General features: G+C 44.1%; 116 protein-coding genes, 1 tRNA gene, 1 other RNA gene, 2 pseudogenes and 2 riboswitches. Of the genes and pseudogenes, 60 read left to right on the plus strand and 60 right to left on the minus strand.

Features of this window, described 5'->3' with window-relative positions:
• The first annotated feature begins 50 nt into the window (after nucleotides 1-50).
• Both ASG85_RS13070 and ASG85_RS13075 read left to right on the plus strand, forming a co-directional pair.
• Nucleotides 51-392: a transposase gene (locus tag ASG85_RS13070; protein ID WP_057303222.1), complete on the plus strand. Its 342-nt coding sequence runs from the start codon at nucleotides 51-53 to the stop codon at nucleotides 390-392.
• Entirely contained in the window at nucleotides 365-1,294 is a 930-nt protein-coding gene (locus tag ASG85_RS13075; protein ID WP_063860280.1) for an IS3 family transposase, read from the plus strand. The genes ASG85_RS13070 and ASG85_RS13075 overlap by 28 nt, the downstream gene beginning before the upstream one ends.
• A 468-nt stretch (nucleotides 1,295-1,762) precedes the next feature.
• On the opposite strand, the gene ASG85_RS13080 is transcribed toward ASG85_RS13075, so the two are convergent.
• Complete coding sequence (locus tag ASG85_RS13080) at nucleotides 1,763-3,031, minus strand: MFS transporter (RefSeq protein ID WP_057307052.1); 1,269 nt, start codon at nucleotides 3,029-3,031, stop codon at nucleotides 1,763-1,765.
• A gap of 167 nt (nucleotides 3,032-3,198) precedes the next feature.
• Here ASG85_RS13080 and ASG85_RS13085 point away from each other — a divergent pair, with 167 nt between their 5' ends.
• The gene (locus tag ASG85_RS13085) at nucleotides 3,199-3,786 is read left to right on the plus strand and encodes a TetR/AcrR family transcriptional regulator (protein ID WP_057307051.1); all 588 of its coding nucleotides are present in this window, start codon (nucleotides 3,199-3,201) and stop codon (nucleotides 3,784-3,786) included.
• Between the two features lie 57 nt (nucleotides 3,787-3,843).
• Here the strand turns inward: ASG85_RS13085 and ASG85_RS13090 are convergent, their stop codons facing one another.
• From ASG85_RS13090 to ASG85_RS13100, 3 genes are all read right to left on the minus strand, one after another.
• Nucleotides 3,844-5,520 (minus strand): extracellular solute-binding protein, encoded by a 1,677-nt coding sequence (locus ASG85_RS13090; RefSeq protein ID WP_057307050.1) that lies wholly within the window; start codon nucleotides 5,518-5,520, stop codon nucleotides 3,844-3,846.
• Between the two features lie 108 nt (nucleotides 5,521-5,628).
• A complete protein-coding gene (locus tag ASG85_RS13095) occupies nucleotides 5,629-7,236 on the minus strand; it encodes a response regulator transcription factor (protein ID WP_057307049.1) in 1,608 nt (535 codons plus the stop codon).
• Nucleotide 7,237: 1 nt separating this feature from the next.
• Nucleotides 7,238-9,052, minus strand: a complete 1,815-nt coding sequence (locus ASG85_RS13100; RefSeq protein WP_057307048.1) for a sensor histidine kinase — start codon at nucleotides 9,050-9,052, stop codon at nucleotides 7,238-7,240.
• Between the two features lie 145 nt (nucleotides 9,053-9,197).
• On the opposite strand from ASG85_RS13100, the gene ASG85_RS13105 reads away from it, so the two are divergent.
• Both ASG85_RS13105 and ASG85_RS13110 read left to right on the plus strand, forming a co-directional pair.
• Nucleotides 9,198-10,148, plus strand: a complete 951-nt coding sequence (locus ASG85_RS13105; RefSeq protein WP_057307047.1) for an ABC transporter permease — start codon at nucleotides 9,198-9,200, stop codon at nucleotides 10,146-10,148.
• 52 nt (nucleotides 10,149-10,200) lie between these two features.
• Nucleotides 10,201-11,073: a carbohydrate ABC transporter permease gene (locus ASG85_RS13110; RefSeq protein WP_057307046.1), complete on the plus strand. Its 873-nt coding sequence runs from the start codon at nucleotides 10,201-10,203 to the stop codon at nucleotides 11,071-11,073.
• Between the two features lie 96 nt (nucleotides 11,074-11,169).
• Here ASG85_RS13110 and ASG85_RS13115 read toward each other — a convergent pair whose 3' ends face one another.
• The 4 genes from ASG85_RS13115 to ASG85_RS13130 form a co-directional block, all read right to left on the minus strand.
• Nucleotides 11,170-11,409: a VOC family protein gene (locus tag ASG85_RS13115; RefSeq protein WP_327205315.1), complete on the minus strand. Its 240-nt coding sequence runs from the start codon at nucleotides 11,407-11,409 to the stop codon at nucleotides 11,170-11,172.
• Nucleotides 11,410-11,958: 549 nt separating this feature from the next.
• On the minus strand, nucleotides 11,959-12,126 hold the full coding sequence (locus tag ASG85_RS13125) for a hypothetical protein (protein WP_235549452.1): 168 nt from the start codon (nucleotides 12,124-12,126) through the stop codon (nucleotides 11,959-11,961).
• Between the two features lie 131 nt (nucleotides 12,127-12,257).
• Entirely contained in the window at nucleotides 12,258-12,569 is a 312-nt protein-coding gene (locus ASG85_RS38610) for a hypothetical protein (RefSeq protein WP_162257255.1), read from the minus strand.
• Between the two features lie 942 nt (nucleotides 12,570-13,511).
• Nucleotides 13,512-13,584, minus strand: a tRNA-Ala gene (locus tag ASG85_RS13130).
• A 210-nt stretch (nucleotides 13,585-13,794) separates the two neighbouring features.
• Here ASG85_RS13130 and ASG85_RS13135 point away from each other — a divergent pair.
• Nucleotides 13,795-14,082, plus strand: a complete 288-nt coding sequence (locus ASG85_RS13135) for a hypothetical protein (RefSeq protein ID WP_057307042.1) — start codon at nucleotides 13,795-13,797, stop codon at nucleotides 14,080-14,082.
• Nucleotides 14,083-14,098: 16 nt separating this feature from the next.
• Nucleotides 14,099-14,614 (plus strand): VanZ family protein, encoded by a 516-nt coding sequence (locus ASG85_RS13140; protein WP_060646451.1) that lies wholly within the window; start codon nucleotides 14,099-14,101, stop codon nucleotides 14,612-14,614.
• On the opposite strand, the gene ASG85_RS37825 is transcribed toward ASG85_RS13140, so the two are convergent.
• Nucleotides 14,592-14,741, minus strand: coding sequence for a hypothetical protein (locus tag ASG85_RS37825; RefSeq protein ID WP_156396556.1), 150 nt, complete (start codon nucleotides 14,739-14,741; stop codon nucleotides 14,592-14,594). The genes ASG85_RS13140 and ASG85_RS37825 overlap by 23 nt on opposite strands.
• 114 nt (nucleotides 14,742-14,855) lie before the next feature.
• Between ASG85_RS37825 and ASG85_RS13145 the strand changes: the two genes are divergently transcribed.
• Both ASG85_RS13145 and ASG85_RS13150 read left to right on the plus strand, forming a co-directional pair.
• Nucleotides 14,856-16,682 (plus strand): SgrR family transcriptional regulator, encoded by a 1,827-nt coding sequence (locus ASG85_RS13145; protein ID WP_060646452.1) that lies wholly within the window; start codon nucleotides 14,856-14,858, stop codon nucleotides 16,680-16,682.
• 60 nt (nucleotides 16,683-16,742) lie between these two features.
• A complete protein-coding gene (locus ASG85_RS13150; protein ID WP_057307039.1) occupies nucleotides 16,743-17,144 on the plus strand; it encodes a hypothetical protein in 402 nt (133 codons plus the stop codon).
• Nucleotides 17,145-17,162: 18 nt separating this feature from the next.
• Here the strand turns inward: ASG85_RS13150 and ASG85_RS13155 are convergent, their stop codons facing one another.
• Nucleotides 17,163-17,423 (minus strand): hypothetical protein, encoded by a 261-nt coding sequence (locus ASG85_RS13155; protein WP_057307038.1) that lies wholly within the window; start codon nucleotides 17,421-17,423, stop codon nucleotides 17,163-17,165.
• A 187-nt stretch (nucleotides 17,424-17,610) separates the two neighbouring features.
• Between ASG85_RS13155 and ASG85_RS13160 the strand changes: the two genes are divergently transcribed.
• Nucleotides 17,611-18,276 carry a tetratricopeptide repeat protein gene (locus ASG85_RS13160; protein WP_060646453.1) on the plus strand — a complete coding sequence of 222 codons (666 nt, stop codon included), beginning with the start codon at nucleotides 17,611-17,613 and terminating at the stop codon, nucleotides 18,274-18,276.
• 13 nt (nucleotides 18,277-18,289) lie between these two features.
• On the opposite strand, the gene ASG85_RS13165 is transcribed toward ASG85_RS13160, so the two are convergent.
• A complete protein-coding gene (locus ASG85_RS13165; protein ID WP_060646454.1) occupies nucleotides 18,290-19,342 on the minus strand; it encodes an acyltransferase in 1,053 nt (350 codons plus the stop codon).
• 271 nt (nucleotides 19,343-19,613) lie between these two features.
• Here ASG85_RS13165 and ASG85_RS13170 point away from each other — a divergent pair, with 271 nt between their 5' ends.
• Both ASG85_RS13170 and ASG85_RS13175 read left to right on the plus strand, forming a co-directional pair.
• The gene (locus ASG85_RS13170; RefSeq protein WP_060646455.1) at nucleotides 19,614-20,045 is read left to right on the plus strand and encodes a DUF86 domain-containing protein; all 432 of its coding nucleotides are present in this window, start codon (nucleotides 19,614-19,616) and stop codon (nucleotides 20,043-20,045) included.
• Nucleotides 20,046-20,129: 84 nt separating this feature from the next.
• On the plus strand, nucleotides 20,130-20,762 hold the full coding sequence (locus tag ASG85_RS13175; protein ID WP_082562562.1) for a helix-turn-helix transcriptional regulator: 633 nt from the start codon (nucleotides 20,130-20,132) through the stop codon (nucleotides 20,760-20,762).
• A 43-nt stretch (nucleotides 20,763-20,805) separates the two neighbouring features.
• Here ASG85_RS13175 and ASG85_RS13180 read toward each other — a convergent pair whose 3' ends face one another.
• The gene (locus ASG85_RS13180; protein ID WP_057307034.1) at nucleotides 20,806-21,438 is read right to left on the minus strand and encodes a bifunctional 4-hydroxy-2-oxoglutarate aldolase/2-dehydro-3-deoxy-phosphogluconate aldolase; all 633 of its coding nucleotides are present in this window, start codon (nucleotides 21,436-21,438) and stop codon (nucleotides 20,806-20,808) included.
• Nucleotides 21,439-21,613: 175 nt separating this feature from the next.
• On the opposite strand from ASG85_RS13180, the gene ASG85_RS13185 reads away from it, so the two are divergent.
• Together ASG85_RS13185 and ASG85_RS13190 are read left to right on the plus strand one after the other, a co-directional pair.
• On the plus strand, nucleotides 21,614-22,060 hold the full coding sequence (locus ASG85_RS13185) for a DUF948 domain-containing protein (RefSeq protein ID WP_057307033.1): 447 nt from the start codon (nucleotides 21,614-21,616) through the stop codon (nucleotides 22,058-22,060).
• Nucleotides 22,061-22,074: 14 nt separating this feature from the next.
• Nucleotides 22,075-22,446 carry a YtxH domain-containing protein gene (locus tag ASG85_RS13190; protein WP_057307032.1) on the plus strand — a complete coding sequence of 124 codons (372 nt, stop codon included), beginning with the start codon at nucleotides 22,075-22,077 and terminating at the stop codon, nucleotides 22,444-22,446.
• A gap of 48 nt (nucleotides 22,447-22,494) precedes the next feature.
• Here ASG85_RS13190 and ASG85_RS13195 read toward each other — a convergent pair whose 3' ends face one another.
• Entirely contained in the window at nucleotides 22,495-23,610 is a 1,116-nt protein-coding gene (locus ASG85_RS13195) for a phosphodiester glycosidase family protein (RefSeq protein WP_057307031.1), read from the minus strand.
• 647 nt (nucleotides 23,611-24,257) lie between these two features.
• Nucleotides 24,258-24,917, minus strand: a complete 660-nt coding sequence (locus ASG85_RS13200) for a helix-turn-helix domain-containing protein (RefSeq protein ID WP_057307030.1) — start codon at nucleotides 24,915-24,917, stop codon at nucleotides 24,258-24,260.
• A 172-nt stretch (nucleotides 24,918-25,089) separates the two neighbouring features.
• On the opposite strand from ASG85_RS13200, the gene ASG85_RS13205 reads away from it, so the two are divergent.
• The 7 genes from ASG85_RS13205 (at nucleotide 25,090) to ASG85_RS13235 (ending at nucleotide 32,269) form a co-directional block, all read left to right on the plus strand.
• The gene (locus ASG85_RS13205) at nucleotides 25,090-27,126 is read left to right on the plus strand and encodes a glycoside hydrolase family 15 protein (protein WP_057307029.1); all 2,037 of its coding nucleotides are present in this window, start codon (nucleotides 25,090-25,092) and stop codon (nucleotides 27,124-27,126) included.
• A gap of 18 nt (nucleotides 27,127-27,144) precedes the next feature.
• Nucleotides 27,145-28,308 carry a glucose 1-dehydrogenase gene (locus tag ASG85_RS13210; RefSeq protein ID WP_060646456.1) on the plus strand — a complete coding sequence of 388 codons (1,164 nt, stop codon included), beginning with the start codon at nucleotides 27,145-27,147 and terminating at the stop codon, nucleotides 28,306-28,308.
• Between the two features lie 109 nt (nucleotides 28,309-28,417).
• The gene (locus ASG85_RS13215; protein ID WP_060646457.1) at nucleotides 28,418-28,837 is read left to right on the plus strand and encodes a disulfide oxidoreductase; all 420 of its coding nucleotides are present in this window, start codon (nucleotides 28,418-28,420) and stop codon (nucleotides 28,835-28,837) included.
• Nucleotides 28,838-28,923: 86 nt separating this feature from the next.
• The gene (locus ASG85_RS13220) at nucleotides 28,924-29,910 is read left to right on the plus strand and encodes a polysaccharide deacetylase family protein (RefSeq protein WP_060646458.1); all 987 of its coding nucleotides are present in this window, start codon (nucleotides 28,924-28,926) and stop codon (nucleotides 29,908-29,910) included.
• Between the two features lie 118 nt (nucleotides 29,911-30,028).
• Nucleotides 30,029-30,838, plus strand: a complete 810-nt coding sequence (racE, locus tag ASG85_RS13225; RefSeq protein WP_057307025.1) for a glutamate racemase — start codon at nucleotides 30,029-30,031, stop codon at nucleotides 30,836-30,838.
• Between the two features lie 243 nt (nucleotides 30,839-31,081).
• On the plus strand, nucleotides 31,082-31,957 hold the full coding sequence (locus ASG85_RS13230) for a M14 family metallocarboxypeptidase (RefSeq protein ID WP_057307024.1): 876 nt from the start codon (nucleotides 31,082-31,084) through the stop codon (nucleotides 31,955-31,957).
• A 102-nt stretch (nucleotides 31,958-32,059) separates the two neighbouring features.
• Complete coding sequence (locus tag ASG85_RS13235; protein ID WP_057307023.1) at nucleotides 32,060-32,269, plus strand: hypothetical protein; 210 nt, start codon at nucleotides 32,060-32,062, stop codon at nucleotides 32,267-32,269.
• Between the two features lie 43 nt (nucleotides 32,270-32,312).
• On the opposite strand, the gene ASG85_RS13240 is transcribed toward ASG85_RS13235, so the two are convergent.
• The 4 genes from ASG85_RS13240 to ASG85_RS13255 form a co-directional block, all read right to left on the minus strand.
• Nucleotides 32,313-32,513, minus strand: coding sequence for a hypothetical protein (locus tag ASG85_RS13240; protein ID WP_057307022.1), 201 nt, complete (start codon nucleotides 32,511-32,513; stop codon nucleotides 32,313-32,315).
• Between the two features lie 504 nt (nucleotides 32,514-33,017).
• The gene (locus tag ASG85_RS13245; RefSeq protein WP_029199365.1) at nucleotides 33,018-33,197 is read right to left on the minus strand and encodes a hypothetical protein; all 180 of its coding nucleotides are present in this window, start codon (nucleotides 33,195-33,197) and stop codon (nucleotides 33,018-33,020) included.
• 126 nt (nucleotides 33,198-33,323) lie between these two features.
• Complete coding sequence (locus ASG85_RS13250) at nucleotides 33,324-34,175, minus strand: bifunctional 5,10-methylenetetrahydrofolate dehydrogenase/5,10-methenyltetrahydrofolate cyclohydrolase (RefSeq protein WP_060646459.1); 852 nt, start codon at nucleotides 34,173-34,175, stop codon at nucleotides 33,324-33,326.
• Nucleotides 34,176-34,237: 62 nt separating this feature from the next.
• A riboswitch (ZMP/ZTP riboswitch) is annotated at nucleotides 34,238-34,317 on the minus strand.
• A gap of 78 nt (nucleotides 34,318-34,395) precedes the next feature.
• Nucleotides 34,396-36,645: an FAD-dependent oxidoreductase gene (locus ASG85_RS13255; protein ID WP_060646460.1), complete on the minus strand. Its 2,250-nt coding sequence runs from the start codon at nucleotides 36,643-36,645 to the stop codon at nucleotides 34,396-34,398.
• 123 nt (nucleotides 36,646-36,768) lie between these two features.
• Between ASG85_RS13255 and ASG85_RS13260 the strand changes: the two genes are divergently transcribed.
• Complete coding sequence (locus ASG85_RS13260; protein ID WP_060646461.1) at nucleotides 36,769-37,551, plus strand: helix-turn-helix domain-containing protein; 783 nt, start codon at nucleotides 36,769-36,771, stop codon at nucleotides 37,549-37,551.
• 462 nt (nucleotides 37,552-38,013) lie between these two features.
• On the opposite strand, the gene ytvI is transcribed toward ASG85_RS13260, so the two are convergent.
• Genes ytvI through ASG85_RS13275 form a run of 3 tightly spaced genes read right to left on the minus strand, consistent with a single transcriptional unit; the run spans nucleotide 38,014 to nucleotide 40,290 of the window.
• Nucleotides 38,014-39,126: a sporulation integral membrane protein YtvI gene (gene ytvI / locus ASG85_RS13265; protein ID WP_060646462.1), complete on the minus strand. Its 1,113-nt coding sequence runs from the start codon at nucleotides 39,124-39,126 to the stop codon at nucleotides 38,014-38,016.
• Nucleotides 39,127-39,145: 19 nt separating this feature from the next.
• Nucleotides 39,146-39,892 (minus strand): type I methionyl aminopeptidase, encoded by a 747-nt coding sequence (gene map, locus ASG85_RS13270; RefSeq protein WP_057307017.1) that lies wholly within the window; start codon nucleotides 39,890-39,892, stop codon nucleotides 39,146-39,148.
• Nucleotides 39,893-39,930: 38 nt separating this feature from the next.
• Nucleotides 39,931-40,290: a winged helix-turn-helix transcriptional regulator gene (locus ASG85_RS13275; RefSeq protein WP_029199371.1), complete on the minus strand. Its 360-nt coding sequence runs from the start codon at nucleotides 40,288-40,290 to the stop codon at nucleotides 39,931-39,933.
• A 217-nt stretch (nucleotides 40,291-40,507) separates the two neighbouring features.
• Here ASG85_RS13275 and ASG85_RS13280 point away from each other — a divergent pair, with 217 nt between their 5' ends.
• A complete protein-coding gene (locus tag ASG85_RS13280) occupies nucleotides 40,508-40,810 on the plus strand; it encodes a heme biosynthesis protein HemY (RefSeq protein WP_029199372.1) in 303 nt (100 codons plus the stop codon).
• Nucleotides 40,810-41,031: a DUF1450 domain-containing protein gene (locus ASG85_RS13285; protein ID WP_047686255.1), complete on the plus strand. Its 222-nt coding sequence runs from the start codon at nucleotides 40,810-40,812 to the stop codon at nucleotides 41,029-41,031. The genes ASG85_RS13280 and ASG85_RS13285 overlap by 1 nt, the downstream gene beginning before the upstream one ends.
• Before the next feature lie 50 nt (nucleotides 41,032-41,081).
• On the opposite strand, the gene ASG85_RS13290 is transcribed toward ASG85_RS13285, so the two are convergent.
• The gene (locus tag ASG85_RS13290) at nucleotides 41,082-41,576 is read right to left on the minus strand and encodes a glutathione peroxidase (protein WP_060646463.1); all 495 of its coding nucleotides are present in this window, start codon (nucleotides 41,574-41,576) and stop codon (nucleotides 41,082-41,084) included.
• 169 nt (nucleotides 41,577-41,745) lie between these two features.
• Between ASG85_RS13290 and ASG85_RS13295 the strand changes: the two genes are divergently transcribed.
• Nucleotides 41,746-43,236, plus strand: coding sequence for an esterase-like activity of phytase family protein (locus tag ASG85_RS13295; RefSeq protein ID WP_060646464.1), 1,491 nt, complete (start codon nucleotides 41,746-41,748; stop codon nucleotides 43,234-43,236).
• A gap of 64 nt (nucleotides 43,237-43,300) precedes the next feature.
• On the opposite strand, the gene ASG85_RS13300 is transcribed toward ASG85_RS13295, so the two are convergent.
• Complete coding sequence (locus ASG85_RS13300) at nucleotides 43,301-44,185, minus strand: TIGR01777 family oxidoreductase (protein ID WP_060646465.1); 885 nt, start codon at nucleotides 44,183-44,185, stop codon at nucleotides 43,301-43,303.
• A gap of 111 nt (nucleotides 44,186-44,296) precedes the next feature.
• Here ASG85_RS13300 and ASG85_RS13305 point away from each other — a divergent pair, with 111 nt between their 5' ends.
• The 5 genes from ASG85_RS13305 (at nucleotide 44,297) to ASG85_RS13325 (ending at nucleotide 48,822) form a co-directional block, all read left to right on the plus strand.
• Nucleotides 44,297-45,292 carry a hypothetical protein gene (locus ASG85_RS13305; RefSeq protein ID WP_060646466.1) on the plus strand — a complete coding sequence of 332 codons (996 nt, stop codon included), beginning with the start codon at nucleotides 44,297-44,299 and terminating at the stop codon, nucleotides 45,290-45,292.
• Between the two features lie 173 nt (nucleotides 45,293-45,465).
• Nucleotides 45,466-46,689 (plus strand): MDR family MFS transporter, encoded by a 1,224-nt coding sequence (locus ASG85_RS13310; protein ID WP_057307012.1) that lies wholly within the window; start codon nucleotides 45,466-45,468, stop codon nucleotides 46,687-46,689.
• Nucleotides 46,690-46,798: 109 nt separating this feature from the next.
• A riboswitch (cyclic di-GMP riboswitch) is annotated at nucleotides 46,799-46,892 on the plus strand.
• Nucleotides 46,893-46,994: 102 nt separating this feature from the next.
• Nucleotides 46,995-47,300, plus strand: a complete 306-nt coding sequence (locus tag ASG85_RS13315; protein WP_057307011.1) for a hypothetical protein — start codon at nucleotides 46,995-46,997, stop codon at nucleotides 47,298-47,300.
• 135 nt (nucleotides 47,301-47,435) lie between these two features.
• The gene (locus ASG85_RS13320) at nucleotides 47,436-48,350 is read left to right on the plus strand and encodes a hypothetical protein (protein ID WP_060646467.1); all 915 of its coding nucleotides are present in this window, start codon (nucleotides 47,436-47,438) and stop codon (nucleotides 48,348-48,350) included.
• 76 nt (nucleotides 48,351-48,426) lie between these two features.
• Nucleotides 48,427-48,822 (plus strand): VOC family protein, encoded by a 396-nt coding sequence (locus ASG85_RS13325; protein ID WP_060646658.1) that lies wholly within the window; start codon nucleotides 48,427-48,429, stop codon nucleotides 48,820-48,822.
• 191 nt (nucleotides 48,823-49,013) lie between these two features.
• Here the strand turns inward: ASG85_RS13325 and ASG85_RS13330 are convergent, their stop codons facing one another.
• Nucleotides 49,014-50,165 (minus strand): THUMP domain-containing class I SAM-dependent RNA methyltransferase, encoded by a 1,152-nt coding sequence (locus tag ASG85_RS13330; RefSeq protein WP_060646468.1) that lies wholly within the window; start codon nucleotides 50,163-50,165, stop codon nucleotides 49,014-49,016.
• Between the two features lie 136 nt (nucleotides 50,166-50,301).
• On the opposite strand from ASG85_RS13330, the gene ASG85_RS13335 reads away from it, so the two are divergent.
• Nucleotides 50,302-50,937 (plus strand): O-methyltransferase, encoded by a 636-nt coding sequence (locus tag ASG85_RS13335; RefSeq protein ID WP_060646469.1) that lies wholly within the window; start codon nucleotides 50,302-50,304, stop codon nucleotides 50,935-50,937.
• Between the two features lie 664 nt (nucleotides 50,938-51,601).
• Here the strand turns inward: ASG85_RS13335 and ASG85_RS37830 are convergent.
• Both ASG85_RS37830 and ASG85_RS13340 read right to left on the minus strand, forming a co-directional pair.
• Nucleotides 51,602-51,820 carry a hypothetical protein gene (locus ASG85_RS37830; RefSeq protein ID WP_156390248.1) on the minus strand — a complete coding sequence of 73 codons (219 nt, stop codon included), beginning with the start codon at nucleotides 51,818-51,820 and terminating at the stop codon, nucleotides 51,602-51,604.
• Nucleotides 51,821-51,897: 77 nt separating this feature from the next.
• Nucleotides 51,898-52,671, minus strand: coding sequence for a metallophosphoesterase family protein (locus ASG85_RS13340; protein ID WP_057307007.1), 774 nt, complete (start codon nucleotides 52,669-52,671; stop codon nucleotides 51,898-51,900).
• Nucleotides 52,672-52,825: 154 nt separating this feature from the next.
• Between ASG85_RS13340 and ASG85_RS13345 the strand changes: the two genes are divergently transcribed.
• Entirely contained in the window at nucleotides 52,826-54,103 is a 1,278-nt protein-coding gene (locus tag ASG85_RS13345) for a CapA family protein (RefSeq protein WP_060646470.1), read from the plus strand.
• A 17-nt stretch (nucleotides 54,104-54,120) separates the two neighbouring features.
• Nucleotides 54,121-54,747: a fumarylacetoacetate hydrolase family protein gene (locus ASG85_RS13350; RefSeq protein WP_060646471.1), complete on the plus strand. Its 627-nt coding sequence runs from the start codon at nucleotides 54,121-54,123 to the stop codon at nucleotides 54,745-54,747.
• 66 nt (nucleotides 54,748-54,813) lie between these two features.
• On the opposite strand, the gene ASG85_RS13355 is transcribed toward ASG85_RS13350, so the two are convergent.
• On the minus strand, nucleotides 54,814-56,001 hold the full coding sequence (locus ASG85_RS13355) for an HD domain-containing phosphohydrolase (protein WP_060646472.1): 1,188 nt from the start codon (nucleotides 55,999-56,001) through the stop codon (nucleotides 54,814-54,816).
• A 208-nt stretch (nucleotides 56,002-56,209) separates the two neighbouring features.
• On the opposite strand from ASG85_RS13355, the gene ASG85_RS13360 reads away from it, so the two are divergent.
• Nucleotides 56,210-57,022: a DUF92 domain-containing protein gene (locus tag ASG85_RS13360; RefSeq protein ID WP_057307003.1), complete on the plus strand. Its 813-nt coding sequence runs from the start codon at nucleotides 56,210-56,212 to the stop codon at nucleotides 57,020-57,022.
• 55 nt (nucleotides 57,023-57,077) lie between these two features.
• Here ASG85_RS13360 and ASG85_RS13365 read toward each other — a convergent pair whose 3' ends face one another.
• The 5 genes and pseudogenes from ASG85_RS13365 to ASG85_RS13385 form a co-directional block, all read right to left on the minus strand.
• A complete protein-coding gene (locus ASG85_RS13365) occupies nucleotides 57,078-57,395 on the minus strand; it encodes a lipopolysaccharide assembly LapA domain-containing protein (protein WP_060646473.1) in 318 nt (105 codons plus the stop codon).
• A 65-nt stretch (nucleotides 57,396-57,460) separates the two neighbouring features.
• On the minus strand, nucleotides 57,461-59,251 hold the full coding sequence (gene pepF, locus ASG85_RS13370; RefSeq protein WP_057307001.1) for an oligoendopeptidase F: 1,791 nt from the start codon (nucleotides 59,249-59,251) through the stop codon (nucleotides 57,461-57,463).
• A 248-nt stretch (nucleotides 59,252-59,499) separates the two neighbouring features.
• Nucleotides 59,500-59,682 carry a hypothetical protein gene (locus tag ASG85_RS13375; protein WP_057307000.1) on the minus strand — a complete coding sequence of 61 codons (183 nt, stop codon included), beginning with the start codon at nucleotides 59,680-59,682 and terminating at the stop codon, nucleotides 59,500-59,502.
• Between the two features lie 283 nt (nucleotides 59,683-59,965).
• Nucleotides 59,966-60,607 (minus strand): annotated as a pseudogene (locus ASG85_RS13380) (TerC family protein); the annotation flags it as partial.
• 274 nt (nucleotides 60,608-60,881) lie between these two features.
• The gene (locus ASG85_RS13385) at nucleotides 60,882-61,073 is read right to left on the minus strand and encodes a hypothetical protein (protein WP_235550130.1); all 192 of its coding nucleotides are present in this window, start codon (nucleotides 61,071-61,073) and stop codon (nucleotides 60,882-60,884) included.
• A 254-nt stretch (nucleotides 61,074-61,327) separates the two neighbouring features.
• On the opposite strand from ASG85_RS13385, the gene ASG85_RS13390 reads away from it, so the two are divergent.
• Nucleotides 61,328-62,044 (plus strand): methyltransferase domain-containing protein, encoded by a 717-nt coding sequence (locus tag ASG85_RS13390; RefSeq protein ID WP_060646474.1) that lies wholly within the window; start codon nucleotides 61,328-61,330, stop codon nucleotides 62,042-62,044.
• Between the two features lie 127 nt (nucleotides 62,045-62,171).
• Entirely contained in the window at nucleotides 62,172-62,369 is a 198-nt protein-coding gene (locus tag ASG85_RS13395; protein WP_028556542.1) for a cold shock domain-containing protein, read from the plus strand.
• Between the two features lie 93 nt (nucleotides 62,370-62,462).
• Here ASG85_RS13395 and ASG85_RS13400 read toward each other — a convergent pair whose 3' ends face one another.
• The 6 genes from ASG85_RS13400 to ASG85_RS13425 all read right to left on the minus strand — a co-directional run bounded on the left by ASG85_RS13400 (nucleotide 62,463) and on the right by ASG85_RS13425 (nucleotide 68,544).
• A complete protein-coding gene (locus ASG85_RS13400; protein ID WP_057306997.1) occupies nucleotides 62,463-63,788 on the minus strand; it encodes a GntP family permease in 1,326 nt (441 codons plus the stop codon).
• 80 nt (nucleotides 63,789-63,868) lie between these two features.
• Nucleotides 63,869-64,585, minus strand: coding sequence for a GntR family transcriptional regulator (locus ASG85_RS13405; protein WP_414858722.1), 717 nt, complete (start codon nucleotides 64,583-64,585; stop codon nucleotides 63,869-63,871).
• 8 nt (nucleotides 64,586-64,593) lie between these two features.
• Nucleotides 64,594-65,610: a sugar kinase gene (locus tag ASG85_RS13410; protein ID WP_060646660.1), complete on the minus strand. Its 1,017-nt coding sequence runs from the start codon at nucleotides 65,608-65,610 to the stop codon at nucleotides 64,594-64,596.
• Nucleotides 65,603-66,361 carry a 2-dehydro-3-deoxy-phosphogluconate aldolase gene (gene dagF / locus ASG85_RS13415; RefSeq protein ID WP_060646475.1) on the minus strand — a complete coding sequence of 253 codons (759 nt, stop codon included), beginning with the start codon at nucleotides 66,359-66,361 and terminating at the stop codon, nucleotides 65,603-65,605. The genes ASG85_RS13410 and dagF overlap by 8 nt, the downstream gene beginning before the upstream one ends.
• Nucleotide 66,362: 1 nt before the next feature.
• A complete protein-coding gene (locus ASG85_RS13420) occupies nucleotides 66,363-67,466 on the minus strand; it encodes a DgaE family pyridoxal phosphate-dependent ammonia lyase (RefSeq protein WP_060646476.1) in 1,104 nt (367 codons plus the stop codon).
• The gene (locus ASG85_RS13425; RefSeq protein ID WP_060646477.1) at nucleotides 67,444-68,544 is read right to left on the minus strand and encodes an amidohydrolase/deacetylase family metallohydrolase; all 1,101 of its coding nucleotides are present in this window, start codon (nucleotides 68,542-68,544) and stop codon (nucleotides 67,444-67,446) included. Before ASG85_RS13425 ends, ASG85_RS13420 begins: the two co-directional genes overlap by 23 nt.
• Nucleotides 68,545-68,899: 355 nt before the next feature.
• Here ASG85_RS13425 and ASG85_RS13430 point away from each other — a divergent pair.
• A pseudogene (locus ASG85_RS13430) lies at nucleotides 68,900-69,373 on the plus strand (MMPL family transporter); the annotation flags it as partial.
• On the opposite strand, the gene ASG85_RS13435 reads toward ASG85_RS13430, so the two are convergent.
• The 6 genes from ASG85_RS13435 to ASG85_RS13460 all read right to left on the minus strand — a co-directional run bounded on the left by ASG85_RS13435 (nucleotide 69,363) and on the right by ASG85_RS13460 (nucleotide 75,807).
• Entirely contained in the window at nucleotides 69,363-70,010 is a 648-nt protein-coding gene (locus ASG85_RS13435) for a nitroreductase family protein (RefSeq protein WP_060646479.1), read from the minus strand. The pseudogene ASG85_RS13430 and the gene ASG85_RS13435 sit on opposite strands and share 11 nt — an antisense overlap.
• 86 nt (nucleotides 70,011-70,096) lie before the next feature.
• Nucleotides 70,097-71,194 (minus strand): efflux RND transporter periplasmic adaptor subunit, encoded by a 1,098-nt coding sequence (locus ASG85_RS13440; protein WP_060646480.1) that lies wholly within the window; start codon nucleotides 71,192-71,194, stop codon nucleotides 70,097-70,099.
• A 13-nt stretch (nucleotides 71,195-71,207) separates the two neighbouring features.
• Nucleotides 71,208-72,554 carry an ABC transporter permease gene (locus ASG85_RS13445; RefSeq protein ID WP_060646481.1) on the minus strand — a complete coding sequence of 449 codons (1,347 nt, stop codon included), beginning with the start codon at nucleotides 72,552-72,554 and terminating at the stop codon, nucleotides 71,208-71,210.
• Nucleotides 72,551-73,240 carry an ABC transporter ATP-binding protein gene (locus tag ASG85_RS13450; protein ID WP_060646482.1) on the minus strand — a complete coding sequence of 230 codons (690 nt, stop codon included), beginning with the start codon at nucleotides 73,238-73,240 and terminating at the stop codon, nucleotides 72,551-72,553. Before ASG85_RS13450 ends, ASG85_RS13445 begins: the two co-directional genes overlap by 4 nt.
• A gap of 25 nt (nucleotides 73,241-73,265) precedes the next feature.
• Nucleotides 73,266-74,450: an MFS transporter gene (locus ASG85_RS13455; protein WP_060646483.1), complete on the minus strand. Its 1,185-nt coding sequence runs from the start codon at nucleotides 74,448-74,450 to the stop codon at nucleotides 73,266-73,268.
• A gap of 22 nt (nucleotides 74,451-74,472) precedes the next feature.
• The gene (locus tag ASG85_RS13460; RefSeq protein WP_060646484.1) at nucleotides 74,473-75,807 is read right to left on the minus strand and encodes a hypothetical protein; all 1,335 of its coding nucleotides are present in this window, start codon (nucleotides 75,805-75,807) and stop codon (nucleotides 74,473-74,475) included.
• A 226-nt stretch (nucleotides 75,808-76,033) separates the two neighbouring features.
• Here ASG85_RS13460 and ASG85_RS13465 point away from each other — a divergent pair, with 226 nt between their 5' ends.
• From ASG85_RS13465 to serS, 5 genes are all read left to right on the plus strand, one after another.
• Nucleotides 76,034-76,348 carry a hypothetical protein gene (locus tag ASG85_RS13465; RefSeq protein ID WP_060646485.1) on the plus strand — a complete coding sequence of 105 codons (315 nt, stop codon included), beginning with the start codon at nucleotides 76,034-76,036 and terminating at the stop codon, nucleotides 76,346-76,348.
• A 28-nt stretch (nucleotides 76,349-76,376) separates the two neighbouring features.
• The gene (locus ASG85_RS13470) at nucleotides 76,377-77,009 is read left to right on the plus strand and encodes a hypothetical protein (protein ID WP_057306985.1); all 633 of its coding nucleotides are present in this window, start codon (nucleotides 76,377-76,379) and stop codon (nucleotides 77,007-77,009) included.
• 31 nt (nucleotides 77,010-77,040) lie between these two features.
• Complete coding sequence (locus ASG85_RS13475; protein ID WP_082588090.1) at nucleotides 77,041-78,066, plus strand: tetraprenyl-beta-curcumene synthase family protein; 1,026 nt, start codon at nucleotides 77,041-77,043, stop codon at nucleotides 78,064-78,066.
• 73 nt (nucleotides 78,067-78,139) lie between these two features.
• On the plus strand, nucleotides 78,140-79,108 hold the full coding sequence (gene pfkA, locus ASG85_RS13480) for a 6-phosphofructokinase (RefSeq protein WP_060646487.1): 969 nt from the start codon (nucleotides 78,140-78,142) through the stop codon (nucleotides 79,106-79,108).
• Nucleotides 79,109-79,416: 308 nt separating this feature from the next.
• Entirely contained in the window at nucleotides 79,417-80,700 is a 1,284-nt protein-coding gene (gene serS, locus ASG85_RS13485; protein WP_060646488.1) for a serine--tRNA ligase, read from the plus strand.
• A gap of 56 nt (nucleotides 80,701-80,756) precedes the next feature.
• Here serS and ASG85_RS13490 read toward each other — a convergent pair whose 3' ends face one another.
• Nucleotides 80,757-81,710, minus strand: coding sequence for a D-2-hydroxyacid dehydrogenase (locus ASG85_RS13490; RefSeq protein ID WP_060646489.1), 954 nt, complete (start codon nucleotides 81,708-81,710; stop codon nucleotides 80,757-80,759).
• Between the two features lie 91 nt (nucleotides 81,711-81,801).
• The gene (locus ASG85_RS13495; protein ID WP_060646490.1) at nucleotides 81,802-82,983 is read right to left on the minus strand and encodes a putative glycoside hydrolase; all 1,182 of its coding nucleotides are present in this window, start codon (nucleotides 82,981-82,983) and stop codon (nucleotides 81,802-81,804) included.
• A gap of 109 nt (nucleotides 82,984-83,092) precedes the next feature.
• On the opposite strand from ASG85_RS13495, the gene ASG85_RS13500 reads away from it, so the two are divergent.
• Nucleotides 83,093-84,247 carry an MFS transporter gene (locus tag ASG85_RS13500; RefSeq protein WP_060646491.1) on the plus strand — a complete coding sequence of 385 codons (1,155 nt, stop codon included), beginning with the start codon at nucleotides 83,093-83,095 and terminating at the stop codon, nucleotides 84,245-84,247.
• Between the two features lie 46 nt (nucleotides 84,248-84,293).
• Here ASG85_RS13500 and ASG85_RS13505 read toward each other — a convergent pair whose 3' ends face one another.
• The 5 genes from ASG85_RS13505 to ASG85_RS13525 form a co-directional block, all read right to left on the minus strand.
• A complete protein-coding gene (locus ASG85_RS13505; RefSeq protein WP_057306978.1) occupies nucleotides 84,294-84,530 on the minus strand; it encodes a twin-arginine translocase TatA/TatE family subunit in 237 nt (78 codons plus the stop codon).
• A gap of 129 nt (nucleotides 84,531-84,659) precedes the next feature.
• Entirely contained in the window at nucleotides 84,660-84,854 is a 195-nt protein-coding gene (locus ASG85_RS13510; RefSeq protein ID WP_029193437.1) for a hypothetical protein, read from the minus strand.
• A 129-nt stretch (nucleotides 84,855-84,983) separates the two neighbouring features.
• Nucleotides 84,984-85,805, minus strand: a complete 822-nt coding sequence (locus ASG85_RS13515; protein ID WP_057306977.1) for a YitT family protein — start codon at nucleotides 85,803-85,805, stop codon at nucleotides 84,984-84,986.
• A gap of 180 nt (nucleotides 85,806-85,985) precedes the next feature.
• Entirely contained in the window at nucleotides 85,986-86,678 is a 693-nt protein-coding gene (locus tag ASG85_RS13520; protein ID WP_060646492.1) for a DUF4247 domain-containing protein, read from the minus strand.
• A 50-nt stretch (nucleotides 86,679-86,728) separates the two neighbouring features.
• Nucleotides 86,729-87,265, minus strand: a complete 537-nt coding sequence (locus tag ASG85_RS13525) for a DUF4178 domain-containing protein (RefSeq protein ID WP_057306975.1) — start codon at nucleotides 87,263-87,265, stop codon at nucleotides 86,729-86,731.
• Nucleotides 87,266-87,545: 280 nt separating this feature from the next.
• Between ASG85_RS13525 and ASG85_RS13530 the strand changes: the two genes are divergently transcribed.
• The 3 genes from ASG85_RS13530 (at nucleotide 87,546) to ssrS (ending at nucleotide 90,601) form a co-directional block, all read left to right on the plus strand.
• Nucleotides 87,546-89,156, plus strand: a complete 1,611-nt coding sequence (locus ASG85_RS13530; protein WP_060646493.1) for a DEAD/DEAH box helicase — start codon at nucleotides 87,546-87,548, stop codon at nucleotides 89,154-89,156.
• Nucleotides 89,157-89,523: 367 nt separating this feature from the next.
• Nucleotides 89,524-90,369 (plus strand): YesL family protein, encoded by an 846-nt coding sequence (locus ASG85_RS13535; RefSeq protein ID WP_057306973.1) that lies wholly within the window; start codon nucleotides 89,524-89,526, stop codon nucleotides 90,367-90,369.
• 50 nt (nucleotides 90,370-90,419) lie between these two features.
• A non-coding RNA gene (ssrS, locus tag ASG85_RS13540) (6S RNA) lies at nucleotides 90,420-90,601 on the plus strand.
• 60 nt (nucleotides 90,602-90,661) lie between these two features.
• On the opposite strand, the gene xylB is transcribed toward ssrS, so the two are convergent.
• On the minus strand, nucleotides 90,662-92,191 hold the full coding sequence (gene xylB, locus ASG85_RS13545) for a xylulokinase (protein ID WP_060646494.1): 1,530 nt from the start codon (nucleotides 92,189-92,191) through the stop codon (nucleotides 90,662-90,664).
• 132 nt (nucleotides 92,192-92,323) lie between these two features.
• Nucleotides 92,324-92,818, minus strand: coding sequence for a GNAT family N-acetyltransferase (locus tag ASG85_RS13550; RefSeq protein ID WP_060646495.1), 495 nt, complete (start codon nucleotides 92,816-92,818; stop codon nucleotides 92,324-92,326).
• A 158-nt stretch (nucleotides 92,819-92,976) separates the two neighbouring features.
• On the opposite strand from ASG85_RS13550, the gene ASG85_RS13555 reads away from it, so the two are divergent.
• Together ASG85_RS13555 and ASG85_RS13560 are read left to right on the plus strand one after the other, a co-directional pair.
• Nucleotides 92,977-94,323, plus strand: coding sequence for an Nramp family divalent metal transporter (locus ASG85_RS13555; RefSeq protein ID WP_060646496.1), 1,347 nt, complete (start codon nucleotides 92,977-92,979; stop codon nucleotides 94,321-94,323).
• 150 nt (nucleotides 94,324-94,473) lie between these two features.
• Complete coding sequence (locus ASG85_RS13560) at nucleotides 94,474-94,863, plus strand: DUF1499 domain-containing protein (RefSeq protein WP_029193446.1); 390 nt, start codon at nucleotides 94,474-94,476, stop codon at nucleotides 94,861-94,863.
• Between the two features lie 55 nt (nucleotides 94,864-94,918).
• Here ASG85_RS13560 and tpx read toward each other — a convergent pair whose 3' ends face one another.
• On the minus strand, nucleotides 94,919-95,437 hold the full coding sequence (tpx, locus tag ASG85_RS13565; protein ID WP_057306969.1) for a thiol peroxidase: 519 nt from the start codon (nucleotides 95,435-95,437) through the stop codon (nucleotides 94,919-94,921).
• 161 nt (nucleotides 95,438-95,598) lie between these two features.
• Between tpx and ASG85_RS13570 the strand changes: the two genes are divergently transcribed.
• Entirely contained in the window at nucleotides 95,599-96,483 is an 885-nt protein-coding gene (locus ASG85_RS13570; protein WP_057306968.1) for a LysR family transcriptional regulator, read from the plus strand.
• A 54-nt stretch (nucleotides 96,484-96,537) separates the two neighbouring features.
• Here ASG85_RS13570 and ASG85_RS13575 read toward each other — a convergent pair whose 3' ends face one another.
• Nucleotides 96,538-97,227 carry a zinc metallopeptidase gene (locus ASG85_RS13575; RefSeq protein ID WP_060646497.1) on the minus strand — a complete coding sequence of 230 codons (690 nt, stop codon included), beginning with the start codon at nucleotides 97,225-97,227 and terminating at the stop codon, nucleotides 96,538-96,540.
• A 21-nt stretch (nucleotides 97,228-97,248) separates the two neighbouring features.
• Nucleotides 97,249-97,689, minus strand: a complete 441-nt coding sequence (locus tag ASG85_RS13580) for a MerR family transcriptional regulator (RefSeq protein WP_029193450.1) — start codon at nucleotides 97,687-97,689, stop codon at nucleotides 97,249-97,251.
• 306 nt (nucleotides 97,690-97,995) lie between these two features.
• Between ASG85_RS13580 and ASG85_RS13585 the strand changes: the two genes are divergently transcribed.
• The 3 genes from ASG85_RS13585 to ASG85_RS13595 are packed head-to-tail and all read left to right on the plus strand — an operon-like array spanning nucleotide 97,996 to nucleotide 101,283.
• On the plus strand, nucleotides 97,996-99,381 hold the full coding sequence (locus tag ASG85_RS13585) for an ammonium transporter (protein ID WP_057306966.1): 1,386 nt from the start codon (nucleotides 97,996-97,998) through the stop codon (nucleotides 99,379-99,381).
• 39 nt (nucleotides 99,382-99,420) lie between these two features.
• Entirely contained in the window at nucleotides 99,421-100,503 is a 1,083-nt protein-coding gene (locus ASG85_RS13590) for a DUF294 nucleotidyltransferase-like domain-containing protein (RefSeq protein WP_060646498.1), read from the plus strand.
• 45 nt (nucleotides 100,504-100,548) lie between these two features.
• Nucleotides 100,549-101,283, plus strand: coding sequence for an exonuclease domain-containing protein (locus ASG85_RS13595; protein WP_060646499.1), 735 nt, complete (start codon nucleotides 100,549-100,551; stop codon nucleotides 101,281-101,283).
• Here the strand turns inward: ASG85_RS13595 and ASG85_RS13600 are convergent.
• Nucleotides 101,277-101,705 (minus strand): Mov34/MPN/PAD-1 family protein, encoded by a 429-nt coding sequence (locus ASG85_RS13600; RefSeq protein ID WP_060646500.1) that lies wholly within the window; start codon nucleotides 101,703-101,705, stop codon nucleotides 101,277-101,279. The two genes, ASG85_RS13595 and ASG85_RS13600, sit on opposite strands and share 7 nt — an antisense overlap.
• A gap of 52 nt (nucleotides 101,706-101,757) precedes the next feature.
• The gene (locus ASG85_RS13605) at nucleotides 101,758-103,050 is read right to left on the minus strand and encodes an MFS transporter (RefSeq protein WP_057306962.1); all 1,293 of its coding nucleotides are present in this window, start codon (nucleotides 103,048-103,050) and stop codon (nucleotides 101,758-101,760) included.
• A 139-nt stretch (nucleotides 103,051-103,189) separates the two neighbouring features.
• Here ASG85_RS13605 and ASG85_RS13610 point away from each other — a divergent pair, with 139 nt between their 5' ends.
• Nucleotides 103,190-103,723 carry a TlpA family protein disulfide reductase gene (locus ASG85_RS13610; protein ID WP_060646501.1) on the plus strand — a complete coding sequence of 178 codons (534 nt, stop codon included), beginning with the start codon at nucleotides 103,190-103,192 and terminating at the stop codon, nucleotides 103,721-103,723.
• A 93-nt stretch (nucleotides 103,724-103,816) separates the two neighbouring features.
• Here ASG85_RS13610 and cimA read toward each other — a convergent pair whose 3' ends face one another.
• Nucleotides 103,817-105,436, minus strand: coding sequence for a citramalate synthase (cimA, locus tag ASG85_RS13615; RefSeq protein WP_060646502.1), 1,620 nt, complete (start codon nucleotides 105,434-105,436; stop codon nucleotides 103,817-103,819).
• Nucleotides 105,437-105,650: 214 nt separating this feature from the next.
• On the opposite strand from cimA, the gene ASG85_RS13620 reads away from it, so the two are divergent.
• From ASG85_RS13620 to ASG85_RS13650, 7 genes are all read left to right on the plus strand, one after another.
• Entirely contained in the window at nucleotides 105,651-106,952 is a 1,302-nt protein-coding gene (locus tag ASG85_RS13620; RefSeq protein ID WP_060646503.1) for a DNA polymerase IV, read from the plus strand.
• Nucleotides 106,953-106,958: 6 nt separating this feature from the next.
• Nucleotides 106,959-107,459, plus strand: a complete 501-nt coding sequence (gene mobB, locus ASG85_RS13625) for a molybdopterin-guanine dinucleotide biosynthesis protein B (RefSeq protein ID WP_060646504.1) — start codon at nucleotides 106,959-106,961, stop codon at nucleotides 107,457-107,459.
• Nucleotides 107,460-107,533: 74 nt separating this feature from the next.
• Nucleotides 107,534-107,767, plus strand: a complete 234-nt coding sequence (locus tag ASG85_RS13630; RefSeq protein WP_047686106.1) for a ferredoxin — start codon at nucleotides 107,534-107,536, stop codon at nucleotides 107,765-107,767.
• A 170-nt stretch (nucleotides 107,768-107,937) separates the two neighbouring features.
• A complete protein-coding gene (locus ASG85_RS13635; protein WP_060646505.1) occupies nucleotides 107,938-109,785 on the plus strand; it encodes an adenylate/guanylate cyclase domain-containing protein in 1,848 nt (615 codons plus the stop codon).
• A 27-nt stretch (nucleotides 109,786-109,812) separates the two neighbouring features.
• On the plus strand, nucleotides 109,813-111,573 hold the full coding sequence (locus ASG85_RS13640) for a FecR domain-containing protein (RefSeq protein WP_057306956.1): 1,761 nt from the start codon (nucleotides 109,813-109,815) through the stop codon (nucleotides 111,571-111,573).
• Nucleotides 111,574-111,606: 33 nt separating this feature from the next.
• Complete coding sequence (locus tag ASG85_RS13645; protein WP_060646506.1) at nucleotides 111,607-113,229, plus strand: stalk domain-containing protein; 1,623 nt, start codon at nucleotides 111,607-111,609, stop codon at nucleotides 113,227-113,229.
• 131 nt (nucleotides 113,230-113,360) lie between these two features.
• Nucleotides 113,361-114,917 (plus strand): L,D-transpeptidase family protein, encoded by a 1,557-nt coding sequence (locus tag ASG85_RS13650; protein ID WP_057306954.1) that lies wholly within the window; start codon nucleotides 113,361-113,363, stop codon nucleotides 114,915-114,917.
• Nucleotides 114,918-115,060: 143 nt separating this feature from the next.
• On the opposite strand, the gene ASG85_RS39575 is transcribed toward ASG85_RS13650, so the two are convergent.
• Nucleotides 115,061-115,195: a hypothetical protein gene (locus ASG85_RS39575; protein WP_268795937.1), complete on the minus strand. Its 135-nt coding sequence runs from the start codon at nucleotides 115,193-115,195 to the stop codon at nucleotides 115,061-115,063.
• Between the last annotated feature and the right edge of the window lie 148 nt (nucleotides 115,196-115,343).

The following is a 115,343-nucleotide window of genomic DNA, read 5'->3' on the forward strand; positions in this document are numbered from 1 at the left end:
GACACTTTTAGGCTAAGAAAATACAATGAAATTAGCCGGAGGTTGTTCGTATGAGGGTAAAGCATAGCAAGTTTGACGAACTGAGAATACAGGTCGTGGAAGAAGCGCTTGAGCGGGGGAACATTGCTTTAACAGCACGGAACCATGGATTATCCCCTTACTCGTTATACAATTGGATGAAACAATATCGAGATGAGGTGGAGCCTACAATGGGCAAGAAGAAGGATCTAGATAAATTTAACAATCCTCAAACCACAGAAGAATGGAAAGAGAAGTACGAGCAGGCTACGAAGCTCATAGGTGAAAAAGAACTAGAAATCGCAGTACTTCGTGACTTAGTTAAAAAAAAACATCCACACATCCAATGGAAGTGGCCCGAGAATGGATCTTAAAAGGTTATAAAGTTCGAACCATTCTAAGGATTTGCCATGTGCCTCGTTCTACGTATTACTATCAACCGAAAGAAGCTAACTCTCAGAAGAAAACCTCTCGGCGTGGGCGCCCCGCCTCAGGGTATTCCCTTACCTTCGCGGGCAAAAAAGTAAGAGATCATCTCATTAAACATTACATTGAAAAGCTCCTAGAAGGCGAGGAGTCTGCTTATGGTTATCGTAGAATAACCACTTGTTTACGCCGTAAATACAAACTTCGTATCAACAAGAAGAAAGTATACCGGCTATGTAAAGAGATGAAGATTCTTGCTAAACCTGCAAAGCCTTCTAAAGCTCATCCACGCCGTCTAGCCAATAATATGGAGGTTACAGGCCCTAATCAATTGTGGCAGCTGGATATTAAATATGGTTACGTAACTGGCTWACAGAGGCATTTCTATACCGCTAATATTATTGATGTCTACGATCGTCACCTAGTCGGATGTCATCGCGGTAAAGCTTGTGATACAAGTCATGTTCTCCGCGTGCTACAAAAGGCCATCCTGATGCGAGGCACAATGGACCAGGAGAAGCCATTAAYCGTTAGAACAGATAATGGCCCTCAGTTCATTAGCCATGCTTTCGGAACGTTCTGTGAGTCCAATCAGATTATTCATGAACGTACACCGAATCGAACCCCCAACAAGAATGCCTATGTCGAGTCTTACCATAGCACCTTAGAGCGAGAGTGCTTTAAACGAAACATCTTTATGAGTTACGAGGAAGCATTTGCAGAAGTAGATCGGTTTGTCACTTTTTACAACGAGCGTCGAATTCATTCGAGCTTGTATGACTATTCTCCCAAAGAATTTCTCGAGAAGTTAAAGAAAAATGAAGTAAAGCCGTTTAAACTCGCAATTTAATAAGTAATCTGTTGCTTTAGTCGACTAGTGTCCAGTATTAGGGGGTTAGACCGAANAGTTAAAGAAAAATGAAGTAAAGCCGTTTAAACTCGCAATTTAATAAGTAATCTGTTGCTTTAGTCGACTAGTGTCCAGTATTAGGGGGTTAGACCGAATTGTGGCCTATATAGGCCATTTCGCGACAAATGGGTTCAAATTGTTGTACAAACTACAACTTGAAGTTGCGAAATAGCCTTTGGGCGTGTGAATTGTTGTAGAGAATACAACATTAGCAATCATTATAACCGATTTGACCTCACGAAAGCTGGATGACTCTAAAATCGAATTTTGGAGTTATGTCTACCTGTTGTGAGGAGGTGAGAAGGCATAATGAATGAATCGACAGTCTCGAAGGTGATAAACCCGGCTCTGCTGCAGTTTGGCAATGGAACCGGGTTTTATGTTTTAACTCCTAAGGTTTGAAGGTTTCTAAGTCGTAGGCGTTATACGCCGGGTTAATCCCCAAAAGAGCAGGGCTAAGGCGCTTACTGAGGCACCCAGCAAGCATACGCCGATCCAGCCAGCGTATGAGAAAACAACAGTTGAAGAAATTGAACCGACGGCACTGCCGATGGAATAGAAGATCATGTAGCCAGCAGTGAGACGGCTGCGTGCCTCTGGACGTACGTTCAAAATCATGCTCTGATTGGTTACGTGCACAGCCTGCACCGCGAGATCCAGAGCGACAACTCCGACTATTAATGCCCACAGTGAGTTCTCAGCTAAGCTGATTGGCAACCATGATCCTAGAAGCAGAACTAGAGCTATACCGGTTGTTCGCTGACCTAGTCCGCGATCGGCCACACGTCCTGCCCGTGCAGCTGCTAGCGCTCCGGCAACACCTGCTAGGCCAAACGACCCGATTGCAGTATGTGAAAGAGATAATGGCGGTGCGCTGAGCGGCAGTACTAGCGAAGTCCATAAAATGCTGAATGCAGTAAAGATCAGCAGACAGATGACGGCACGTATACGCAGTATTGGTTCTTGAATGAACAGAGTGAACACGGAACGCAACAATTGCGGATAGGATAGGGGAGCTTTTACTTTATCGTGGTGTGGCAGCATCCGAAATAAAGCGATAGCCATTAAAAGCGTCATTACTGCGGAGACATCATAGACGGCACGCCATCCAGCGAGATCCGTCAGTACACCAGCGATGGTACGCGCCAATAGAATGCCGATCACGACACCGCTTGTCACCAAGCCAACCACACGGCCACGATCGTTCGGCGGAGCCAAAGTTGCAGCGAACGCAACAAGCACCTGTACCACTACGGCAAACAGCCCTACTACAGCCATACCTCCAAGGAGTACAGCACTTGTGGGCGCAATGCTTACCGTGAACAGTGCTAATACGGAGACTAGCAGCATACGGACAACCAAGCGACGTCGATCAAATAGATCCCCAAGCGGCACAAGAAATAGAAGTCCCAATGCATAGCAAATCTGAGTGATTGTAATAATTATGCCTACGAACGAATGACTGATGCCGAACTCCTTAGCAATAATGTCGAGAAGCGGTTGTGCGAAATAGATGTTGGCGACAGCAAGCCCGCTGGCGACTGCTAACAAGAGCGTGGCCGAGCGTGAAAGCGATGAATTGATATCCGATTCGGATACGTCGGACTCGCTTCGTACTTTTTTCACTTCTACACCGCTTGCATCCCCGACGTCTATATGTTCTTCAAGCTTCTCCATTGTTCACGCTCCTTGGCTGAATTTAGTTTTATTAATAACGTACTGATCAGTACGTTATTATAAGGAAAAACATACGACAATTGACTCTTATTGTCAACGATTTGACATTTAAATGCTGGAAAATATAAAATAATATCATACTGATCGTTATGGAAAGAAGGAATAATATGGCTAGGCTCCGTGAATTTGATGAGCAAAAGGCTTTAGATGCAGCTATGCATGTATTTTGGGAAAAAGGATTCGAGGCAACCTCGTTAAGCGATTTGACATCCAAAATGGGTATCCAGCGACCAAGCATTTACTCGGCATTTGGTGATAAAAAGGAACTGTTTGAAGCTGCGCTGCGAAAATATACACAGTTTCACGCTTCTAATGTTAGAGCGCGACTTCAAAAAAAGTCATCAGTGATAGAAGCATTTCGTTCCTATTTTGAAAGTATAGTGGCTGAAGAATACGAGGAGGGGCCCAAGCCCAATCGGGGTTGTTTTTGCCTGAACACGATGGTCGAACTTGCACCTCATGATACCAAATTTGCAATACTCACAAGAGAGCATCAGATGTATCTATCCGCTATATTTCAAGAAACGATTGAGCGAGGCATACGATCAGGTGAGCTTGATAACGCTACGAATCCATTAGCCTTAGCGCAGACACTTGTTGTCTCGTTAATCGGTCTTACAGTTATGATGAAATCACGTCCAGATCGCTCATTTATGAATAATTCTGTAGAATCCATTCTTACATTGCTCAAATAGGACGTAAAAAAACGGGCTTTCGCCCGTTTTGAAATCGTAGTTTTCTTACGACACCATTTATTTTTTGGTTACTGACGTGTACCACTCGTTGACTTCCTTCGTTGTCTGATCACCGCCATTAGCCTTCCAACTAGCGACGAATTCGTCAAACGCATTCACCGGCAATTTGCCATAGATGATTTTGTTGAATGTTTCCATTTCAGACTGACGCAGAAGGTTCCATTTCGAGATCATGGTCGGTGTCGCCGCACCGGTGAAATAGTTTTGCTTGCGAATGTCCATTTGTGACATGACGACTTTCGCAGCGTACCAGTTTTCAGGTTTGCGGAAATCTGCAATCTGCTTCTCATAAGGAGTTTCCGGCTTTTTGCCGTCCGCAAGCTTAACAAGCGTCTTCATATATAGATCCGGAATCCGCGCCGGTCCGGTTATGAATGTGAAGTCATTGCTGAAGTCTTTGATTTTGTCTTTATCACTAGTCGGTTTTCCATCCACGATGTCCCAATCATAGCCTTGGGCAAAGCCGTTTTCGAATTTGCTGCCGATTGGTGGGTTGGCCAAGTTGTCAAGCATGTAGTTGTAATACAGGAAGATGGCTTCCGGATGTTTAGCGTCTTTATTAATCATGAAGCTGCTGTTCACGCCAGAATTTTGCCATTTCGTGCCTGCCAGTCCATCTGGACCTGCTGGAACCGGATAGGCTTTATATTTCGAATTTTTTACATTCTTGATCAAATCCGGAGCCGGCCAGTCAGGAACCCAGTTTGCTCCAGGCAATACACCTGCATTTCCTTTTGTCCAGATCTCAGCAGATTTACCTTCGTCCCACAGAGCTGCATCAGGATGAATATAGCCTTTGTTCATCCATTCTTGAAGTTTCGCTAGCGCTTTCTTGGCCCCTGGGTTGATAGACCCATATTCAAGATTGCCATTTGCGTCTTTGTTCCATTGCTCCTCAACAGAGCCGTATGCCCCGAACAGCCAATCGAGTCCGCCCATCCATGTGTTCGTATTGTTTTTCAAGGAAATCGCGAGCGGATAGACATCCTTAGCAGCAAGCCCGTCCGGGTTCTGATTTTTGAATTTGTCCATCACGTTCTCTAAATCTGCGATCGTCTTGGGAGCCGTAAGATTCAGCTTCTCCATCCAATCTTCCCGGAGCCATAACATCGTATCGTCATTGTCGGTATATTCCAGAATTGGCAGGTTGTACTTCTTGCCATTTCTTGTGAAAGGGTACCATAGTTCTGGATGTTGAACGGTATGGTCTTTCCAAGTTTTGTTGGCGTACTTCTCAAACAACGCGTCAATGGCAACAAACTGGCCGGAATCGATCAATTGGTTGGTTAGTACGGGATCCGTTGGTACGAATACGAAATCTGGCAGTTTCTCGCCGGAAGCAATTGCAAGCTGAAGCTTCTGCTTATATTGATCCCCGCCAGCAGGGTACCAAGTATCTTTATGCTTGATACCTAGCGTCTCCAACATCCAACGATCGTGGACATTGTTCTCTTTGGTGTCGCCTTTGACGTACTTCTTTGGCGGGGCAAACATGACGACGGTGCTAATCTCAATTGGCGGATCGTATTTGCCTTTGGTGAATCCGGCATCGGATGCAGCGGTATCTTTTGAACCGGTAGTGACTGGCTTCTCACCAGACTTTCCGCTACAAGCCGAGATCACGATGAGTGAAGTGGCTACGAGCAGCAAGCATGATTTTTTGAGTTTACTCATTTTTGATTTCCCCCTACGGTGTAAAATTACTACAGTGTTAACTCTACCAACTTATTGGGGAAGGTATCTATATGATTATTTTAGTTTCCGTAAGACTTTGTTAGGCAATTAATTACCGTCTCTAAATTCTTGCGGTGTTACACCGAACTGGCGTTTAAACACTTTGATAAAGTAAGCCGGATCCAAATAACCGACTTCCGTGCTGATTTGATACACTTTTTTGTCGGTTGTCTTTAGCAAATGACAAGCACGCTCCATTCGCAGAGAGGACATGTAATCGCTTATCCCTTCACCGGTTTCAATCTTATAAATTTTGGATAAATGTGTCGGGTGTAAATTAACGTGGTCTGCAAGCGCACGCAGCGAAACATCGAGATGAAGGTTTTTCTCCGCAAAATCCTGGACTTTCTTTACATACAGGGATCGTATATCTTTGATTTCATTTGATGCATTCTCTTTTAGCTTGCCAAGCACGCCGAGAGACCACTTTCTAAGCTTGCTAATGGAGGAAAAAGCCTCTCCGCTCTGCAAGGATTCAATCTCTGATCCAATTAAGTTGGCCAATGTGTAGCCGTTCCGATGCGCTATATGCGTGAAGGAAGAAGCGATTGAAAATCCAGCCTCCATACAGTGCTCCCAGGATTCGGACCATCTATCATCAAGCTCCGCGAACACCGTCCCTAGTTTATCTTCCGCCGCATCCCAACGCCCGACCTCGAGCAGGTTAATCAAAGTAGGAGGCATATGGATCGCATCCAAGGTTCCCTTCGAAACGTTTTGCTCGAAATCGCCAACCCGCATGACGAACTCCTGTTCGTCTCCTACAATTTGCCGGAAATAGGCTGATGCCTGTCTATAATGGTCCGGTAACTGGTCCGGAAATTGGAACCACTCCGTAATAACGATGGACAGAGATCCTTTCAAGAATTGTTTCACTTTATACTGAAGCTGCATAGCAAGCTTTTCTAAAATAGTTTCATTCCCAACGTCAGAATGATCTCCCTTGAGCTGAAGCAGAAAAGCAAGATACCCATGCTCTTCCTTAACACCCCAGACTTCTGTAAATTCTCCGATAATCTCTTCGGCCATATTGATGATCGCATATTCCATCAACTGCTGCCCATTGTTTTTATATTGACCGAATTCTTCCTCCATACGGACGAGCAGGAGGGCACAATTGCCATAATGGAACGGTAATTCATAATTCTCTAGCTTCCGACTCCATTCGTCGATGGGCATGCGATGCCCCCGTAAGGCATCAAGCAGCAATTGGCCGCGAAGAAGCGGTAAGTTTTCGCGAAGGGTGTATTGGGTGCGTTCATGGGAGCTAACGCTTTCCCATTCATTATTCAATTGATCGATCGCAGCCTTGACGGCGTCAAACAATTCGTTGTCGGTCGGCGGTTTAAGCAGATAGTCTACTGCCTGATTTCGGACGGCTTCTTTCGTAAACTCAAAATCGGAATGACCGGATAATATAATGCATTTTATTTTTTTGTCAAACATGCGAATTCGCTCTATCAGCTCTATGCCTGTCATTTCAGGCATGAGAATGTCCGATATGACAATATCGATAGGATGCGTCTCGAGGATTTGAAGCGCCTCATGCGCAGAATAAGCTTTATGGACCTGTTCGATGCCGAGCGTATGCCAAGGTTTGTGCATGGATAGGTTGTCTACCCAGTGAGCTTCATCGTCTACTATGATCATTTGCATGTTACGTATCTCCTTGTATGAAGGGATGATGGCGATGTTCTTCTCCCGAGTTTAATTCCCAAATAATTTCTGTTCGAAATCCTCCAAGATGCGATTTCGTGAAATAGAGATAAGAGTTATCTCCGAATTGATGAATGATCCGCTGGTTGGTGTTCCAAAGACCACAGCCCATTTTCTCTTGTAAGGGCTCCAGCATTTTACGATTTAGCGCCATTTGCTGATCTTCCGTCATCCCGGGGCCGTCGTCATCGATATAAATCCTGCAATAGCCGCCTACAATCTCGCCGCTGATTCGAATTTCACCCGATGAATACGATTTCCCAACCCCATGAATGACGGCATTTTCCACAATCGGCTGGAGCAGCAACCGCGGAACTTGTTGGTTCAACAGCTCTTCGGGTATATCGATAAGGTAATAAATTCTGCCATTACGCAGCTTTTGAATGTCTAGGTAGTTGACGATCAGTCGAATTTCTTCGTCGAGACTAGCCGTTTCCCGCTCCATTCGGGTCGTGTAGCGGTAGTATGCGCTTAGATTATACGCCATGGAAACGACGGCCTCTTCGTTCTTCATCTGGGCCATGTTGACAATGTAGCCTAGGCAGTTGTAAAGAAAATGCGGATTAATTTGAGCTTGCAATTGCTTCAAAGTCGCATCCCTAGCCCTGAGTTTCTCATTGAGCACGTTTTCAATTAAGCCTTGAATTTGCTGAGACATATCATTAAATCGATGAAACAGAAATGAAAACTCATTGTGCGCATTTGTCTTGATCCTTACCGAAAAATCCCCCCGCTGTACGCTCTGTAATCCGCGAATTAGCTTTCTAATCGGACGTTGAACGTTCCGGTACAGCAGCACAGAGGAAGAAATACCGACCACAAAAAGCAGGACCATCGATAAATAGAATAGATTGCGGCTGAACGATATCGGTCCTAAGATTTGATCCAGTGGAACAATGTCAACCAAATGCCAGTCCAATTGGGGAGATTTCACAGCACTAACCAAATAATTTTTATTTTCTAATCTCACGACCTGCTGCATCGTATCTTCTAGTGACTGTCCGTCCAAATAATGGATGAGGTCACTTGATAGCTGCGTGGACGCGCTGCGATTCAGAATCGGAGTCTCACCCTTGTGGTAAAAGAAAGGATCTCCTTGACCGCCTGCCTTATAAGTGTCTAGCATATTTTGAATATTTTCATGACCAAAGCTGGCTTCAACCACCAGATTACTTCCACTAAGCGTATCCTGTTGGCCGAAAGAATCCGTATAGAACCAATAAAAGGCCTTCGGATCGCCTTGGGGCACGGTTTCGCCATCCCCATAAGTCCATTTTCCGGTCATATTCTTTTTCAAATATTTCTCATCATACTCGGACGTTTTAATGGCATTAGAAATGGCTTCTTTGTTCTGTTGGGAATACACCGTGTATTTAACCGGCCATATGTTCATAATACCGGACTGCAGCACCATCTTTTCCTGAACCACGTATCTAGTCTGCATCCGATCATAGCGATCTTCCCAGATGTTTAAGCCGTTGAATTTCTGAACATTTGGATCTTTCGAAAAGGTCATGACAAAGTCCATCATCTGATTGATCCTCGAGTCAATTTGGCTGGACAGAAAAGAGAGCTGTTTGATATTAGATACCTGTAGCTCTTTGCCTATAACATTGAATGCGATTCTATTGGAATATGTAAATACGATAATGATAGGGATGAACAAAATGATAATAAGACTGTTCATTTTGGCAAACAGACTAAACCTGGTACCGACCCTTCTTTTGACAAACGCAATACCTCTTTGCAGCTCCATAACCGATCCCCCCAGAAGATATCCCTAACAAAACCCTATCCATCCTAACATTGTCTTATAGTTTATGGGTAGCGTTTGTTGATACTATATATATCAGGGTTTCTCAAAATACACAAATGAGTTTTACGGAACGGGGTAGAGAGCTATGGACGCAAATACAGTACATCAAGTGACCCACAAGGCCACCGAACGTGTGAAAAGGAAAAGCGGCTACAAACAACCATGGATACTTCATCTCATGGTGCTGCCGGCTGTCCTATTGGTTTTTATTTTTTCTTACCTTCCCATGTCGGGGATTGTTATGGCTTTTCAAGATTATAAGTCAGGTTTGGGAATAACAGGCTCACCGTGGGTCGGTTTGAAGCATTTTCGTTATATGTTTGAGAATGATTATTTTTTGAAAATTACGTGGAATACCCTGTTCTTTGCTTGTACCAAGATTGTGATGAATTTAATCATTCCATTTATTTTCGCCTTGTTATTGAATGAAGTAAGGAACATGGGGCTCAAAAGGTCGATCCAAACGCTGGTCTACTTTCCCCACTTTCTTTCATGGGTCACACTCGCAGGGATTCTGATTGATTTGCTTGCCCAGACAGGGCTTGTCAACCAGTTCCTTTCCAGTGTGTTCGGCATTAAGCCGATTTTCTTTCTAGGCGACGGCAATTGGTTCCGATTTACCATTATTTTCAGTGATGTCTGGAAAGAATTTGGGTTCAATACGATTTTCTTCCTAGCGGCGCTCACTGCCATTAATCCAGCGCTGTACGAAGCCGCTGAAGTCGACGGGGCTAGCCGCTTCAAGCAAGCAATGCATATTACCATCCCATCCCTTATTCCGATCGCAATCGTAGTTGCAACTTTAGCTTTGGGCAATGTACTGAATGCGAACTTCGACCAAGTGTTTAACTTGTATAGTCCTCTGATCTATCAGCAGGGTGATATTATCGACACGTTTGTGTACCGGGAAGGTCTTCTTAGCGGGCAATTCAGCTTCGCAACAGCTGTCGGTCTATTCAAATCATTTATCAGCTTAATTTTAATCATCATATCCTATCGTCTTGCTTATAGATTCGCTGGATATCGAATCTTCTAATCGAATGCATACGAGATCAGTTTTTCTGCGAAAACTCTAAGGAGGACAACATATGTACCACAAAACGTTATCTTATCGCATATTTACCGTGTTTAACAATGCGCTGTTGATCATAATCTCTATTCTTTGCCTACTGCCGTTGTTCCACTTACTGATGGTGTCTTTAAGCTCAAACGCTCCCGCCAACGCCGGGTTGGTTACGTTTTGGCCGATCGGTTTTACATTTGATGCCTACGAAAAAACGTTTAACAATGCCCAATTTCTTACATCGCTTGGGGTATCCATTAAACGGACTATCCTTGGAACGGTGCTTGCGATGTTCGTTAACGCCATTGCAGCTTACGCGCTTTCGAAAGATGCTCGCGTCTTTCGCGCTCGCACCGGCTATCTTTGGTATTTTGTCATAACTATGCTGTTCAACGGGGGCCTGATTCCCAACTATATCCTTGTCTATAAGCTTGGTTTGATGAATACGATGTGGGCGCTTATACTGCCTGGAATGGTAGCAGTATATAACCTCATTCTGCTTCTTAACTTCTTCCGTAACGTTCCTAAAGATCTTGAGGAAGCTGCCTTTATTGACGGAGCAGGTCATTTTCGAACCTTCTTCACGATTTACTTGCCCATCTCATTACCAGCCATAGCGACGATTACCTTATTTACGATGGTTGGCCATTGGAACGCTTATTTTGACGGCTTGATCTATATGAAAGATGCTGAACATCTCCCGCTTGCAAGTTTCATGCAAACCATTATTGTTCAAGCAGATATGTCGAAGATTGATCTGTCAGCGGTTGCGAATCAATCTCAACGAACGATTCGGGCATCTCAAATATTTATCGGCGCGTTGCCCATATTGGTGGTCTACGCCTTCCTGCAACGTTTCTTTGTAAAAGGGATCTCTATCGGCGCCGTCAAGGAATGATGGATGAACCAGAAGGGGGCAAGGCTCTCTTATTGAAGATGTAAAAAGAAGAACACTGTGGCCATTATGGCTACAGTGTTCTTCTTTTTTGCCTTCTTACGCCTTCGGCATCTTCCACCGATGACCATCCAAATCAATGAAACCGGCTCCGTACGTCCATCCCTGATCATGAGGCTCACCGTAAATAGTGCCGCCAGCCTGTACCGCTTTCTCTAACATTTGATCTACTTCTTCTTTGCTCTCGGTATCAATGGATAGCAATACTTCGGTACCTTGCTTCGTATCTGCAATATCATTTTTAGTGAAACTTTTGAATGTGGACTCCGGAAAGAGCATCACGATAACTTTGCTATCTCCGATTAGTAAGCCAGCGGCATCATTACTATTGTGATGTCGCGGATGAAAAGAAAATCCAAGGGGGCGGATTGTCGGATTGGTTAGTGAAGGCTCATAACTAGGATCCAATTGAACCGGTGATTAAACCGCTTTCAAATTATTTCACTTTTAATTATGTAAGGAAGAAGATCACAAGATATATCCGTTTTGAGATCAAGGATACATTGCGAAGCTTGCAGCTCATCAATCCCCAGAATACTAGTTAAGTAAAATAGCATGTGATCATAGATCGAGTTGAAATTCTCTAGTTCGTTGGGGTTATCGGACAAATATTTTTGATGTTTCTTAACGAAATTCTCGGTGACAGGATTCAAAATGATATACCTCCAACTGGTTATAAAATCAATCTATCACAATTGGTTAGAGGTTGAATAGGAATTTTTTTATATCTATGTATGACCATATCCATAATAATAATTAGTCCTGTACTTTATTACTTGATTTATCGTCGAATGTGAGGAATTCTAATCGTAAATTGTGAAGTATGCGCTATTTGCGCTCTTTGATAAGTTCTTTAATTTCTTCAAATTGTCTCATGATTTTTTTATAGGTTAGATATCCAAATAGCGCCTTTAGCCCAAAGAAAATAACCGCCCCAATAATAATCAAAATATAATTGTGACTTATGACTTCAATCGCTTGATTTAATTTTTCCAATTGGCGGGCCTCCAAAATATTTCTTATCATGGAACAATTATGGTCAAAGCAGCCCAATGATAAACCACCTAATGGATAGTAAGGAAGTAGAACAGAGCCGCACGGGAAATTCGCCCGACTCTGTTACGAATTTATTTTTGAGTTTGTTCTCCTCTGTGCCCACCATGCCAAGTACCTTGATGCTCTTGATGTGGGCCGGTCCACTGTCCACTATGACCGTGGCTTCCTTGCCGGTGACCACCGTGCATACCATGATAAGGCATTGGATAGTAATGTGGATGATGTGGATATGGAACAGGATAAATGATCACTGGATGATGATGCATATGAGGATGATATGGATGGTATGGGTGATGAGGGTGGTGTGGATGATGTGGATGATGTGGATGATGTGGATGATGCGGATGGTGTGGATTAACATGATGACTTTGGTTGTAACTCATTGTTTAATCTCCTCCAAATTTTGATACACCAACCTATGTAGAAATATAATAACTGGATGCTTGACTATAACGATTTGGGCTTTCAAAAGGAACATAAGCAGCACGTTTGCACGTTATAATGTGGAAGTGTTACAACCCTTAACACACCATTCAGTGGTCCAATTACATCACAGCGTCAAGCGTTCAAGTGTATGCTTAAGTGTAACTAGGCACTACGCGGGCAGGATTGCTTAAGCTGCACATGGAACAGAAACAGAAGGGGCAGTTGAGGGACAAAGAATAAAACCTGCTCATGGTTAAAATGACCATAAGCAGGCGAAAGGAATTATTAATAACACAGCAAATAATTCTTTTAACTACCTTCTCTTATCTATTAGGTAAGGTGTGACAATTTGAAAATCTAGTGTATTATTCCAGACGTTATAACCCATACGGTTTCAGTTCTGGGATAAGACTCTGTTGAGAATACCGCTTGGGTTTTTGGATCACCACTTCTAATTACCCAACCACCAGAGATTACCCTCCTACTTGCTCCTGAATCTAAAATGAGTTTCTAGCGAGCCATTAGGTGATTCAAAGTGACTTTTACTGAATTCGGGAGTATCGACGCAGACAAACTTACCGGTGGATTCAGACGCCGTGCTCCTACACTCCGTTCCGTCCGCACGGGCGAACTTACAGGGGTTCTCTCTCAATAAATAAGCACATGACCTGATGGCCATGTGCTTTATTTATTCTATATGGAGCCTAGGGGGATGTATGAATCTAGATTGAAATGGCTAACGAAGCAGACTCGACGCAGACGAACTTAGCGGTAGATTCAGACGCCGTGCTCCTACACTCCGTTCCGTGCGCGCGGGCGAACCCTTCGGGGTTCTCTCCCCAATGCTCCAAATAAAAGAAGCACCACAACCAGTAAGGTTGTGGTGCTTCTTTTTAGTATGGAGCCTAGGGGGATCGAACCCCTGACCTCATCGCTGCCAGCGATGCGCTCTCCCAGCTGAGCTAAGGCCCCTCAATGTCGCTTAGTTAATGTCGACTTTTCGTATTATACATGAATTATTCAGCTCAAGCAAGTCCTGCATCGGAGAATTTTTCTATAGTTTTTCTTCCCAGCATAACCATTTGACGTTTCTGTTGCAAAGGGCGGCAAACGTTGTTTTCAGCCGGTTATTCATGCTAACCTATTAGAATAAACTAGTTGATCGTGTGGGAGTGTTGGAGAGTGTCGAATGCGGTGTTGTATTGGGTTTTCTTAGGTGTAGCTTTTGTCATTCCGTTTGTCATCGGTGTGTGGTTAATGCGGAAAACGAATCGATTGGGCTTCTCTTTCTGGATAACGACAGCTTTGAATATGGTTATGACGTTGGCTGCTGCGTTTTGGTGGAAGTCTGTGACAGATGATCCGTTCCGCATGATGTTTGGAATGGCCTTTTATGGGGTATCCGCAGTAAATCTGATGGTTATTGAATTTTTTGCTTTATTCAGCATTCGTAAGAAATTGAATCCTTAAGGGGAATGATCCACTCATGTCGAAATCATATTCAAAATTTTATTTCTATTTTTTCTTGATTGCTGCCGTCCTTTGGATGGCGTTTATTTTTTTAAAGTCGGCAGAATCGTACCAGCAGCAGAGCTTGCGGCCGATGTTGGAATCCAAGCTTTCGGGTGTTCAACTGATGAACTTATTCCCACATTGGGAGTTCTCCTATGACCACCAAAAGATCTCGTGGCAGGATCCCATTGGTGTCATCGAGTTCTTCATAAGAAAAGCAGGGCATGTTAGCGAGTACGCTGTCCTTGCCCTGCTCTGGTCCTTAGCACTGCTGGCGAAGCCTGTAAAAGTGGTCATGGCACTGCTCACCTCCTCCATCATTTCGTTAGTTTATGCGGCTTCCGATGAATGGCATCAAACTTTTGTAAAGGATCGAACGGGGCATGGGATTGATGTTGCTGTTGATGCCATCGGTATACTTCTGGCCATTCTCCTCGTCCTAGTGGTTCTCTGGATAAGAACTAGGATTAAACGAAGAAAAATAAGTTAGTTAGAAGCATGTAGACTTTTCGTTTTTTAATCGATTTCCATTTCCAATGCTCGCGAGCTTCGCTTTCCAAATCTTGCTGCTGCCATTGCATCAGCTTCTCGGATACGTATAGATCTGTAGGTTGCATACGGTTCACCTTCCTTTCTTTTCCTGTTAGGTCTAGTTTACATCTAGAATAAGGGGAACAAAAAGAGTATAATTCTCTTTAACGATTTCCCCTTTTATGGAAAGGATGTTGAGTATGCAGCTTTTGACCCATTTCTTAGAGCTTCGAGCTAGTTTTGAACATGGGGTAGAACATGAACCACAACCTATAACGTTAGATGAATTGGCAGATAGATTGTATTGTACAACACGTAATGTAAAGATTTTGCTTAAAAAAATGATGGAGCATGGCTGGGTATCCTGGAAGCCTGGAAGAGGAAGAGGTAATGTCTCCGAGCTTACGTTTCTTGTTTCCTCGGAGGATATGATTTCCAAGCAGGCGATGGAGCTGGCGGGCCGAGGCGATTATAAAGGGACGATTGAACTGATACACCAATTGGGCAAGGGAGAGGGGCTGCAGGACTCTTTCATCGATTGGTTGTTCAGTTTTTTTGGTTATCGTGCAGTCGAACTTGAGGAGCGTTACAAGGATACATTACGGTTTCCGGTCTATAAATGGTTGGTGACTTTGGATCCGGCGCACTCTTTTTATGCATTCGACTGTCATCTCATTAATCAAATATTTGACACATTGATTGTGTATAATCCGCAAACAAGGATCTTTGAGCCCCATTTGGCGCATTATTGGGAAGTTAGCGAGGATGGCTTATATTATACGTTCTATTTGCGAAAAGGCGTGCTGTTTCATCATGGCAGAGAGATGACAGCGCATGATGTTTTTTACACATTTTCGAGATTGAAAGAGCTTGGTCTTTCGGCATGTCAAGGTTGGATGAGCGAAAGTATTGAGAATATGACGGTACTAAATCGAAGTGCGATTGCTATCGAGTTGATGCAGCCGAATGTGCTCTTTTTGCAGCAGTTATCGCATTCCTCGATGGCTATCCTGCCGGAGGATATTTGTCGGGATAACGAGGGAATCTTCGGACGTATGCCCATTGGGACAGGACCATTCAGGCTAGAACGAAATGATGATTATATCTGTAAACTTCGTGCTTTCGATGGTTATTTTGGGGTTAGGCCACATCTGGATCAAGTGGAAATCTGGCTTTTGCCGCAGGATTTATCTGAGGTTGGCCCTAGTTGGGATATGGTGCAAGTACTTTGCGACCATACGAATTCCCGTAAGCCTGTTGGTGCTGTCGGTAAAGATACGGAATGGCACCAGATTGAGCAGTCGATTCTCGGCTGCAGCCTGCTCACTTTTAATCAGAATAAAAAAGGGCCTCAGCAGGATACTCGATTCCGCAAAGCGATTGACCTGATTATGGATCGTGATCGAATGATTGAGGAGCTTGGAGGCTTCAGAGAAGCACCTGCCAGCAGTTTTTTACCGATGTTGGATCGCAAAGGAACTGTCTCCGGTTATCGTACTGATTTCGTAGAGGCTAAGCGCCTTCTTGATGAAATGGAGTATGACGGTGAGCCCCTTCACATGTACATTTATAGTAACAACAACGAAGATGCGTTATGGATCTGTGAGCAGTGTATCAAAATTGGAATTAGGATTGAACTGACAACCCGGAGTAAATCAGATATGATGGCGCTGGACACGATCCAAGAAGCGGACCTCATATTCTATCACATTTGTATGGAAAGCGATTATGACCTTCATATTATTCAGACGCTTAAGCAAAGTAACAGCTACGTCCGCGCCCATTTAAATAGCGATCAAATGGCATGGGTTGATGCAGAAATCGATCAAATTCTCCAAAATGCAAGTCAAGAAGCGCGCATATGCAAGCTAAACGAGTTAATTGAAGTGCTTCAGGAGGAGAAATCGTTTCTGTTCGTGCTCCATCGTTCTCAGCAAACCACGTATCATGATTCGATCAAGGGAGTGAGCATTAACGATTTGGGTTGGGTTGATTTTCGAAAAATATGGTTCACTCCAAGCGTTTGATAAATCCTATAAAACTGGAAATACTCTTCTTAATAAAAGGTAACATTAGGAGGGTATGACATGAGGGAAATTAAACAGGCGAACATTGTTCGCTTCACAGAACGCAATGATGTTCGGTGCGCCGATGTCGAAGTTAAAGCCGATGGCACAGAAGGAATTTTACTAGCTGAATTCACGGCCACGAAGGATAACGACTTTGACATGAGACATGTGTACCGCAAAGAAGCATCGAATGAAATCGACTGGTATGATAACAATTTACATGAGGCGTTTAAAGATGTTTCTGAGGAATTGTTCAATAACAAGGATATTGATAAAGAGTGGGGTGAGCGCGAGGCGTTCATAGAAGAAATCCTGTCGTTCGGTTCGATTCGGAAAGAGCTGGAGGAACATTTTCATCGTACTCACACAGCTTCGCTTTTTCATACAGACGATGTGGAAGATCAGACCTTTTTACATTAATAAAAAAATAAACGACCGTTAAGGTCGTCTAGTATATGGTTCGTAGCGGCTTTCCATCGCGTGCCAGCGTGCGTTAGCCACGAAGAAACCTATGAAGACAAAGACGAGAAGACGAATCGGCAGCCAAACTAATTTGAGCTCTTGAAAACTAAGAAATTCGATGACACTAAACAATAACGTGAGTCCGATGCCCCAAGGGAGCAGGCCGAACAGAATTAAATACTTGGATCTTCCCAGTTGTTTTCTTTTGTGCCAAATTTCTTTACGTGGATCGCTCATAGATAAACTCCCTTTTTCTTTTCATTATAGCACCGCTTCAAAAAAATCTCGAATGATGCTCTATCCTTCAGATGAATAATAAATCGTGGAAGCACTTAGCTGAAGGCTGAGTGCTTTTTTCTTTGAATAGGGATGACCAAACTAGGAAGATTATGGTAGGATAAGGAAGTTGAAAGGAGGGTTTACCGTGCTTACTAAATTACTTGCTTTCGGTTTATTATGGCGTCTTGTTGGCAATCCGTTTCTTGCTCTTCTTATTTTATTAGTCATTCTGTACGTGCTAGATAGAAGATTTATCGGGTTAACACCAAACATTTTCAAGCCATTTCAATTAAGCCGCAGAGCATCTAGATTGCGAAGTGACTTGCACGCTAATCCGCATAATACGTCAGCTAAATTGGAGTTGGCAAGGATTCTAATCGAGCGCAAAAAGTTCGGCGAAGCGCGTCCCTACTTGGAACAAACCCTGTCTATTATGGAAGAATCTGCAGACGTCCACTATGAGATTGGCCTTTGCCACCTTAAGCTAGGAGATCTCATCAAGGGTGAAAGCTATATGCTCAAAGCGGTAGAATTAAATCCACGAGTCAAATTTGGCGAAGCTTATTTACGACTTGGTGAAGCTTTGGCTTCATCGTCACCAGTGAGAGCAGCGCAATACATCGAGCAATTCCGAGACCTGCATTCTTCGTCGGTTGAAGCTTACTACCGTCTTGGCCAGCTGTACCAGCAGCTCGGCCGCGCAGAAGATGCCAAGCGCGCTTACCGCGAAGCGCTGGATATTCACCGCGGCTTGCCGCGTTACAGCCGCAGACAGCAGCGGCGATGGGCGCTATTAGCCCGCTTTAAATGAAAGAAGGTTCCGCTCAGTTGGCGGAACCTTTTCTTTGTGCGCTCGCATACAGCCGCACGAGCAGCCAAGAGCCAAGCAGTCCGATGAGAATCGACGCGACCGTGTGTAGATCGTACAGCCAGAGCTGCTCCTTCGCTGGCGCGATGCGATCCCAAAGCGTAAGAAGCGCAGGATGTACGAGGTAGATGCCGAAAGAAGCTCCGCCTAAGGAAGATAACGTGGTGCCGAGCGGTGAGCCGCTCTCGAGCAGTTTACGCCCCCATTGCATGCAGCATAGCGGGATCGCCATACAATACAGGAGAAGCGCTAGCTCGAACCATGAATTTTCTATAGAAGCGAGCCCGTATTCGTGGAGTAATAGCATCCCCACAAAAGCGGCACCTGCTAGGAGCATGATGCTCCAAATCCAACTTTTAAAGCGGTTAGACCAAGCAACAATCTCCGCATAATGAATGCCCATGAAAGCGCCGAATGCAAATAGGGCTGAATAGCTTAGAAACAGTGAGGCGTACTCTGGAAGAGGATACACCCAATGATGAAAGCAGTAAGCAACTGCTTGAATACCGATACCTATAGGAATAAGTCCTTGGCGAAACCGATGAGACCGTCTAGCAGCCGTAATCATCAGAGGGAATAAGAGATAGAACTGAACAATAATGACCATATAATAGAGATGATAGCTGGCATTTCCCGACATGAGCAGTTTGATTACATATATAAGGTCAAAACCAATGTTGCCATGAAATAGGAATTGATTGAATAAGTAATAAAAAAGTGACCAAAGCACATAGGGAATCAGAATTTTTCGCAAACGTTTCGTCCAGAAAACCCGCGACATTCCCGGCTCCCAGCGGTCGTAGTACGTATAAAATAAGACAACACCGCTAATCCAAATAAAGAGTGGAACGGTGAACAAGCTGGTTTTGTTGAGGATGAAAAATACGGCATGAGACCCAGTTCCTAACGGCAGCTGAGTCGCGCCTGAAGTACCATGAATGACGAGGACTGCGATGATCGCTATTGCGCGTACGATGTCGATTTCGGTAAGCTTGGGCCTTGATAACATGTCTATGACTCTCCTTTTTTCACTTTTTTCACTCTATCATGAAAGAAATGAGAGAACAATACGGTTCCCAAGAGAATCTTGCTTGGCTTGACGCTCCCCCGCACCCGCGATAAACTGATAGTAGAATGAACCAAGTGAAAGTCAAGAGGGTGAATGAACGTGAGTTATGAATACGTCATGCAGGCTGTATTGTTAGTATTTCTGGTTATAATTACTTTTTTTGCAATGATGATTTGGACGAAATGGCGAAAAAGAGGACGGAGATAGCCCCATGTATTTTATTAATCATGAACAGATCAATCAAAGAATTCAATTTCTGGCTGCTCTAGCTGATGCTAGCAAGCAATTAGAAGAGCAGTGGGCGAAAGGTACCAATGATCTTGTATGGCAGCTTGCGCAGGAACGTGTTCTGCATTTAGCGATCGAAACAGTGACAGATGTTGGGAGCTTGCTGATTGATGCTTTTATACTAAGAGATGCTAGCAGCTATGAGGATATCGTGGAAATTGTACATGGAGAAGGCGCCTATTCCGAATCGTTGACAGAGACGCTGCTTCAGCTCGTGAAGCTCAGAAAGCCTCTTGTCCAGGATTATGTTGACTGGAACCGCCAGGAATTGAACCCGCTAATCTCGAAACTTCCAGCAGCTTTTGAAGAATTTGCAGCGAGTGTTCGAGCTTTTATTAAGAGCGAATTGGAATAACATACATAGTTGTTTCTTAATTTACTTATTGTTAACAATGCTGTAAAATGAGACATAAATGACAGTTCCGAGGTAGGTGAGAGAGTGAATCATGCACTTGAGACATCCACGCGTAAAGTGATTCTTTCTATGCTCAAAACTCAGGGACCGCTAAGTGTCCATGATATTTCCAAACAGCTCGGAATTACGGAAATGGCTGTCAGGCGTCATATCCATTCCTTGGAGAAGGATGATCTGCTCGAAACGAAGCTGGTTAGGCAAGCTATGGGAAGACCGTCTAACGTCTATACATTAGCTCCGCAAGCAGATGAATTGTTTCCTAAGAAATACATGCAATTGACGCTCGATTTGCTTGATGAATTATTAGAAGACGAAGGTCAAGAGAAGATCGAACGACTTTTTGAAGGCAGGCAAGCTAAGCTTGAATCCCGGTATCAATCGCGTATGAACGAGAAAAGCTTGGAAGAGCGGGTGGCTGAGTTAGCGTCTATTCAGAACGAGAATGGATATATGGTGGACTGGTCACAGCTTGGAGAGGACGCGTATATGTTTAGTGAACATAACTGTCCGATAACGCAGGTGGCGAATACTTTTGCCCAAGCTTGTCAGTGTGAGTTAGCCTTGTTTCGGAATTTGCTTGACGCGAACGTGGAGCGAACCGAGTGTTTAGCGAAGGGTGCTAGCAAGTGTGTCTATATTATTCGTCAAAATAAATAACCATCAACCTCACATACGGAGGAAGATGGTTTTTTTGTTTGTCCTAACGCGAAGCAGCAAGGAGACTTGCAGCTTTATCTGTAACCCACTCGAAGCGGCCTGCTTCGATTTCTTTGAGATTAATCAAGGAGCCACCGATGCCTAATCCGTAACAACCAATGTTTAGGAATTGTTTGATATTCTCCTCCGTAACCCCGCCGACGGCTATCAATGGAATTTGGTCTAGAGGACCCATCAATTCTTTGATATATGTGAGACCTAAGCTCGCGCTCGGAAATACTTTAACGGCCGTAGCGCCAGCCTTCCATGCTTTAACGATTTCGGTTGGTGTCATAGCACCTGGGAAAATCGGAATCCCCTCCGTACTAGCCCAGCGGATCACTTCCTCATCCATATTCGGAGTCACTAAGAACGAAGCACCGGCATGGACTGCTTTCTTAGCATCTTCTAGATCTAGTACAGTACCCGCGCCAATAAACATGCGCTGACCCGATTTATCCTGCAGCTCACGAATCATACGCAGAGCCCCTGGTGTATTGAGTGTGACCTCCATTACGGTAATGCCACCTGTAAGAAGTGCGTCAGCTAAAGAGAGAATGTGTGTTTCTTGCACACCTCGAACGATGGCAATGATACGGGTGCGCTCGATTTCTTTAAGTCCTTGCTCTCTGTTCATCTTAATCCTCCAAGTGTTCTAGTTTGATTTGTTTTCATTATGACAGGTCTCAGAAATTTTTCCAGCTTTTTGTGTCAAAACAAGCTGCTCCTACCTATACTGTAGTAAATCATAGGCATTCGTCTAGAAGCCGTCATCAAACCTCACCGTTATTAGCTCCCAGGAGGTGCCCGTCATGACATGGATAGAGATAAGTATCGTCAGTTCAGCAGTTGCTTTCATCGTGCTCGTCGGCTTTGCCATTCGCATGTTGATTACCATTGTGCAGATACTAGGCAAGTTGGGCGATACGGCTGCTCAAGCTAGGAAGAACTTAGCTGAGACTGCAGAGCAAGCGGAGCAGTTGATGACGAAGGTAGGGCTGCTCACCGAAGAGGTGCATATGCAGTTACTTACACTAGAGCCCAGTATCCAATCTGTGGAGAAGGCAGGAGCAGCTATAGGGGATGTCGCTTCTGCACTTCGCAAAGCCTCACGTGTGATGAACGAATCGATTCATGGTGCGGAAAAGGTTGTACATACCCACCAGAAGCGAATCCAAGATGCCATGGAGTGGGCAACGACGGGATTTGAGCTGTGGCAAAGATGGCAAGCGTATCGGAATGCCAAATCAGACAATTAAGGAGTGGATTTCTCATGTCCAATGAAAGAAAAGGTAAAGATCTTCTCATCGGTGCGGTTGTTGGAGGCATACTCGGAGCGGCAACTGCGCTTCTGTTTGCACCGAAATCAGGCCGTGAATTGAGAAGTGACATTGCGGAGCAAGCGCAAGTGGTTAGCGACAAAACGGTACAAATCGCAAGCAACGTAAGTCAAAAAACGCAAGAAGTTGCGAAAACCGTAAGCACAACAACATCTGAGCTATATGGAAAAGCAAAAGACACAGCCGTAAACGTTGTGGATACCGTTCGTTCCTGGAAAGAGTCCAAGAGTGACGAAGAGCTGGACTCACCGGATGAAGAAGTAAACGAAGCTGCCGAAGATTTGGTCATTCTAGGAAATCGTTAAAACAGAAAAAGCAGGAAGCTCTTAAAATAGAGCTTTCTGCTTTTTCTTTTACCACTTGGAAGGATCAATTTTGCGAATATCTAAACCTTCCCAAACGTTCTTAATGTTCGCTGTTTCCGGATGATCGAAGAGAAGCCAGGCTGTAGGGAGGTATCGTTCCCCGTATTCACTTGATGGCTTGTTGATGATCTCATTGTTATGAACGAGTACTGTTGAGGCGCCACCATCTAGATTCGCAGCCGTTACAGCTCCATGCTCTAGGAAAATCTGCTGTACATCATACAGCGTTGCTCCGATGCTATGCTTCTGTCTGCCATCGATGATAGCGAATAGAATGGAGCCGTCCTTCGTCTGCGCCATGCTGGTACGCGGAGCGATTCCCCAACCATCGGCTTGGCTCTTAATCTGCCCAACCCCATTCACAATGAACCGAGGGCTGAACGAAACAGCTTCCTGTACGCCCATGTCCACAAGCTCGGAAACCTTGTACTTGCCTGCAATCATGCGGCCTTCTTTATCGATACCAACAACTTGCACAGTGCCGTTCATGCCTTTGTCATTATAAAAGATTTTGCCTCCGGAGATAACAATTCCTTCAGGCTGGAAGCCGTTTCCTTCCCAATTGGGGTCGATGAATCCTCCACCGTTAACACCAAGAATTGCTCCGGTTCTTTTGACCATAGAGGAAACCTTCTCCCCTTTGCCCGCTTTCTCAGGTACGGCAATTCGAAGCTTTTTCGGATCCGAAATCGTGACGAGCTGTCCTTTGAAATTGGTACCCGAAATCGGTTCAATCGTGACCAAATCTTTCTTGGCAACTACTGGGGCAAGGGGGGAGTTTTGATTAATTTCAACGAATCCCTTATCTTTCTCATCGCCCATTTCGTCGAACTTCTTCCAATAAGCTTCCACGCGCTTCTGTAATTCTGTAGATCCTATCAAATATTTGGCCCACTCCCTGTGTTGGGTTGTAATCAAAGTGTCAGCCATCATTAATCTTACATTCGAACCAGAGGAAGTTAGGAAAAACCAACATAAGGACATTACAGAAAGTAAGGTAAACCCAAGTACTCCATACACGATAAAGCTCATTCCCGCAGACCTTTTGCGTTTAACTCTCGTTAGACGAGAAGACTGCTGGGAGGTGGTTTGTTGTACAGCCATTTATTCTTTACCTATCCTCTCTGCCAAAAAATCAATCTAACCATCCATATAAATAAACGAAAAGAAAGGAGAAAAAGTTTCATAAACGAATGAACTTTTCTCCTTTTTTTGTAAGATAAGAATTTATATGTTTTGGGTGACCGAGGGGTTACCCTTTATTACAGGTGAGATAAGGCCTGATATTCGCGCTGAGTATGGTTTGAAACGATGAAGATGAAAACAGTGCTGGCTTCCCGCCTGCGTGCAGCATGTAACGATGTTTTACATCGTTACAGAAGGCTCCGCCGAGCTATCGCGCGCTGGAACGATGATATTCATCGTTGCAGATGAAAACAGTGCTGGCTCCCGCGCTGCGTGCAACATGTAACGATGTTTTACATCGTTACAGAAGGCTCTTCCTTGCTATCGCGCGGTGTAACGATGATATTCATCGTTGCAGATGAAAACAGTGCTGGCTCCCACGCTGCGTGCAGCATGTAACGATGTTTCACATCGTTACAGAAGGCTCTTCCTTGCTATCGCGTGCTGGAACGATGATATTCATCGTTACAGATGTCCAAGTAGCTGGTAGGGGCTGATAGTCGAAGGACCTTGCTAATGGCAAGGGTTTTCTTACAAACGCGCTCGTCCCTTTATCCTTCGTATTCTTAAATATGCCGCTTTAAAGCCTGGAAAAGTGAATCCGTTGCGGAGTTACGGTCGTATTGAAACTCTAATCCCATTCCTGTGTTATTTGCTACACTGCGGACGATTAAATCATGGTATTTCTTCTGACGAATCGCAGCGATAATGACAAATTTGCTGACTCCTAGAGGATCGAAATAGAGTTTTCCTTCTTTTTCGATGTATTTCTGCACATGATTTAGGTTGACGAATAAGTCGGTATCCATCTTCTTAAATCCTTGCTCTTCAAGCTTATCTAGGAAATGACTGAAATCCAGTAATGAATTTACACTTCGGCTAACTTTGCCAATTCGTGTATGGTACGTAATTTCCTTCGTACTGACTTCGATAAACAGTGTATCCGACATAGGGACTAGCTCCTGCTCATTGATGGCATGGACGTCCTCTTTTTCGAGATACCCGGCCTTCTCCATAAGTTCTGTATATGAAAAGTTGTAGGCATCCGACAGCTTTTTCAGCGTGACAGGTGAGGGTTTGATTTTCTCATTGGTGGAACGATTCCGCTCTAGTTCAAGATCTCTGATGTAGGCATGTGAAAGTCCGCTTTTATGGGCCGCTTCACGCAAAGACATCTTACCCCGCAAGCTTTCCAAAAATTTACCGAATCCTTCAAATTGTTTCATAATAACGTATCCCTCCATATGTTTTAATTGTAAATGAATTCGAACGAAATGAACATATTTAAGGCGCGAATTGGTGCCAATTACCTCAAAACCCAGCCAAGAACCGCCGCGTGCATATTTAAGCACTCAAATTGGTAAATTAGTAGCAATATCTTGGAAAGAGGCTGATGGCATGGCAAGAGATTTACCCATAGGAAACGGGAATGTACTCATTAATTTCGACGCTGCTTATAATATTCGTGACATGTATTACCCTTTAGTAGGTCAAGAGAATCAATCTAGTGATCATCTTTCACATTTTGGCATTTGGTGTCCGGAAGGATTCTTCTGGATTGACGATCCAGAGGTATCAAAAAAGCTCAATTATTTGGAAGATTCGCTTGTTACTAACGCTGATTGTGCTCATGAAAGGTTAGGTCTGGGCTTCGTTATTCGTGATGGGGTCGATGTACAGCAGAATGTGTTTTTGCGCAAGGTGAAGGTAGAAAACCGCTTCGATGTGGAAAGAGAAATCAAATTGTATTTTCATTTGGATCTCCAAATCTATGGAAATGGCGTCGGAGATACGATTTATTATGATCCTGAGCTGAATTCACTTTTATTTTATAAGGGTCATCGATATATGTCACTATCTTGCTTGTCTCCAGATGCCGAGAAAGCAATGCCTAGCGGTTATGCTACGGGACAAAAAGGGATTCATGGTCTGGAGGGAACATGGCGTGATGCTGAGGATGGTCATCTAGGCGGTAATCCAATCGCGCAGGGATCCGTTGACGGTGTGATTGAATTGACGATGAAGCTACCGCCAAAGAGCGCGAAAGATGCTTGGTTCTGGGTCTGTTTTGGGCGCGCAAAGCAGGAGGTTGAACGTTTAGAGCGATTACTTCGCACAGCAACACCGCAAAAGTTATTACAACGAACTCACGATCATTGGGTGAAATGGGTGAATCAGGATGCCCACCAGCTATCACTGCTGAAGCCTGATTTGGAATCATTTTATAAGCGATGCTTGTTGATTACCAGAACAAACGTCGACAACCGAGGCGCCATTATTGCGGCGAATGATTCTGATATTTTGAAATTTGCCAAGGATACATACTCGTATATGTGGCCGCGTGATGGCGCTTTGGTGTCACATGCGCTAGACAGGGCAGGGTATTACGAATTATCTAGGAAATTTTTCGATTTTTGTATAAAGGTGCTAACGCCTGAAGGCTATCTCATGCACAAATATAACCCCGACAGTTCGGTAGGCTCGAGCTGGCATCCCTGGGTGGATAGCCGGGGGAATAAGCAGCTTGCGATTCAAGAGGATGAGACAGCCCTCGTGCTGTATACGTTGTGGCATCACCATAAGCTGGCTGGGACGATAGAGAACTCACGTGAGGATTATGAGAAATTTGTGAAGCCCGCAGCTGACTTTCTCGTTCGATACCGGGATGCTTCCGGACTTCCTTTGCCATCCTATGACCTCTGGGAAGAACGTTATGGCGTACTAGCCTTCACAGTATCATCGGTCTACGCCGGTCTTATAGCAGCAGCACGTTTTGCCGAATATCATCAGGATAAAGTTCGCTCCATCTACTATGCAGATATCGCTGGTCAAGTGAAGAAAGCAGCCGAACAGCATCTGTATGCACCCGATCAGAACCGCTTTTTGCGGGCTTTATATTGGAATTACGAGCAAAATACGTATGTGCCGGACTACACACTCGATATGAGTATGTATGCACTATTTGACTTCGGCTTGTTTGAGCTTGAAGATCCGCGGATTGTGGCAACGATGAAGATTCTGAAAGAAAAATTGTGGGTACATACCGATATCGGCGGTATCGCCCGTTATGAGAACGACTATTATCACCAAGTTACCAATGACGTAGCTAAGGTACCGGGCAATCCTTGGTTCATATGTACCCTTTGGTACGCAGAATGGCTGGTTGCATCTGCCAAAACCGTTCAGGACTTGTTGGAAGCGGAAAAATTGATGCGTTGGGCTATTCTACATGCTGCGCCTTCAGGCGTGATGGCTGAGCAAGTGCATCCTTTCACAGGAGAGCCTATGTCCGTTTCACCATTGACATGGTCACATGCTTCCTTTATTAAGGTGACGCAAGAGTATTTATCGAAATTAAAATTATTGACCTCGAAGGGAACGAAGCAAGCCGTTGATGCGAGTGAGGATAAAGTACTGGAACCCGTCGTTCATTAGTTGGAAGGAGAGGAAGTAATGAAGGCAATTCGCGTCAAGCAGCTTCGACAGGGGAACCCGACTATTCAGCTTGAAGATGTGAAGAACCCCGTGATTTCAGCGCCTCAAGAAGTCATTGTAAAGGTGCTTGCAGTTGGGCTGGATGGTACAGACAAGGAAATTCTACAAGAGAAATACGGCGTTCCGCCCGAAGGCGAAGATGATTTGACCACCGGGCATGAGTCGCTAGGGGTTGTGACTGAAGCTGGAGCGGAAAGTGGATTCCAGCTAGGGGATCTTGTAACCGCAATTGTCAGACGGCCTTGCAGAAATCAAAGCTGCGTCAATTGCCGCAATGGACATTCAGATTTTTGTCAGACCGGCGAGTTTGTAGAACGGGGCATTAAAGGGGCTCACGGCTTCCTCTCCGAGTACTACAAAGAGGAAGGTCGATATTTGGTTCAGGTGCCGAAGGGACTGCTGAGGCATGGGGTGCTAGTCGAGCCGCAGAGCATCGTTGAGAAAGTTTGGGATCAAGTGCTGCGGGTCCAGCAGCGTTTGATCTGGGAGCCGAGAACAGCGCTCATACTCGGGTCTGGACCGCTTGGTTTGCTCGCTGCGATGACCTGCCGCCTGTTGGGTCTGGAAGCGTATGTCTGGTCCAAATCTCCGCAGGACAGTCTGCAAGCGCAGCTTGTGAAGGACAGCGGAGGTGTATTTAAGGAGGCCGGCGCTGACAACAGCAGCGCGGCGACCATGACGGCTTATGCCGAGGGTCTCGGCAAGCCGATAGATTTGATCCTCGAATGCACGGGTTACAGCCCGCTAGCCTTCGAGGCCATGTCTGTTCTAGCGCCGAACGGTGTATTGGCGCTGCTTGGCGTTACGCCAGCGGATCGTAAGCTGGAGATTTCATCCGACATGCTCAACCAGAGCATGGTGCTGGAGAATAAGTGCGTAATCGGCTCGGTTAACGCTTCGCGCAAAGATTTCGAGACCGCCATTTACCGCTTACAGCAAATGGAGAAGCAGTTTCCAGGCTGGCTCGACCGCTTGGTTACGAATCGGATGACTTTGGAGGACGTGCCAAAGCTGGATTTTAAAACCATACCGATCAAAGCCGTTGTGGAAATTGTTCCCGTGGAACAGTGGGTTGATCTCGTGAAACAAACGAATGAAGTGGTGTATAGCTTCTCCGTTTAATGGAAGTGGCCAAGCAGGCTTGTTGATATCTGCTTGGCTATTTTTCGTTCTTGTTAGACTTCCTTTCTCAATTTTTTTATAATAAGGAGAAAGGGGAGGACGAGATTTGATGTCAAGCAAATGGTTACGAGATAATGGCATGCACCTATCATGGCTTCTAGCATTAATAGCTACATTAGGAAGCTTGTATTTCTCAGAGATTATGAACTTTATTCCTTGTAAGTTATGTTGGTATCAACGCATTCTTATGTATCCATTAGTTGTCCTTTTAGGAATTGCAGCCGTGCGCAGAGACTACAAATTAACGATCTATGTGCTGCCGCTGACCATCTGGGGAGCTTGTATTTCTATCTACCATGTTCTGCTGCAATCGGGTGTATTTCACGAATCAGCAACAAGCTGCGGCCCTATTCCATGTGATGTTGATTACTTGAACTGGCTGGGCTTCATCACGATTCCTATGCTTGCCGGAGCAGCCTTTATTCTCATCACCATTCTTCAATTTATGACGTACCGAGCTACGAAATAAACACCGTTTACCTAGAATAGGCAGGGAATTTGTCTAGCGCTGTCGAAATGAATGCGTGAGTATTCATTCCAAAACGAGGTGCTACGATGAAGCCAATTACCAAAAGTGCTGCACTACTGATCGTTCTAAGCGCAACATTGATCGGTTGTGCAGACAAAAGCCTGTTATCCCCAGACTCGAGTCAAGCTCAAAATACTACGCCACAAGCAACAACAATTGCAGCGGCGACTCCAACTCCAACTCCTAAATCAACTGTTAAACCCATACCCACACCTCAATCTACACCAGTTCCCAGTGCGACACCGAAGCCAACAACGGCTCCAGAGCCAACTGCAACAACAAAACCAGCAGTGGTAGGCAACTTTTCCAAAACGAAGTCAGTGACTGGCGATCGCGTGCCTTATTCCTGGTATTACATGAAAAAGAAAACGGGGCAAGTTCCTGATTTTCCAAAAGAAACAAAATCCTTCACGGCTGACCAAAAAGCGGTTTGGGTTGGTACCGGCAAAAAGGTTTATTTAACGATCGATGCGGGAGGTCCCTTGATTGAAGTCGATCTTATGCTTAAATCGTTGAAAGAAAACGATGTGAAAGCGAATTTCTTTATTTCGGGCAATAACATTAAAAAAAATCCGGATTATTTGAAAAAGCTCGTAGCTGATGGTCATTTCATTGCCAATCACACGATGACACATAACGACTTCAATGACATGTCTGATGATCAAATTAGAAAAGAAATTACGGATTTTGAAGCTTTATATAAAAAGATTACGGGTAAAGAAGTCGAGAAATATTTCCGCTTTCCTTATGGACATTACAATCTACATAACTTGAACTTAGTATCCAGTATGGGCTATACCTCTGTATTCTGGTCTACAGCTATGCGGGATTGGGAACCAAGAGCCAACGGGGCAGAAGATCCATACAATGATATTATGAATAATTTGCATGACGGCAATGTGATATTGATGCATCAGGGATCTTTAGAAAATATGCAGGCGCTGTCTCGTATCTGTAAAGAGATCAAGAAGAAAGGCTATGAATTCGGAATTGTGAGTGAACTCCATACCTAACAAAGTAGGTGTCCGACTAGAAATCTGATACGTTCACCTAGGTACCTTTCAGCTTGGACACTCATATCCTATTCATGTGGTTACGTAATTCATTAACCGGCAAAGGAAGCGGATAGGTGTGCAGCAAGCGATAGCCGTACTAGACTCGGGAGTCGGAGGATTGACTGTAGTAAAAGAACTTATGAGACAGCTTCCGCAGGAAAAAGTGATTTATTTCGGAGATACAGCTCGAAGTCCGTATGGTCCCCGATCTGCTGGAGAAGTGAGAATTTTCACGCGGCAAATCGTCGAGTACTTAATTCAATTTAATCCTAAAATGATTGTTATCGCTTGTAATACAGCAACCGCAGTGGCTATAGAAGATATTCGTGAACAGGTATCAATTCCTGTGATTGGCGTTATTTTGCCAGGAGCGAGAGCAGCGATCAAAAATACGCGAAGCGGTATCATTGGGGTTATCGGTACGGATGGCACAATCCGCAGCAAAGCATATGAACATGCATTAAGGTTGATTTCGCCGAACATTCAAGTATATAGCGAAGCTTGCCCGCTGTTAGCGCCGTTCGTAGAAAAAGGGCTTTTCGGTGCGGATGGTGCAAACGCGATTGTCGAGCAATCGCTCAGACAGCTAATCGGCAAGCCGATAGATTGCTTAATTCTAGGCTGTACCCACTACCCTTTTCTAGTGGAGTCCATTTCTCGTGTCATGGGACCAGAGGTGACCTTGATTTCTTCGGCGGACGAAACGGCAAGAGAAATCAGTACGATCCTTTACCACCGCGACATCCTGGCATCATCGGGGCAGCTTCCTATCCATCAATTTTTTTGCAGTGGTGAGTCCGAATTATTTAAGAAAATTGCGCAGAATTGGCTGAAAGAGCAAATTTCGATAACGCCTGTCGTTTGGCAGGTGCCTAATATTTTATAGGTGATGTGAATAGACCCTAATGGGGTCTATTTTTTATTTTTAATGGGAACGAAGTTTCATAATTATCAAAACTCAAAAATTTGATTTTAGAGTCATTCAGAAAATGGATTCCGCAACATGACTCGTACGTCCAGCAATCGCATAAGGGAGCATTAGGTATCTCCGCATGAATCCGCATGATTCGAAGCCTGCGGGCATAATCATAGCCATACGAACTAAGTAAATGGGCTGTGAGGTGGTCGTGTGTTAGGATACGGGTATTGGACACTTTGTGAAGAACTGAACCGGCTCTGCAAGATATATCCTTTTCTTCATGTAGAAGAGATAGGCGCAAGTGTGATGGGGAAAAGCATACCAGCTCTGCGAATTGGTCAAGGTACGAAAGAGATGCATTTCAACGCAGCGCTCCATGCCAATGAATGGATAACGACCCCGTTATTAATGCAATTCGTGGAAGACCTTGCTTGCTCCTATGCAAGAGGGACGGCTTGGCATGGCAGCAACATAAGGAGGCTCCTATCGGAGTATTCACTTTGGGTTGTACCCATGGTGAATCCTGATGGCGTGGAACTTGTTCTGTCTGGTGTTAATGAGGAACATCCCTACCAAGAGCCGTTGTTGCATTGGAATGGAGGATCACTGGATTTCAGGAATTGGAAGGCCAATATTCGCGGTGTTGATCTCAATGACCAGTTCCCTGCACACTGGGAGGAAGAGGCAGTGCGTAGAGAGAAGGTTGGACCTGGTGAGCGTGATTACGGTGGAGAAGCACCGTTAACGGAGCCGGAGGCGGCAGCTTTAGCTCAATTTACAGAATGCCATGACTTTGAGCTTGTCATTGCGCTGCATACCCAAGGTAGGGAGATTTATTGGAATTATCGCGACTATGAGCCACCGGAATCTGAAGTATTTGCCGAGCGATTAGCCCTAGCCAGCAGCTATCAGGCTGTTAAACTGACGGACAGTGACGCGGGTTACAAAGACTGGTTCATCCAACAATTTCGTAGACCCGGCTTTACCGTTGAAGTAGGATTTGGGGTAAACCCCCTGCCAGTGGAGTCTTTCGCAGCACTGTATGAGGAATTGGTTCCTATCCTATTGACAGCGATGGAACTTTAAAATTTGTCATAGACAAGTATAACGAACTTGAGCATGCTTCCCAAGAACCGTTCCGCCCAGACTTCATATACTGAAGGAAGGAAACTGTTGGGAGGCGTGGATATGGCACCACCTAAAGGGAAGGGTAAGGCATCCAAGAAGAAAGAACTTTCATCCAGAGTACAATACACGATGAGGCTTGTGGAGTCGTCCACATGTGCGGTTTGTAAGACACCGTGCACAAGAGGACTTCGGTACTTGGCCATGATGTCTGAGCCAGGAGCCGTTGGTAAAGGTGTTCCGTGTATTTTGACAAGAAGAAAAGTCACCTAATGCAAAAAGTCCACGCCCTTGTTATTTAAGGCGTGGACTTTCTTTATTGCGGGATATGTTCGCTTGGGATGGAACACTTATTTTCAATAAAACGAATTTGATTCTCAAGTCGATTCCGATGCTCTTCTTGTTTTTTGTCGGAAGAGGCTGCTTGCCCTTGGAATTGTTCAAGTTCTTGTTTTAAACTATGCAGGTCAGAGCCCGCATTCGCACAGTCATAATTGCTTTCTAACTGATCGAGCATATATCGGCCTCCTGATATGGAATATTGTTATTTCTTACCTTTCTTGTTGCTGCTCTGATCTTGTGTTCGAGTCGTTGTATTTTGTCTGGCGTGCCCTTGCTGCTTATGATCTTCTGACATTTGGTTGTTCACTCCTTAAAATGTAGGATTTTGGACGGTGCGTGATTATTATAAGCATTCGGCTGAATTTGATACGAAAAAAATAAAAACCCCGCGAGCGATTAAAGATCGTTCGTCAGGGCTGAGCTGTGGATGTGAAATGTTGCCGTTAACTCTAACCTTTCTTATTGGTTTTCTGATCTTGTGCACGTGCCGTTGTATTTTTTTGGGATTGTCCTGTTTTTTTATGAGATTCAGACATGGTTGTTCACTCCTTAAAATGTAGGATTTTTGCGCTGCGAGATTATTATGAGCATTCAGCCGAATTTGATGCGATAAAAATAAAAAGCCCCGCGAGCGATTTGAAATCGATCGTCAGGGCTATGTGCGATGAGTGGGTATGGATTAATGGTTCGGTGTCAGCAATTTATCTTCTAAGGATTGTTTAACCTTCTTGATCGCATCTGTCTCTAATTTGTGGTTTTGGTTAAATTTAGTGCCTGTCAATGCAAGCGCTTCCTTAACCGTCATTTCCACACGAATCAATTCTTCACCTTGCGGGATTTGCACGGAATTGTTGGGCATTTGTATCACTCCTATGTCAACTTTTTGAAGTGGAAACCTTGATTTGATGCACTTTTAATATAACACACCATGTAAGGTTAAACAAGGGTTATTAAGACCTATTTTAGAAAAAAGAATGTCGGAAACTCAAGTTATAAGATTGCTTTTTTCGGCAGCAAGAACGGTGTGTTTGAGCAGCATGGCAATGGTCACCGGGCCAATTCCAGCAGGGACAGGGGTAATTGCACTAGCTTTTTTTAGACAAGCTTCGAAATCGACATCGCCAATGTTGCCAGCATTATATCCAGCATCTAAAACGACAGCACCTTCCTTAATCCATGCTCCTTGAATAAAAGCAGGTTTACCAACTGCTGCAACGACAATATCAGCTAACCCGATAATTAGGGGGAGATTATTTGTTTTTGAATGGCAAATGGTTACGGTTGCGTTTCTATTCAGCAGCATAAGTGATACGGGTTTACCTAGAATCGGACTCCGACCAACGATTACTGCATGCTTGCCTTCAATTGGAATCTGATAATAATCCAGAATAGCTAGAATGGCTGCCGGGGTACAGGATGGAAAGCTGGCCGCTCCAAAAGCATTTTGAGCAAAGCCCAGCAGGGTAACGCCATCCACATCTTTTTCGATCTGAATGGCTTCAAACGCGGCTCTTTCATCAATATGGTGCGGAACCGGATGCTGCAATAAAATACCATGGATCTGAGGATCCGCGTTTAATTGTTGAATAACAGCAATAAGCTCCTCTGTTGTAGTTGCTTTATTTAGGTGGATTCGTCTGGAATCAATGCCTAACCGCTTGCATGCGCTGCTTTTCATACGTACATAGGTTTCGGAAGAAGGGTCATCGCCAACAAGTATGGTAGCTAAACACGGTAAGACACCTCTTACGGACAGTTGGTTGATTCTTTCGACTAGAGTTTCGTTCATGCTTTTCGCGACACGTGTACCATCCAAAATTAATTTTTCTGAATTCATTTTACCCTCAACCCTTCATTTGTTTGTAAAAACATAAAGAGGTAAGGGGGATGAATCCCCCTTACCTCTGCCCAGGCGTACGGCTGTAAGATCAATGTGCTTCCTCATGGGTATCCATGCTTCGCCAGTCACACATCAACTTTTAATTGATCTAATCATAATGGAAGGTTATGGAATACGCAACTCTTATAATGCTTTAAGGGTGTTGATAATTGCTTGATCAACCATAGCAACGAATTTCTATAATTTCTGCCCGTTCCGTCCCGTTCGTCGCTTCAACGACCACACGAAGTCGATCAGTCGTCACAGCTTCCGGCAAAAGATGAACATGATTACGTGTATGATTATCGAGCCTATCAGCGACTGTGGTCCAATCACCGCCGATGAAGGCCTGTATTTTATAGTCTTTGACCAGTTCAGGAATGATCTCGAATTCCGTCCGATGATGATGCAAATTAATTAAATCTTCATTCACGTCATCATTGAAAGTGAGATGTACACTTCGAATCTGCACAGCCTCTGGCCAACTGGCTTCAAGCCATTCAGGCTGGGAGACCTCAAGGCCGGCTGACGACCATAGATGAGGGCCTCCGTAAGGACGCTTATACCCATCGGCAGCTTTATCGGCTGCGAATGCGGATGTGGGTGAGAGCAGACGGAAGCAGATTGGCTTCCGAATGAAGGCATTCGCGCTCCAATCAATGACAGGCTGATGATGATGCATGTCACCGAAATCTGCGCTGTCTTCTGATGCAGCATCATGTTTGAAGGACAGCACGCCCGTTTGTGGTCTAGCGGATAGATGGATGGAAAGCGCCGGGTTGCTTCTGAGAATGATAAAAGCATTCTGAGCGGTTTCAGGATGCCAAGAAAGTGCAGCCTTTACCCACTGTTGAGAACCCTTAGCCACAGCTACTTGAATGGACGTCATCTGTTTGTGCGGGACGTAGTTCTGCGGCTTCCCAGTGCTCCAGAGCTCGACTGTCAGCTCCGTTGCCTCCGAAGCATCCAGCAGCAGCTCGATGCCGTCAATGAACGGATCTGCCGGCACAAGAAGCGCTACATGCGCGTTCAGCGGCAGCACCGACGCAGATTGCTCTAGCGCAAGTTGCGTCAAGGTGCTGGACGCCGTCATCTCTGCGCGTAGCACAAGATCGGCCGCATCCGCGTTCTTCAAACCGAGGACGGCTGCATCCTGTCGAAGCAGCGTCTGCTGAAGCTCGCTCAAGTGGTTGCTGTGCAGCTCGCGTGGGGAGATGCCCTTTGCCGCGCAGAGCGCGGCTCCTGTGCCCGCGGCTTCGCCAATGACGGCACACGTCGCCATGACGCGAGTCGTGCCAAAGGCAACGTGGGACGCGCTGATGTTGCGTCCCGCCATCAGCATATTCGTCACGTTGACGGAGTAGAGGGAACGGAACGGGATATGATAACTGCCGTCCATATGCATATGTTTAGAACCTTTGGCTGTGGCATACATCCCCTGCGGTGGATGTAAATCGATGGACCAGCCACCGAAAGCGACACGGTCTTCAAACTGCTCCTGTGCGATGATATCGTTCTGATTGAGCACGTAGTCCCCAACGAAACGACGATATTCCCTTTTCCCCGGAATGGAGCCGATCCATTCGAGCGTCAGGTTTTCACTCTCGAATTTACCGGAATTTTTGATATAATCCCAAATACCATAGATAACTGAGGACAGCTCATCCCTGATTCGCTCGTTTTCATGAACAACATCGTGCTCACCGCCCCATTCAATCCACCAATAAGCGCAGCCATTATCTCCGCTGCGAATGACGCGTTTCATGGGAATGGACGTTTGAGTGATGTCTTTCGCGAAGCTTGGTGCGATATATTTGACCGGGCGGCCTGCGTCTTTTGTATAGAACAGCAGGGTGCTTCCAAGTGTAATATCGTCCGCGACGAGCGGTGCCCATTCCTCATTAAACTCCTCTTGGGCTTCACGCCCAATACGATACTTCGCACCTGCGAGGAAACCGACTAGCCCGTCACCTGTACAATCAAGGTATACACGGCTATCGAAACGGATACGTCGTTCAGATCCCATCATCCAGCCTGTGACAGAACGAATCGTTCGACTAGTCTCGTCACCATCGGCGTGGACCTCATGGACATCCGTGTTTAAAAACAACGTGATATTCTTCTCTGCTTTGACTTTTTCCAGTACGATGAGGTCCCAGATATAAGGGTTTCCGTCGATATTACGGTACTGATTCTCCACAAATAGTTCACCCATGATGCCGGTTTCTCTAGCATTTCGATGAACTCCGTGAGAGGTAGCGCCGCATACCCAGACGCGAACCTCGCTGCTGGCATTACCGCCAAGTACAGGACGATTTTGGACGAGAGAGACGCTTTGGCCTAACCGAGCTGCAGCGATTGCCGCGCAAACACCTGCTAATCCTCCACCAACTACGGTTATGTCTGATAAAACAATTTCATGTTTCATAACTCAGCACCTCACTAGTTTATAGGATGTCTATAATTTCATTGTATAATATCCTATTTCCATTGAACATGCAGACAGTTACAATAGACATATACTTTATTTCAATATTGAAGGAGTGAAACAGTGTCTATTCGTGATGTGACTATGAAGCTCATCTCCCATGTCTATTGGCACCGTAAAGTGGAATTTATGCTAGAGGAAGATGAGTATCCTTGTTGGACGATATTTGCCGTAGAAGATGGCAGATTCTTCTATCGAGTCGGGGAGCAGAAAGGCGAAGCGAAGTTCGGAGACTTTGTCATATGTCCGCCCCATACCGTGTTTCGGAGGAAAACTCTCGAACCCCTGTCCTTTCACTTCCTGCAGTTTGTATGGTTATCTGAACCCAGTGTTGGCGATGAAGCCTTCTGGAAAGGAAAGTTGACCATTAACGATACAGATCGGTTATCATCCAATTATCGATATTTGAGACAGCTTCCCGGCTGGGATGAAGAGAGCACGCTGCACAAAGAACACATGGTGAACGATCTATTGCGTTTGGTCAAAATGGAGCGTGATCGCAAAGATGACCTTTCCTCAGAAGTCGATTTGTTGATGGAGAAAGCCCGGAGGCACATAACGGAATATGCATATGCAAGCTTATCCCTGTTGGATTTGGCGGTAACTCTGGGACTCACTCCCGTACAATTCACCCGCAAGTTTCGAAAGGCTTTCGGACAAACACCATCTGAGTTTTTGAATGAGATGCGTCTCACAAGAGCTCGGCATTTGTTGGAGGGATCAACGCTTACTTTGGATGCAATTGCCGAGAAATGCGGATTCGAAAACGGCTTTTATCTGAGCCGTGTTTTTACGCAGAAAATTGGCATGGCTCCGTCGATATACCGAAGCAGGCATCGCGTATAAAAAAAGGCGCCAACTTTTCCTTTATGAGGAAGTTGGCGCCTTTTCGTTGATAAGAAAGTATAAGTTTTATACTTTTGTTTGCATCGGTTTCCGGTTTATTGGAGAAATGGGGAAATAGGAAGGAAAGTTGTACAGAGTACAACAATTTCCTTGATTTCTTCTAAATAAGCTGAAGATGTTGTAGGTTATACAACAATTCAGCCTTCTTTCCGGCAAATGGGTTACTTTTGACTGGAATTGATGTATATTATGCAACAATCGCGTGAAAATCGTGAATTGGCCTACGAAATGTTGTACAAAGTGCAGCAACATCACACGATAACCAAATAAAAGGTTACAAAATGCAATTTTACACGGATAAGCATGCGAATGTTTTAACAAAACGCCGGGGCGCAACATACTTTGCATATCATCTATATTAACACTCTCATCCAAGGACTTCGCAACCCGTATGTTCAATCATTAAGGTCCGCTATAAGGTAATTTACCTTGAACATACTCATCCTCTGGCTTACGAATCCAGCGTTGCAGGTAGCCTTGCGTATACAGTGCTTTGATTAGAATGATCAATACAGGCGAAAGGATGACCCCTGCAAATCCAAATAGGGAAAGGGATATAATCATAAAGGCTAAGGTCGTAAAGGCCGATACTCCGAGTGATTCCCCAGTGATCTTTGGCTCCATAATTTGTCTGACGAGGATGACGACCAGGAGTATGGCACTGAGCCAGATCGCTAGAGTCGTTTGACCAACAATAAACAGGTAGATGATCCATGGAATGAACAAAGTGGATACACCAAGCAGCGGAAGTACGTCGAATATGGCTGACAACAACGAGATGGAGAAAGCATTATTAACGCCGAGCAGGAGCAAGGCGAAAAACACGACAATGAATGTTAAAGAGATTAGTTTGGCTTGCGCTTTTATGTAGGAGACGATCCCCTTCACGACATTTTCTTTGAGAAAAAAGAAAACGGATTTGAAGGTTTTTGGTGTTTTTTCACCTGCGAGGCGTTTCCAAGAATCAATTTCAATGCTAAGGAAGTAAGCTAAGATAATCCCGACGATGAAGTTAAACATGAAGGTTGAGAAGGATGTCAACGAGGCTACCAATCCTGATAAGAAAGCAATGATAAACTTGGAGGCATTGCCGGCGAATTGCCCAGCATAATCTTTGGCTTTCGCAATAACGTCAGGTGGCAGCGCTTGGAATTGGTTATTCAATTCGCTAATTTTTTGCACAATTTGATCATTGAAAACGGCTTGATATTCATCCACCTTATCGACAAGACTCATGATCTGGCTAGTGAAAATGACAGCGGCACCGGCAAGTGCGCCAAGGATAATAAGGACGAATACTAAGGTCGAAATCGCTGATGCGATTGACTTACGTATCCCTTTACGGTTCAAAAACCTAGCAAAAGGCTCGATCATCATGAAAATGATCAGAGCCAGAAAGATAGGGGTAGCGATGCGATACAGGTAACTAAATAACAGCATGAATAAATAGACGGTTAGAACAATAAGAGCAATGTCAAAGGCTGTCCTCCAATATTTCTTGTAAAAAGAAATCATGCATGTTCCTCCGGTATCTTTATTGTTCAGTTAAAATAATCGGTCCTTGACTCGTAATGGCAATCGTATGTTCATATTGAGCGGATAAGCTGCCGTCATAGGTCCTTGCTGTCCATCCATCTTGATCTACTTTGGAATGGTATTTACCTACATTTAGCATCGGCTCAATCGTGAAGACCATGCCTTCTTTAATCCGCGGCCCTTTGCCTGCTGGCCCATAATGAGGCACTTGCGGCTCTTCATGCATTTCGGAGCCAATCCCGTGTCCGATAAAATCTCTTACAACGGAAAAACCATGCGATTCCGCATACACTTGGATGGCATGTGACACATCGCCGATACGGTTGCCGGGAACGGCTTGCTCTATTCCTTTGTATAGAGATTCTTTCGTTACCTGCAGCAATTTCTCTGCAACCGGAGAAATGTTACCCACCGCATAAGACCACGCGGAGTCAGCCAACCAACCATCTATACGTACAACCATGTCGATGGTTACAATATCGCCGTCATTTAGGGGCTCTTTCTTAGGGAAACCGTGACAGATCACGTCGTTGACGGATGCGCAAGTGGCATATGGATAACCGTGATACCCTTTTTGCTCAGGAGTGGCTCCGTGCTTAGTTAGAAAGCCCTCAACGAATTGGTCGATTTCCCAGGAGGTAATACCAGGTCGAATCATTTTGGCGATTTCTTTATGGCAATCAGCTAGGATACGACCCGCCCTGCCCATTTTCTCAATTTGTTCTTTTGATTTGATTGTGATCATCAAGCTCCACTCCTCTGGTGATAGTCCCTAATTATTCATTATGTCCACTTAGCTGACCATAACTTCATTTCTTTTATTATTTGATGCAAATCCTGGCCTTTAGGTGTCAAGGTATACTCGACCGTAACAGGAACCGTAGGGTAAGCCATTCGTTCCAAAACCCCATGTTCCTCGAGGTGACGAAGGATATCCGTTAATGATTTAGGGCTGACCCCAGTTATCTGACGCTGCAGCTCGCCGAAACGCTTCGTTCCGCAAAATAATTCGCGAAGCACGAGAAAAGCCCATTTCCCGCCAATAACTTCAAGTGTTCTTTCAACGGAGCATTCGATTTCTTTGGGTACTTTAGGAACATAGTTGCTGAGTGGAGCGACTTTTTCATTCTCAAGGGTTGACATAAGACCGCTTCCTTTCAAATTGAATGTATGAAACTAACTTTGACGTAAGTTAGTTACTTCTGTGTAATTAGTGCTCTTTGTTCTCACTACTATGTATTTTAAAGTTCGTTTAGTGAATTAGCAAGAAGTAAGGGATGACTTGGGACAAAGGTTGATTTCGTGCCTTAGATTCTTTACAATAAGAAATAAAAATTATTGTTTCAGGAGATGTGTACATATGAACGTCAAAATTTCTCGTAATGCTGCTAAAGTACTTCAATTGGAGCTTGATAAAGAAGAAAACAAAGGATTATTGGTTCGCGTTCAAGTGACTCATTCGCACGGTGACCATGCTCACTATGGTTTGGGTCTTGACGATAAATCTGAAAATGACGTCCTTGTAAGCACGGATAAAGGCATTGACGTTATTCTTGATAAAAATGAACCTTTGCTGGATGGCATCCGTATTGATTACTTCTACACACCAGAAGAAGGCTTCATGATTACGAATCCAAGCAAGGGGAATCACGGAGATCACTAATGCGTAATGATATTCGCATTTGTGATAAATGCAAACATATGAAAGTGAAGACCGCGCTTTCTAAAATAAGTGTCATTGCACCCGATGCTGAAGTCAAAGTTGCCTGCAAATCATATTGCGGTCCTTGTTCCCGATTTGCATTTATATTTATTAATGGGCGCTATGTGACAGCAGCAACAGAAGACGAAGTGATTGAAAAAGTAAAAAAGTATGTAAAATAAGAAAAAGCATCCGCCCATTAGGGTTGGATGCTTTTTTTCATTCTGAGATGTTAAGCATGAACAGCTGATTTCTCAAGCAGCTTGCGAATTTGGCTGTCTATTTTGCTCGGTGAAGTAGTAGGGGAGAAGCGTTTAATCACATTGCCTTGCTGATCAATCAAAAACTTTGTGAAATTCCACTTGATGCTTGAGCCGAGTAAACCTGAAGCCTGCTTTTTCAGGTATTGATAAAGCGGATGGGCATCTGCGCCGTTAACATTGATTTTGGAGAATAACGGAAAGTTAACACCGAAATTAATTTGGCAAGCTTGCTCGACTTGAGCATCGTCACCGGGTTCCTGGTCCTTAAACTGGTTGCACGGAAATCCTAAGACGCTAAAACCTTGTTCCTTATATGTGTCATGGAGCTCTTGAAGTCCTTTGAATTGAGGAGCAAAGCCGCACTTCGTAGCGGTATTCACAATAAGCAGCACTTGACCTTGGTAATCAGCAAGAGACTTTTCTTCACCGCGGATCGTACGAACTGTAAATTGATGAACGTTCAAAAGGGTCACCCTCTTCACTTTATTTCATACAAATTAATTGTACACAATTTTAATGAGCTTGAAAAGATATTTTTTAATTTACAATTTTTTCATATCCCTCTGACACTCCACGAATATATAAACATTATGCTTATCACAGTGAAAGTTTATTAGATGATGGAGGGTTAACATGAAAAGATTACTCAGAAGAAAAAGACTGCTTATTGTACTTGCGGCCATTTGTGCCGTTTCTACAACAACAGTCGTATCCGCAGGACAAGCTACGTTGGAAGCTATCGCTGTGAAGTTTCAATTAACTTCCGGCGGGAAAACGCTTACGCTTGATAAAGATCCCGTTGTCATTAACGGAAGCACATATGTTCCTCTTCGCACCATTGGTGAAGCGCTTGGCAAACAAATCGAATGGAATGAATGGAATCAGTCCATCTCGCTGAAAGATATTCCTAAAGTGACTGGCAAATTTGAGTGGAAAAATGCACCTGTTCTTGATAAAGGGATTCAAGAAGGCGGGTTCTCTGGCCTTATTCATTTACCTAAAGATGCTGCAGATACGTTCTATACATTGGCGGATCGTGGGCCCAACGGTGAAGTAGGTAAAGATAAACTGCGCACATTCCCGATCGACAACTATATTCCTCGCATTTATAAATTCAAAATTACGAACGGAAACATTGAAGTCTTAGAAACGATCAAACTAGCGCTTCCGGATGGCAAATTAGATAAAGTAAGCAATAATAAATACATAACAGGACTGCCGAACTTGATTGGAATCGATGAAGTGCCATACGATGAGAAAGGCGTTACGAAGCTGGCCTATGATCCAGACGGTCTTGATCTGGAAGGTATCGCTTATAGCCCATCTGATGAGACCTTTTGGGTCTCAGATGAGTATCGCCCATCCATTCTACAAGTGAAACGCGATGGCACGATACTAGGGCGCTACGTCCCTAAAGGCGCTAAAGACAAGCTCGTTCAAGCCGGTGCTCAAACGCCAATTTTTGATACACTGCCTGAGGTATACAATACGCGTATTTCCAACCGCGGATTCGAAGGTGTGACTATTTCACCAGACGGCAAATTCTTGTACACGTCCATTCAAAGTCCAATGGCAAATCCGGATAAGAAAACAGGGGAGTCTTCCAGAAATCTGCGTATCCTCAAAATGGACCTGGCCACGAAACAAATCGTGGGTGAGTATGTTTATGTGGCTGAGCAAGCAGGCATGTTCGTCAAAGTGAACCAAAAAGATATCGTGATCAGTGATCTTTCCGCACTATCCAGTGATGTGCTGCTAGTTGATGAGCGTGATAAGAATGCGGCTGCTGACGCACAACTGAAACGAATTTACAAATCCGATTTCTCAAAGGCGACGAATATTTTAGGAACAGAAACAAGCAAAAACCTGGAAAGCCTATCTATTCAGCAGCTCAAAGACCAAGGTATTCAACCAGTTAGCAAGGAATTAATTGTGGATATTGCTAAACTAGGATACCCGTACGAGAAGATTGAAGGGTTGACGGTTGTTGACAAAAATACAATTGCGATTGTAAACGATAATGACTTCGGCATTAGCTATGATGATAAAGGGGTTTTAACACTTACAAGCACACCAACTCAATTACAACTTATTCAAGTTTCAGACGACTTATCCACGAAATAAAAGTAAACGAAAACGAAAACGAAAACCCAGCTCATCGAGACATACTCGGTGGTCTGGGTTTTATTTAAACAATATCAGCAAGGGCTTTGTCTACGAAAGAAAACTTAAACGTAAAACCATGCTCTATTAATACGCGAGGGAGCACCTTCTGACCTTCCAAAAGCAGTGTAGATAACTCACCGAACATCATTTTTAAAATAAAAGCAGGAAGCGGGAATAGATTTGGTCTTCGCATCGCTTTCCCAAGTGCCCGTCCAAACTCTCTATTCGTTACCGGATTCGGTGCTGTCGCATTAACAGGACCTATAATCGCTTCGTTTTGAATGCAGAATTCGATAAGCCTCACCATGTCAACGATGTGAATCCAGGAGAGCCATTGCTTACCGCTGCCTATCGGACCGCCAACACCAAGTTTATAAGGCATAGCCATTTTTGGGAATGCGCCTTCCTTGCCGTCTAGCACAAGGCCAACGCGGACTTTTACGATGCGTGTTCCCTGTATCTGATCAGCCGCGCTTTCCCACTGTTCGACTACCCTTGATAAGAAATCGACAGTGCGGTGCGGGCTTCGTTCGTCAAAGGTTTCGGTTTCCGAGGTACCGTACACGGACATTCCTGAAGCATTAACGATGACTTTCGGTTTCACTTCCATGCTTTCTACAAGCTGGGCCACTTGCTCAGCCGCCTTTAGCCGAGATCCAACGATTCGTTCTTTGGCCGCAGCTGTCCAACGCTGATTAATCGACTCACCAGCCAAATTCACAATAGCATCCAGCCCTGCGAATGCGCTCGAATCGGTCTTTAGCTGATCCCAAGTGACGGTACGTACTTGCTCTACAACAGCTCTGGGTGAACGTGAAATATTGATGACTTCATGACCTTGCTTCTGCAAATGAGAAATCAATCGTTTGCCAATAAACCCGCTGCCACCGGTTACTGCTATTTTCATCCTTCAGCACCTCCTTTCTTTTATTATAGGGCCTATATACAATGCTTTCCAACTGACGTTATTCTTCTCTTTACATTACTGTGTTATATTGGAAATAGGGAGGGATGCCAAATGTTTCGTTTTTTATTCCGAAAATCACCCAAACCGTCCAAGAGTAGTCGCGTAGGGAAATCCAAGCCGAGCTTCCGAGCTTCAGATCTACCCCAAGGGCTTGGTTTGCTAGAAAATATTCCGTTAGAACGTATCGTTACTAAACTGAATAGTGCACTTCCACTAGATTATGTAGAGAGACTCCAATATCGCGTAAAAGCTGCGAATCCTTCCATGTCTGATGACGAGTTTGCCTGTAAATGGTTTGAATTAAAACGATTTTTTCTGATGAATCTCATTTTAAAAAGAACCCCGATGTTTAGCAGCGAAATCGATGAGATTTGGCATGAGATGCTGATGTTTACGAGAGAATATCAGCGCTTTGGGGATCAATTCGCTGGCGGCGTAATTCATCATTCACCTGAACGCGAACCGAAGCAAATGCCGGGTGAACGTGCATGGTTCGATTGGGTATATGCGCATTTGTTCGAGTTCGCTCCAACGAGTTCGCGGTGCTGGAACGGATTTTTTCGCAATCCGCTGGATGAGCAGCGAACAGATTTGCTTCGCAAAGGCAATGAAGATGAAATCGCCGAGCAATGGTTCGATATGGAGCAGGCAAAGCGGTATCCAGAAGTTGCGGAGACGATCCGCAACCTAATTAAGCAGGCGATTCATGAATCCAGGCATTCAGCCAACAGCCGCAGGTTTGAGGATACAGGCTGGAAGGATTCACTAACAAATCCGAACAACATGGTGTATATGGCAGGAGCCATGATGTTCTTCTCCATTCAGGATAATAATAACTATACAGGCGGGATGAACTCTCAGTGGCCTGTGAATGAACCCAATAAACATAATGACAAGCAGAGCAACTGTTCTTCATCGGGTTGCGGAGGTTCTGGAGGAAGTGGCGATAGTTCTGGAGATCAAGGCGGCGGCAGCAGCTGCAGCTCCGGATCGGGCTCTTCTTGCTCGTCAGGATCGAGCTGCGGGTCTGGTTGCGGCGGCAGTTAAGGTAAACTTTGGAAGCACAAGGAACAAAATAAATATACTCGTTTGCACTCTCCTTGGAGAGTGTTTTTTTGTTTGAAACATAGACACATATCGTCATTTTTCGTGTATAATTGGAATCCGGTGTCGATTTCTTTGACCTGCGGTAAATTAAACAGTGATAGGAGTCCCTTCAAATGAATCGGTTACGTGGTTTTCTAAGTTCTTATCATCCCATTGTACATACGTTAATTCTTGGAACTGTTATGGCCAGGGCTGCATCCTCCATGAGTTTGCCTTTTCTCGCGATTTATTTATCCAGGCATACGTCGATGAGTGCGGTGATGATCGGAATTGTCATCGGAATGGGTTCTTTGGCAGGGACCGTAGGCGGTTTTATAGGGGGTACCTTATCGGACCGATTCGGAAGGCGTATTATTATGCTGGCAGCTCTTTTCGGCTGGGCGTTCGTGTTTTTAGGCTTCGGCATGGTTAAATTACCAATCCTGTTTATGCTGCTCAATATGCTGAACGGTTTGTGCCGATCCTTTTATGAGCCCGTGTCGCAGGCGTTGATGGCAGACCTCACAGAACCTGCGAAGAGACTTAAAGTGTTTTCGATGCGGTATATGGCTATCAATGTTGGTGTTGCTGTTGGACCACTTTTGGGTGCTTTTTTCGCTACGATGAATGGCGCGCTGCCTTTTCTTATTACAGGGATCATTTATTTTATTTATGCGGTTACCCTATACGCACTGCTTATTGCTTTTGGCATCAAGAAAATCGAGGGTGAGAAGAAATCTTCGGTTACCTTTGGTTCTGCTTTGCGAGTAATTCGCAGTGATATGACTTTTCGCTTGTATATCCTTGGCGGTATTATTGGAGCTATCGGTTACTCACAGGTGATGGTGACACTTTCGCAATATTTGGAGATCAACTTTGTAAACGGTGTGAAAATGTTTGCGATCTTAATGAGTGTGAATGCGATCGTGGTTATTGCCATGCAGATTCCGCTTACTCGTTGGGCAGAAAAGTACACGCCTCTTATTGCAATTATAGTTGGCAACCTAATGTTTGCGTTAGGGGATGTCGGCTTTGCCTTTTCTCACTCGCTGGTATGGCTTATTATTTCGATGGGAATTTTCACCCTTGGCGAGATTCTCAATTACCCCGCTGCTAATATGTTGATTGACAAATTAGCTCCCGAGCATATGCGTGGCACGTATTTTGGCGCTCAAACATTAACGAACATAGGCCATTTTATCGGACCTTGGGTAGGTGGGTTCTTGCTCGTTTCTTATGGTGGAAATACGTTGTATGTTCTTATGGCCGTTCTTACGATTACGGGATCCATTTTCTATTGGAGAGGCGCGAATCGTCAAATGTTGCTGAAAAATACGTCGAAAAAAGAAATTTTTTGAAAAATAATGCAAAATTAGTTCTTAGGAACTATTCGATTTAGATACGACTTCCCGTATCCTTGAGAGTATAGTATTTATTATTCGTAACACTCATTCATTCTGTAAGACATCTCGACAAAGGCAAAGCTGGCGAAAGCCAGTGACGCAAAGCTAAAGGGGCTTCCTTGTCCTGCAACCGGACACGCAGCCAGCCAGCCGCCGAACGATTGGGTATCAACATCAGAACCCCTCCGATCGGTTCACTATGGTGGGGTTTTTCTCTGTCATAACAAATTTATGTACAAATAAAAGGAGGATCCAGCAGCATGCAGTCTGAAGGAATACTACAAGAAGAACAAAAAGTGACTTCGCTATGTGGTAATCATGTTGCCCGTTTGGTGCCTTCCTCGGATGGACCAAAGCTCATGATTAATCGGGAAGAATACGCGTTAAATGAAGCTTGTTGGGATGTTGAAATGTTTCACGGGAGAAACAATAGCATCTTGATTTTCTACTGGAAGGGCGAAGTTAAACTTTCTGTAAAAATGCCGCCGATGTCGCAAATTGAGGCATTTTTGACAAGGCTTTATCAATGTTTATCAACCAAATTGAGAACGGTACAGCCTATCTAGGCGTACCGTTTTTTTATTGCCAGTTGAAAGGGATTTATAAAGACAAAATCATTGTCACAAATTGACACTAGCTGATATAATGAATGTCAGAGATTTAAGTAGTGCTTAGGAACTATGATTAGGGGGATACATAGCATGAGATTAATCACACGTTCGGATTTTGATGGTTTAGTATGCGCGATGCTTTTCAAAAAGTTAAACATGGTGGATGAAATGAAATTCGTCCATCCCAAAGATATGCAGGACGGTTTGATAGAGGTTTCGGAAAACGATATTTTGGCCAATGTCCCTTATGTAGCGGGTTGTGGCTTGTGGTTCGATCATCATTCCAGTGAACTTGAGCGGATGGGCGAAAAGGTTGAATTCAAAGGGGAAACCCGAATCGCGCCAAGTGCGGCACGTGTTATTTATGATTACTATGGAGGGCGGGAGACCTTCGGAGACATCGATGATATTATGCGCGGGGTGGATAAAGCGGATTCGGCGCAGTTCAGCAAGGAAGATATTTTGAATCCAAGCGGATGGGATTTATTATCTTTTATCATGGATGCTCGAACGGGTCTAGGGCGTTATCGCGATTATCGGATCAGTAACTATCAATTGATGGAAGACCTTGTGGAGCACTGTGCAACGATGTCCGTTCATGAGATTATGGAATTGCCGGATGTGAAAGAGCGTGTGGCGCGATATTTTGAACTAGATGCCTTATATCGTGATATGCTTCAAACCTATACACGGACGGAAGGTAATGTGATTATTACTGACCTTCGCGATGTGGAAACCATCTATCCAGGGAACCGTTTCATGGTATATGCCCTTTATCCAGAGCAAAATATCTCGATTTGGGTTGTCGATGGCCGAAACAAACAAAACTGCGTCTTTGCTTGTGGACATAGCATTGTGAATCGCTCGTCGAAAACGAATATTGGCAATTTGATGCTTCAAAATGGTGGAGGCGGTCATCATGCAGCTGGTACTTGCCAAGTTGACTATTTGGACGCTGAGGAAGTTTTGAAGAAAATTGTTGAAACGATGAGAACAGACGGATAAAATGAATGAAACGGACCGCAGGACGGGGAGTTCCCCGAATGCGGTTTTTCACGAAATGGGGACAGGGGGGAATGGAGTGGAGTTAGCACAAATTCATCATGTGGCAATTATTAGCTCAAATTATGAGCGATCCAAACACTTCTATGTCGATTTACTTGGATTAACGGTCATACACGAAACGTATCGTGCCGAACGTGACTCCTATAAGTTGGATTTGCGCATCGGTCAGACCGAACAGCAGATCGAGTTGTTTTCATTTCCGAACCCTCCGCTGCGAGTTAACCAGCCTGAGGCAAGGGGTCTTAGGCATTTGGCTTTTGTCGTTCTGAATATGGACGAAAGCATTAAAGAACTTGAAAGCAAGGGGATTGCGGTAGAACCGGTACGGGTTGATCCCATTACTGGTGACCGCTATACTTTCTTTGCAGATCCGGATGGACTGCCCTTGGAGTTGGTGGAACATGCAAAATGATCGCGAAGAAAGGACAGAACAGGAGCCGAAGCTGCGGTTTGCCAAGGGCTGCCTATGGAGTATTCTTGTGTCCATTCCCATATGGGCGTTATTGATTTGGTTTTTGTTTATAAAATAAAATCCCTCATTAGCTTGGTCTGACCGCTGCATGCTTGCAGTTAGGTCGGATGAGCGGATGAGGGATTTTTATTTTATTTGTCTGATTGTCTGCGCGGAGGTAATGGTCCAAGATACTGGAACAGGTTACACTCGATCCGTCCATTAAATAGTTTGCGCTTCTTATCCGCGCGGCGGTTCATATAGTGCTCGAGCTGTGTGCTCGGGCTTAGGATGAACATGCTCCATGAAGGCATGGGAGCGGTGAGTGCTCCGAGCTGGCGCAGTGCCACCTCTACATCTTGCGCTTCACCAAGCCGCTCTCCATAGGGAGGGTTGGTGATCAAGCAGCCATAGTCGCCGCGCGGGCGGGCTTTGGCTACTGGTTCCACGAGCAGCTTGAACTGCTTCGTCAAGCCAGCGGCCTTCGCTGCAGCCTCTGCCACTTCGATGGCAGAGGGATCAATGTCACTGCCGATGATGTTCAGCGGAACATCATCTTTAACCGCGTCGAAGGCCTCGTCGCGAGCCTTGTCCCACAGCTTGCGGGGGATATTGCCCCACGCCTCGCTAGGGAAGCTGCGCCGCAGTCCTGGCGCGATATTCCATCCGATCATAGCAGCCTCGATCGGAATCGTTCCAGACCCGCAGAACGGGTCGTAGAGCGGTCTGTCGACCTTCCAGCGGCTCAGGAGGATCATCGCAGCCGCCATGGTCTCCTTGAGCGGAGCTTCGGTCACGAGCTTGCGGTAACCGCGCTTATGCAGGCTGGCGCCGGTCGTATCGATCGTTAGCGTTGCGATATCGTTCAGGAGTGCGACTTCGATCACGTAGCGTGCCCCGTTCTCAGGGAACCACTCCGTTCCGTAGCGAAGCTTCAGCTTCTCCACGACGGCTTTCTTCACGATGCCTTGGCAAGCGGGAACGCTAGATAATTGTGACTTATGGGAACGCCCTTCCACAGGGAATTCGGCATCGTTCGGAATCCAGTCCGGCCAAGCAAGCGCTTTGGTACCTTCGAAAAGCTCATCGAAAGTGAGGGCCTTAAATTGGCCCATGTGTACCAAGATGCGATCGGCGGTTCTGAGCCAAAGATTGGTGCGGCAGATGGCCAGCTCGTCGCCAAGAAAGCGGACACGCCCATTCTCGACAGTGACTTCGTTATAGCCAAGATCACGGATTTCGCGAGCAACGACGGCCTCAAGTCCCATTGGGCAAGTTGCGATTAATTCAATTTGTTGTGGCATGTTTAGATTCCTTCCATCCGGGTTGTGCATCGCTCATAAAACTCATACAATTAACAAGTATAGGACAAATAGGTTACACTTACAAACGAAACAACGCAAAGTGGATGCTTTGATGCTTTTCTAAGGAGGATAAAACATGGAAACCATAACAGCTGAGAGCTATATGGAGGGTTTATACGAAGAAGATACAGTTCTAAAGCGGGTTAAGGAAGTCATACGCACCCAGAATATGCCCGAAATATCGATTGCACCTGGGTACGGCAGATTGCTTACTATGCTGGTCACGATGATTGGCGCAACGAAGGTATTGGAAATAGGTGCTTTGGGCGGTTATAGCGGGATTTGTTTGGCGAGAGGCTTAAGAGAAGGCGGCAAGCTGATTTCCCTCGAGTTAAAACAAGAATTTGCTGATGTAGCCAAGCAAAATGTGACCGAAGCGGGCCTTGGCCAGCTCGTTGAGTACCGGATTGGCGAAGCACTCATTCATCTGAATGAGCTTCTGGAGCAGGGAGAGCGGTTTGATTTCTTTTTTATCGACGCGGACAAGGTGAATTATCCGAATTATTTGGAGCTGGCAATTAAACTGGCAAACCCTGGAGCCATTATTGCAGGGGATAACACGCTAATGCGAGGAAAAGTCGTCGACGCGAACCAAACCAAAGCCTCGGTTCAGGCGATGCGTACTTTTAACCAGCTGATCGCTACGGATCCGCGTTTGGAAAGTACCATCCTCCCAGCCTATGATGGCTTGGCTTTAGCACGAGTGAAGTAACACGGAGACTGTCGATTGATTCATTATGCCTCCTCAATGTGGTAGGCATAACTCTAAAATTAGATTTTAGAGTTATTTCGTGAGGGTAGATGGGGCTATAGAGGTTACCATTGTTGTATTTTCTACAACAATTCACACGCTTCAAGGCTATTTTGCAACTTGAAGTTGCAGTTTGTACAACATTTCGAGCTCATTTGTTGCGAAATGGCCTGTATAGGACCAAATTGTTGTACATGATGCAACAACGAAGGGAGTACGGCGAGATTTAGGCAGCAATTGTTGTACTTTCTACAACATCATTCAATCGCGAATATTAATTCATTCATTCGGAACCTCAAAGAGAGCATATATGACGGTGGATTTCGATTTAAGACATATCCATGTAGATTTGACGCACGGCGTATAATCTCTAGAACTTCTCTTTGTACGCAATAAGGGCTGTCCCAAAAGTGCTCGTTTGCTCGAGCATGTCCGAAATTTAAACAAAAGCACCTCCAATTCCACTACTAAAGTGGGAGATGGAGGTGCTTTTTACATATGAAGCTGATTCTAAGTGGGGGCTCAAAAATCATAAATTGACTTCTGGGACAGCTCCTCTTCATTGACATATAAAAATGATATATTTTGTGGTTTGAGGTAATCGAAGCTAATCCCTTATTTAACTTTAAGATGCTTTCTGATTTGATATATGGAAGTTAGACTCGCTTAATTTGCCAGGAGTAATTGGTTTTATTTGCGTTAACGGAGGCACCGATTGTGATGTGGTACTAGGGTGAGTGACTTCTTGCTTCTTGAAAGAAATAGCACTGATGCCGTTCCAATAGATAAATAATAACTCTGCACATACGACGATCAAAACAATTTTACGCCAGTTCAGCCTCATGGATGGCATCCTCACTTTCAATGATACGCCTATATTATCATATTGTGGAAGAAATTCCCATGATTATTTCTCACTCTTCATTTATGAACCAGTCCTGTAGTAATCTCTAGTTCATATCGTTGACTTTCCGGCATTTGCGCGTCGTAAGCCAAGCGAACAGCACGTTCAATATCATAAGGAACGCGTACGAATTGAATCGCAAATCCAGCTTGCACATTGTCGTCGGTTTCCCCTTCCAAAACGCAGTAGCAGGCTTGCGGTATGCCGTCATAGGGCGTTCCTACACTACCAACATTGAAGAGCATCAGACCGCTGCTTGCGTGCTTCACAGAGCGTTTCTCCGATGGGTTTTTGATCGTTATAAGATAGGGAATATGAATGTCTCCGTAGCCGACGATATCAGGCTGTTTCCCATCCGGCGACGCACCTGTCAGCTCCGTATTTTGAAACATTGCAAGACGTTCTTGCTTAGATGCTTTACGTTTCACTCTATGATAGACACTTTGCGCAGAAGCGTGGAACAGTCGGAACAATTTGCCGCTTACATTCAAATCAACGGAGAAAGGCAGCTGTTCCAGATAAGCAAGCCTATCCTCACCAAGCTGGTGCTGATGCCACAATCCGGCAGGCTGTTCCTGTGGAAGGGTAATCCCCAAATCCCAGTTTCCTTGAACAACGGATTCACATACCTCCTTGATACGGTCAACGACAGCAGCCGAATCAGGCCCTTTACCTACTAGGTCGCCCAAACATATAATGCGTTTAATGCCTCGGCGTTCAATATCTAAAAGCACAGCTTCCAGTGCGGGCAAATTACCATGAATATCCGATATGATTGCGATTTTCTCCAACGTTTTCGTTCCCTTTCTCTGATAAACTCAAATGAACTTAATTATGTTTCAGTTATACCACAAGGATTATGAATCTGAAAATGAGAGTCTCTTACTATTACCCAATGAGGGTTTCTTCTGCTATAATTTGTAGGGGGAAAGGGGAATGTTTTGATTGGAATCCAGACAAGATCGTCACCGTAAACCGAAAAAAGAACGCTCTACGAACAAGAAGACCCCGCTTAAGGTAATTGGGGGACTCACGCTTGCCGCAGCAGCCTGTTTTGCTATTGGCATAGGCGCTTCCTATTGGACATCGAACAGTAAATCAGCAGAAGAGCAAGATTCAGCATCTTCACCAGTGGCTAGTGTTTCGCCTGTTCCAACCAAACCAACGAATACAGCGAGCACAGTTAGTGCGGAGCCGAGCGCGAAGCCTAGCCCAGAGTCTACGGCAAAAGCCGTTATCCCGACTCCTCCTCCTAGCGCTTCGAGTGAGCCCACGAGCAGTGGCGGGCAAGTGAAGTTAACTTTTGTGGGTGATGTGTTGATGGCCTCCAAAGTGGAAGATATTTTAAAGCAAAAAGGCTATGATTACCCTTATACGAATGTAAAAGACTTTCTGAGCAAGCCCGATTATACGATTGCTAATTTAGAAACACCTATAACAACTAGAGGTACAGTTCAAAATAAGGATTACGTCTATCGTTCTTCACCGATGGCGTTGCCTGCCCTGAAAGCTTCTGGGATTGATCTCGTTAATCTAGCGAATAACCACGTGATGGATTATGGGACAGAAGGTTTGCTGGACACGATGGATGCCCTTGATCAAGAGGGCGTTAAGCGAGTTGGAGCGGGCAAAGATTTGGAAGAAGCTTACCAACCAGTCATCGTGGAAAAAGCGGGGGTGAAGATTGCCTTCTTCGGCTTCAGCCGTGTCGTTCCAGAGGCTTCATGGAAAGCAGGTCCTGGCCATGCCGGCGTAGCTGAAACGTATAGCTACAAGCTGCCGGTCGAAGCCATTCAGAAAGCAAAAGAAAGTGCTGATCTGGTCGTTGTCGTTACCCATTGGGGAGTGGAAAGAAGCGATAATCCGGATAAGAATCAGAAAGACCTGGCCCATCGCTACATCGATGCCGGCGCTGATCTCATCGTAGGCGGTCATCCACATGTTTTACAAGGCTTCGAGCAATATAAAGGCAAATGGATTGCTTATAGTCTAGGTAATTTCATTTTTACTACGAATGATACCCCGAAGACATGGGAGACAGTTATTTTAGAGGCTGCGTGTTCAAAAGATAAAAAATGCGATATCCACCTTGTGCCAATTTTGACCAAAGCAGCACTGCCGACTCCGATGAGTACGGAAGATGGCGCAAAGCTCTTCCAGCGTTTGAGTAAAATCTCAATAGGCGCTCAAGTGGACGCCCAAGGCAATGTTAGCAAGAAATAAGATGAGGAGCAATCAACATGACAGAAGCTGTTCGCAATATTTACTGTGTAGGTCGCAACTACCGGGCACATGCCGCTGAACTGGGGAATGATGTTCCCGATCAACCCATGATTTTTACCAAGCCGACACATGCACTTGCCCCAATGAATGGGGGAGAATTGATACTTCCTGGTGATCAAGGTGAGATTCACTATGAAGCCGAGCTTGTCCTACATATCGCAAAGCCTTATACAGAAGGTATCCAAGTGGATGAAATTGTCGACAAGTATGCACTTGGCATTGACTTCACACTTCGGGATGTTCAGAACGTCATTAAGAAGAAGGGTCAGCCATGGCTGCCTGCCAAAGGCTTTCTGAATTCAGCGCCAATCAGTTCATTCCGACCATTTCCAGGAGCTTCAAAGCTGGCAGAATCGAACTTTCAGCTTCGCCAGAATGGACAAGTTGTGCAGAACGGCAACATCAGTAATATGATCTTCGATCTACAAACCATTATTGATTACATTGCAAAGCATTATGGTTTAGGTGCTGGTGATATCATCTACACAGGTACTCCTGAAGGGGTAGGTCCTGTACATCAAGGTGATCGCTTGGAACTTTTATGGGGTGAAGAAGGATTCGGAGCCGTTACGATTAACATGTAACAGATCAAAGGGCAGTCTCTTAAGGTCATTAGCGACCTGAGAGAACTGCCCTTTATTTTTCCTTGATTAAACTTCTGTTGGATCCTCTAAAGCAGCATCTGAATATTGATCACGAACTCGAAGGATGGCTGGCAATTGCTGAAAAAAAGCATCCACCACTTTGGGGTCAAAATGCTCGCCCTGCTCCTCTTTAAACAAAGTCAAAATGCGATCGAGCTCCCAAGCTTTTTTGTAAACACGCTCACTACCGAGTGCATCGAATACGTCAGCAATCGCTGTAATTCGGCCATAGATGTGAATGTCCTCGCCCTTGATTCCGCGTGGGTATCCGCGTCCGTTCCATTTCTCATGATGCTCATAAGCGACAACTGCGGCCGTCTTCAGAATATGGCGATTGGAGTTCTTGAGCAAATTATAGCCAATTCGTGTATGGTTCTGCATCAATTTGAATTCTTCATCTGTTAATTTCCCTGGTTTGTTTAAGATACTATCAGGGATAGCCACCTTACCGATATCATGCATGGGAGAAGCCATTTTCAATAATTCAGCTTCTTCTTGACTCATACCTAAGCCTAAGGCTAAGAGATAAGAATATTCCGCTACTCGCTTTACATGATTTCCTGTCTCTTTGGACCTGCTCTCACCAATTTCCCCCATTCGAAAAATAATTTCCTTCTGCGTTTCCTCGATCTCGTTCGTAAGCAAAGCAGATTCTAATGACTTACCCGCGTAGGAGGAAGCTAACGTTAAATATTCCATGTCTTTATCAGAAAATTGCTCACTTGCCGTCAGCTTATTAATGGCTTGGTAAGCACCCATAATTTCACCTTGGCTGTTTCGGAATGGAATAACCAAGAGCGCTTTGGTGCGATAACCCGTTTGTTGGTCCGTTCGAAGGGCCCCATTCAAGAGATAGGATTTATACTCTTCATTCGTATAAGCGTCATGAATAAATACAGCTTTATCATTCGTTACAGCATAGCCGACAAGACCAGCGGTACTAGGAATGCGAATTTCGTCAAGACCATGAGCTACTTTGGACCATAACTCATTTTTGTTCGTATCAAGTAACCAAACTGTACAGCGATCTGAGACAATCATCTCTCGTCCCATGTCGGCCATCAGCATAAGTACGTTGTCTAGGATTCGTTCGTTCGCAATTTTGGCTGCATAGTCAAAAATAACACGCAGCATTTCTTGAGGATCCAGGTCTTTTTTTAACTGGGACGTTTTATCGAATTGATCGTTCTCCATGTCAGCCTCCTAACATTCACCGAACTAAGTTTATCATAAATTTCATAGAAATTGGTTGCATCTTGTCGAGTTAACCAAAAATTCAGATGAATTTGTCAAACATGACGAAAGGATTGTAAACGTATGACCTCGAATACGACTATGATACAATAAGAGAGATTTTTGAACGGTTTATAAAGGGTATGGAAGAAGAATAGGAGTGCTGCATGTGGAGTGGATTTGGGGTTTAGCGGGTAGCTTAATCATCGCAGGTGCAGCCTATTGGAAGGGATCCTTATCCTTATCGGGTTTGATTGCTGCTGTGCTGCTCGGTACATCGATGTTTGCGCTGGGAAGCTTAGCTTGGTTTGGGACACTTATTGCCTTCTTCGTATCTTCTACCTTATTATCTAAACTCAAGCATCAACGCAAATCCGCAGCAGAAAGCGGTTATGCCAAAGGTGGAAGGCGAGATGCCGGACAAGTTGCTGCAAATGGTGGTCTTGGTTTATTGCTATGTATAGGGAATGCGGTTTGGCCCGATCCAGCTTGGTGGATTGTATTTGTAGGGGTTATGGCAACGGTCAATGCAGACACTTGGGCTACGGAAATAGGCGGAATGAGTGTATCTGCACCGCGTTCAATTATTAACGGCAAGCGTGTTCCGGCTGGTACATCGGGCGGTGTAACGGGATTAGGACTATTAGCTTCATTGCTGGGAGGAGCATTCATTGGTCTGGTTAGTGGGTGGTTCAGTCAGATAGGCGACTCCGGATATCAGGTAGGAACACTTGCAGCGCTAATCATACTAGGTGCTGTTTCTGGCTTGCTTGGTTCTTTGGCTGATTCTTGGCTCGGGGCGACGTTTCAAGTGATGTATCGGTGTAATGTTTGCGGGAAAACCATTGAGAAACAGTTTCATTGCGACCAAAAAGCCACACAGATTCGCGGTATGAGCTGGATGACAAATGATAAGGTCAATGCCGTATCCTCGCTAGTCGGAGGCATTATGTGTTTAGTAATAAGTATTTTGATATTTTAAAATAACTACAAAGCAACCCTGCTGCAATCTGTGCAGTAGGGTTGTTTTTGTATGCTTAATGAACCGTTGAACCGCTGGGTTCGGTTTGGTCTTTATCATGCGCCGGCTGCGGGGGAGCTGGAGGGAACAAGGCATCCTGAAGCTGCTTTTCCAAATGCCGAACTTTACGCTGCAGCTTATACTGACGTACCATTCCGAAGAGGCCGACAATCAGACCGCCTAACAAGGTGGATGTTAAAATGACAAGGATCAAGGGTGTGGATGTCTGAGCAAACATGAAATTTACTTGAACCGGTTCGACGTTAATGACGGCAAAGATAGCCGTTATGAGAGCGAATATTAAAGCAGATATGAGAATCCATTGCATCTTCATCCATCATTCATCCTTTCACCTGAGAAAAGGTTGGAGGCGTACGCCTCCAACCTTTATCAGAACAATTACTTCGTTAACTCTTCCATTTGATCAAGTAGGGAGCTGAATACACTCATCGCTTGCTTGATTGGTTCCGGTGTGGACATGTCTACGCCGGCTTTTTTCAAGATATTCAGCGAGTAGTCGCTGCCGCCGCTTTTTAAGAAGCCCAAATAACGGTCTACGGCTGGCTGGCCTTCATCCAGAATTTGTTTCGCAAAGCTGGTTGCTGCCGAGAAGCCCGTTGCATATTTGTACACATAGAAACTGTTGTAGAAGTGAGGAATTCGAGCCCATTCCATCTCGATATCCTGATCCACGACCATGGCATTCCCGTGATACAGTTTATTCAAGCCATAGTAGATTTCGCTGAATTCCTGCGGTGTCAGGGAATCTCCACTTTCTGATCTTTCATGCGTAATCATTTCGAATTCGGCAAACATCGTCTGACGGAATACTGTTGTCCGGAACTGATCCGCGTAGTAAGTAAGCAGATATAGTTTTTCTTTCGGATCCGTTACGCGTTTCAATAAATAGTCCATGAGCAGTGCCTCATTAAGCGTAGAAGCGACTTCTGCAAGGAAAATCGTATACTGCGCATAGCGGTACTCTTGGTTCTCATCAGACAAATACGAATGAATGGCGTGACCCATTTCGTGTGTCAATGTGAACATACTGTTCAAGTTGTCCTTATGATTCAGAAGCACGTAAGGATGTGTGCCATAAGCACCCCAGCTATAAGCGCCGTTCCGCTTATTTTTGTTCTCATATACATCAATCCAGTGGTTATCAAAGCCGTCTTGAAGAATTTTTAAGTAGTTTTCACCCAATGGGGCTAAGCTTTTCTTGATTTCTTCTTTGGCTTGCTGGTAGGTGATGTCCATCTTGAACTCTTCAACCAGCGGGGCAAAAAGGTCGTACATATGTAATTCATCGACTTTAAGCAGCTTCTTGCGTAGCTTCAGATAACGCTGCAGCTGCGGCAAAGAATCGTGAATCGTGGAAATTAAGTTCGTATACACTTCTTTCTTGATATTGTCCCCAAACAGGGTTGATTCAAGAACGGAAGGGTAGTGACGAGCCTTAGCATAGAAGATATTCTTGTTAATATTCGCGCTAAGCGTTGCGCCGATTGTATTTTTATTGTTGCGATAAGTTTCGTAGACAGCATGGAAGGCGTTTTTTCGAACTTCGGCGTTGCGGCTCTCTAGGAATTGAATGTAGCTCCCATGAGTAAGTTCGACTTCTTCGCCTTTTTCGTTCTTAATTTTTGGGAATTTCAAGTCGGCATTGTTGAGCATACCGAAGATGGTGCTCGGCGCTCCGGCCATGTTACCCGCTTGAGCAAGCAGGGCTTCTTGATCCTTGGATAGCGTATGCGGCTTCTGGCGAATCATTTCTTCGAGTGTGTCCTTGTAGAAAGATAAAGAAGGATCTTCCACCAGCTGCTTAAGCTTTTCATCCGATAAACTAAGAATTTCTGGTGAAACAAAGGAGAGTGCTTCTCCTACTTCGACACTAATTTTTTTTGCTTTATCAGATAAGGCCTGGTAGGTTGGTTCTGCTGTATCTTCATGGTGCTTCATGTTGGCATAAACATACAGTCTTTCTGTTTTCACAGAGACTTCATCTTCCAACTGGAAACACTGCTTTACCGTAGCGGGATCGCTTAGTTTTCCTTGGAAGGCGCTGATTTTGCCAAGCGAGTTTTTCACATTCTGAAATTCCTGTTCCCAAGCCTTCTGATCGGCAAATAAATCCTCTAGATTCCATCGGTGCTCGGCCGGTACTTGCTTGCGTTCCAATATTTGAGTCATCGGAGCCCTCCTGTCCTTGTTTTGAGATTGGGGTAATCGGTTATCTTTGGCATGTAATTCGGCTGCTGGGATCGAGCTTAGAAGAAGTCCCATTGCCGCAGTCACATAGATCCAGCGCATTACGGTCACGCTCCCGGCGTATTCCCACATGGGATGTGCTTGATAAAATCCCATAACATGGTTTTCACCTAGTATGACCGTTAACCCATTCATTTATGATTATATGAAAAAGCTGGAAGGAAGTAAATTTACTTTCCGGCTCCAAAGAAGCTAATTAAGATGAGTACAAACGATAACGAGACCATGACAATCGCCAGCAAGGCTAGGTAGCGTTTCATTTGTGCCGGAAGGCTGTCTTTTTTCATAATCAAAATGATGGCTAGGCAGAAGGATACGAGTACAAATGTAATAATTGATCCGGAATTGTTCATTGTTGAATCATCCTTATCCCTATAGAGTATGACGCTTGCTAACTAACGCATGATAGTAACTTTCGCTGTGCGAATCAAAACTCCTTTTTCAGCCAGCATGCTGCATCGTTTCATCCGGATTTTCATCATCCTCCGCTTTGACCAGTATGAACTTGCCGCGAGAATCCATTTTGACGGTAAAACGATCTTCAGCAGCAATCTGTGCTTCATCGCTTAATTCCTTAGGAAGTGTAAGCTGACCGCTGTCCCCAACTTCGACCTGGTAACCAATCATTTTCGACCATTTGCCTGCTGCAAGAACAACTACGATGAGTAAACCAATGAACAGCCATTTGCCAAGCGGATTTGAGTTGAAGTAAGGGGCAAGGAACTTCTCGCCAGTAATCATTTTACCAGCTGTTAATACGAGAACTCCTGCACCGATGTATAGGATCGACGGATACTTCTCAATCCATTTGATGAACAGCGTACTGCCCCAAACAACAATAGGCACACTTACCAGAAGCCCTATAATGACGAGTATGAAGTTACCGTGAGCAGCGCCAGCTACAGCGATGACATTATCGAGACCCATCACGGCATCAGCCACGATAATCGTTCGAATGGCAGCCCAGATGCCGTCTTTGGCCTTAATGTCTCCGTGATTCTTCTTTTCACTAAGCAGTTTATACGAAATCCAGAGGAGTAGAATACCGCCAGCCAGTAGAAGACCAGGAATTTTCAGAAGAGTAACCACAGCCATTGTAGCTAGAGCACGAATGACGATGGCGCCAATCGTACCCAGGAGGATGACTTGTTTTTGTGTTTCTTTTTTCAAATTACGAGCAGCCATACCGATAACGATCGCGTTATCTCCCGCAAGTACCAGATCAATGAGAATAATGCTGAGCAGTGAGACGAAGAAACCTGTTGATAACCAATCCATGAGCGAACACTCCCTTTAGCCGATTTTTGAAAAAAATAGAGCCTAGCACCGATGACCGGTGAAGGCTCTAATTCATCAAAAAAGACCTTCACCAATAAACATGGCAAAGGTCTTGCTAACAACGATTGTCGTTGCCAATAAAGCCGGGACCTGATGAGGATCCGAATTGACGACTTTACTGTATCAGCTACTCCCCTTTGGAGTAAAACGTATGAACTTATAAGTTAATTATAAGAAGGGTGGATGTGAAAGTCAAGGCATTTGGACCAAAGAATTAAACTTCCTTGAAAGCATCCATGATGGCTTGCCATTCTTCATCTGTGCCTTCGAATTTGTCTTTGGCAAACCGCTCGTTAGCCCAGTGTAGCATAGCTGGTCGTCCGATGAAGGTGTGGCACTCTTCGCCCCATTGATCGGTTATTTCAGTTAGTACGATTTTACTGCCTTGTACTTCGACATTCAGCATGTTCCATTTATCTTTTTTGTAAATAACATGTTTCTTAAAAGGTTGATTTGACACTTGTTTTCCTCGTTTCTGCATTGAGCTCAAAGATATAAGTAATCGTACCACAAAAAGAGGCGATTTCCAAACAAGCCGCTGTCAATTTCTTGTTGCCTCCAATCACGGTCCCATGATAAAATCCTCCTAATCCTTTCCATAGGGAATGGGTTATGAGGCAGTTAGGCAAGGCCAAAGAGTCGAGCAGAGGAGAGATGAGCATGGAACAAAAGCGTGTTTATGAGCAAGTAGGGGTTGCGATGACCTCAAGATCGTACGCAGAATATGAGAAAATGTTTATGTTGCAATCGGATAATTTAATGGGTAAGCGAGTCTTAGATGTTGCCGGCGGTGCATCCTCGTTTACGGCAGAAACGCGGCAGCTAGGTATATTGTCAGAAGCGGTTGATCCTTTGTATGAGAAATCTGCTGAGGCGATCGCTGAGCATGGTTTGCAAGAGATTGAGATTGTTGCAGCCAAAATGGAAAAATTAGTAGATGTGTATGATTGGACGTATTATGGTTCTGTTGACAAACACAAAGCTGGAAGAGTCAAAGGCCTCAAGCAGTTTTTAAATGATTTTTCGAGTAAGGATGCGGCCTCTAGATATCATGCTGCTTGTCTTCCTTCACTTCCATTAGCAGAAGCGAGCTTTGACCTTGTTTTATGCAGTCATTTTCTCTTTCTATATGAAGAACAATTCGACTACGCTTTTCATCGGGCAGCTGTTAAGGAACTGCTTCGTGTCTGTAAGCTTGGCGGCGAGTTGCGTATTTATCCGTTATTAAATTTTCGGCAAGCCGAATATAGTAAGCTATCAGAATTAATTAATGAGCTCACAAATGAAGGATATTTGGTCCAAAAAAGGGAAGCCGGTCTGCCTTTTTTGCCGAATTCTCATCAATATTTATGCATATTTAAACACCCCTCTGCATAGTGGAAAACGTTGGTACATCAACAAATATTAGCTTATCCACACCGTTTTTTTCGTTGATTTATCACCTTGATAATGGTATAATTTCCTTATTCGTCATAGATGGCGATATTTTTAGGAGGTTGTTCATTTGAAGGGTACAGTTAAATGGTTTAACGCAGAAAAAGGCTACGGTTTCATTTCTGTTGATGGAGGCGACGATGTATTCGTTCACTTCTCCGCAATTCAGGGCGAAGGATTCAAAACATTAGAAGAAGGCCAATCCGTTGAGTTTGATATTACTCAAGGCAACCGTGGTCCTCAAGCAGCTAACGTCACCAAATTATAAGAAACTGGGACTTCCCACTTATAAATAGAGTGTCATAGCACAAACAACAAAAGACAGTTCCCGTATCTCTCGGGGCTGTCTTTTTTGCGTTAATTATACGAACATATCGACGATAAGCACGGTTCCAAAGGCAATAAACGAGAGCAGTGTCTCGAGTACCGTCCATGTTTTAAACGTTTCTTTGACTGTTAACCCGAGATATTCTTTGACCATCCAGAAGCCGGCGTCATTGACGTGAGAGAGCATGAGCGACCCAGCGCCCGTGGCGATTACGAGAAGCTCCAAATTCACGCCTGACATGTGCTCAACAATCGGCGAAACGATACCAGCCGCAGTCGTTAATGCGACGGTTGCCGAACCTGTTGCGACTCGGATTAATCCAGCAACCATGAAAGCTAGAACAATAGGAGAAAGGGAGATATTCTCGGCCATCTGAGCAATGGATGTACCGACGCCGCTCGCGATAAGGATCTGTTTAAACCCGCCGCCAGCACCGATAATTAAAATAATCGAACCTACAGGTAATAGGCATTCATGGGATAGCTTGCTGATATAGTTTTTATTCATTCCTTGGCGGATGCCTAAGAAGTAGAAGGCAGCAAAACATGAGATTAGAAGCGCAATAACCGAATTCCCAATGAAGACTAGGAATTTCATAAATCCGACTGGCAGTGATAGATAGGGTGCAACAACCGACAAGACCATCAATAAGACAGGCAATAAAATAATGAAAAACGAAATGCCGGCTCCTGGCAGTTTCTCAGGCTCTGTGCTTGCGCTGAGCAGCACGGGTTCATTCTCTGGAATTACACGTTTATGAACCCATTTAGCAAACAAAGGACCTGCAATGACCGCAGCTGGGATCGCAATGATGAGAGAGTAGATTAATACTTTTCCGATATCAGCTTTATAGATGCCGATGGCCGTCATAGCACCAGGATGCGGTGGTACAAGACCGTGGACAATAGATAATCCGGCGATGACAGGCAGGCCGATTAACAAAATATTTTGTTTCGTTGATTTGTGAATGGAAATAACCAAAGGCAGCAGCATGACAATCCCTACATCAAAAAATACAGGGATCCCTATAATAAAACCGGAGAGCAGCATGGCCCAAGGCAATCTTTTTTCACCAAAAACTCGTATAAAGAAATTGGCGACTTGTGTGCCTGCGCCTGAATCTGACATCATTTTCCCCAAAATCGTACCTAGCGCCAATATGCCAACTAAATGGCCTAAAACGTTTCCAACTCCGGTTTCATAGGCACCCACGATTTTATCCATGGATAACCCAGCCATAATCGCTAAGAACAAACTGGCAACGGTTAAACTAATAAACGCATGCCATTTCCACCAGGCTACTCCTAAAATAACAATCACAATCGCTAATAATGTAACCATTAATAGATACATATTCATATATAATCCCTCTTCTCATGGTGTAGTAAGCGCTATCAATGTATAGACGAGAAAAGGAAACTGCGTTTTCTCCATGTATCCTAACTGTCGTAATTGACTACATAGTTGTGCATGACCGTGTTGTAATATCCTTTGCTGAATTCGATCAGATCGCCTCGTTCATCATACGAATAACGTAATCTCTTCAATAGCGGGGTTCCTTCTTTTACATGCAAGATTTCTTCCACATAAGAAGGAGCAGTGGCAGCAGCAAACTCATCTCGATACTTTTCTAAGGCAATTCCGTTCTCCTCAAGCAATTCATACAAGGATTGATCATTCAAATCCGATTGTTCGATATTAGACATTTGCATGGATAGATAGTGGGAGTAGTGGATATAGGGTGTGTCATTCAAATGATAAAGACGCTCGATGAACAAGCAGTGCTCACCAAATAATTGATAAGGTTCTGTGCCTACATCATTCGTTACAACTTCAGCTCGCAATAATTGCTTGTGAATTTGATGGCCTTCTTCAACTAGAACTTCTGTGAAACGCTTCCATTTGGAAAGCTTGGATGTAGAAGCATTTCGTATAACCTTGGTCCCTTTGCCGCTGCTCTTTTCCAAATATCCTTCTTGGGCAAGTTCTTTGATGGCATTGCGAATGGTGATCTTACTCACATCGAATTCCTGCTCTAGCTGTGGCTCTGAAGGTATATTCATTCCCAAGGGATACACACCGTGTAAGATGCGATCCTTCAGGATATTCATGATTTGTAAATATAATGGTCTTTTATTGCGGGATAAATTCGCCAATCCAATCACTACCTTTCTACATCGCCTACGGCTTCCGTCATCGCACGAAGAATATCACCTTCTGATGACATCGGAGTATCGCCTACAATCGTATGTGCAAGCATGCCGGCGGCCGCTGCAAACCCTACTGTTTTCTCCGGTGAAAATCCTTGGATTTCTCCGTGTACGATACCGCTCGTGAAGGCATCTCCTGCACCAATTCTATCATAGATAGAAAACGTGAGCAGTTTAGAAAAGGTGAAGCTAGAGTCCTTATAGATAAATCCGCGCAAGGAATGTGTGTTGTCACCGTTAATGTTACGGTGTGTGCCTGCTATGACAGAGATCTGATATTGCTCCGCGACGGCTGGAATCAGCTCCATCAATTGTTCTTGACTTTCGATCTGATCGGTAGGCATACCGAGGGTAAACATCGCGTCTTTTTCATTCATCATGACAATGTCAGCCAGCTGCAGCATTTCCTCATAATGCGGTTTTGCCTTTGCATAGCCGCCTTCACCCCAATGTGCAGGACGATAGTTGCAATCGAAAACAACCGTGCCGCCATTCGCTTTGACCGCTCTCGCCAAATCTTTCATGTGCCGCCGCACATTATCATTCATGGCTAAGGTAATGCCGCAGAAATGGACAATATCGATATTTTTAGCGATTTCAGCGAAATGATAAGTACTTTCAGGTGCCGTGTTAAAGCTGCTTTCCTGACGGTTGGAGTACGTTACGCGGCTGGGCCGCGCACCGAATCCATTTTCTAAAAAATACATGCCCAAGTAGTTACCGCCTCGAACAATGAACGATTGAGAGATACCTAATTTTCGCAAATACGATTCTGCAGCATCTCCTACGGCATTAGCTGGCAATCTGGATATCAGGTGCCCGGTATGCCCTAAGCGAGCTAGCGCTGAGCTTACATTCACGCCAGTACCGGAGAAAGAATAATTCAAACTGCTAGCTTGGGATAAGAGTTCATACCCCGGCACCTGCAAGCGCATCATGACCTCTCCAAAAGCAGCAATTCGTTTAGCCACCATGATGATCAACCAGTTTCTTCATGATCCCCAGTAATTTACGGACATCTGAGGCTCTCGTCTTTCCAGTAGCATTGTCGATGATCGATGAATACACGTGTGGGATGACTTGCGGAACCTTAGCTTCCAGTGCGATACGCAGGATCGTTTCGAAATTATCCATGTCGATGCCGCCTGTTGGTTCTAATGCGAAACCTTCATCTCCACATGCTTGCGCAACAGCGCGCAATTCGTCTTCGCAGCTTAAGCCGTTCATCGGGAAATATTTCAAGGCATTGCCGCCCATGTCGCGGACAAGCGCAATAGCTGTTTTGATAGGTACAATTGCAAGCTCGGATTGCGCAGCGCTTATTGGACCTGTTGAGATATTGACATAGCCAACGCGTCCAGTAGGGGACACCAAACTGTTAATCCAGCTATCTTGGTCGCCCAGATTGGCGCGTGTTGCACCTACGGCAGGGAATACTTGGTTAATGTGGCTGCCGGGATAGTGCTTCGCAATGGCTGCGACAACTGCAGCTTGACGATTATCGCCAGCGCCAAGTCCGATCGATACGGCTTCGTCAATGGCTTTTCCGTACTCTTTCATCGCTTCTACAGCTAATTCAACCGTAGGATAGTCTTTGGAAAGAACGCCAACAAGGACGTAACCCTCCGCTGCTTCAAATATCTCTTTAGCATTTTCTACACTATTAGCCAATACATTCAATGCCGCGCGGCCTTTGTAGAAACGTTTTGTAATGTTGGACATGTTAGTGGCCTCCTAGTAGTTTACGTATTTGAGCAGCGATAACCTCAATGTCATCGCCTTGAAGCGGACGTGGATCGATATCGAAATAGCCCTGTCTCACGCCATAATCGCGTGTGTAGATAGCAATCTCACCATTCTGCAGGCCTGCGACTACTTCCTTGGCCGTAGTGCCTGCTTGCTCAGGATCAATTTGAATGCGTGCGCGGAAAATCGCACGACCGGCTTCATCCTGTACAATGGTCACTTTTAAACCTTTTATTTCACTGAGAGGCATTAATACTTGCAAAGCTGCTTTTTCCTGTTCGCTTTTATCCTCTTTGACGCCGTACTCATCAAGCGCTTGAAGTAAGCCGAAGGTAGTTTCTTTGCCTACTTTCATACTTCGCCCAATTCCATACAGTTGTACTTTTACCCACTCGATAAAGCAACGCTTCCCGCCAATAATCCCTGAAGTTGGACCTTCAATGGCTTTTGAACCACTGTAGATGGCAAGATCTGAGTATTTTACGTACTTTTGAATATCTTCTTCTGCGGCTGCATCTACGATAAGCGGAACACCATTTCGCTTTGCAATCTCCCATGCTTCTTCAACAGAAATCATATTTTTTTGGACGGCATGATGGGATTTCACGTAAAGTATGGCAGCTGTAGTTTCAGTAATCGCATCTTCGATATGCTCAGCTTTACCCTCATTGGCGTAGCCAACTTCTACTAGCTTTCCGCCTCCCAAGTAGATCATTGTTTCAACGGGTGCTCCGTATTGGACATTGTGACCTTTGAGCATGATGATTTCGCTTTTGGGAATAGGCTCTTGATGCAGACGTTCACTCTTGCGACGATTCCCTTCAGTCACAACAGCTGCGATAGAGAGTGCGATGCCGCTTGAGGCGGAATTGACGACAACCGCAGCTTCGGAACCTAGGATATTAGCGATATAGTCGCCTGTTTTATCAACGAGATCTGCGATCTCAACGTAATTTTGCCCGCCATGCTTCATGGCTTCCATGACCGTATCAGTCGGAGCAGATACACCTAGAATGCTCATTCGTCCACTTGCATTGATGACACGCTTTAGACCATATTTAGCATTTAATGAGAGAGCCATTCACAACCACTCCTTTGGCTTGTATGATTTGTTCTGTTATACGCTTGTCGCCTTCAGAATCAACAAGTTCAGTCGGTTCATTTTGAACTGTAAACAGGGTTAGATTGGCAATGTCACCAATTTGAATTCGACCAAGTTCTGGCTTATTTAGCCAATTTGCTGCATGTGTGGTGACCGCTGCGATGACCTCTTCAAGGGAGTACCCTAAGTAAAGAAATTTCGAGAGTACATGGGACATACTATATACCGGACCGTTCAATCGGTTCCCGCGGTAGATGTCTGTACTGATGGTATCTAAACCGATATGATGTTGTTTCGCTGCTTCCGCAACTTTAAAGGAAAAGCTTGCCGTGCCGTGACCAACATCCAGATGCACACCTCTTTCAATAGCTTCCATAAACGCGTGTAACGGCTTTCCATCCTCATCAAAAAGATTATTAGCTTTCCCATTCAGATAATGGGTAATGATATCTTTTTTCTCTAAAAGTGAAAGGATATCTTCGATACTCGGCGGTCCTGAACCGATATGAACCATCAAAGGGAGAGAGGTTTCATGAGAAATTGCACGCGCAGCGAGCAAAGGTTCAATGCCGCAGTCACGAACAACACTTTTGCTTATTCTTGCCTTTAATCCAACAATGATATCTTTATATTGATTTACGGCTTGCACAGCCTTGTCCTTATCGATCCATGCCATGTTGGATAATTCATCGACTCTTTTCAAACCAATACGTGAAATGTTCAAAAAGGCAAACAAGTTCGTTTGGGCTCGTTCCCTACTTGAAGCTAAGTCTGCAATTCGGTCAGCACCGCAACTTCCAGCGTCTACAATGGTGGTTACACCTTGCTTGATTCCGATCTCATCGATTTCATCGCCGTAGGGATCAAAGTCAGGAAAAGCATGGGTGTGCAGATCAATCCAGCCACTCGAGACATAAACACCAGAATAATCAATGATCTGGTTCCCATGTCCGCTCCCAGATCTGGTTAAGTCAGCGATTTTCCCGTCTTCAATTACAATATCGAGACATTCTCCATTCACGTGCTTTACATTGTGCAATACGAATCTCTCTTGCATGCTTGTCACCTTTTTCTGCAATCAAATTATTAACGCTTACATTTAAGATTGCCTAGATATCTCCTCACATACATAGGAGAGAAGTGTGATTAGTTTGTGAAGAATATAACGTTATAATGTTACAATAGCATAGAAAATTATCGAAGTAAATATAACGTTATAATGTTTAAAAAATTAAATTTTTCCAAGAAATTAGCCATGGAATTTGATGATGAGAACATAAAAGTAAAAGCCTATACAAGTCCTATGGGGGGGAATTGTATAGGCTTTAAATTATCACTGAGGGAATAAACCATGCCATAAGATGTCGATGATTTGTATAGCTGCTTCACTTTCACGCGGGAACATTTTATAGCTGATTCTGCATTACTTCATGGACACGTCGGCCATTCAGGGATTAATTCCGCTCTATGCATTTGTTTTCCTCGTTGCCTTAGGAGAGGATTACAATATCTTCATAGTATCTAGCATATGGCAAGAGCGAAATCGCTTAAAGCTGAAGGATGCGATACGCCTAGGCGTCAGCCAAACGAGCAGTGTCATCACCTCTGCGGGCTTAATTCTCGTTGGAACGTTCGCAGTTCTACCCTCACTGCCCATTCAAGTGCTTGTCCAATTCGGTGTTATCTGTGCAATCGGCGTTATCCTAGACACATTTATTGTTAGGCCATTCCTCGTACCTTCGATTACGATGCTGCTTGGAGAGGCGTCCTTCTGGCCGGGTAAAATCAAACACAACCACAAGCCCAATATGAAAACAAACGCGCCAAAACATAAGGAGCTGTCCGCAGAATGCGGCAGCTCCTTATTCAATCCTATTAGTCAATAATTTGAAGAATATCATCGACTTCTTTGCGTGCCAGTTTGCCTGGACGATCCTTCGGATAACCGAGGGCGATGACCATATTAATCTGACATTCTTCCGGGATGTCCAGATAAGTTCGGATTTGATCTTGGGCTAGCAGCACGGGGCCCGTCATCGGGCATGTTGCCAAGCCTCTAGCGTGCGCGGCGAGCATCAGGTTCTGAGAGGCTAAACAGGAGCTCTTAATGCCTTCTTCGGCCCATACGGTGTCTTCGACGAGTTGAATCGGATCAAAAATACGATCACGGAACTTCGATTCATAAGGCGTTGCTAAGCAAATGATAAGAACGGGAGCATCGGAGAACGCTGTGGCATAGGGACCGAATGACTTCACCAGCAAGCGTGCTTCTCGCGAAAGACCTTTTTCCTCGGCAGCCGACGCACGCAGATGCAGTTGGTCCCAGGTCAATTGTTCGATATGTTTGATTTTCTCTGTATTTCTTAACGCAATAAACTTCCAAGTTTGGGAATTCGTATCGCTGGGTGCATATCTGGCACAGTCGATAATTTCACGAATATCTTCCGTGGCAACTTCTTGTTCTGTAAAGTTTCGAACACTGCGGCGCTCGAGTACAATCGACTTAAAATCTTCATAATTCATAAAAAACAACTACCTGCCTTTGCTGCTTGAATTGTGCATATTTTATTACTTGGTACTAAGACTTTATCGTTATTATAAAGCAGTTGTTATTGCAGCACAACCGTATCGCCTTCATTCAGACCTTTTAGCACTTCGGTTTTCTCAGGGGTTTCCAACCCAATCTCAATTTCACGGCGTTCTACGCCTTGAGCCGTTTGCAGCATCACGTAGTAGACTTCTTTCTCGTGCAGCACGGCTAATGTAGGTACGACAATAGTTTGTGGCTTTTTATCTGTTTCTATCGTGCCTGAGAGGCTGAGTCCGGCGATTAGCTGCTCATTTGGTTCTAATGAGATGGTAACTTCGAATTGAGCTGAACTCGTGCCTTGCTCCGTGCCAGATTTGGCAAACTTGGATACTTTTTCAACCTTACCTTGAAGCTTTTTCTGTTTAAGTGCATCTACTTTTACTTGTACAAGCATATCTGGCTTAATTCGAAATACATCAAATTCACCAACCGTGCACACCAACTGTAATTTCGTCAAATCTACGATTTTACCAATACGCACGCTTTCTTCGACAGACTTAGGAATTTTGGAGGAGTCTTCGAATAAGAAGATGCCATTCTCAGGCGCAACGAAGGAAGCTTGTTCTACTTTCTCTTGTTTTTTAGCCAATTGCAATTGAATGGATTGATCATTGACCGCATTCAACTGTTCTTGAATTTTTCGTCCTTCTGACGCGGCGAAGCGCTGGCGGGCATCATCTTCACTAACAGCACCTGCAGCGACAGTATCCCCCGCAGGCCCAGCAGCTTTGAAATTGGCTAAGTCGGCTTCCAACTTTTGTTTCTTCAAGTTTGATTGGAGGGCTGCAATTTCACTTCTTAGCGGAGTAGCATCAAGCTCAAACAACTGCTGCCCCTTTTTTACTTGAGCCCCGTCAGTTATGTGCCAGGCTTTTATTTCGCCGGTGAAGGGTGCGTAGACGCGAGTCTCCTTCTCATAAGAAGACTTTCCTTTCACTTCAATGCTATTAACCAGATCTTCTTTTGTAACTTTGAATTGTAGGGCATTGAACGCAGCACCTGCGTCGGCATTCTTTGGATTCATTTGATTAGGATGGCTTGATATGTATAGAATGCTGCTAATGCCGCAGACAATGACTGCCGTTAGAATTAGCATCCATGTTTTCTTTTTCCTCATGCTAAACAATCTCCTATTCTCGTTTAATTGCGGTTAGCGCATCGGTTCGAGAAGCTTTAACTGCAGGGTATAGACCCGAAAGAACGCCCGTCATAATTGCAAAAAACATGCCGACTGGAAGAATCCATAAGCTTATAAATAAAATTTCCACGGGATCCCCTCTATTGGAACCAAATCGGATAATGATCAAATTAATTCCCCAAATGACCCAATAAGAGAGCAAAATGCCTACAAAGCCGCCTAGCATGCCTAGAAGCGAAGATTCCACGATAAACATATTGCGGATTTGTTTCAAATTCGCGCCAAGTACTTTCATGATTCCAATCTGTCGCCTGCGCTGATGAGTGGACATTGTCATCGCGACTACGATGGATATGGAAGCTACGAAGAGAACAAAAAGGCCAACACCAGTGAGCAGCAATCTAACAATGGCAAATTCGCCTTTCATGCGATCTTCTTGATACAAATTAGTCTGTGTTGTGAGTTGAAGTTTTTTAATCATTTCATCAACTTGTTTCACATTCATACTGCTATCAACTTTGACTCTAACTTCTGAATATTGAACATGTCTATTCGTTGAGGACTTATTTTGGGCTTGTAGAATTTTGAGTCCTGTTTCAGGGGAGACATAGGCGGATTTGTTCCCTTGCAGCATGGATTCTGGCAATCCATCGGGCTTCTTCAGCACGCCAATGACGCGAACTGTCACCTCATTTGGTTGAGTTGTAGTCCCTGATTGGTTACCTGACTGCTCTTGGTTATTATTCGATTTCAATGAAATTTGCTTTTGATATAGAGGGTAAGGAATAGCACCCATTTGACGATAGGTTTCGGACTGTTCCTTGCTAGGATTTTGCTGCATAAGTTTATTACGTACTTCCTGCGTCTTTACATCCAAGACACCAAGTGTAGCCCCGTAATTGAGGACGATATTATTAACCTGATCACTAGCCCCTCCTTGTTGGAACTTGGAGTCAAAGTCCTCTAAAGTACTCAACTCCGTTGCCTTGAGATTAAGGTAGCTTTGTTTGCCGTCATCGACAGTGAAGCTGAATTGCCCTAAATCTTGAAAACTAGCAACCGATTTAACATGAGGAAAGGTACGAATGAGATCGAGCTTACTTGACGTAACTTTAGAAGGACTGTTAGGATCGCTATTTTGGTCAACGATTGTGATTTCATCGGTTTTGAGATAGAAGCTCATTTGCTTCTGACTGTAGTGTTGAATTGATTCACCAAAGCCAAGAGCAACCATGATGGAAGCCGAGCCAATGGCAATTCCGACGGTACAAAGCGCTGTCACAACTTTTCGTCGCTGCAGTTGATCCCAGCCAAGGCGAAGGTAATCCTTAAGTTTCATCGGGTTTCACCTTCCTGCTCATTTCCTTCCAGTAAATAACCATCTCGAAGCTGCAAAATGCGCTGCGTTCTGCGAGCAACTTCATGCTCATGGGTAACAATAACGAACGTAATGCCATTCTGGTTCAAGTCGATGAGGAGATCGATGATCTCTTTCTCCGTCTTCGTATCCAGATTGCCTGTAGGTTCGTCGGCAAATACGATAGCGGGCTTCGTTATCAAGGAGCGAGCGATACTGACACGTTGTTGTTGTCCTCCAGATAGCTGTGACGGAAACATATCTGACTTATCCCCGATACCGACCTGCTGTAAGAGAGCCATCGCTCTTTGTTTACGTTCTTGACTTGCGACACTTTGGAATACGAGTGGTAATTCCACATTCTCACGAACGGTTAAATGTGGTATTAATTCATAAGATTGGAAGATAAATCCGATATGAGTCCGCCGAAATTCCGCCAAGCGGTTTTCGCTCATTTTCTCAATGGCCTGTCCAGCGATTAAAATACTGCCACGGGTGGGCTTCATTAGGCCAGCCATCAAGTTTAGCAGTGTTGATTTCCCAGAGCCTGAACTACCGAGCAGAGCAACCATTTCTCCTTGCTCTACGCGGAAATTCAGCTCATGAAGAACGGGAGTTTCTTCTTGGCCTATGCGGAAGCTGTGAGACAACCGTTCAATGGCTAACACGTGATCAACCCTTTCAATTTAGAACTTATCGACCACTAGGCATACTTTCACTTTCATCGTTTTGAAAAATATGAGTGCCCAGAAATCCAATAGCCGCGACGATCGATAAGCAAGCTGCAATAACATAGACTGTGCTTCCACCAGCTAGATCAAAAATCCAACCGCCTAACGTGCCGCTAATTAGTCCCGCAATACTAGACCATGCAACAGCGAAAATGGCTTGCCCAGAGGAGCGATACTCATCCGGAATAATTTGACTAATATAGCGATTAGCCGTGAATAAGAAGATACCAAATGTTAAACTGTGCAACAATTGAACTCCTATGACCCATGTAGGATCTTGAATGGAACCCATAATGAAGAAACGCAAGGCATATACGATTCCAGCAAAGGCAAGCAGGGGTAATTCTTTGAACCTATGTCCATGCTTGCTTAGAAAGAAAAACACCGGAATTTCACTAAGAGCCGAGGTCATCCAAGCATAGCCAATCAAAGAGTCAGATGCCCCAAGCTGTCGCATGTACAAGGCTAGGAATCCATCGTTGAAACGATGTGAAACGGACATAATAATAACTAACACTAAGAACCAGATGAACTTCTTGGAACGAATGATATTGAGCATGCCCCCGAATGCCATCTTCTTGCCACCTTGACGCGCATCTTTTAATAAAAAGACAATGACTAACGTGCTACTAATGGTAAATAGGCATAATATTGGCGTGAGTCCAGTACCGTAGTGTCTAAGAATTAACCCAAAACCTCCGGCAGATACAGCAAAACCAATGGATCCCCAGACTCGGAAGGAGGCGTAGCTCTTACCGCTATCTCGAATACTTAGCATTAACTGGCTGTCATTCAATGAATTTACGGGCTGCTGAAAGAAGAAAAACATCGCTAAGCATATGTACAGCAGGGAGAACCAGCCCGCAGTAAATACCAAGATGGCCGTGAACAGCTGCCCAATAATCAGAATGATCATGATTTTCTTAACCGTTTGGAAGCGATCACTAAGGAATCCCCACAGCAAGTTGGTCGCTATCCCAATCAGTGGTCCAATGGCATACAGCAAACCGATTTGAAGCTTGGAATATCCTTTGTAATCAAAGTAAAGCGGGAAAAAAGTAACGACAATCCCCATCGTCATAAAAAAGGAAAACGTGAACAATTTGAGTAGGTGGTCTTGCGGCTTTGTAGGTATAGACGTTTTCATCTGTAGTTATCACTCGATTTCTTTACAAATTTTCTGTAGAAAAATTCGTTTGTCCATTTTCGGATGTTCGTTTGAGTATTAAGAACACAACAAGAAGCTCAGCCAGCATGCCGACCGATTGCGCGAGAGCACCGATCAAGCCATTCCAGCCGGGTACATTAGAAATGGCGATGAATAAGGTTAACACGGTAACGATAGCATTCGCCGTTTGAGAGAAAACCATGATTTTCGTTTGGCCTCTCAGCATAATAATACCGTTCATGTAATCCAGCCACGGAAATACAAGCGTCATGATCATAAATATACGCATGGCAAGTAAGCTTGCATGCATCAGTTCGGAATTAACACCCATGACATGAGTCATAAACCAAGGTCCGAGAGCTGTATAGGCAAGAATAGCGATAAGTGCTCCTGGAATAAAGCTAAGAAGGATGACGAAACGGACGACAGTTCTAGCATCTTTGCGATAGAAATTCAAAACAATTTGATGAATGTAAGAAAAGAAACTCAAAACCAATTGAGTCAAGGAGCCGGCAATCGCATAAGAGGAAATCGCTAAATGTATATGCGTTGTTTTACCTAGTATGGCATTTATGGCAGGTCCAATGATGACGGCAATGATCGAAGAATACAGAAGGGGCTTATAGAAGCTGAAAATTTGTTGTTTGGTTTCAATCGGATGATCAGGTGCCTTCTCTGGAATAACGGTTCGAAGTAAGTTAGTTCCTTCCCATATAGCAACCATAGCCTCAATAATCATTCCCACTAAGAAAATAATGGCGCCAACACGGCCACTAGAAACATTATCTGTCGTAATAAAATATAACGATAACAAATACATAGCGACGATTCGAACGCACATACCAATGGTCAACCATTTGGTCCGCATATTAAAAATAATTATACCGTGAAATAAGCACCGCAGTCCTGAGAAAATGCTAACGAACATCAAGATGCGATAAACACGAAGTGTAGTGTCTAATAATTCACGTTCAACTCCAAAAAAATAAAGAAATACCCATTCTCCAACAGGCGTATAACATAAAATGAGACCAATTAGAACGATACAAGCAAATACATAGGAACTAACCGCTGCCATGGCTCGAAATGAGATGCGGTCTCTTACAAGTGCTGAGCAAGCTTGTCGCAGTAAAACAACGGGTCTTTCGGTAAGGCCAAGTAAGCTTAAAGGCAGCGCATAGCTGGCAATGACCACTTCCGGATTATCGGCCCTGGCCAAGGTGCTGTTAATAATAACATGCGAGAGGGTAACTAATGTTGCTGAAAGGCCTAGGGGGAGGAAAAAGGAGATGAGCTGTTTCCATGAGATGTTTTCTTTTATTGTCTTAGCGGTCATCCAAATCGCACTCCTTAGAGTTTTGCTTTAGCAAAACTGGCTTCGTAAGAGTATCTCTTACTAAAAATCCCCTTTTAAAAACGTTATTTAAGTATACCAGAAAATGAAATCAGGTTGACATACAATTTTAACTGGAAACCCAAGGTTTGAAGTGATACATTTAAAGGTAGAATGTTTCTTGAACAAGTCGCAGCCAGTTTTTACTGCAAGGAGGTTTAACAGAAGAATGAGCTGCTATTTTCATTATGATGCCAGACTCGGAATTGAGACTCCCGTGTTAGAAGCGGAGTGGGATTCTTATCCGCCCAGTGTGCGTGTTGATATTTTATTACATTGGGAACAAATTCGCGGTGCAATACCTGACCGTATTATGAAGCTAGAGACGACGATTATTTACAAACAAAATCAGCTGGACAAGGAAGACGATTTTCCCACATCATGCCGTTTGAATTCCGAAATTGCTGACTTAGCTTCTATCATAAATGATCTTCATCTTTGGTTCCGGGCGAATCAGGAATTGGAATCGAAAACCCACCAATAATGGTTGTCAATGAAGGGAGAATGACTGCATGCATAGCAATAAGGATGGGGATAACTGGCTGGAAGCTATTGCAAAGCCGCTCTTGGAGCATCTACCTGCTTTATATCCGATAGAAGAATGGGATGGAAGTATGGATGCACGCATTGAAGCGCTTGTCCCAGCTATGATGACCCAAGGCAGTCCGGGGCAAGAGTCTTATGGATTGGCGATTAAAGCGGGCCTTTTTTTACTGAATGAGAGTTTAGATAAATCCCATGATATTGCCCAGGAAATCACGAATGCAACAGGCAGCTACTGGCATGCGCTGATGCATCGGATGGAGGGGGACTACAGCAATGCGAAGTATTGGTTCAACGATGTCGGTCATCATCCTATTTTCTCTAACTTACTACAACGTGTGAGTGAATATTTGACAGTAAAAGACTTAGCGGATTTGGACAATGAAGCCCTTCGTCAGAAGCTTGAAGTGCTTATTACTTCTCCGGAATGGATCCCTTGTGTATTCATCGATATCGTAGAGTTACAAGTATCCCTGGTTCAAAATCCTATTGTTGATCAATGGTTACGGCATATTCAACGATATGAAATGCAGTTATTGTTGCAGTATTGCTATGAACAAAGTTGTGGAGGAAGTCTGCTTGAAGCAATTGGACAAAAGTAGCACAAAGGTTCCACAAGGCCCAATAAGATTAATGGTCAGGGTGTACCGATATATTTTACCGGACGTAAGCGATCAGCTTTCCATATGGAAATCAAAGGCGGAGAATATCCCAGATAGCGAGCTGCGTACCCAAGCATTAGCCAGCATCGCAACGAAACAATTTCATTGTCAAGGTGGCGCTGTTTATGCGGCTGCTAATTTGTCGATGCGTCACGTACTTATTCCGCTCATTGTTGCGTTTCAAACGATTAGCGATTATTTAGACAATCTATGTGATCGCAGTACATCCTTGGATCCCCAGGATTTCCGTCAATTACACCAATCGATGTTGGATGCTGTTGATCCTTCTAAGCCTTTGAACGATTATTATGCATACAGGCAAGAGAAAGAGGACGGAAACTATTTAACAGATCTCGTCCAAAAGTGTCAGTCTTGTATTAGTCTGCTTCCGTCATATACTCAAGTAGCCGATCAGGTGCGAGATTTCGTGGCCTTATACTGCGACTTACAAGTGTACAAGCATATTCGGAAGGATATGCGGGAGCCTGAGCTTCATCAGTGGTGGGATCAACATCATCATAGGTATAGCCAAATTTCTTGGAATGAATTTGCAGCAGCAACAGGTTCAACGTTAGGCATGTTTATGCTTTTCCTTGCGGCTTGTGATCCTCATTTGAGTGAAAAGCAGGTCGATTCGATACGGGAGGCTTATTTCCCCTATGTGTGCGGGCTGCATATTCTACTTGATTATTTAATCGACCAGGAAGAAGATATCTTGGGTGGAGACCTGAACTTTTGCAGTTATTATGAATCTATGGAAGCAACCGTTGAGAGAATTGCCTTTATCGTGCAAGAGGCTCGCAGCAAAATTTTGTTCTTGGAACATCCGCGATTTCATCGTATGATAATCGAAGGTTTGCTTGCGCTCTATTTGTCGGATCCAAAGGTCAACGGCCAACAGCAAGTGAAGAAAATATCGAAGCGTCTTATGAAAAATAGTCCATTAACCCGGTTATTTTTCTGGCTAAATAGCATGTACATCCGTACGTCATCATGAATGACATTCAGAAGAATTAAAGCAGGGAGACTTTGAGCTACGCCCAAAGATCCCTATATTAGGAGGAATTGAAATGTCAGCAGTAAAATCAATTGCCGTTCTCACAAGCGGCGGAGACTCTCAAGGAATGAACGCAGCCGTCCGTGCGGTTGTAAGAAGCGCATTATTCCATGGTCTCGAGGTCTATGCGGTACAACGTGGCTACCATGGTTTAATTAACGATGATATTCGCCAAATGGATTTGCGCAGCGTTGGGGATATCATTCAACGTGGGGGGACTATTCTACAAACGGCTCGCTGCAAAGAGTTTTTAACGCTAGAAGGCCAACAAATTGCAGCTGAAAACTTACGTAAACGCGGTATCGATGGATTGGTCGTTATTGGTGGAGATGGATCTTATCAAGGTGCCAATAAGCTAAGCAAATTGGGCATCAAAACGATGGGTCTGCCTGGTACAATTGACAACGACATCCCATTCACTGACTTTACGATCGGTTTTGATACAGCAGTAAGCATTGTTGTGGATGCGATCAATAAGCTTCGTGATACCATGACATCGCATGAGCGTTCATCCGTCGTAGAAGTCATGGGGCGTCATTGCGGTGAGATCGCACTCTATGCTGGACTAGCAAGCGGTGCGGAAACGATTATCGTTCCTGAGGTTGAGGTCGACATTAATGAAGTAGCTAACCGTATGAAGGATAACTTCTCCCATGGCAAACGTCATAGTATCATTCTCGTTGCTGAAGGAGCGGGAACCGGTGATGGGATTGCTAAACAAATTAATGAGTCTGTTGGTATTGAGCCTCGCGTAACTGTTCTTGGCCATATTCAACGCGGCGGAGCTCCTACGCACAATGACCGAATCTTGGCAAGCCGTCTCGGTGATTTCGCTGTACGTAAACTCATGGAAGGCGAATCTTCCAAAGCATGCGGTGTGATCAAAGGGGAATTAGTAGCTACTGATATTGATTTAGTTGTCAATACAAAGCGTCCTTTTAATACAGAACTTTATGAATTAGCAAGTCGTTTATCCCAGTAGGTCTACATTGGAACAAACGCTTATTGACCTGTATCATATCTTCGTTTATAATATCGAACAACATACAAAGCGACATTAGGTCTGTGAAGAGCTTCCAACTCGGAGACGTTCATGATCGGTAAGGCGCAGGATACTTCGCTTTACTCTAAATAAACCGGCACCGCCCGTTATCGCGGAACCAAGCGGATGATGACATGTTAATGTTATCATCAAGTTGGGTGGCACCGCGAGCAGAACGCTCCTCGTCCCAATCGGACAGGGGCGTTCTTTGTCTTTTTCCCATAATAGAAAAGGAAGCGGTGAGTGGTATGTTGGATATCAAATGGATTCGGATGCATCAGGATCAAGTGAAGGAAGCGGCACAAAATAAAGGGGTGGAATGTCCCCTTGATGAGCTGCTTGAGGTAGATGAGAAGAAAAGGCTTCTACATCAACAAGTGGATCAGTTGCGAACAGAACGCAATCGTGCATCTGCTCAGATTGCTCAGTTTATGGCTAAGCAGAAAAAGGGAGAAGCTGAGGGTCTGAAAGATCAGGTCCGGGGCTGGAACCGAACATTAACGGAATACGAAGAGGGGCTTGCGAAACTGGAGGAGCGTTTCAAGGAGTTAATGCTTACCGTACCGAATCTGGTTTCACCTGAAACTCCAATCGGGGCTACCGATCAAGATAATGTTGTACGGAAAGTAGTAGGTCAGCCGACCTCGTTTGAATTTGTGCCTCGTGATCATATGCAAATCGGTGAGGAGTTAGATTTATTCGATTTCCCCCGCGGAGTGAAAGTGGCTGGAAGCCGGAATTACTACCTCAAAGGGATGGGGCTTTATTTACACAGAGCTGTTCAACAGCTTGCTCTTGATCTGCTATCAGATCGAGGGTTCACGGTGATGGATGTCCCTTTGATGGTGCGGGAAGAGACGCTGCAGAATGCGGGCTTTTTCCCGGCTGGGAAGGACCAGACCTACGAATTACAGGATGAGAATAAATGGTTAGTAGGCACATCGGAAGGTCCGTTGGTTTCGTATTATGCAGATGAGATAATAGATTTATCAAAGGGGCCGATACAACTGGCAGCTGTATCGAATTGTTTCCGTAAAGAAGCGGGTTCGGCAGGTAGAGATGTACGCGGATTATATCGTGTTCATCAATTTGCCAAAGTCGAGCAAGTGATTCTTTGTGAGAATGATCCCGCCATTGCTGATCAAATGTTAGATCAAATCACACGGAATGCCGAAGATATTTTAGAATTACTTGAGCTTCCTTATCGTGTTGTTGCTGTATGTACGGGAGATATGGGCGCCAAAAACTACAAGCAGTATGACATTGAGACGTGGATGCCTAGCCGGAATAGCTATGGAGAAACGCACTCGTCGTCAAGCCTTCTGGACTTTCAAGCTCGCCGCAGTGGCTTACGTTATAGGGATAAGAGCGGTGAGCTTCGTTATTGCTATACCCTTAACAATACGGCTGTCGCCTCGCCAAGAATTCTTATTCCTTTACTTGAAAATCATCAGCAAGCAGATGGCTCAATCTATCTGCCACCAGCTGTGAGACCTTATATGAGAGGGCTCACAGTTATACCGAACAAATAAAATAACGTACCACATCCCTAGGAGATCAACTTTGGGCTGTGGTACGTTATCGTATGTTAATAACCTTCTGTTAAATCTACGACATTCATCATTTCGGTGCCATCTAATATAGCTCTTAGATTATGATAGAAAATGGTGGAAACTCGCTCTGTGTAGTGAGCGGAAGATCCAGCGATATGCGGAGTAAGGATAACATTATCCATGTTCCATAGGGGAGAAGTTGACGGTAATGGCTCCTGCTCAAAAACATCGAGTGCTGCGCCTGCCAGCTGGCCTTCTTGCAGCGCATGGATCAAATGCTCTTCTTCAATGACATCACCGCGAGCCAGATTGATTAAGAAAGCACTTGGTTTCATTAAGCGCAGATGTTCTTTGGTCAAGAAACCTCGCGTTTTAGCTGTACTAGGAAGTAGAAGCACGACGAAATCACTTTGTGTAAGCAAAGTTGTTAATCCTTCTTCTCCGCTGACCGTCGAATCGAAGGCAGGCCCAGGCGAACCAGAACGATTCAACCCAATGACAGTCATATCAAACGCCTTAGCTTTGCGAGCAACAGCTTCGCCAATTGCACCTGCACCAATAATGCCAATCGTTTTACCATAAAGCTCACCAAAACTGACTTGATTGTCCCATACTTTACTTTGCTGACGCTCATGAAGGAGATTCGCTTTACGAACCCATTGCAGCATAAGACTTAGCGTAAATTCACTCATCTGGATCGTATGTACCCCACGGGCATTGGTCAGAATGACATCACGCATGGCTAACTCTTGGAGAGGAAGCTTATCCACGCCGGCAGATATAGTTTGCATCCATTTCAGCTTGGTTGCCTGCTTGAGGGCGTCCGGATTCAAGCGGCCAGCCGTGATAATTACATCAGCATCTGCAATGTGTTCCCCAGCTTCACTTGAAGATTTAAACCAATAAAATTGACAGCGTTCCTTCAAGTCTTGCGGCATCTGCTGTTGCATGGTAGTCAAGTCCATCCCAGTAATGGCGACAATATTCATTGCATTTCAACTCCTTTAATTACATGATAAATCAAATCGAAAACGAAAGTAAACACCCCGAAAGCTCTCTGAGCCTCAGGGTGTCTCCATGCTAATATTTCACACCAGGTGTGTAGTTGTTATTTGCGTTCCATAGGAGGAACTCATTCACGCCGTTTTCTTTCAAAGCGCGTATTTGTTCTTCCACTTCATGTTTACCGTACTTGATATAACCAGGTACCCAAGAAGCAGTGAAATCTTGAATCCAAGGTCGAACAATCGGCTTCCAACCTTTCTTATCAATGGCTTCCAGCTTCTTGGTTGTATCCTTGGAGGCTCCATCGATCGTGACAAAAGGCGCTGCATCCGGCACTTTGGAGCCAAACCAGCCAGTGCTGTAATGACTCGGATAAATCATGGGAGCGATGACATCCACATTTTGAGAGATTTTCTCGAAATCTTGACCAATGCCTTCGGCTGCCGGAACAGAGGCCGCATAACCAAATATATCGACAGATACACGAACACCAAGCGGCTGTAATTGTTCTTTGGCATATTTGACGAAAGAAGCGACAGCATCAATACGTGAACGTTCATCCTTAGTATATTTGAGAATGTCAGCTCTTTTCTCGAAGCCTTCCGGGAATCGGACGTAGTCGAATTGAATTTCTTTAAATCCAGCTTTTACGGCTTCTTTTGCTACTGCGACATTGTAATCCCATACTTCTTTGTTATATGGATTTACGAAGCTGTCCGGTGGGTTTTTACCGTTACCCCACAGAGTGCCATCTGGATTGACGAAAGACCATTCTGGTTTCTTTTTGGCGAGAATCGTGTCTTTGAATACAACAATACGGCCAATTGGATAAATGTTATGTTCGTTCAAGGTGGTCATTAAACCTGGCATATTACCTATAATTTTCTGAGTCGTTCCCATGGCATCAAGCTCGGCGTTCCCTGTTTCCCATGTAATGTAGCCCCAATCATCTTTGACATCAATGACCAGTGAGTTCAGTTCCGTGTCGTCGAGCAGCTTCACAAGTGTACTGAGCCGAGATCCACCCGCACTATGGGCCGTGGCGTATATACCTTTAATTACGGGTGCGTCCTTCTGCGGATCCATTTTGTTTACAGGTGCTAAAGGATCTTTTTCTTGGGATGGTGTAGGTTGAACAATAGCAACTGCGTTCTTCGCATTCAGAGAAGCTTGCACGAGCTGTTCAAAGGTGGCATCCGGGTTAGCGGCTGTGACATTGCCCCAGATTAGGGCAAGTGAAGCAAGTAATATTTCCATGATGTATAAGTCCTCTCCAATCTTTGTTTCTAGCTTTTATTATAAAGCAAGCACGAAACTACGCACAGAGGAAATTTGTAGAGGTTTGTAGAAAGAAGGTAGCCACCCATTGAAACTTGATAAACAAATTATTTCATTATCTGGCGTTAATTTTTTCTACTATGCTTCTAGTGCCATTTTATTGCCTTATTTACCTTTATATTTACAAAGTAAGGGCTATTCAGCTAGCGAGATTGGACTCCTCATGATGATTGGTCCGTTTATCTCCATATTCGCACAACCATTCTGGGGATATGTTAGCGACAGATTCAACTCAGTAAGGAATATCGTATTTTTACTTTGGAGCCTTTCCTTACTAGGAAGTTTTGGCTTGTTTTTAACAAAAGGTTTCGGGCTTACCCTTGGATTTATTTTAATGCTTTATTTCTTCTTGCTGCCATCCATTCCACTTATCGACAATTTGGTTGTCAAATCAACCGCGCATCGTGGGATGTCGTATGGATCCGTCCGTTTATGGGGTTCAATCGGATTTTCGGGTGTTGCTCTAATTTCGGGTCTTTTACTCGAAGAATTAGGTGGAGTAGCCAACATACCGTATTTTTATTGGGCGTTGTGGATCTTCCCATTTCTACTGCTAGCTTTTATCAAAGACGAGAAGGGCAGCGGACAGCGAATAACATTAAGTACGATCGGTACTATTTTCAAAAATAAAAACTTCTTATGGTTTATGATCATGGTTTTGATGATATCCATTCCTCATCGAATGAACGATGCACTACTAGGCTTATATCTGAGTAAACTAGGTGCTACGGACTCTATGGTAAGCTGGGCATGGGCCATTGCGGCTTGCACGGAAATTCCGGTATTTGCCTATATCAATCGGTACATACATCGTTATCACGAACTGACCATCCTAGGTCTCGTTTCGGTCTTATATACGATACGGTGGTTGCTCTACACATTATTCAGCGATCCATGGGTGTTAATTGGTTTGCAGACGACACATATGCTCACCTTTGCTGTTTTGTGGATCGTTGCGGTACAGTACGTCGTGCGTCTGCTTCCTGAGCAATTCGGCTCAACAGGTCAATCCATTCTTGCTATGGTGTTCATGGGTCTTGCGGGAATTATCGGCGGTTCGGTGGGCGGATGGTTGAGTGAGCAGTGGGGAGGCGCTAGCATGTATGTGTTTGCGTCAGTCATGTCGGCAATAGCAGCAGGCATGTTTTTCGGTACTCAAGCCGTAATGCGTAGAAGAAGCTAAACATAAATAAAAACACCCGGTAGCAAAATTAGCCGGGTGTTTGGACTTATTTCTGAACTTGTCCTGATTCGGTATTCGTGACTTCTGCAGGATTAATCTCTTTACGGACCGGTACAGGCTGATCATCAGTAGCTGTATTACCGCCATTTCCATTCGTTGCATCTTTAAATTCACGAAACATTTTGCCAAAACCTCTGCCAAGTTCGGGCAGTTTATTAGGCCCAAACAAAAGAAGGGCAACAATTGCAATTAAGATGATGTGCCAAGGAGATAATGCTCCCATTCCAGACACCTCCATTAGTTTATCTTAGTACTATTATATCATGTTCTTATCATAACCTATATACCCTAATTATTACAAACTCAATAACAATGTATGAATAAAGCATAGTTGAACAGAAAAAGACGCCCCTTAATGATAAAGGGCGTCTTTATGATGTTCCGTAATGCTGAATTGAATGATTTCCATGACATCTTCTGCTTCGAGCGCCTCAATGCCAAACCGGAGGACGATCTCGGAGTCCAGCTCATAGCTGGTTAAGAAGGGGTACAACTCGGGTGTTAATTTCATTACAATCCTGGATAATTTGACTGTCTCCACAAGCATCACCCTTCCAATCAAAAGATTAGAATACGAATTACGCCTGAACCACTCACGTTGAAACCAGAACTATATGAAATTAGTATCATTATAACACAATTCAACTTGGAATAAAGAGGCGGATTGCTCGATTATTTACTTAAGCTTGCGGAATTCTCCGACAACACCAACGGTTTCAACGATATTCACGAATGCTTTCGGGTCTATCTTCTTAATAATTCGCTTTAATTCTACGAGTTCATAGCGCGTAGTGACGGTCATTAGCATATCATGCTGCTGTTTCGTATAAGCGCCTTCTGTCTTAACTAAAGTAACACCTCTAGGCAGGAGAAGCAGCGCGTTAATTAACTCATCCTTTTGTTTCGTTACAATGAAGGCGGTCACTTTGACGTGGCGAATATGTATGGCGTCGACGACTTTCCCGCTTATATAGATGGCCAGCATCGAGCAAAGAGCAAGATCCCAATTTTGCTTGAAATAGCCTAGTGCAACAATGACCACACCGTTCATGGATGAAAGAAGGGTTCCGAGAGGGAAATCAAATTTTCGAGTCAAAATCAAGCCAACGATATCAAAGCCTCCACTTGAGCCACCTATTCTTAAGGTGATACCGCTTCCTATTCCAATGAGTACTCCCCCAAAAACTGCGCCAAGAATGGGTTCCTGAGCGACATAGCTTGTTGGTATAATTTGCATCAACCATGCCGTTAATATGACCGACGCTACACTGATCATAATAAATCTACGTCCAATTGAAACTAATCCCCAAATCATCAATGGCAGATTAAACAATAAATACAAGAAACCAATGTTAAAATTCGTAAAATAACCAATAATCATGGCAAATCCAGAAACCCCGCCGCTAAGCAGTTGGTGAGGAATGAGGAACATGTTGAAGCCGACCGCGACAAGCAGTGCGCCAATTAAAATAATGAAAGCGTCTAGCGCCTTTTTCAAAACAAATCACCTCTAAAATAGTATGCAGCATAAAGCAAGTATAATTCATTCTTCTAAAACTTCAATCATAATTTACCTTAGGTTAATTAAATGGACTTTAAAGGAAATAAGTTAATCCTTTGTTAAGATTAAAAAAAGCTGTGTCCAATTCATGGACAACAGCTTAATAAAAACAAATAATTAACGTCTCTTGAAAGAGCCTGTCTTCTTAGATGTGCTTGGCTTACTAACAGATGGTTTAGTCACCTTGTTTGGTGTAGAACCATCATTTTTGCGGGTTGTAGAGTCGCTGCCTGAACTTGGCGTACCTGTACCGCTTTTGAAGCTGCCCGTTCGATCTGACGTTGTTGGCTTCTTATCCTTCGATACATCCGTTGTTGGAGTGGTCGTCTTGCCGCCGCCTGCATTATAAGACGGTGTCCGGGTATAGCCTCTATAATCATCGTAAGGCCGTTTATTATTGAACCATCCCCCGCCGAATAGGGATTGAAGCAGGGTGGCTGTCAAATAACCTTGCAAGAACGAGGAGTCGTAATGTGATTTGGCATATTCGATACTATCGATCTGAACAAGCGTGTTTTTACTATCACTAGGATCCTTTTGGACGTTAATGACCTTATCATTATAAACAAGGAACATTTGATCATCAGATTCCTTGCTCTTTTCCTTCGGTGACTCTTTTGATGCTAGTTCAGCTGCAACAGCAGGGACGCTTTTGTTTTCAACTAGATAAACCTTGGAGAGATTGCTCCCTTTGCCGTCAACACTAACTAACGGATATTGATCTTTGATATAACGTCCGGCATCAGCGCCACACGCGGTAAGAAGGGCGATGATCAATAAGAAAGAAACCCATGAAGTCCATCTTTTCACTTTTCAGTAATCCCTCCTTTCCAAACATTTCTAATGATAACATAGGTTGTCTAGGGCGTCGATTTCAAAAATTTAATCTGATTGCCCGGCGTGCGCTCTCCTTCAAGAGCAATAAATTTGCCATCCTGCCATTGGAGGAAGAAGAATCTACGTTCCGGTCCAAAATATCTCCAAAAGATGATGTCGTCTCCGCTGCGGAAGTCGGTATTTCCTTCCGTTCGAGTGACATCATTGCGATGAAACTCCAATTCGAAGGTAACATCTTCGTCAAGCTCCAAACGAGTAGGGACATCATTCGGATCGTCTAGTGCGCCTTCGACAAAGCTGCAAAGGAAACAGTCATAGGTTCGCCCTTTTTCCACAATCAAACACTGAATATTTTTGCCGCTTTGTAAATAATAAGCGTAACGATGTGGAGCAAACCCGCGGTCAAAATAAATGACCTTGCCGGAAACAACGTACTCCTCTAAGTCTACATTAACAATATCCCCAACTCGGGCATCTTCAAGTGGATTACCTATAGGTGTTGTTGTTGGTTCTTGTTTTTGACTGCGCAGGATGCTGCTGACTCGTTTAAATATGGACATTGAAAACTCTCCTCTGTTCCGTTTATTGTTCTACCTTGTAATACGTTTAGCTTATGCGTTAGGTTTCGTTCTCATTATGTAAGACGCTACTGGAAATGTGTGTATGACTTGTGCTATAATATTTTAGATGTTCTTAAGGGCGGCCAGTTGGATCATGGAAGATGTTAAATCGAAAGTGTATTCCACCAATAAAACTATAGACACGGATAGGAAGTCGTACTTAAGGGTAAAAAAGATACAAGGCATTAGCCTGCCCTGTACAAAAGGAGATTGAATATATTTGAAAACATTTCAAGAGTTTGGTTTAGAGCCAACGATTTTACGCGCTATTACCGAGATGGGCTTTGAAGAGTCCACGCCGATCCAAGAAAAAACGATTCCTTTGGCCATGGAAGGCCGGGATTTAATCGGGCAAGCGCAAACAGGAACAGGTAAAACAGCTGCTTTCGGTATTCCGCTTATTCACAAAATCAATATGAAAGAAGAGCGCATTTCTGCTCTTATCATGTGTCCTACACGGGAACTTGCCATCCAGGTTGCGGAAGAGATTGAGAAACTCGGTCGTTTCAAAGGCATTCGTTCCTTGCCCATCTATGGTGGACAGGATATCGTTAAACAAATTCGTGCATTGAAGAAAAAACCGCAAATCATTATCGGTACACCGGGACGTCTGCTTGACCATATTAACCGTAAAACAATTAAATTAGATGACGTACAAACAGTGGTTTTGGATGAAGCGGATGAAATGCTAGACATGGGTTTCATGGATGATATCCAGTCCATTTTGAAATTGGTTCCAGAAGAGCGTCACACGATGTTGTTCTCTGCAACAATGCCAACTAATATTCAAAAATTGGCACAACAATTTCTTCGTAACCCTGAGCACGTATCGGTTATCCCGAAACAAGTTAGCGCACCATTGATTGACCAAGCATATATCGAATTGCACGAAAAACAAAAATTCGAAGCGCTTAGCCGTTTGATCGACATGGAAGCTCCAGATCTTGCCATCATCTTCGGTCGTACCAAACGCCGGGTTGATGAATTGGCAGAAGCTCTTCAAAAAAGAGGCTATGCAGCTGAAGGTCTTCATGGCGACTTATCCCAAAATCAACGCGATAATGTGATGAGAAAATTCCGTGACGGCAGCATTGATGTACTTGTAGCAACAGATGTTGCTGCGCGTGGTCTAGATGTATCCGGCGTTACTCATGTCATTAACTTTGACCTTCCGCAAGATCCAGAAAGCTATGTTCACCGTATCGGTCGTACAGGCCGCGCTGGTAAAGAAGGTACAGCTTGGACTTTTGTAACACCTAGAGAAATCGATCACCTGCACTTTATCGAGAAAGTTACACGCCACAAAATTAACAAAAAACCATTACCTAGCTTGGCTGAAGCCATTGAAGGTAAACAAAAAATGACTGCTGAGCGTATTCTTGATGTGCTTCAAAATGATACACAAGCAGAATTCAAAGGCTTAGCTATTCAAATGTTAGAGCAATATGATTCCGTAAATCTTCTTGCTGCAGCTATGAAGCTTCTGACAGGCGACAAAAAGGAAACGAATATTGAGTTAACACCTGAAGATCCGATTCGTGCAAGAAAGAAAAAATTCGATGTTCGCAGCTCAGGTAGACGAGTTGGCGGCGGCTATGGCTCAAGTTCAGGTTCAGGAGATCGTCGTCAAGGTGGCGGATATAGCTCAGGTACTGGTTCCAGCAGCTCTAACTCCCGTTACCCGCGTAAAGATAGCAGAGATTACGGTTCAAACAGAGAAGGTGGAAGCAGTTCATCTTCCAGAAACCGTGAATACGGAAGCAACAACTCCGGTAACCGCGATCGTTCCAGAGCTCCACGTAAGAGCGAAGATACATTAGTGAATAAATAAGGGGAATAACCCCAATAAAAGAAAGGCGGAGATCCAGAAGGATCTTCGCCTTTTTGTTATGAAATATATGGTTTACAGTACGAAAGAACTAGTGATGATAACGAGCAAGATGAAGAGAACCAAAATAGCACCTACGGATGTTCCAACTGGATGAGACATAGTATCGACCTCCTGAAAATGATTTGGGGGTAGTTCTTTTTGATAATACTATACTATGTAAAAGTACCTAGAACGACTAGACATCTACCTATATGTTCAAAAATAGGCTATAATTAAACTAATGTAAAAGTAGGACAACTTAATATGTATGCGTTTCAACAATCAACGTAGAAAGTTTCCGGAAGGAAACGCTAAGGAGGAAGCAGTTTTGGAGTTTAGAGGAGTTATGGGAGGACTGTACAGAATATCGGAGTGGATTATGCGTTTATCGGTCATTAATCTGCTCTGGATGCTATGTTCGATTCCGGTTTTCTTTTTTGCTTTTATGGGCTTAGTGAGTCCATCCGTTGATGCATTGAAGGCATCGCTACCCATTATCGCCATTTTGGCACCGTTTACTTTATTTCCTGCAACTTCCGCGATGTTTGCCGTTGCTCGGAAATGGGTTACGGGAGAAGAAGATGTACCACTATTGAAAACATTTTTCCGTGGATATAAAGAAAACTACCTGCAGAGCATGGTAGGTGGCATTTTCTTCGTAATCATTTTCGTTATCATTGCGGTGAATTACTTCTTTTATTTGAAACAGGGGAGTTCACTGAAATTATTGGCCGTATTATTTATCGCTTTCACGGTCATTATTATCATTTCTTTGTTCAATTTCTTCTCGATTATGGTTCATTTGCATATGAAGGTTTTACAAATTTTGAAGAATGCTGTATTGATTACCATTGGTAATCCAATCAATTCGATTGTTCTGCTGCTTTGTAACGGAGCCATTCTTTATATTTGTCTGACCAAATTTAATTTCTTTCTTGTCGTTTTCTTTATGGGAAGTATAATGGCGACTTTTTCGTTCTGGCAGTTTAACCGCAGCTTCACCAAACTCCAAACGAAACAGCAAGAACTAGAAGAGAAGGAACAACAGAGACTGGCTGAAGCGCAAGAAGAGGAAGCACAAAATGAAGCAGAAGCTATAACTGAAGGTGAAGAAGATAGTAAGCCGGAAGTTAGCTTGCATAAAAAAGATGAGAATGAAAAGACTAAAGACTAAACCTACCAGTTGATAATCAACCGGTACGGCACTATAATAAGAAATACAAAAGAATCCTGCGATGTACGTAACGGTTTTAAGTTGTTTTAAACCAATGACTGTTTCTAGGGAGACCTACATTGAAGTGTGGCTGACATGCCCTCGAAAGGGGACCTCAAATACACCTCTGCGGACACCCACCTGCGAGAGCGGGTTTGAAGCACCAAAACCGGACGGCATAGGCGGGTTTTTTTGCATTAAAAAGAGGTTGAACAGGTAATTTCCTGTTTCAACCTCTTTTTTTAGTTTATGTTCAATGACCAGCCAAATCACTTAACTGATGGAATGTGTTCTGAAGTGTTCCATAAAGACCGCGATATATTTGATAGTACGCTTCATATTGTTTTTGATTATCAACATTTGGTTCTACGCGATCTGTGACATGAATCCATTTCTCACAGAGAGTTGTTATATCCTCTTGTAGTACGCCGGAAGCAGCCATGATAGCAGCGCCATACGCAGGGCCGTCTGTAGAATTTACAGTGACCACAGGGATACCGAAGATGTCGGCAATCATTTGACGCCAGAATGGACTCCTGGCGCCGCCGCCATTCACGCGGAGTTCGGTGACTTCAACGCCGGACTCGCGGATTAGTTGCAGCGAGTCGCGGAGCCCGAAGGTAATGCCTTCGAGAACGGCACGGGTGAGATGTGCTTTCTCATGCCGTAGGTTTAGACCGATGAAGGCGCCTCGAGCCTTCGGATCGGGGTGCGGTGTTCGCTCTCCGGATAAGTAGGGCAGGAATAGCAAGCCCTCGCTCCCAAGGGGAGCTGTGGCTGCTGCAGACGTCAGGATCTCGTAGACGTCTTTGCCTTCCTTCTGCGCACGCTCAAGCTCCTCGTGCGCAAAGTGGTTGCGCCACCACTGGAACGAGCCGCCCGCGGCCAGCATCACCCCCATACGGTGCCACTTGCCAGGCACACCGTGACAGAAGGAATGAAGCCGATAAGCTTCATCTACTTGATAGGTGTCGTCGTGAACGAAGACGACACCGGACGTGCCGAGCGCCACGGAGGCGATGCCTTGGCGTACGACGCCAACACCTACGGCGCCGCAAGCTTGGTCGCCGCCGCCTGCGACGACCTTGGTGCCTGCGGCTAGGCCAGTTAGGCTGGCCGCTTCCGGCAGCAGGTGTCCGGCCACGTCGCCGGACTCATAGAGCGGCGGCAGCCATTCCATAGGAATGTCCAGCCGCTCTGTGACGGTCTGCGACCAGCTGCGGTGGGCGACGTCCAGCAGCAGGGTGCCGCTTGCGTCGGCCATGTCCATGCCGAACGCTCCCGTCAGGCGCAGCCTGACGTAGTCCTTCGGCAGCAGCAGATGCCGAACGCGCGCGTAGTTCTCCGGCTCATGCTGCCGGAGCCAAATGACCTTGGGCGCGGTGAAGCCGGTCAGCGCCCGGTTGCCCGTTAGTCGGCCGAGTTCGGCTTTACCGACGGTCGACTCGATGTAAGCACACTGCTCCGCGGTGCGCTGGTCAGACCACAGCAGCGCAGGCCGGATGACCTGCTGCTCCTCGTCCAGGAACACCGACCCGTGCATTTGGCCGGAGAAGCCGATACCAGCGACGGCTTCGCCAGCGACGCTTGTTTTCTCTAAAAGAGCACGGATCCCCTTGACTGTTGCGTTATACCAATCCTCCGGATGCTGCTCTGCCCATCCCGGATGGGGCTGCTGAAGCGGATATTCTACGCTATGGCTGCCAATTACCTGACCAGAGTCATCCACAAGAATGCATTTGACTGCTGAAGTTCCTAAATCTAAGCCCATGAAATATGACATGAAGATGCCCCCTTGTTAAATTGTTAGAGTTTAGTATTTCCTTTGATATTCTTTGTTTGTTTAATAAATATACAAAGATTATTAATTATTATATTCGCACGATATAACGAAAATCCTGCTTACGGGGATATTTTATTTCCATATTAAATTCATTTCATGCCACTGGATGCCAGCATGTTTAGAAACGGATGGAGCTACATAAAGAAATCCATTTTTTTCATAGAATGAAATTAAATGCTCTTCACACATTAAAACAATCCCTATTAAATCATCTTTTCTGGCTATTTCGATGATACGTTGCAGAAGTTCAGTGGCTATCCCGCGTCGTTGGAAGGACGGATGAACGGCTATGGTCAAAACACAGAGGTATTGTCCGTCCTCGGCATGCTCTGTCTCCTGCTTGATACTTTCATCAGTTAATTCTTTATTATGTATCTTTACGCTATTGGTTACCCCGATAATTTGATGGTCTTGCTCATTTTCTGCCACAAGAAAATAGGATCCAAAAACATGCTTTCTCATTTGAAAAGCTTCTAATGAGGCAGCCGCCTCCTGAGAGAAGACAGCAGTCTCTATTTCATAAGCCTTCCTTATGTCTTCATCACTTTCAACTGGGCGAATTAGCATCCTTAGATTCCTCCTTCTAAAAAAACTTTCCTAAGGGAAAATGTTTTTTATATGCACATGATTGTTTACCTATAGCATAAGATAGGGGCATATAGTATAATTATAAATAAAGTTTCCTTTGAACAACATTATTGGTCTTGTGAAAGAAGGGTAATCAGATGGGTATAGCATATAAAAAACCAGAGCAAGAGTCCAGTGGATGGAAGGGCAACACGTCAATGCCTAGTCTGCCTGAAGTCCATCATAGTATGCGCGTACCAAAGAAAGCAGGCTTTTTCCGTAAACTGCTTGCTTTTGTAGGTCCGGGCTATCTCGTAGCCGTAGGGTATATGGATCCGGGAAATTGGGCGACTGATTTAGCAGGTGGTTCGCAATTCGGATATACATTGCTTTCTGTTATTTTAATATCAAATTTAATGGCGATTCTGCTGCAAGCTTTGTCTGGCCGTCTAGGAATTGTTACAGGTCGAGACTTAGCGCAAGCTTGTCGTGATCATTATAGTAAACCAGTTTCATTCGGACTATGGTTGTTATGTGAGTTAGCTATTGCAGCATGTGATCTAGCTGAAGTCATTGGTGCTGCGATTGCCTTACAGTTGCTATTCGGTATACCGCTAATTTATGGAGTCATTCTTACTTCGTTAGATGTTCTATTGGTTCTTATGCTGCAAAAAAAGGGTTTCCGATATATTGAAGCCATGGTCATTAGTTTAATCGCTCTAATTACTTTTTGTTTCGTGATGGAACTTATTTTCTCGAGACCTGACTTTGCAGCTGTTGCCGTTGGCTTCATTCCTAAAACGGAAATTGTAACGAATCCTGCTATGTTATATATCGCCCTAGGTATTCTAGGAGCTACTGTCATGCCTCATAATTTATATTTGCATTCTTCTATCGTCCAAACACGCAAAATCGAGCCGACGGTAGAAGGTAAACGTGAAGCAATTAAGTTTGCCACAATAGATTCGACGGTAGCTTTAATGCTGGCTTTGTTCGTCAATGCCGCGATACTCATTCTTTCTGCAGCGGCTTTTCATTCAGCAGGTAAGGAAGTAGCAGAGATACAAGATGCTTATCACCTTTTGGGACCTATGCTGGGCACAGGTGCCGCGAGTATTCTATTTGCTGTTGCGTTGCTAGCTTCAGGGCAAAACTCTACGCTTACAGGTACACTTGCCGGTCAGATTGTAATGGAGGGCTTCCTTAATATCAGACTCACTCCTTGGCTGCGCCGATTGATAACTCGAATGATCGCGATCGTTCCAGCGGTCATTGTCATCGGTATTTATGGAGAGAGCGGCGCTACCGATTTACTCATTCTCAGTCAGGTCATTTTATCCTTGCAGCTTTCCTTTGCAGTTATACCGCTTGTTACGTTCACTTCGGACCGAAAGAAGATGGGGGAGCTTGTAACGCCAAAGTGGATGATTTTACTAAGTTGGTTTGTAGCTATTTTGATAGCAGGATTGAATGCATACTTACTTTACGCTACTTTTTTTGGGTAATAAAATAGGGCATATAAATGGAAAATCGGAGGAGCGATCCTCCGATTTTTATTTCCCCTCTTTTTCTTAAGCCTAAACAATGGTAAGATAGAGAGCAGTGTAGAAATGGCAAGTGGTCTATATGTACTTCATTGAAGGGGGAAAAGGCTTTTGCTTAAGAGAACTTTAATCGGATTACTTCGCAGTCATGAAACGACCGGAGATAAAGCCAAAGATCCTTTGCTTAAAACAAGATATTATAAGCTTCCTAAAGAACAAGTATGGGAAGAAGTCACTGCCGTTCTGAAAAAAACGCCGGGCTATAAACTTCTCCACGAAGTTCAAAATGTAGGCGAAATTCTCGCGGAACGTAAAACAATGACTGGACGAACACAGGATGTTACGTTAACGCTATTTGGGATTAATCCCGTGAAAACCGCGGTAGACATTTATTCAGCATCCCGAGGCTCGATGGGGGATTTGGGTTCCAATTACCGTACTATTATAGATATTTATAAACAATTAGACAGAAAGCTTGCTCCATATAAGATTGAAGGATAACAAAAACAAAAACAGCAGGGAAGCTAGGCCTCCTTGCTGTTTTATTTTGTGCTTATTAAACTAATTTTTTGACAGCTTCAACGGCTGTTTCATAATTAGGGTGAGCCGTCATTTCGCCTAGGTACTCAACGTATTGAACGGTATCATTCGCATCGATAACAAAAATGGAACGCATATCAAGTTGAAGTTCTTTGATCAATACGCCATAAGCTTCGCCGAAGGATTTTGTTTTGTAATCGGACAAAGTGATCACTTTGTCAATACCTGCCGCACCACACCAGCGGGATTGTGCAAAAGGAAGATCAACACTGATAGTCAGAACAGCAACATTGTCGCCTAGACCTGCTGCTTCTTCATTGAAGCGGCGAGTTTGTGCATCACAAACGCCTGTATCCAAAGATGGAACAACGCTGATCAGCTTTACTTTACCTGCATAATCTGCGAGGGAAACTTGAGTCATCAAATCTTTGTTTACTGTGAAGTTAGGTGCTTTGTCACCCACTTTAATTTCAGGTCCTACCAAAGTAATCGGATTGCCTTTAATGGTAGCAACACCAGTACGTTCTTGTGCCATGTGAACTGTTTCCTCCTTTAATTTCCATACTGAATAACAACTTATTTATTATAAGCTTTTTGAACTTAGGTTGTCCAATCGTTACTGTAAGGCTATAATTTAAATGTTTAAAGATCGCATAAGATCGCAATCACGTAAGAAAAGTCGGGGGATTTATCCAAGTGGAATTAAGACAATTGCAGTACTTTGTAAAAGTAGCGAGAAAACAGCATGTGACCCAAGCAGCAGAAGAAATGCATGTGGCGCAGTCAGCCGTTAGCCGGCAGATTCATCTTTTAGAAGAAGAACTGGGCATTAATTTGTTCGTGCAAAAAGGCCGTAATCTTCACCTTACCTCAGTAGGTCATTTATTCTTAAGCCGGGTCGAGGGGATACTGACGGACTTGGAACGTGCTGTTGGTGAGATACACGAATTTCTTGACCCGGAAGCCGGGGAAATTCGTATTGGGTTTCCGCATAGTCTGGTCATCAATTTGCTGCCTGCTGTCATTGCAGCCTTTAAAAAAGATCACCCAAACGTTAAATTCAGGCTTCGTCAAGGGACCTATACGTCCCTAATCCGAGATGTCTCTAAGGGAGAGATAGATCTGGCTTTCATTTCGCCATTCCCAGAAACACATGAGCATGTTTCGGGTGAAATTTTGTTAACCGAAGAGCTGTATGCGATTATTCCCTCCAATCATATCCTTGCGGATTACACATCCATTCGATTGGAACAATTAAAGAATGAACCATTCGTTATGTTTAGTGAAGAATATACGCTGCGTACGATTGTGATGGAGGCTTGCATGAAAGCGGGCTTCGTTCCGAAGATTGAGTTCGAAGGTGAAGAAACAGATACCATTCGCGGGCTAGTAGCCGCGGGTATGGGAGTTAGCTTGCTTCCTTCTATGGCTTTAATGGAGAGCGGTCAAATGCAGCCGGTCAAAATTCGTGTGACCGATCCTGTGGTCACTAGAACTGTCGGTTTAATTTGCCGCAAAAGTGAAAAGCTTCCTTTGGTGGCTGAAGTTTTCAGACGGTTTCTATGTGATTACTTTCAATGAACAAAAGCTCATCTTGTATGTGTGAATAACACCGTACAAGATGAGCTTTTATGTTTAGTCGTCGCTATTACGGCCATTAAATATCATAATATATTTCAGAAGTTCAAGAACGGAGATTAAAGCGGCTGCGACATACGTAAGAGCGGCTGCATTTAATACCTTAGCTACCCCGCGTTCTTCTTCATTAGAGATGAAGCCTTCAGCGATCATTAAATCTCGGGCTCTTGAGCTGGCGTTAAATTCCACTGGCAGTGTAACTAATTGAAAAGCAACAGCTGCTGCGAAAAAGATAATGCCAAGACCGAGCAGCCATGGGATCTGCTGGAAGAAGAAGCCGGCTAGTATGAGCAAGGGAGCTACACCGGAGGCGAAATTGACAACCGGGAACATGCGGTGCCTTGCGACAAGCATGGGATAGTGAACTTGGTGTTGAATGGCATGGCCTACCTCGTGACAGGCGACAGCAACAGCAGATATGGAGCTTTCGTAATAGACGGGTTCAGATAAACGTACTACTCTGGCTATTGGATCATAGTGATCTGACAGGGTGCCAGGTACAGCTTCTACGGGAACGTCATACAGTCCGTTGGCATCAAGCATGCGTCTTGCCGCCTGAGCACCCGTCATTCCTGAGTAAATTGGAACTTGGGACCACTTGTTGAATGTTCCCCGTACTCGAAACGAGGCCCACAACGAAAGTCCGAATGCAATAATAATGAGAAAATCCATGGGATGAAAAAACATTTGACATTCCTCCGTATTTCGTTATGAGAACGGATTTTTACCTAGAAGAACAATTAGCGCTTCAATACAGGCCGCAGTTGGCTGAGTAAGTATTCGGGAAAGCTTCTTCATTTGATTTGGTTTCAACTGTTGGATGATGGGTCCCAGCTCTTTAGCTTCTTTCATTAGCTGCTCTAAATGAAGCTGGATAGATGTCAGCTTATCTCTCACTGTATCATCTGGGGACACTTTACTCCATTGTTGTAAATTCGCTTTGATTTCCTCTAAGGTATATTTCTCGTTCTTCATAGATTCAATACGTTTAAGTCGCGTCAAAGTTTCATCACTATAAAGGCGGTAGTTTGTATCTGATCTTTTCTCGGGTTCAATCAAGTTCAACTTGGTGTAGTAATCAATGGTTCGAGAACTGACATCGGCAAGTTTGGCTAGTTCTCCGATTTTATAAAGCTTCTCTTTCCCCATAATAAGTTCACCTCTACTCCAATGTTTTGTATGAATTCTTCTATATATTAATGATACCTGATTACAAACCGTACAGTCAAACGTAATACTTTTCAAAGCTGACATGGATTTTAGGATAGGAATTGTAACATTTTGCTCGATCTATGAACGAAAACACGAATTATGCCTGTTCGATGTCAGGTTATTTTTCGCTTTTTTCAATTTTTTAAAGAAAATCCTATTGTCAAACCCATTTAACCTGTATATAATGACATTAAGAGTTTCATTACATGTTACTTAATATAACATTAAAAAGGAAGTGGTCGTATGGTTAAGAAGTTGTTGTTAGCTTTCGGCGTTATGGCATTATTATTCCCTACTCTCGCATTTGCTGCAGATGAAGCGACAGTACCCCAACTTCAAAGTGCAATCGATGCAGTTTGGGTTATGTTAGCAGCTATCTTGGTCATCTTCATGCAAGCTGGCTTTGCATTATTAGAAGCGGGGTCTACTAGAATGAAAAATGCCGGTCACGTAGCCGGTAAAACAATTTTAACTTTTGGCTTATGCGCCATCGCTTTCTGGGCTGTAGGTTTCGGTTTCGCCTTCGGTGACGGAAATGCTTTCTTCGGAACGACAGGGTTCTTCGTTACAGGTTTAGAAGATCAAGCAGCAGCAGCATTCGGATCTCTTTCTTTCTCAGATGTACCAATTGGTATTAAATTCTTGTTCCAACTAGCCTTCGCAGGTGTATCCTTAGCGATTGCATGGGGCGGTTTTGCAGAGAGAGCGAAACTTCCAGTTTACTTCATCTTCGGAATTTTGTTTACAGTCGTGATTTATCCAATCGTTGCTCACTGGGTATGGGGCGGCGGCTGGTTGAGCAAGCTTGGTATGCAAGATTTTGCGGGATCAACGGTTGTTCACTTACAAGGTGCAACAGCAGCTCTTGTAGCTACTATCTTGTTAAAACCACGTATTGGCAAATATAATAAAGATAAAACGCCAAACTTAATTCCTGGTCACAACCAAGTGTTGTCTGTTCTCGGTGTTATCATTCTTTGGATCGGTTGGTTCGGTTTCAACCCAGGTAGTACACTAAGTGCAATGGGTGATGGGTTCTTCGGTTATATTGCTCTGACAACGAACATGGCTGCTGCGGCAGGCGGGGTTGCGGCTCTCATCATTTCTTGGATGTACTTTGGTAAAGCAGATATTCCTAGCATGTTGAATGGTGTTCTTGCAGCGCTAGTTGCAATTACAGCAGCTTGTGCATTCGTAGATACTTGGGCTGCCATCGTCATCGGTGCAGTAGCTGGTATTGTTACATTCTTCACAGCACAATGGTTTGAAAGAGCTGGCATCGATGATCCGATCTATGCTTTCTCCGTTCATGGTATCGCTGGTATTTGGGGTACTCTTTCCACTGGTTTGTTCGCTACACCTGAGCTTTCGGCGAAGGTTGGTGTTGGCGGTGCTGGATTGTTCTACGGCGGTGGTTTGCACCAACTAGGCGTTCAAGCACTAGGTTTAGCTGGAGCATTAGTATTCGTTCTTATTCTTTCTTTCATTATCTTAGGCATACTGAAAGCTACAATTGGCCTTCGTGTTACAGAAGAAGAAGAAATTATCGGTCTGGATTTGTCTGAGCATGGTTCATACGGATATCCGGAACAAATGAAAAAAGCAGCTCAAAACGGCGCGTCCGTTTAATACCACATACACTTTCTACTAGAGCAAAGGGGATGCAACATGAATCATCTCTCAATGGAACAGATCCTGGAGCGTATCTATCAATCGGAACAGTTCGATGAGATGCGAATAACCAGAGATCAGGTGCATGAGATGTTTCGGGAGCATCTCCTTTTCTCTCATTCATCTGAAATTGGACGAAAAGTAAATCAAATACACGATGCCTTTATTCATAGAACGATAGAACTGTCTGAACATATGTTGGAGGATGAAGGGTTTGGGAAACCGCCCGTTCCCTATGCATTTATTTTGCTCGGCAGTGGTGGAAGAGGTGAACAAACGCTTTGGAGTGATCAAGATAACGGACTTATTTATGGAGAAAGTGAAAATCACACAGAGGAACAATTAGATGACTATTTTATCAAACTTGTAGATTGTATCCTTCGTGGTCTTGATATTTTGGGCTATCCGCCTTGTGAAGGCAATGTGATCTCGAGCAACAAGCTATGGCGTAAGTCGTTATCCTCGTATATTGAGATGATGACAGCATGGTTTATGGAACCGGATTGGGAAAATGTTCGTTATTTGCTCATCCTTGCTGATATGCGCTGTATCTTCGGTTCTAAAGCTTTAGTTGACCGGCTCAAAGGCGAGTTTCTTGCTTATGTTCAGGAACATCCGAGTATCTTGAAGTATTTGTTATCCAATACACTCCATCACAGAATAACATTGGGCGTATTCGGACATCTGATTAGAGAGAGATATGGGGAGGATGCAGGTGGATTTGACATTAAATATGGCGCTTATATTCCTATAGTAAATGGGATTCGACTTCTTGCTATTCAAGCAGGGATCATGCAATCATCAACGTTGGAGAGAATTAGATTGCTGCAGGAAACTTCCTTCATTCCTAAACAATTAGCCGTTGAATGGCAGGCTGCTTTTGGAGTTGCGCTTAAGCTTAGAGATTTGACACCTCATCAGCTTGATGGAGAGATGTATACGACAAGAGGCAAATTAAATGCTGATCAGTTGACCAAAGAATTAAAGCAAGAATTAAAACATTGCCTGCGTACGGGGATGGAGTTACAAAAGTATGTTAGAAAATCAATCGATTCACGCTTAGAGACAGAAAAAGGTTAGATATAACGGGATTTATGTTTCATTGGTAGGGAGAGGTGATTCGAAATGAAAGATATGCGACCAGCTGGGCGAATGTGGCATTTGTACAAAATGGGTGGCCTTACGCCAGCGCTTACGTCTATGTTTGATGTGCAGAGTGCTCAACAGATGGCTTTTATTCGTTCCATGTTGAAGGAGCAAAGGAAAGATTCCCTGTTTGAAATACCGCTTCACTCGATGGAAATCGTTGTTTTTGATTTGGAAACGACGGGATTCTCTCCTTATAACGGTGATGAAATTATTTCATTCGGAGGCGTCTCTGTTATTGGCGGTGAAGTGCAAAGTAATCATACCTTCTATAGTATGGTAAATCCAAAACGTAAGATTCCGGATGAGATTGTGAACCTAACCGGTATTACGAACGAAATGGCTGCTGACGCGCCTGAATTAATAGGGGTGTTAAGTGACTTCTTGGAGTTTGTTGGGCAAAGAATACTGGTTGCTCATGCAACCGGACATGATAAAAATTTCTTGAACTCGGCCCTATGGCGCACGTCCAAAGTGAGCTTATCACATCGTGTTCTCGATATCATGATGATTGCCAAATGGCTAATGCCGAAGAGGAAAAATTTGAGTTTGGACTCTCTGCTTCATGCCTATGATATTCCGATAATGAATCGCCACCATGCACTTGAGGATTCCCTTATGACTGCGCAGCTGTGGTCTAGATTCATGGAGGAAATAAAGTCAAGAAATGTAGATACTTTAGGTGATTTGTACGCCTTATTAAGCCATCACTGACCGATGACAAACGAAAGTTTGTGATAAGAGGTCTGGGGGGCTTTTTTTATTTGGTAAAGCTGTAGTTCGGGGTGTTGCGGTTGCTGAAAGGATAAAATCCAATAGGTAGGAATCGAATGCCAGAGTGTTTGCAGATCCTGTTCCGAAGGAACGGGAGGAGCCGTCGGGTGCGAATGGAAAAGACCGATCACGGGGTTGTTGCTGTCCATAAGATATGGGAGCATCTCAACGGGACTTATTTCAAAACGATTCCTAGGGTTACTTGCGATATTACGTAAAGGAATAAAGGTACTCGCTTGCAGCGCTTCATTCTTGTTAGGGGCTTGTCCACCGAGAATGAAGCCGCATGCTTCTTCAGGAAGTTGCTGCAAGCTGTGCATGTGAAGATCTTTGTATAAATTTTGCTTCATATATACATTCACTCTCTATCCACCTCACCTAATCGATGTGCTTGTTAAGAATGAGGTTAGTATATCATGCTTTTTTATTCATTTCCCCTTTAGGCTTAATAAAGAAGAATACGAGGGCAAGCATGAGAAGTGCCAAGGAGGATACGGTGATGAATATGACTTTATCCGAAATGTTCATAAGCCATCCGAAAAGTGGTGGACCGCAAGCTACACCAATGAAACGGAGACTATTGTACAACGAGGTTATCATTCCACGCTGTTCACGCTCTACAGATCCGGTAATCAGTGTATTTAGGCAAGGCAGCAGCAGACCAGTTCCTATTCCACTCAACGAAAGTAAACCAATAAATATGTAGAGATTGGTATTTAGGAAGATCGCTAATGCTAGCGAAACGGTCATTAGGATGAGTCCGATGTTCATTAACCAGCGCATCAATACGACGTTCTCTTTGATTTTGGCACCGGTGGTATAGGAGGTAATGACCATGCAAAGCAAAGGAATAGCGAGAATAAATCCCTTGCGAACACCTTCAATGCTATAAGGTTCCTCTTCTAATATCTGTGATAAATAAAAGAGAACGCCGAACAGAATAAATAACGAAATGGAGCCAGCAAAAAATGCAGGGATGAGCCAGCGGCCTTTTTCCCGAAAAATGCTGCGAATTTGCTTTAAGTAATCCTTAAGTGGTTCCGCTTCCTTTTCTTTAGGCGGTTCCTTAATCATAAAAATAACAGCGAGCAGAGCTAACACGCAGAATATAGGGAATGCAAAAAATGGCGCAAACCAAACGATTAAAGCTAATAAAGAACCTAATATCGGGCTTACGACTTTACCGGCCCCATTAGAAGCCTCTATGAGCCCGAGCGCTTTACTCGCGGTTCCTCCCTTATATAAATCTCCTACAAGAGCCATCGCGATAGGGGCTGTCCCTGCTGCTCCTAAGCCTTGTATAGCTCGTGCTGTTATTAGGATAGGATAGGAGTTCCAAACAGCTCCAAGGCCTGCTAGAACGCCTGCAGAGCCGTAAACTATAAGCGAAGGGATGATGACAGCTTTACGTGTAAAACGGTCTGATAAATAACCCGATACAGGAATGATGATACCGGCTGTAATGGAGAACAAGGTGATGACGAGTGAGCTCTGAAAGCGCGATATGCCCATCCTTTCCTGCATATCAGGTAGAATAGGAACTAGCATCGAATTACCTAACACAAGAACTAAGGGAATCGTTGCTATTGCGATGTATTCCCAGATGTGGCCTTTTTTGTTTTTAGATTTGTTTTTAGGTTTGCTTTCAGTTTTGTCTTCAAATATGTTTTCGGAAATTTTTTTGCCCTTGGCTGCTTTTGTAGTCATTATGATGAGAGTCCTTTCAGAACATGATGTATGTTTACTTTTCCCAAATAAGTTGAAAGCATACTTTGGATTTTATTCGTTGATGTTGGAATTTTGGCGAATTTGGAGATAATATAGACAGAGTGGAGGTGGAAGTGCTTTGAAGAGGAATGTGTTTGTGATAGCCCTGGTGGTTATATTAGCCAGTTTTGCTATTTATCAAAACGCCCAACGCGAGAATAAAGCGACACTTATGCCTACTGAGCAAGCGCCAAAAGTGAATTTCTTGGCCCCTTCGTTTACGTTAAAAGGGCTTGATGGGAAAGACTACACGATTGGTGGGCCGCGTGATAAGCCTTTGTTCGTTAATTTCTGGGCTTCATGGTGTGGTCCATGCGAGGAAGAGGCACCGGATTTGGTTAATGTGTACAACAAATATCAAGGGCAGTTTGATCTCTACGCGGTCAATGTGACACCTGGTGATAAAATGGAGAACATTACGAAGTTTGTGGAAACCTACAAATACCCATTCCCGGTGTTATTAGATAAGCAAGGAACGAATGCGGATACTTATCGAGTGGTCGCTATTCCAACCAGTTTCTTAATCGATAAAAATGGGGTCATTCGCGAGGTCGTTCATGTACTCTCTCCTAGAGATTTGGATAAGAAAATTGCAAGTCTCATTAAAGAGTAAAAAAGCTGCAAGAAAGCGCCGATGGTTGGCGTGCTCTTTGCAGCTTTTCTTGTCTTTAAACTCGGTCATTCAACCTTGAGTGAAGTTTACTCATTAATGGTTCACTAAACCTAGGCGCTCTTGTTGATCTTTGTTCGCAGGCTCGACACGTTTTCTTCCGATTAATGCATATCGCAAGCTATCTACGAGAGCATACCAGCTTGCTTCAATAATGTTACTGGACACTCCAAGCGTGTTCCATGTGGTATTGAAGTCAGTCGATTCCATCAGAACGCGAACCTTACCGGCAGTAGCGCCTTTCACATCAAGGACACGCACCTTATAGTCGGAGAGATGGACGTTCTTAATATCAGGGTAATATTGGATCAAAGCTTTACGTAAGGCATTGTCAAGAGCGTTTACTGGACCGTTGCCTTCTGCCGCGGTATAGATCGTTTCGCCATGAACCTTCACTTTAACAATGGCTTCGGAGACAACCGATTGATTAGCGGACTTCTCAACAAGCATTTTAAATGATTCTAATGTGAAAATCTCTTCTAGACCTTCGAATGCTTCGCGCAGCAAAAGCTCTAGTGTGGCATCGGCTCCTTCGAATTGGTAGCCTTGATGCTCGAGATCTTTAATTTTCTCAATGACTTCTTTGGTTTTCTGATGCTCTTTATTAAAGTCAAGATTCAATTCTTGGGCTTTCACTAATACATTGCTTTGCCCCGCAAGCTCTGAAACAAGTACACGTTGTTTATTGCCAACGAGTTCAGGCTTCGTATGCTCATACGTGCTAGCATCCTTGAGAATGGCTGAAACGTGAATACCGCCTTTATGCGCAAATGCCGCATTCCCGACATATGGCTGATTAACAGGCATATGCATGTTGGCGATTTCGCTAATGTATCTCGAAACTGGCGTTAATGATTTGAGTTGCTCATCGGAAATAACCGAATAGCCAAGCTTTAACTGAAGGTTAGGGATAATGGAGCTAAGGTTAGCATTACCGCAGCGTTCTCCATAGCCATTAATAGTTCCTTGGACCTGTCCTGCTCCTGCTTGTACAGCGGCAAGGCTGTTTGCTACACCTAATTCACAATCATTATGAGCGTGAATTCCGATGGGGGTGGTGACATTTTGTTTAACAGTAGTGACAATGGCAGTAATTTCTCCAGGTAATGAGCCGCCGTTAGTGTCACATAGGACTATCCAATCAGCTCCGGCATCCTGTGCTTTTTTGATTGTTTGCAGGGCGTACTCGGGATTATTCTTGTAACCGTCGAAGAAATGCTCGGCATCGTAGATGACTTCAAGACCACTGCTTTTTAAATAAAGAACGGAGTCGTAGATCATGGCAAGATTTTCTTCAAGTGTAGTTTGAATAGCTGTTGTGACATGGAAGTCCCAGGACTTACCGAAGATGGTTGCTACCTGAGCGCCTGACTCCACGAGTCTGTTCAGATTAATATCATCCGCAGCAATGGAATCTTTACGCCGTGTGCTGCCGAATGCAGTAATCTTCGCATTTGTGAACTTCATGTCGCGAGCACGTTCAAAAAATTCAATATCTTTGCTGTTGCTGCCCGGCCATCCGCCTTCAATATAATGAACCCCAAGCTCATCGAGCTTGCGGGCAATTTTAATTTTATCCTCGACGGATAAGCTGATGCCTTCTCCTTGCGTACCGTCTCGTAGTGTGGTGTCGAAGATTTTGACTGATGTTGGCATAGGTTCCTCCTTCAAAAGCTAGCAAAGTGACTTCGGTGCTTGATGTGCAGGTGCTTGTGCTTGCTTTAAAGCGCTAATGTATAATTTACGATTATACCATAATAGTATGGGTAAAGACATCATAACGCAAAAATACGTTTGCTTGAAAGTATAATTTTTTGTATGCTGAAAATGGCTCTAATAGTTGGTCGTTTATCAATGGGAGGGAATATAAATGGTGACAACTCAGCATCATTATCCCAAGCAAGGTAGAGTCATATTGCATATAGATATGAATGCATTCTATTGCTCTGTTCATGAGGCCGTTGAGCCTGATTTATATAAAGGAAAGCCTCTGGCTGTTGCTGGCAGCGTTGAGCTTCGTAAAGGGATAATTGTTACTTCATCTTATGCGGCGCGCGCTGTGGGGATCAAGACAGGTATGCAAGTTAGGCAAGCGATGAAGTTATGTCCGGATTTGATACTGATAAGACCTGATTTCGAGCTATATCGAAGCTTCTCAAGGAGGTTTATGCAGATTGCTTATAGTTATTCACCTATGGTGGAATCCATGTCAATCGATGAGTGTTTCGTCGATATAACAGGGTCCAAGCAATTTGGAACGCCACTTGAGATCGCGAATAACATTCAGCAACAGATCATGAAGGAACTGAAGCTGCCCTGTTCGATTGGCGTTGCCCCCAATAAGCTGCTTGCCAAGATGGGTTCTGATATGAAGAAGCCAAATGGGATTTCTGTGCTTCGATTAAGGGATGTACCCACTGTATTGTGGGACAAACCGTGCAACTATTTATATGGCATTGGCAAAAAGACGGCGGATAAGCTGACTAGACTTGGCATCCATACGTTAGGTCAGCTGGCAGCTGGGGACGAGTTGCTGCTAAGTAAACACTTTGGCATCTTAGGTGCGCATCTGAAGCGTTCAGCTAATGGGATTGATCATTCACTAGTAAACCCAGAACAAGAACAGAGCAAGTCCATTGGGCATACGACAACGCTGCCGCAGGATTTTACCGATACCAAAGAAATTCACCGAGTATTCTTAAATCTGGCGGATCAAGTAGCAAGAAGACTTCGCAAGCAGGAGCTAATGGCATCCACGATCCAGATCACGATTCGTGATCCGGAGATGAGGACGATTACACGATCCGTAACCTTGCCTACGCCAACTGAGCATATGGATGATATTTATCGAACCTCGTGTCAGTTATATGATCATCAATGGGAGGAAGGCAACCCTGTTCGGCTGCTTGGGATTACGCTGCAGAATCTAACGATGAAGGAAGAAACGTTCGTTCAGTTGGATCTATTTGATTATGAAAAGCAGCCTAAACGAGAAAATTTGAACCGTATTATGGATGGACTTCGTGATAAATTCGGGGAAAATGCGATTCTAACCGCAGGGATGATGGGCGACAATCCTGCTACGTTAATTAGAAATCATAAAGCGAGAGGGACTTCCCTGCAAATGGATCATTTGAGGAACAATCCCCTTCACAAAGAAGAGGAGAAGTGACAAAGGATGGCGCATTGTATTGGCTTTGCAGGTTATTCGAACAGCGGAAAAACAACGTTAGTGGCTAAGTTAATCGTAGAAATGAAGCAGCGCGGCTATCGGATAGCCGTAATGAAACATGATGCGCATGGACATTATAAAGAAGCAGCAGGGACGGACTCCACAACTTTTGTAGAGTCGGGTGCAGAAGCAGTTGTAACCCTATCACCAGATGGGATTCATGTGTTCGTGAAGAAGCTAAAGCCAAGTCTAGAAGAACAGTTAAGTGCGTATGCACATCTAGACTATGTTTTTATCGAAGGCTTCAAGAAGGAAAAGCATCCAAAGATTGCTGTCTTCCGTACACTAGAGCAAAGTGAAATTATTCAAGTTCTTGAGCCTGAGCCCATTGCTATTGCAACAGATATGAACGATTTCACCTTTCATTTTGGAGGTTTTCCTTCCTTCGATTTGAACAATATCCCTGGTATAGCTGACTTTATTGAACAATATTTTGAGAGTAATTAATTTTAAGGTTTGAACTTTGTCCGTATTTATATTATATTTTACATTGAGGATAATTTGAGGAGGAGTTAGAAATCATGGCAAAGTATACATTTGTTGATAAAGATACTTGCATCGCTTGTGGCGCTTGCGGAGCTACAGCTCCAGACATCTATGATTACGATGATGAAGGTTTGGCTGAAGTGATTTTTGATGGAGACGGCAACAAAGGGGTAACTGAAATCCCAGAAGATCTGTTTGATGATCTACAGGATGCACAAGATGGCTGCCCGACGGATTCCATTAAAGTAGCGGATACACCTTTTAGCTAATCAGTATAAAACATAATTTTGTGAAGTGATTCGCAGAATGTCGAAAGAGCTCAGTTCCTGTAAAGGGATTGAGCTCTTTTTTTGATATAAATTGTATTTACGTGTAACTATTTATTGCCATTTTCTACGTGCCATCTTACAATGAAGCTAGTAAACATTGGGAGGATCTTATGGGTAAGAAGAAATGGATTCAAACTTTAACGGTAGGACTTTTGTTGATGTTATTTTCGACATATTTCTACACGGTTAACTCTAGCGGATTGTTTTATTTTGTTGAGGGGCCCCTCCAAGATGTTTTGCGGAAAGCTAAATCTGTGGATGAACGTCAGCCAGAGGATCGCATCAAAATTGTTAAGATTGATGAGAAATCACTTAAAGCAATCGGGAAATTTCCTTGGGATCGAACTACCTATGCGCAATTGATAGAGAAACTAGAGCAGTCAGGCGCAACAGCAATTGGTATCGACGTCGTGCTAGCTGAACCTTCGAAAAACCCCGCTGACGATAAAGCTTTGGCTGATGTTCTGGCCAAGTATCATAATGTCATTATGCCCGTCCAAATTAACTATCCCTCCAAGCAAGAGCAAGCAGGCGATCTTGTGCCTGAGAAAATCGACTACCCCACTCCAACACTAACAACCAGTAGGCAGCAAATGGCACATATTAATGTGTTTGTCGATAAGGATGGAAAGGCTCGGAAGCTGCCAGTTGGGCTGCCTGATGAGAATGGTGTATACATACCTGCGTTCAGCGTTGCGCTTGCCAATCTAGTTCTGGATGATAAGGATAAAGTGAAGCGAGATGAAGCAACCGGACAATGGAAACGCGGCAATATCGTAATGCCGACTAACGAAAGAAATCAAGTTACTACTGAGTTTTTCACACTGCCGAGGCAGAAAGTAGATGCTACAACAGGTTATGAATCACTCTCTTTCATTGATGTTATTAATAGTAAAAATCCCTTGCCCTTGCAAGGCAGCATAGTGTTGGTGGGACCTTTCGTAACGGCCATGCAGGATGAATATCCAACACCAATCAGCTCTGTTAAGATGTTTGGGATCGAAATACATGCGAATATGATTCAAACGTTATTAGAAAGCAAGTTTTATAAAGATACAAATAAGCCTTTTGGCGTAGGTATTATCTTACTTATTTCTTTGCTTGCCATTTTCTTATTTCATAGATATAAAGGCAAAACAGCCCTATTTATTTTCCTAGGAATGTTCGTGATTTATGGTGGCGTATGGTTAACCTTCTACATTGCTGGATCAACCTTCGCTCCTCTTGTATACCCGCAATTTGCTCTGGTTACGATCTATATTTGGTCATTGGTGAGTCATTACCTAGAAGAGCGGAAGGAGCGCAACCGCGTAACCGGTATCTTCGGAAGGTTCGTTTCCAAAACGGTTGTAGACGAGCTGCTGCAATCAGGTGAAGATGTTAAGCTTGGCGGCAGTCGTAAAGATATCTCGCTTATTTTCGTAGATATTCGCGGGTTTACCCCCATGTCCGAACGACTTGAGCCAGAGCAAGTTATTCAAGTATTAAATGAGTATTTGGATGTGTGTACGAAAGCTATTTTCAAATTTAACGGGACGCTCGACAAATTTATTGGTGATGGTGTCATGGCAATGTTCGGCGCACCGATTGAATATGATAATCACCCGGAGATGGCCGTGCGAGCTGCTATTGAGATGAAGTCACAGGCCACAGTTCTTGAACAGAGATTGATTGAGAAGTATGGAATCGGAGTGAAGTTCGGTCTGGGTATTAACAGTGGACCTGCGGTTGTTGGAAACATTGGTTCTGAAGATCTAAGGCTTGATTATACAGCTATCGGTGATACGGTTAACTTGTCAGCAAGATTAGAAGCGAACGCGAAACCAGGTCAAATTCTAATCAGTGAGCAGACCTTTGCGAGGGTCAAGGACCTTTTTGAGATAGAATCCATCGGTGAAATTAAAGTAAAAGGAAAAGAAAAGCCCGTGGCGGTATATGAAGTTATCGGGAATCTCTAATAAATGAATGCTGAGGAGGAATTCGGTGTGGGAGTAACTAAGAAATCATTTGTGGCATTATTCTTAAGTTTTTGTTTAGTGTTTAGTTTGGTATCAGCGGTGCTTATAAAACCTGTGGACGCAAAAACCGTTCGGGTAGCTGTCATTGCTTCATTATCCGGGGATGTAACAATTAAGAAAGGCGGAGGCTCCAAATCGTATGATGCCTATGAAAGTATGAGTTTAAATCAAGGCGATACGGTTTACACAGGAGCTAGCTCATCTGTTACCCTTAATCTAAGCAATGGGGATGCAGACGTAACTTTAGGCGAAAATGCTGAGATTAACGTGTCAGACCTAAATACCGCAAATGGAAATAAGAAATCCAAGCTTAAAGTATGGGCCGGTTCCATGTGGGTCAAGGTGAAGTCATTAGCTGGATCAGATGATGAATTTGAAGTTGAGACTCCGACAGCTGTTATGGGTGTTCGTGGAACGCAGTTCTTTGTTACTGTTGATCCGAAAACAGGCGCAATTAAGATGGCGGTTGGAGCAGGGAAAGTCTCCGCATCGACGGTAACGAATGGAGCTGACTCCACTCAAAAGACTACTATTACATACTTGTATCCGACGCAACAAATTTCTTTGGATGCTAGGGATGAGACGGATGATCTGTCTCTTAAAGTAGATTTCCTTGATTTAAATGATTTTATAAAGGATGCTTCACCGGAAATCATTAAAGAGATTATCCTGAACAAAGCCGAAATTGATAAAGAAAATGATGAGTTTATTGCTAAGAAAAAGAAAGAAATCGAAGATGGCAAACTCGTAGATGATAAGACTTCCTTATCTGTGAAGGATCAGGCTGAATTAGATAAAGTGAAACAAAACTTAGATAACTTAATAGGTAATATTGCCAAGAAGGCTCTCGCGGAAAATAAGGTTGATAAAGAGTCTTTGAATAAAATCATTGAACAAGCAAATGCAAAAATCGATAAACAAGAAAGAAAATTAGATTTAAACAATGTGAAAGAATTAGATAAAACGGCAGGTGTCGATGCAGAAAAAGAAAAAATAAAGAAAGAAATGCTTCAAAAGCTTGAAGCAGAAAAGCTCAAAAAGCAACAGGAAGAAGCGAAGAAGCAGGAAGAGCTCAAAAATAAGCTGGCATCAGCGCTTAAGGCTTTGGAAGACCAAAAGAAAAAGATTCTAGAAGAGAAGAAAGCAGCGGAGGAGAAGGCTAAAGCAGAAGCTGAAGCACAATATGATAAGCAGAATGGGACGAATGCTTCAGTACCTGGGTCTGGAGGGAACTCTGGGAATTCAGGAGATACAGATTCACCTCCAGTTCTAACACCAAAAGTTAGTTTGGCTGCAAGTGTGATCCCAAATAGTACGATGGGTGAGTTTAATTTGGATATTAACTTAAGTGATTTTGTTAAAGCTCAAGAAAAAGATATTTACGGCGTAGAAGTTCATCTTCTTTATAGCGAAAATACTTCCTACAATTCCAATGTACCTGTTATAAATGGAAGTATCTTCGAGTCAGCGAATAGCGCCGATCATGTTAAAGAATATCAAGGTTCAAATCAAAAAGAACTCGTCTATGCGGTAACCAATTTTGGAAGCACATCAGGAAATATAGAGATTACAAGTGCTAAAAAACTAGTTACGATTCCTTTGCATGGATATGGTTCACATACGATACAGGTTGGCAAAATTGTCATTGTTCGTAAGAATGGTGCTTCCGTTCAGAGTGTTGAAGTACCCTTACCAGCAAACATTACGATTAACATTCCTGGAGTTTAATACACACACGTAAAAAAGTAAAAGGAGAAACCAATGAAACCCTTAAAACATATACTCGTTTCATCCCTAGTGGCCGCAACCTTATTGGGAGGTTCATCCACATGGGCGGCAGGATTGTCAACGGATGCTCTGTTATCCAGCAATGGACAGATCCTATCAGACGTGTCGACCTTCGCGGGGATCGGTGATTTTGAAGATAAGAACGGGGATGCGCTAAGTGCGGCATTCCGTGCTCCGGGCAGTGTTGTTCAACTTTCAGATGGCAGTATTCTTGTCGCGGATACACGGAATCATCTCATTCGTAAAATTTCGGATGGAAAAGTAACCACTTTTGCAGGCCCAGAAGTTGTTGTGACGAAGAATAATCAGGGCTTTCCAACAGGAGGTCTAGTTGATGGGAAATCATCAGAATCCTTTTTCAATGAGCCGACAGGGTTAACTGTAGATGCCAAAGGGAATGTGTATGTAGCTGATTCAGCTAATAATGCAATTCGGAAAGTGGATACGAATGGACAAGTTTCCACGTTGGCTGGAAATGGCGTTCCTGGCAATAAAGATGGAAAAGGTGCTGAGGCAAAATTTAATCACCCAAGTGATGTTGCGGTAGCTGCGGATGGAACCCTGTATGTCGCAGATTCGCTCAATCATGTTATCCGTAAAATAGCAGTCGACGGCAGTGTTTCTACTTTGAATGCGGCTGCGACTCGAGCTATTCAAGTCCGTCCAGGGGAAGCTTCTTTCGCTGGTGAATTTCAAGACGGCAGCTTAGCCACGGCGAAGTTCAATGAACCTACTGGATTGGTTTTAGATAGCAAAGGCAATTTGTTTGTAAGTGACACAGGCAACCAACGTATACGTTATATCGACCTCCAAGCAGGGACTGTGACTACGGTGGCTGGATCGACACCCGAATTAAGCAATCATACGATTTATGATAAAAACGAGTTATATGCAGGTGGGGACTTTGCTGATGGAGACGCGCTTAAGGCGAAGTTTGACTTCCCTAAAGGGCTTGCAGTTACTTCCGAAGGCGGGGTTTTAATCTCAGATAGTTTGAATCATGTGATTCGTTATTTACTGAATGGTAAGGTTTCAACGATTGCGGGGACGGTCCAAACTGGTGAAACGGACGGCGTAGAACAAGCAGCTGAGTTTTACAATCCGAGCGACGTTCTAGTAACCGCGCAAGGTAATATTGTGGTAGCAGACTCCTCTAATAACAAAATTCGTAGAGTAGCTCCTTACCATTTGCCGGGAGATCTAGCAAACAATAACGAAGTAAAAGTGGTAAATGATAATAAAGTGATTTCATTCGATGCAAAGCCTGAGATTCAGGGTGGACGTACGATGGTTCCAGTTCGTGCCATAAGTGAAACATTTGGCTATGAAGTCAAATATGTTGAGTTAGCTGGGAAATCAGTCGTTCAGCTTATCAAAGGTGATGTTACAGTTGAGCTAACGATTGGTGAGACAGGCGTTGTACGTAAGCAAGCGGGTCAATCAGACATCAAACAAGTGACGGATGCTTCTCCTTATGTGAAACAAGACCGTACTTATGTGCCGGTGCGTTTCTTCGCAGAGCAAATCGGCTTGGATGTCCAATGGGATGCCGCTCACCAAACAGCCATTTTACGTACGAAATCCTATTTGAAATAAGCAATCCGGATGATGAGCTTGGCAAGGGGAAACCCTTGTCTAGGCTCTTTTTTTTCATGACTTCATCTCTAAGTAAATTTTGCCGATAAATGAAGGAGAGTTACAAAGTTGTCGATAGGAGGTTTTCTAGATTGAAGGACAAGAATCGCATTGATCAGTTGGAACGATTTTTCCAACATAATCCGATCGAAGATCCTCTTTATCTCAAAAAATATGTGAAAGAACATCCTGATCATAAAATGGCCTGGTACTTATTAGGCAGGGAATACGCAGCACAAGGAAAGGAAGGCAAGGCAGCGTATTGTTTCGCGCAGTCTGGGGAGATCTATGAGGCTTTCGAACGCCAGAAAATAACAATAGAAGGTCCTCTACCTATTTCACCTGCTTCAGCCTTACATAAAGGTACTGTGACATCTGTTAAAAGCAAGCCCAGTGGTAAAGGGAAATGGATGCCGTTAATGGTCATTCTACTCCTGCTAGCTGTTCCCGCTGCAATGGATTTAGCGAAGAACGATACGGGGAACATCCCGGATGAGACTGCTGCTGCTGCTGCTGCTCCAGCGGCAGTTAATGCACCTGCAACCCCTAAACAGGAAGGGACTTCTGGATTAAAACTCTATTTCTCTAATGGTGATTGGGGCAATAAGCTTCAACAAGTACTGTCTTCCTCAGGATCTGGTGCCGGGGAATCTGTCATCATGGGAGTTCCTCAAAGTTCGGATGGTAAATGGAACGAGTGGAATAGGTCGGTGAAGCCTTTGATCAGCGTTGAGAATAAAGGTGGAGGCGAGGGTTCAGCGGCATTAAAGTATTACCAGTCTCAGACTTGTTCCTGTCAGGTCGCAGATAGCTCTGCGCTTGTTCCTGTCATAGATAATTGGATGCATGAACGTGAGCAAGCTATTGTCTTACAAAGTGCAATCCAGGCCTACCAAAAAAAGACGGGAACGCCGCCAGAGAAACCCGAACAGCTTACGAAACCTTACCCAGATAATCTCTTGCCGGGACTCTCTCCCGAAATGCAGGAGGTCTTCCCTCAAGCTGTAAGTAAGGTAATTGAAAGCGCAAAAACGGGGAAAGGTCAGGATTCGTTACAAACGGTAGATAAAAACGAGCAGCCGAAACGAGAGCTCAAAGAACAGGCTTCGCCATCGAGTTTGCAACCGAAAGCTTCCACAGACCCACTGCTGGAACCGCTTAGGATTGTAATTGATACCGATAAGCATCGTTTGGCTCTCGTTAGTGGAGATTTCATCATCCGAAGCTATCCAGTTGGCTTAGGAGGCGAGAAGACGCCGCAGGGGGAGTTCTTCATTAGTGAAAAGGTGCGCAATCCGAATGGCAAATCAAATGGGGAGTTTGGCAGTCGAGGAATGACTTTGTCGGATACACTTTATGCGATTCATGGTACGAATAAGCCCTCCAGCATCGGGAAAGATGAGTCACATGGCTGCGTTCGCATGCAGCAAGCGGACATTGAAGAGCTTTATAACATGGTAACTCATGAAACGAAAGTGACGATTGGTAAAGGGGTATTACCACCTCCTTCAAATTCAGATGGTGGAAATGGTAATGGCGGCGGAAGTCCGGGACTCGGAGCTGGGGGAGGGAAGCCAGATCAATCTTTTGGTCTTCCATTACAGACTAATGACAGCAACCCTAGTAAGAAATATAAATGGCTTGATTAACCCATGGAACATGACAAAAACCGCCTGAATATGCTTCAGACGGTTTTGTCATGATGTACTAGCGTTCCAAGTTTTACCCTTGACAACGATGTAGAAAGCGATTACAATTCAAAATGTGATGATTTCAATCACTTCTTTCCTAATCATTTGTCCAAAATGATCAGTAATGTCATAACAATGATGACAACAAGCAAAATGGATCCTGTCCAAATGATCGCTTTCTTATTGATTTCTTCTTTGGCTCTACGATTGGACATGATCGGTTTACGTTTGGACATAGGAATCACCTTTTCCTTGGGGATTAATGAATATGGTTCTATCATAGCATAAGTAGGGTCGTTCATAGAATATGAATGTAAAAATGATTTTAAAATCAAGTATTGACGACCATGTCATTTTATTGTAAGATTTAATCACACGAAACGC

The sequence above is a fragment of the Paenibacillus sp. Soil724D2 genome (genome assembly GCF_001427935.1).
Lineage (GTDB): Bacteria > Bacillota > Bacilli > Paenibacillales > NBRC-103111 > Paenibacillus_E.

Coding starts and splice junctions, on each gene's coding strand:
- ASG85_RS13390 (WP_060646474.1), top strand. CDS start 61,328: ATGGAACAAAAGCGTGTTTATGAGCAAGTAGGGGTTGCGATGACCTCA.
- ASG85_RS13165 (WP_060646454.1), bottom strand. CDS start 19,342: ATGTTATCAAGGCCCAAGCTTACCGAAATCGACATCGTACGCGCAATA.
- serS (WP_060646488.1), top strand. CDS start 79,417: ATGTTGGATATCAAATGGATTCGGATGCATCAGGATCAAGTGAAGGAA.
- ASG85_RS13305 (WP_060646466.1), top strand. CDS start 44,297: ATGTTTCGTTTTTTATTCCGAAAATCACCCAAACCGTCCAAGAGTAGT.
- ASG85_RS13215 (WP_060646457.1), top strand. CDS start 28,418: ATGTCAAGCAAATGGTTACGAGATAATGGCATGCACCTATCATGGCTT.
- ASG85_RS13630 (WP_047686106.1), top strand. CDS start 107,534: ATGGCAAAGTATACATTTGTTGATAAAGATACTTGCATCGCTTGTGGC.
- ASG85_RS13605 (WP_057306962.1), bottom strand. CDS start 103,050: ATGACTACAAAAGCAGCCAAGGGCAAAAAAATTTCCGAAAACATATTT.
- ASG85_RS13115 (WP_327205315.1), bottom strand. CDS start 11,409: ATGCTCTTTCCGGAGTCCACATTCAAAAGTTTCACTAAAAATGATATT.
- ASG85_RS13335 (WP_060646469.1), top strand. CDS start 50,302: ATGGAAACCATAACAGCTGAGAGCTATATGGAGGGTTTATACGAAGAA.
- ASG85_RS13100 (WP_057307048.1), bottom strand. CDS start 9,052: ATGGAGCTGCAAAGAGGTATTGCGTTTGTCAAAAGAAGGGTCGGTACC.
- ASG85_RS13580 (WP_029193450.1), bottom strand. CDS start 97,689: ATGGGGAAAGAGAAGCTTTATAAAATCGGAGAACTAGCCAAACTTGCC.
- ASG85_RS13145 (WP_060646452.1), top strand. CDS start 14,856: ATGCAGCTTTTGACCCATTTCTTAGAGCTTCGAGCTAGTTTTGAACAT.
- ASG85_RS13205 (WP_057307029.1), top strand. CDS start 25,090: ATGGCAAGAGATTTACCCATAGGAAACGGGAATGTACTCATTAATTTC.
- ASG85_RS13465 (WP_060646485.1), top strand. CDS start 76,034: ATGAGCTGCTATTTTCATTATGATGCCAGACTCGGAATTGAGACTCCC.
- ASG85_RS39575 (WP_268795937.1), bottom strand. CDS start 115,195: ATGTCCAAACGTAAACCGATCATGTCCAATCGTAGAGCCAAAGAAGAA.
- ASG85_RS13080 (WP_057307052.1), bottom strand. CDS start 3,031: ATGGAGAAGCTTGAAGAACATATAGACGTCGGGGATGCAAGCGGTGTA.
- ASG85_RS13090 (WP_057307050.1), bottom strand. CDS start 5,520: ATGAGTAAACTCAAAAAATCATGCTTGCTGCTCGTAGCCACTTCACTC.
- mobB (WP_060646504.1), top strand. CDS start 106,959: ATGGCGCATTGTATTGGCTTTGCAGGTTATTCGAACAGCGGAAAAACA.
- ASG85_RS13245 (WP_029199365.1), bottom strand. CDS start 33,197: ATGCCCAACAATTCCGTGCAAATCCCGCAAGGTGAAGAATTGATTCGT.
- ASG85_RS13440 (WP_060646480.1), bottom strand. CDS start 71,194: ATGAGGAAAAAGAAAACATGGATGCTAATTCTAACGGCAGTCATTGTC.
- ASG85_RS13455 (WP_060646483.1), bottom strand. CDS start 74,450: ATGAAAACGTCTATACCTACAAAGCCGCAAGACCACCTACTCAAATTG.
- ASG85_RS13460 (WP_060646484.1), bottom strand. CDS start 75,807: ATGACCGCTAAGACAATAAAAGAAAACATCTCATGGAAACAGCTCATC.
- ASG85_RS13590 (WP_060646498.1), top strand. CDS start 99,421: ATGAATCATCTCTCAATGGAACAGATCCTGGAGCGTATCTATCAATCG.
- ASG85_RS13525 (WP_057306975.1), bottom strand. CDS start 87,265: ATGTCCATATTTAAACGAGTCAGCAGCATCCTGCGCAGTCAAAAACAA.
- ytvI (WP_060646462.1), bottom strand. CDS start 39,126: ATGATTTCTTTTTACAAGAAATATTGGAGGACAGCCTTTGACATTGCT.
- ASG85_RS13320 (WP_060646467.1), top strand. CDS start 47,436: ATGAGATTAATCACACGTTCGGATTTTGATGGTTTAGTATGCGCGATG.
- ASG85_RS13400 (WP_057306997.1), bottom strand. CDS start 63,788: ATGAATATGTATCTATTAATGGTTACATTATTAGCGATTGTGATTGTT.
- pepF (WP_057307001.1), bottom strand. CDS start 59,251: ATGACTCAAATATTGGAACGCAAGCAAGTACCGGCCGAGCACCGATGG.
- ASG85_RS13550 (WP_060646495.1), bottom strand. CDS start 92,818: ATGCTAATTCGCCCAGTTGAAAGTGATGAAGACATAAGGAAGGCTTAT.
- ASG85_RS13635 (WP_060646505.1), top strand. CDS start 107,938: ATGGGTAAGAAGAAATGGATTCAAACTTTAACGGTAGGACTTTTGTTG.
- ASG85_RS13510 (WP_029193437.1), bottom strand. CDS start 84,854: ATGCTTGTGGAGACAGTCAAATTATCCAGGATTGTAATGAAATTAACA.
- ASG85_RS13495 (WP_060646490.1), bottom strand. CDS start 82,983: ATGGAAATATTACTTGCTTCACTTGCCCTAATCTGGGGCAATGTCACA.
- ASG85_RS13285 (WP_047686255.1), top strand. CDS start 40,810: ATGCGTAATGATATTCGCATTTGTGATAAATGCAAACATATGAAAGTG.
- ASG85_RS13620 (WP_060646503.1), top strand. CDS start 105,651: ATGGTGACAACTCAGCATCATTATCCCAAGCAAGGTAGAGTCATATTG.
- ASG85_RS13275 (WP_029199371.1), bottom strand. CDS start 40,290: ATGTCAACCCTTGAGAATGAAAAAGTCGCTCCACTCAGCAACTATGTT.
- ASG85_RS13475 (WP_082588090.1), top strand. CDS start 77,041: ATGGTCAGGGTGTACCGATATATTTTACCGGACGTAAGCGATCAGCTT.
- ASG85_RS13240 (WP_057307022.1), bottom strand. CDS start 32,513: ATGCTCGATCAGTTAGAAAGCAATTATGACTGTGCGAATGCGGGCTCT.
- ASG85_RS13220 (WP_060646458.1), top strand. CDS start 28,924: ATGAAGCCAATTACCAAAAGTGCTGCACTACTGATCGTTCTAAGCGCA.
- ASG85_RS13140 (WP_060646451.1), top strand. CDS start 14,099: ATGTCGAAATCATATTCAAAATTTTATTTCTATTTTTTCTTGATTGCT.
- ASG85_RS13350 (WP_060646471.1), top strand. CDS start 54,121: ATGACAGAAGCTGTTCGCAATATTTACTGTGTAGGTCGCAACTACCGG.
- cimA (WP_060646502.1), bottom strand. CDS start 105,436: ATGCCAACATCAGTCAAAATCTTCGACACCACACTACGAGACGGTACG.
- ASG85_RS13280 (WP_029199372.1), top strand. CDS start 40,508: ATGAACGTCAAAATTTCTCGTAATGCTGCTAAAGTACTTCAATTGGAG.
- ASG85_RS13250 (WP_060646459.1), bottom strand. CDS start 34,175: ATGAATTCAGAAAAATTAATTTTGGATGGTACACGTGTCGCGAAAAGC.
- ASG85_RS13195 (WP_057307031.1), bottom strand. CDS start 23,610: ATGGCTGTACAACAAACCACCTCCCAGCAGTCTTCTCGTCTAACGAGA.
- map (WP_057307017.1), bottom strand. CDS start 39,892: ATGATCACAATCAAATCAAAAGAACAAATTGAGAAAATGGGCAGGGCG.
- ASG85_RS13190 (WP_057307032.1), top strand. CDS start 22,075: ATGTCCAATGAAAGAAAAGGTAAAGATCTTCTCATCGGTGCGGTTGTT.
- ASG85_RS13095 (WP_057307049.1), bottom strand. CDS start 7,236: ATGCAAATGATCATAGTAGACGATGAAGCTCACTGGGTAGACAACCTA.
- ASG85_RS13315 (WP_057307011.1), top strand. CDS start 46,995: ATGCAGTCTGAAGGAATACTACAAGAAGAACAAAAAGTGACTTCGCTA.
- ASG85_RS13470 (WP_057306985.1), top strand. CDS start 76,377: ATGCATAGCAATAAGGATGGGGATAACTGGCTGGAAGCTATTGCAAAG.
- ASG85_RS13420 (WP_060646476.1), bottom strand. CDS start 67,466: ATGGCTCTCTCATTAAATGCTAAATATGGTCTAAAGCGTGTCATCAAT.
- ASG85_RS13235 (WP_057307023.1), top strand. CDS start 32,060: ATGGCACCACCTAAAGGGAAGGGTAAGGCATCCAAGAAGAAAGAACTT.
- ASG85_RS13385 (WP_235550130.1), bottom strand. CDS start 61,073: ATGCTGAATGTCGAAGTACAAGGCAGTAAAATCGTACTAACTGAAATA.
- ASG85_RS13445 (WP_060646481.1), bottom strand. CDS start 72,554: ATGAAACTTAAGGATTACCTTCGCCTTGGCTGGGATCAACTGCAGCGA.
- ASG85_RS13105 (WP_057307047.1), top strand. CDS start 9,198: ATGGACGCAAATACAGTACATCAAGTGACCCACAAGGCCACCGAACGT.
- ASG85_RS37825 (WP_156396556.1), bottom strand. CDS start 14,741: ATGCAACCTACAGATCTATACGTATCCGAGAAGCTGATGCAATGGCAG.
- ASG85_RS13575 (WP_060646497.1), bottom strand. CDS start 97,227: ATGTTTTTTCATCCCATGGATTTTCTCATTATTATTGCATTCGGACTT.
- dagF (WP_060646475.1), bottom strand. CDS start 66,361: ATGTCCAACATTACAAAACGTTTCTACAAAGGCCGCGCGGCATTGAAT.
- ASG85_RS13200 (WP_057307030.1), bottom strand. CDS start 24,917: ATGAAACAATTTGAAGGATTCGGTAAATTTTTGGAAAGCTTGCGGGGT.
- ASG85_RS13070 (WP_057303222.1), top strand. CDS start 51: ATGAGGGTAAAGCATAGCAAGTTTGACGAACTGAGAATACAGGTCGTG.
- ASG85_RS13435 (WP_060646479.1), bottom strand. CDS start 70,010: ATGAATTATGAAGATTTTAAGTCGATTGTACTCGAGCGCCGCAGTGTT.
- ASG85_RS13365 (WP_060646473.1), bottom strand. CDS start 57,395: ATGAAGATGCAATGGATTCTCATATCTGCTTTAATATTCGCTCTCATA.
- ASG85_RS13155 (WP_057307038.1), bottom strand. CDS start 17,423: ATGAGCGATCCACGTAAAGAAATTTGGCACAAAAGAAAACAACTGGGA.
- ASG85_RS13180 (WP_057307034.1), bottom strand. CDS start 21,438: ATGAACAGAGAGCAAGGACTTAAAGAAATCGAGCGCACCCGTATCATT.
- tpx (WP_057306969.1), bottom strand. CDS start 95,437: ATGGCACAAGAACGTACTGGTGTTGCTACCATTAAAGGCAATCCGATT.
- ASG85_RS13595 (WP_060646499.1), top strand. CDS start 100,549: ATGAAAGATATGCGACCAGCTGGGCGAATGTGGCATTTGTACAAAATG.
- xylB (WP_060646494.1), bottom strand. CDS start 92,191: ATGTCATATTTCATGGGCTTAGATTTAGGAACTTCAGCAGTCAAATGC.
- ASG85_RS13210 (WP_060646456.1), top strand. CDS start 27,145: ATGAAGGCAATTCGCGTCAAGCAGCTTCGACAGGGGAACCCGACTATT.
- ASG85_RS13295 (WP_060646464.1), top strand. CDS start 41,746: ATGAAAAGATTACTCAGAAGAAAAAGACTGCTTATTGTACTTGCGGCC.
- ASG85_RS37830 (WP_156390248.1), bottom strand. CDS start 51,820: ATGAGGCTGAACTGGCGTAAAATTGTTTTGATCGTCGTATGTGCAGAG.
- ASG85_RS13150 (WP_057307039.1), top strand. CDS start 16,743: ATGAGGGAAATTAAACAGGCGAACATTGTTCGCTTCACAGAACGCAAT.
- ASG85_RS13330 (WP_060646468.1), bottom strand. CDS start 50,165: ATGCCACAACAAATTGAATTAATCGCAACTTGCCCAATGGGACTTGAG.
- ASG85_RS38610 (WP_162257255.1), bottom strand. CDS start 12,569: ATGAGTTACAACCAAAGTCATCATGTTAATCCACACCATCCGCATCAT.
- ASG85_RS13110 (WP_057307046.1), top strand. CDS start 10,201: ATGTACCACAAAACGTTATCTTATCGCATATTTACCGTGTTTAACAAT.
- ASG85_RS13255 (WP_060646460.1), bottom strand. CDS start 36,645: ATGAAACATGAAATTGTTTTATCAGACATAACCGTAGTTGGTGGAGGA.
- ASG85_RS13300 (WP_060646465.1), bottom strand. CDS start 44,185: ATGAAAATAGCAGTAACCGGTGGCAGCGGGTTTATTGGCAAACGATTG.
- ASG85_RS13555 (WP_060646496.1), top strand. CDS start 92,977: ATGGGTATAGCATATAAAAAACCAGAGCAAGAGTCCAGTGGATGGAAG.
- ASG85_RS13185 (WP_057307033.1), top strand. CDS start 21,614: ATGACATGGATAGAGATAAGTATCGTCAGTTCAGCAGTTGCTTTCATC.
- ASG85_RS13085 (WP_057307051.1), top strand. CDS start 3,199: ATGGCTAGGCTCCGTGAATTTGATGAGCAAAAGGCTTTAGATGCAGCT.
- ASG85_RS13490 (WP_060646489.1), bottom strand. CDS start 81,710: ATGAATATTGTCGCCATTACTGGGATGGACTTGACTACCATGCAACAG.
- ASG85_RS13170 (WP_060646455.1), top strand. CDS start 19,614: ATGTATTTTATTAATCATGAACAGATCAATCAAAGAATTCAATTTCTG.
- ASG85_RS13505 (WP_057306978.1), bottom strand. CDS start 84,530: ATGGGAGCATTATCTCCTTGGCACATCATCTTAATTGCAATTGTTGCC.
- ASG85_RS13585 (WP_057306966.1), top strand. CDS start 97,996: ATGGTTAAGAAGTTGTTGTTAGCTTTCGGCGTTATGGCATTATTATTC.
- ASG85_RS13375 (WP_057307000.1), bottom strand. CDS start 59,682: ATGAACAATTCCGGATCAATTATTACATTTGTACTCGTATCCTTCTGC.
- ASG85_RS13425 (WP_060646477.1), bottom strand. CDS start 68,544: ATGCAAGAGAGATTCGTATTGCACAATGTAAAGCACGTGAATGGAGAA.
- pfkA (WP_060646487.1), top strand. CDS start 78,140: ATGTCAGCAGTAAAATCAATTGCCGTTCTCACAAGCGGCGGAGACTCT.
- ASG85_RS13355 (WP_060646472.1), bottom strand. CDS start 56,001: ATGGAGAACGATCAATTCGATAAAACGTCCCAGTTAAAAAAAGACCTG.
- ASG85_RS13310 (WP_057307012.1), top strand. CDS start 45,466: ATGAATCGGTTACGTGGTTTTCTAAGTTCTTATCATCCCATTGTACAT.
- ASG85_RS13645 (WP_060646506.1), top strand. CDS start 111,607: ATGAAACCCTTAAAACATATACTCGTTTCATCCCTAGTGGCCGCAACC.